The organism is Brevibacterium ihuae (assembly GCF_900184225.1).
Classification (GTDB): domain Bacteria; phylum Actinomycetota; class Actinomycetes; order Actinomycetales; family Brevibacteriaceae; genus Brevibacterium; species Brevibacterium ihuae.
Genome location: NZ_FXWZ01000003.1, coordinates 1769713 through 1883722, shown reverse-complemented (window position 1 = coordinate 1883722; position 114010 = coordinate 1769713). Strand labels below are relative to the sequence as shown.

Annotated in this window: 101 protein-coding genes and 2 pseudogenes (1 of these 103 cut by a window edge); 32 read left to right on the top strand and 71 right to left on the bottom strand. The window is 71.8% G+C overall.

Annotation, left to right across the window (positions count from 1 at the left end; translation table 11 throughout):
* The first annotated feature begins 223 nt into the window (after nucleotides 1-223).
* Nucleotides 224-1171, top strand: coding sequence for a PRC and DUF2382 domain-containing protein (locus C1A17_RS13715; RefSeq protein ID WP_101653497.1), 948 nt, complete (start codon nucleotides 224-226; stop codon nucleotides 1169-1171).
* A gap of 187 nt (nucleotides 1172-1358) precedes the next feature.
* Nucleotides 1359-3041, top strand: coding sequence for a hypothetical protein (locus tag C1A17_RS13710; RefSeq protein WP_101653496.1), 1683 nt, complete (start codon nucleotides 1359-1361; stop codon nucleotides 3039-3041).
* A 112-nt stretch (nucleotides 3042-3153) separates the two neighbouring features.
* Here C1A17_RS13710 and prfB read toward each other — a convergent pair whose 3' ends face one another.
* The 8 genes from prfB to C1A17_RS13670 are packed head-to-tail and all read right to left on the bottom strand — an operon-like array spanning nucleotide 3154 to nucleotide 11367.
* Complete coding sequence (prfB, locus tag C1A17_RS13705) at nucleotides 3154-4284, bottom strand: peptide chain release factor 2 (RefSeq protein ID WP_101653495.1); 1131 nt, start codon at nucleotides 4282-4284, stop codon at nucleotides 3154-3156.
* 36 nt (nucleotides 4285-4320) lie between these two features.
* Nucleotides 4321-5376, bottom strand: coding sequence for an ankyrin repeat domain-containing protein (locus C1A17_RS13700; protein ID WP_101653494.1), 1056 nt, complete (start codon nucleotides 5374-5376; stop codon nucleotides 4321-4323).
* 23 nt (nucleotides 5377-5399) lie between these two features.
* A complete protein-coding gene (locus C1A17_RS13695) occupies nucleotides 5400-6059 on the bottom strand; it encodes a helix-turn-helix domain-containing protein (protein WP_101653493.1) in 660 nt (219 codons plus the stop codon).
* A 19-nt stretch (nucleotides 6060-6078) separates the two neighbouring features.
* Nucleotides 6079-7593 (bottom strand): tripartite tricarboxylate transporter permease, encoded by a 1515-nt coding sequence (locus tag C1A17_RS13690; protein ID WP_101653492.1) that lies wholly within the window; start codon nucleotides 7591-7593, stop codon nucleotides 6079-6081.
* A 12-nt stretch (nucleotides 7594-7605) separates the two neighbouring features.
* The gene (locus C1A17_RS13685) at nucleotides 7606-8160 is read right to left on the bottom strand and encodes a tripartite tricarboxylate transporter TctB family protein (protein ID WP_101653491.1); all 555 of its coding nucleotides are present in this window, start codon (nucleotides 8158-8160) and stop codon (nucleotides 7606-7608) included.
* A 2-nt stretch (nucleotides 8161-8162) separates the two neighbouring features.
* Nucleotides 8163-9176 (bottom strand): tripartite tricarboxylate transporter substrate binding protein, encoded by a 1014-nt coding sequence (locus C1A17_RS13680; RefSeq protein ID WP_245873767.1) that lies wholly within the window; start codon nucleotides 9174-9176, stop codon nucleotides 8163-8165.
* Between the two features lie 53 nt (nucleotides 9177-9229).
* Entirely contained in the window at nucleotides 9230-10360 is a 1131-nt protein-coding gene (locus tag C1A17_RS13675; RefSeq protein WP_101653490.1) for a CaiB/BaiF CoA transferase family protein, read from the bottom strand.
* A complete protein-coding gene (locus C1A17_RS13670) occupies nucleotides 10357-11367 on the bottom strand; it encodes a hydroxymethylglutaryl-CoA lyase (RefSeq protein WP_245873766.1) in 1011 nt (336 codons plus the stop codon). Before C1A17_RS13670 ends, C1A17_RS13675 begins: the two co-directional genes overlap by 4 nt.
* A gap of 499 nt (nucleotides 11368-11866) precedes the next feature.
* On the opposite strand from C1A17_RS13670, the gene C1A17_RS13665 reads away from it, so the two are divergent.
* The 8 genes from C1A17_RS13665 (at nucleotide 11867) to C1A17_RS13630 (ending at nucleotide 21309) form a co-directional block, all read left to right on the top strand.
* Complete coding sequence (locus C1A17_RS13665; RefSeq protein WP_101653489.1) at nucleotides 11867-13093, top strand: TadA family conjugal transfer-associated ATPase; 1227 nt, start codon at nucleotides 11867-11869, stop codon at nucleotides 13091-13093.
* Nucleotides 13090-13962, top strand: coding sequence for a type II secretion system F family protein (locus C1A17_RS13660; RefSeq protein WP_101653488.1), 873 nt, complete (start codon nucleotides 13090-13092; stop codon nucleotides 13960-13962). Before C1A17_RS13665 ends, C1A17_RS13660 begins: the two co-directional genes overlap by 4 nt.
* 3 nt (nucleotides 13963-13965) lie before the next feature.
* Nucleotides 13966-14910 carry a type II secretion system F family protein gene (locus C1A17_RS13655; RefSeq protein ID WP_101653487.1) on the top strand — a complete coding sequence of 315 codons (945 nt, stop codon included), beginning with the start codon at nucleotides 13966-13968 and terminating at the stop codon, nucleotides 14908-14910.
* Between the two features lie 146 nt (nucleotides 14911-15056).
* Nucleotides 15057-15290: a hypothetical protein gene (locus C1A17_RS13650; RefSeq protein WP_425427315.1), complete on the top strand. Its 234-nt coding sequence runs from the start codon at nucleotides 15057-15059 to the stop codon at nucleotides 15288-15290.
* A gap of 180 nt (nucleotides 15291-15470) precedes the next feature.
* Entirely contained in the window at nucleotides 15471-15812 is a 342-nt protein-coding gene (locus tag C1A17_RS13645; protein WP_245873765.1) for a pilus assembly protein, read from the top strand.
* Complete coding sequence (locus tag C1A17_RS13640; RefSeq protein ID WP_101653485.1) at nucleotides 15812-16288, top strand: hypothetical protein; 477 nt, start codon at nucleotides 15812-15814, stop codon at nucleotides 16286-16288. Before C1A17_RS13645 ends, C1A17_RS13640 begins: the two co-directional genes overlap by 1 nt.
* A gap of 101 nt (nucleotides 16289-16389) precedes the next feature.
* Entirely contained in the window at nucleotides 16390-16812 is a 423-nt protein-coding gene (locus C1A17_RS13635) for a pilus assembly protein TadG-related protein (RefSeq protein WP_180953341.1), read from the top strand.
* A gap of 807 nt (nucleotides 16813-17619) precedes the next feature.
* A complete protein-coding gene (locus tag C1A17_RS13630; protein ID WP_180953340.1) occupies nucleotides 17620-21309 on the top strand; it encodes an FtsK/SpoIIIE domain-containing protein in 3690 nt (1229 codons plus the stop codon).
* Nucleotides 21310-21571: 262 nt separating this feature from the next.
* Here C1A17_RS13630 and C1A17_RS13625 read toward each other — a convergent pair whose 3' ends face one another.
* Complete coding sequence (locus C1A17_RS13625; protein ID WP_101653482.1) at nucleotides 21572-22732, bottom strand: GNAT family N-acetyltransferase; 1161 nt, start codon at nucleotides 22730-22732, stop codon at nucleotides 21572-21574.
* Nucleotides 22733-22803: 71 nt separating this feature from the next.
* Between C1A17_RS13625 and C1A17_RS13620 the strand changes: the two genes are divergently transcribed.
* Both C1A17_RS13620 and C1A17_RS13615 read left to right on the top strand, forming a co-directional pair.
* Nucleotides 22804-23697, top strand: a complete 894-nt coding sequence (locus C1A17_RS13620) for a purine-nucleoside phosphorylase (RefSeq protein WP_101653481.1) — start codon at nucleotides 22804-22806, stop codon at nucleotides 23695-23697.
* 1 nt (nucleotide 23698) lies between these two features.
* Nucleotides 23699-25552 carry a phospho-sugar mutase gene (locus C1A17_RS13615; RefSeq protein ID WP_101653480.1) on the top strand — a complete coding sequence of 618 codons (1854 nt, stop codon included), beginning with the start codon at nucleotides 23699-23701 and terminating at the stop codon, nucleotides 25550-25552.
* 40 nt (nucleotides 25553-25592) lie between these two features.
* Here the strand turns inward: C1A17_RS13615 and deoC are convergent, their stop codons facing one another.
* The 7 genes from deoC to C1A17_RS13580 form a co-directional block, all read right to left on the bottom strand.
* Nucleotides 25593-26243: a deoxyribose-phosphate aldolase gene (deoC, locus tag C1A17_RS13610; RefSeq protein WP_101653479.1), complete on the bottom strand. Its 651-nt coding sequence runs from the start codon at nucleotides 26241-26243 to the stop codon at nucleotides 25593-25595.
* Between the two features lie 41 nt (nucleotides 26244-26284).
* Nucleotides 26285-27631, bottom strand: coding sequence for a thymidine phosphorylase (locus tag C1A17_RS13605; protein ID WP_101653478.1), 1347 nt, complete (start codon nucleotides 27629-27631; stop codon nucleotides 26285-26287).
* A 316-nt stretch (nucleotides 27632-27947) separates the two neighbouring features.
* Nucleotides 27948-28370, bottom strand: a complete 423-nt coding sequence (locus tag C1A17_RS13600; protein WP_101653477.1) for a cytidine deaminase — start codon at nucleotides 28368-28370, stop codon at nucleotides 27948-27950.
* Nucleotides 28371-28439: 69 nt separating this feature from the next.
* Nucleotides 28440-29765 (bottom strand): ABC transporter permease, encoded by a 1326-nt coding sequence (locus tag C1A17_RS13595; protein ID WP_101653476.1) that lies wholly within the window; start codon nucleotides 29763-29765, stop codon nucleotides 28440-28442.
* Complete coding sequence (locus tag C1A17_RS13590; protein WP_101653475.1) at nucleotides 29762-31081, bottom strand: ABC transporter permease; 1320 nt, start codon at nucleotides 31079-31081, stop codon at nucleotides 29762-29764. Before C1A17_RS13590 ends, C1A17_RS13595 begins: the two co-directional genes overlap by 4 nt.
* Entirely contained in the window at nucleotides 31078-32652 is a 1575-nt protein-coding gene (locus C1A17_RS13585) for an ABC transporter ATP-binding protein (RefSeq protein WP_101653474.1), read from the bottom strand. Before C1A17_RS13585 ends, C1A17_RS13590 begins: the two co-directional genes overlap by 4 nt.
* Before the next feature lie 126 nt (nucleotides 32653-32778).
* Nucleotides 32779-33876 (bottom strand): BMP family lipoprotein, encoded by a 1098-nt coding sequence (locus tag C1A17_RS13580; protein WP_245873763.1) that lies wholly within the window; start codon nucleotides 33874-33876, stop codon nucleotides 32779-32781.
* 207 nt (nucleotides 33877-34083) lie between these two features.
* Between C1A17_RS13580 and C1A17_RS13575 the strand changes: the two genes are divergently transcribed.
* Nucleotides 34084-34635, top strand: coding sequence for a MarR family winged helix-turn-helix transcriptional regulator (locus C1A17_RS13575; RefSeq protein WP_101653473.1), 552 nt, complete (start codon nucleotides 34084-34086; stop codon nucleotides 34633-34635).
* Nucleotides 34636-34663: 28 nt separating this feature from the next.
* Entirely contained in the window at nucleotides 34664-35527 is an 864-nt protein-coding gene (locus C1A17_RS13570; RefSeq protein ID WP_281258717.1) for an SDR family NAD(P)-dependent oxidoreductase, read from the top strand.
* Nucleotides 35528-35554: 27 nt separating this feature from the next.
* Here C1A17_RS13570 and C1A17_RS13565 read toward each other — a convergent pair whose 3' ends face one another.
* From C1A17_RS13565 to rsmA, 4 genes are all read right to left on the bottom strand, one after another.
* Nucleotides 35555-37378, bottom strand: a complete 1824-nt coding sequence (locus C1A17_RS13565) for an ABC-F family ATP-binding cassette domain-containing protein (RefSeq protein ID WP_101653471.1) — start codon at nucleotides 37376-37378, stop codon at nucleotides 35555-35557.
* A gap of 43 nt (nucleotides 37379-37421) precedes the next feature.
* On the bottom strand, nucleotides 37422-37976 hold the full coding sequence (locus tag C1A17_RS14310; RefSeq protein WP_180953339.1) for a DUF2087 domain-containing protein: 555 nt from the start codon (nucleotides 37974-37976) through the stop codon (nucleotides 37422-37424).
* 358 nt (nucleotides 37977-38334) lie between these two features.
* Complete coding sequence (locus tag C1A17_RS13555) at nucleotides 38335-39333, bottom strand: 4-(cytidine 5'-diphospho)-2-C-methyl-D-erythritol kinase (RefSeq protein WP_101653469.1); 999 nt, start codon at nucleotides 39331-39333, stop codon at nucleotides 38335-38337.
* Nucleotides 39330-40184, bottom strand: a complete 855-nt coding sequence (gene rsmA, locus C1A17_RS13550; RefSeq protein ID WP_219618306.1) for a 16S rRNA (adenine(1518)-N(6)/adenine(1519)-N(6))-dimethyltransferase RsmA — start codon at nucleotides 40182-40184, stop codon at nucleotides 39330-39332. Before rsmA ends, C1A17_RS13555 begins: the two co-directional genes overlap by 4 nt.
* 158 nt (nucleotides 40185-40342) lie before the next feature.
* Between rsmA and C1A17_RS13545 the strand changes: the two genes are divergently transcribed.
* Nucleotides 40343-41602 carry a THUMP-like domain-containing protein gene (locus C1A17_RS13545; RefSeq protein ID WP_101653468.1) on the top strand — a complete coding sequence of 420 codons (1260 nt, stop codon included), beginning with the start codon at nucleotides 40343-40345 and terminating at the stop codon, nucleotides 41600-41602.
* Between the two features lie 115 nt (nucleotides 41603-41717).
* A complete protein-coding gene (locus tag C1A17_RS13540; RefSeq protein ID WP_245873761.1) occupies nucleotides 41718-42608 on the top strand; it encodes a sulfurtransferase in 891 nt (296 codons plus the stop codon).
* 77 nt (nucleotides 42609-42685) lie between these two features.
* Here C1A17_RS13540 and C1A17_RS13535 read toward each other — a convergent pair whose 3' ends face one another.
* The gene (locus C1A17_RS13535; protein WP_101653467.1) at nucleotides 42686-44278 is read right to left on the bottom strand and encodes a glycoside hydrolase family 3 N-terminal domain-containing protein; all 1593 of its coding nucleotides are present in this window, start codon (nucleotides 44276-44278) and stop codon (nucleotides 42686-42688) included.
* Nucleotides 44279-44473: 195 nt separating this feature from the next.
* Between C1A17_RS13535 and C1A17_RS13530 the strand changes: the two genes are divergently transcribed.
* The gene (locus tag C1A17_RS13530) at nucleotides 44474-45601 is read left to right on the top strand and encodes a glutamate--cysteine ligase (RefSeq protein ID WP_101653466.1); all 1128 of its coding nucleotides are present in this window, start codon (nucleotides 44474-44476) and stop codon (nucleotides 45599-45601) included.
* Nucleotides 45602-45650: 49 nt separating this feature from the next.
* Here C1A17_RS13530 and C1A17_RS13525 read toward each other — a convergent pair whose 3' ends face one another.
* The 4 genes and pseudogenes from C1A17_RS13525 to C1A17_RS13510 all read right to left on the bottom strand — a co-directional run bounded on the left by C1A17_RS13525 (nucleotide 45651) and on the right by C1A17_RS13510 (nucleotide 48559).
* Nucleotides 45651-46976 (bottom strand): ISL3-like element ISPfr2 family transposase, encoded by a 1326-nt coding sequence (locus tag C1A17_RS13525; RefSeq protein WP_101653465.1) that lies wholly within the window; start codon nucleotides 46974-46976, stop codon nucleotides 45651-45653.
* A 570-nt stretch (nucleotides 46977-47546) separates the two neighbouring features.
* A pseudogene (locus C1A17_RS13520) lies at nucleotides 47547-47624 on the bottom strand (antibiotic biosynthesis monooxygenase); the annotation flags it as partial.
* Between the two features lie 82 nt (nucleotides 47625-47706).
* Nucleotides 47707-48093, bottom strand: a complete 387-nt coding sequence (locus C1A17_RS13515) for a GlcG/HbpS family heme-binding protein (RefSeq protein ID WP_229117445.1) — start codon at nucleotides 48091-48093, stop codon at nucleotides 47707-47709.
* A 154-nt stretch (nucleotides 48094-48247) separates the two neighbouring features.
* Entirely contained in the window at nucleotides 48248-48559 is a 312-nt protein-coding gene (locus C1A17_RS13510) for a putative quinol monooxygenase (protein WP_101653464.1), read from the bottom strand.
* A 107-nt stretch (nucleotides 48560-48666) separates the two neighbouring features.
* Here C1A17_RS13510 and C1A17_RS13505 point away from each other — a divergent pair, with 107 nt between their 5' ends.
* Nucleotides 48667-49608, top strand: coding sequence for a GlxA family transcriptional regulator (locus C1A17_RS13505; RefSeq protein WP_101653463.1), 942 nt, complete (start codon nucleotides 48667-48669; stop codon nucleotides 49606-49608).
* A gap of 556 nt (nucleotides 49609-50164) precedes the next feature.
* Here the strand turns inward: C1A17_RS13505 and C1A17_RS13495 are convergent.
* From C1A17_RS13495 to C1A17_RS13450, 10 genes are read right to left on the bottom strand one after another with little or no spacing between them, the layout of a single operon-like run.
* On the bottom strand, nucleotides 50165-50695 hold the full coding sequence (locus C1A17_RS13495) for an NUDIX domain-containing protein (protein ID WP_101653462.1): 531 nt from the start codon (nucleotides 50693-50695) through the stop codon (nucleotides 50165-50167).
* Nucleotides 50679-51776: a tRNA (adenosine(37)-N6)-threonylcarbamoyltransferase complex transferase subunit TsaD gene (gene tsaD / locus C1A17_RS13490; RefSeq protein ID WP_101653461.1), complete on the bottom strand. Its 1098-nt coding sequence runs from the start codon at nucleotides 51774-51776 to the stop codon at nucleotides 50679-50681. The genes C1A17_RS13495 and tsaD overlap by 17 nt, the downstream gene beginning before the upstream one ends.
* On the bottom strand, nucleotides 51766-52416 hold the full coding sequence (locus tag C1A17_RS13485) for a hypothetical protein (protein ID WP_101653460.1): 651 nt from the start codon (nucleotides 52414-52416) through the stop codon (nucleotides 51766-51768). The genes tsaD and C1A17_RS13485 overlap by 11 nt, the downstream gene beginning before the upstream one ends.
* 16 nt (nucleotides 52417-52432) lie before the next feature.
* Nucleotides 52433-53374 carry an aldo/keto reductase gene (locus C1A17_RS13480; RefSeq protein ID WP_101653459.1) on the bottom strand — a complete coding sequence of 314 codons (942 nt, stop codon included), beginning with the start codon at nucleotides 53372-53374 and terminating at the stop codon, nucleotides 52433-52435.
* Between the two features lie 37 nt (nucleotides 53375-53411).
* Nucleotides 53412-54014 carry a GNAT family N-acetyltransferase gene (locus C1A17_RS13475; RefSeq protein ID WP_101653458.1) on the bottom strand — a complete coding sequence of 201 codons (603 nt, stop codon included), beginning with the start codon at nucleotides 54012-54014 and terminating at the stop codon, nucleotides 53412-53414.
* Entirely contained in the window at nucleotides 54014-54748 is a 735-nt protein-coding gene (gene tsaB / locus C1A17_RS13470) for a tRNA (adenosine(37)-N6)-threonylcarbamoyltransferase complex dimerization subunit type 1 TsaB (RefSeq protein ID WP_101653457.1), read from the bottom strand. The genes C1A17_RS13475 and tsaB overlap by 1 nt, the downstream gene beginning before the upstream one ends.
* Complete coding sequence (tsaE, locus tag C1A17_RS13465; RefSeq protein ID WP_101653456.1) at nucleotides 54745-55380, bottom strand: tRNA (adenosine(37)-N6)-threonylcarbamoyltransferase complex ATPase subunit type 1 TsaE; 636 nt, start codon at nucleotides 55378-55380, stop codon at nucleotides 54745-54747. The genes tsaB and tsaE overlap by 4 nt, the downstream gene beginning before the upstream one ends.
* The gene (gene alr, locus C1A17_RS13460; RefSeq protein ID WP_219618284.1) at nucleotides 55370-56596 is read right to left on the bottom strand and encodes an alanine racemase; all 1227 of its coding nucleotides are present in this window, start codon (nucleotides 56594-56596) and stop codon (nucleotides 55370-55372) included. Before alr ends, tsaE begins: the two co-directional genes overlap by 11 nt.
* A complete protein-coding gene (locus tag C1A17_RS13455) occupies nucleotides 56593-58146 on the bottom strand; it encodes an NAD(P)H-hydrate epimerase (RefSeq protein WP_101653455.1) in 1554 nt (517 codons plus the stop codon). Before C1A17_RS13455 ends, alr begins: the two co-directional genes overlap by 4 nt.
* Nucleotides 58143-59450: a M20 metallopeptidase family protein gene (locus C1A17_RS13450; RefSeq protein WP_101653454.1), complete on the bottom strand. Its 1308-nt coding sequence runs from the start codon at nucleotides 59448-59450 to the stop codon at nucleotides 58143-58145. Before C1A17_RS13450 ends, C1A17_RS13455 begins: the two co-directional genes overlap by 4 nt.
* Before the next feature lie 85 nt (nucleotides 59451-59535).
* Between C1A17_RS13450 and C1A17_RS13445 the strand changes: the two genes are divergently transcribed.
* The gene (locus C1A17_RS13445; protein WP_101653453.1) at nucleotides 59536-59973 is read left to right on the top strand and encodes a hypothetical protein; all 438 of its coding nucleotides are present in this window, start codon (nucleotides 59536-59538) and stop codon (nucleotides 59971-59973) included.
* Entirely contained in the window at nucleotides 59970-60356 is a 387-nt protein-coding gene (locus C1A17_RS13440; protein ID WP_101653452.1) for a helix-turn-helix transcriptional regulator, read from the top strand. Before C1A17_RS13445 ends, C1A17_RS13440 begins: the two co-directional genes overlap by 4 nt.
* Before the next feature lie 67 nt (nucleotides 60357-60423).
* On the opposite strand, the gene C1A17_RS13435 is transcribed toward C1A17_RS13440, so the two are convergent.
* The 9 genes and pseudogenes from C1A17_RS13435 to C1A17_RS13395 all read right to left on the bottom strand — a co-directional run bounded on the left by C1A17_RS13435 (nucleotide 60424) and on the right by C1A17_RS13395 (nucleotide 70010).
* Complete coding sequence (locus tag C1A17_RS13435; protein ID WP_101653451.1) at nucleotides 60424-60951, bottom strand: holo-ACP synthase; 528 nt, start codon at nucleotides 60949-60951, stop codon at nucleotides 60424-60426.
* A 40-nt stretch (nucleotides 60952-60991) separates the two neighbouring features.
* The gene (gene glmS, locus C1A17_RS13430; RefSeq protein ID WP_101653450.1) at nucleotides 60992-62863 is read right to left on the bottom strand and encodes a glutamine--fructose-6-phosphate transaminase (isomerizing); all 1872 of its coding nucleotides are present in this window, start codon (nucleotides 62861-62863) and stop codon (nucleotides 60992-60994) included.
* An 86-nt stretch (nucleotides 62864-62949) separates the two neighbouring features.
* Nucleotides 62950-63831, bottom strand: coding sequence for an inositol monophosphatase family protein (locus tag C1A17_RS13425; protein ID WP_101653449.1), 882 nt, complete (start codon nucleotides 63829-63831; stop codon nucleotides 62950-62952).
* Nucleotides 63828-65171: an alpha-D-ribose 1-methylphosphonate 5-triphosphate diphosphatase gene (locus C1A17_RS13420; protein ID WP_101653448.1), complete on the bottom strand. Its 1344-nt coding sequence runs from the start codon at nucleotides 65169-65171 to the stop codon at nucleotides 63828-63830. The genes C1A17_RS13425 and C1A17_RS13420 overlap by 4 nt, the downstream gene beginning before the upstream one ends.
* Nucleotides 65168-65965, bottom strand: coding sequence for an ATP-binding cassette domain-containing protein (locus tag C1A17_RS13415; protein ID WP_101653447.1), 798 nt, complete (start codon nucleotides 65963-65965; stop codon nucleotides 65168-65170). The genes C1A17_RS13420 and C1A17_RS13415 overlap by 4 nt, the downstream gene beginning before the upstream one ends.
* Nucleotides 65966-65977: 12 nt before the next feature.
* The gene (locus C1A17_RS13410; protein WP_101653446.1) at nucleotides 65978-67819 is read right to left on the bottom strand and encodes an alpha-D-ribose 1-methylphosphonate 5-phosphate C-P-lyase PhnJ; all 1842 of its coding nucleotides are present in this window, start codon (nucleotides 67817-67819) and stop codon (nucleotides 65978-65980) included.
* Nucleotides 67816-68976 carry a carbon-phosphorus lyase complex subunit PhnI gene (locus C1A17_RS13405; RefSeq protein WP_101653445.1) on the bottom strand — a complete coding sequence of 387 codons (1161 nt, stop codon included), beginning with the start codon at nucleotides 68974-68976 and terminating at the stop codon, nucleotides 67816-67818. The genes C1A17_RS13410 and C1A17_RS13405 overlap by 4 nt, the downstream gene beginning before the upstream one ends.
* Nucleotides 68976-69659: pseudogene (phnH, locus tag C1A17_RS13400) on the bottom strand (phosphonate C-P lyase system protein PhnH); the annotation flags it as partial. The gene C1A17_RS13405 and the pseudogene phnH, both read right to left, overlap by 1 nt.
* Nucleotides 69660-69707: 48 nt before the next feature.
* Nucleotides 69708-70010 carry a hypothetical protein gene (locus C1A17_RS13395; RefSeq protein WP_101653443.1) on the bottom strand — a complete coding sequence of 101 codons (303 nt, stop codon included), beginning with the start codon at nucleotides 70008-70010 and terminating at the stop codon, nucleotides 69708-69710.
* A 175-nt stretch (nucleotides 70011-70185) separates the two neighbouring features.
* On the opposite strand from C1A17_RS13395, the gene C1A17_RS13390 reads away from it, so the two are divergent.
* The 3 genes from C1A17_RS13390 to C1A17_RS13380 all read left to right on the top strand — a co-directional run bounded on the left by C1A17_RS13390 (nucleotide 70186) and on the right by C1A17_RS13380 (nucleotide 74887).
* Nucleotides 70186-71532 (top strand): IS256 family transposase, encoded by a 1347-nt coding sequence (locus C1A17_RS13390; protein ID WP_219618305.1) that lies wholly within the window; start codon nucleotides 70186-70188, stop codon nucleotides 71530-71532.
* A 51-nt stretch (nucleotides 71533-71583) separates the two neighbouring features.
* Nucleotides 71584-72849, top strand: coding sequence for a type I pantothenate kinase (coaA, locus tag C1A17_RS13385; RefSeq protein WP_101653441.1), 1266 nt, complete (start codon nucleotides 71584-71586; stop codon nucleotides 72847-72849).
* A gap of 163 nt (nucleotides 72850-73012) precedes the next feature.
* Nucleotides 73013-74887 carry an ABC transporter ATP-binding protein gene (locus C1A17_RS13380; protein ID WP_101653440.1) on the top strand — a complete coding sequence of 625 codons (1875 nt, stop codon included), beginning with the start codon at nucleotides 73013-73015 and terminating at the stop codon, nucleotides 74885-74887.
* Between the two features lie 693 nt (nucleotides 74888-75580).
* On the opposite strand, the gene C1A17_RS13375 is transcribed toward C1A17_RS13380, so the two are convergent.
* From C1A17_RS13375 to C1A17_RS14305, 5 genes are all read right to left on the bottom strand, one after another.
* Nucleotides 75581-76048 (bottom strand): hypothetical protein, encoded by a 468-nt coding sequence (locus C1A17_RS13375; protein ID WP_101653439.1) that lies wholly within the window; start codon nucleotides 76046-76048, stop codon nucleotides 75581-75583.
* 180 nt (nucleotides 76049-76228) lie between these two features.
* Nucleotides 76229-77584, bottom strand: coding sequence for a phosphoglucosamine mutase (gene glmM / locus C1A17_RS13370; RefSeq protein WP_101653438.1), 1356 nt, complete (start codon nucleotides 77582-77584; stop codon nucleotides 76229-76231).
* A gap of 196 nt (nucleotides 77585-77780) precedes the next feature.
* Entirely contained in the window at nucleotides 77781-78248 is a 468-nt protein-coding gene (gene rpsI / locus C1A17_RS13365) for a 30S ribosomal protein S9 (protein ID WP_425427322.1), read from the bottom strand.
* Nucleotides 78249-78316: 68 nt separating this feature from the next.
* Entirely contained in the window at nucleotides 78317-78760 is a 444-nt protein-coding gene (gene rplM / locus C1A17_RS13360; protein ID WP_101653436.1) for a 50S ribosomal protein L13, read from the bottom strand.
* A 787-nt stretch (nucleotides 78761-79547) separates the two neighbouring features.
* Nucleotides 79548-79685 carry a hypothetical protein gene (locus tag C1A17_RS14305; RefSeq protein ID WP_180953337.1) on the bottom strand — a complete coding sequence of 46 codons (138 nt, stop codon included), beginning with the start codon at nucleotides 79683-79685 and terminating at the stop codon, nucleotides 79548-79550.
* 7 nt (nucleotides 79686-79692) lie between these two features.
* Here C1A17_RS14305 and C1A17_RS13355 point away from each other — a divergent pair, with 7 nt between their 5' ends.
* Together C1A17_RS13355 and C1A17_RS13350 are read left to right on the top strand one after the other, a co-directional pair.
* Nucleotides 79693-81780 (top strand): hypothetical protein, encoded by a 2088-nt coding sequence (locus tag C1A17_RS13355; protein ID WP_101653435.1) that lies wholly within the window; start codon nucleotides 79693-79695, stop codon nucleotides 81778-81780.
* The gene (locus tag C1A17_RS13350; RefSeq protein ID WP_101653434.1) at nucleotides 81777-83978 is read left to right on the top strand and encodes a hypothetical protein; all 2202 of its coding nucleotides are present in this window, start codon (nucleotides 81777-81779) and stop codon (nucleotides 83976-83978) included. Before C1A17_RS13355 ends, C1A17_RS13350 begins: the two co-directional genes overlap by 4 nt.
* Nucleotides 83979-84117: 139 nt before the next feature.
* On the opposite strand, the gene C1A17_RS13345 is transcribed toward C1A17_RS13350, so the two are convergent.
* The 3 genes from C1A17_RS13345 to C1A17_RS13335 all read right to left on the bottom strand — a co-directional run bounded on the left by C1A17_RS13345 (nucleotide 84118) and on the right by C1A17_RS13335 (nucleotide 88088).
* Entirely contained in the window at nucleotides 84118-86442 is a 2325-nt protein-coding gene (locus tag C1A17_RS13345) for a bifunctional metallophosphatase/5'-nucleotidase (protein ID WP_101653433.1), read from the bottom strand.
* Between the two features lie 156 nt (nucleotides 86443-86598).
* Nucleotides 86599-87447 carry a tRNA pseudouridine(38-40) synthase TruA gene (gene truA / locus C1A17_RS13340; RefSeq protein ID WP_101653432.1) on the bottom strand — a complete coding sequence of 283 codons (849 nt, stop codon included), beginning with the start codon at nucleotides 87445-87447 and terminating at the stop codon, nucleotides 86599-86601.
* The gene (locus C1A17_RS13335; protein ID WP_101653431.1) at nucleotides 87444-88088 is read right to left on the bottom strand and encodes a hypothetical protein; all 645 of its coding nucleotides are present in this window, start codon (nucleotides 88086-88088) and stop codon (nucleotides 87444-87446) included. The genes truA and C1A17_RS13335 overlap by 4 nt, the downstream gene beginning before the upstream one ends.
* Before the next feature lie 295 nt (nucleotides 88089-88383).
* Here C1A17_RS13335 and C1A17_RS13330 point away from each other — a divergent pair, with 295 nt between their 5' ends.
* Entirely contained in the window at nucleotides 88384-89559 is a 1176-nt protein-coding gene (locus C1A17_RS13330; protein ID WP_219618283.1) for a glycosyltransferase family 4 protein, read from the top strand.
* Between the two features lie 36 nt (nucleotides 89560-89595).
* Here C1A17_RS13330 and C1A17_RS13325 read toward each other — a convergent pair whose 3' ends face one another.
* The 13 genes from C1A17_RS13325 to thiM all read right to left on the bottom strand — a co-directional run bounded on the left by C1A17_RS13325 (nucleotide 89596) and on the right by thiM (nucleotide 100386).
* The gene (locus C1A17_RS13325; protein WP_101653429.1) at nucleotides 89596-90228 is read right to left on the bottom strand and encodes an energy-coupling factor transporter transmembrane component T family protein; all 633 of its coding nucleotides are present in this window, start codon (nucleotides 90226-90228) and stop codon (nucleotides 89596-89598) included.
* The gene (locus tag C1A17_RS13320; RefSeq protein ID WP_425427313.1) at nucleotides 90225-90962 is read right to left on the bottom strand and encodes an energy-coupling factor ABC transporter ATP-binding protein; all 738 of its coding nucleotides are present in this window, start codon (nucleotides 90960-90962) and stop codon (nucleotides 90225-90227) included. Before C1A17_RS13320 ends, C1A17_RS13325 begins: the two co-directional genes overlap by 4 nt.
* A complete protein-coding gene (locus tag C1A17_RS13315; RefSeq protein ID WP_101653428.1) occupies nucleotides 90959-91609 on the bottom strand; it encodes a biotin transporter BioY in 651 nt (216 codons plus the stop codon). The genes C1A17_RS13320 and C1A17_RS13315 overlap by 4 nt, the downstream gene beginning before the upstream one ends.
* Before the next feature lie 148 nt (nucleotides 91610-91757).
* Entirely contained in the window at nucleotides 91758-93344 is a 1587-nt protein-coding gene (gene guaA / locus C1A17_RS13310) for a glutamine-hydrolyzing GMP synthase (RefSeq protein ID WP_101653427.1), read from the bottom strand.
* A gap of 21 nt (nucleotides 93345-93365) precedes the next feature.
* On the bottom strand, nucleotides 93366-93800 hold the full coding sequence (locus C1A17_RS13305) for a DUF3817 domain-containing protein (RefSeq protein WP_180953361.1): 435 nt from the start codon (nucleotides 93798-93800) through the stop codon (nucleotides 93366-93368).
* Nucleotides 93793-94728 (bottom strand): SURF1 family protein, encoded by a 936-nt coding sequence (locus C1A17_RS13300; protein ID WP_180953336.1) that lies wholly within the window; start codon nucleotides 94726-94728, stop codon nucleotides 93793-93795. The genes C1A17_RS13305 and C1A17_RS13300 overlap by 8 nt, the downstream gene beginning before the upstream one ends.
* Nucleotides 94729-94731: 3 nt before the next feature.
* On the bottom strand, nucleotides 94732-95865 hold the full coding sequence (locus C1A17_RS13295) for a GuaB3 family IMP dehydrogenase-related protein (RefSeq protein ID WP_101653426.1): 1134 nt from the start codon (nucleotides 95863-95865) through the stop codon (nucleotides 94732-94734).
* Between the two features lie 127 nt (nucleotides 95866-95992).
* A complete protein-coding gene (locus C1A17_RS13290) occupies nucleotides 95993-96424 on the bottom strand; it encodes a mycothiol transferase (protein WP_101653425.1) in 432 nt (143 codons plus the stop codon).
* A 9-nt stretch (nucleotides 96425-96433) separates the two neighbouring features.
* Nucleotides 96434-96901, bottom strand: a complete 468-nt coding sequence (locus C1A17_RS13285) for a hypothetical protein (protein ID WP_101653424.1) — start codon at nucleotides 96899-96901, stop codon at nucleotides 96434-96436.
* A gap of 149 nt (nucleotides 96902-97050) precedes the next feature.
* The gene (locus C1A17_RS13280; RefSeq protein ID WP_101653423.1) at nucleotides 97051-97770 is read right to left on the bottom strand and encodes a TenA family protein; all 720 of its coding nucleotides are present in this window, start codon (nucleotides 97768-97770) and stop codon (nucleotides 97051-97053) included.
* Nucleotides 97767-98753, bottom strand: a complete 987-nt coding sequence (gene thiD / locus C1A17_RS13275; protein WP_101653422.1) for a bifunctional hydroxymethylpyrimidine kinase/phosphomethylpyrimidine kinase — start codon at nucleotides 98751-98753, stop codon at nucleotides 97767-97769. Before thiD ends, C1A17_RS13280 begins: the two co-directional genes overlap by 4 nt.
* Entirely contained in the window at nucleotides 98753-99469 is a 717-nt protein-coding gene (gene thiE, locus C1A17_RS13270) for a thiamine phosphate synthase (protein WP_101653421.1), read from the bottom strand. Before thiE ends, thiD begins: the two co-directional genes overlap by 1 nt.
* A complete protein-coding gene (thiM, locus tag C1A17_RS13265) occupies nucleotides 99466-100386 on the bottom strand; it encodes a hydroxyethylthiazole kinase (RefSeq protein WP_101653420.1) in 921 nt (306 codons plus the stop codon). The genes thiE and thiM overlap by 4 nt, the downstream gene beginning before the upstream one ends.
* 284 nt (nucleotides 100387-100670) lie before the next feature.
* Here thiM and C1A17_RS13260 point away from each other — a divergent pair, with 284 nt between their 5' ends.
* Complete coding sequence (locus C1A17_RS13260) at nucleotides 100671-101477, top strand: acyl-CoA thioesterase (RefSeq protein ID WP_101653419.1); 807 nt, start codon at nucleotides 100671-100673, stop codon at nucleotides 101475-101477.
* A 180-nt stretch (nucleotides 101478-101657) separates the two neighbouring features.
* On the opposite strand, the gene guaB is transcribed toward C1A17_RS13260, so the two are convergent.
* Nucleotides 101658-103184 carry an IMP dehydrogenase gene (guaB, locus tag C1A17_RS13255; protein WP_101653418.1) on the bottom strand — a complete coding sequence of 509 codons (1527 nt, stop codon included), beginning with the start codon at nucleotides 103182-103184 and terminating at the stop codon, nucleotides 101658-101660.
* Between the two features lie 259 nt (nucleotides 103185-103443).
* On the opposite strand from guaB, the gene C1A17_RS13250 reads away from it, so the two are divergent.
* The gene (locus tag C1A17_RS13250; RefSeq protein ID WP_101653417.1) at nucleotides 103444-103842 is read left to right on the top strand and encodes an HsmA family protein; all 399 of its coding nucleotides are present in this window, start codon (nucleotides 103444-103446) and stop codon (nucleotides 103840-103842) included.
* A 114-nt stretch (nucleotides 103843-103956) separates the two neighbouring features.
* Nucleotides 103957-104553: a GNAT family N-acetyltransferase gene (locus C1A17_RS13245; protein ID WP_101653416.1), complete on the top strand. Its 597-nt coding sequence runs from the start codon at nucleotides 103957-103959 to the stop codon at nucleotides 104551-104553.
* Nucleotides 104554-104565: 12 nt separating this feature from the next.
* Here the strand turns inward: C1A17_RS13245 and C1A17_RS13240 are convergent, their stop codons facing one another.
* The 5 genes from C1A17_RS13240 to C1A17_RS13220 all read right to left on the bottom strand — a co-directional run bounded on the left by C1A17_RS13240 (nucleotide 104566) and on the right by C1A17_RS13220 (nucleotide 110565).
* Nucleotides 104566-105315, bottom strand: coding sequence for a hypothetical protein (locus C1A17_RS13240; RefSeq protein ID WP_101653415.1), 750 nt, complete (start codon nucleotides 105313-105315; stop codon nucleotides 104566-104568).
* Nucleotides 105316-105688: 373 nt separating this feature from the next.
* Nucleotides 105689-106504, bottom strand: coding sequence for a hypothetical protein (locus tag C1A17_RS13235; protein WP_101653414.1), 816 nt, complete (start codon nucleotides 106502-106504; stop codon nucleotides 105689-105691).
* A gap of 56 nt (nucleotides 106505-106560) precedes the next feature.
* Nucleotides 106561-107199, bottom strand: a complete 639-nt coding sequence (locus C1A17_RS13230) for a hypothetical protein (RefSeq protein WP_101653413.1) — start codon at nucleotides 107197-107199, stop codon at nucleotides 106561-106563.
* A gap of 929 nt (nucleotides 107200-108128) precedes the next feature.
* Nucleotides 108129-109253, bottom strand: a complete 1125-nt coding sequence (locus C1A17_RS13225; protein ID WP_245873759.1) for a pseudouridine synthase — start codon at nucleotides 109251-109253, stop codon at nucleotides 108129-108131.
* Nucleotides 109254-109263: 10 nt separating this feature from the next.
* Nucleotides 109264-110565 (bottom strand): type III PLP-dependent enzyme domain-containing protein, encoded by a 1302-nt coding sequence (locus C1A17_RS13220; protein WP_101653412.1) that lies wholly within the window; start codon nucleotides 110563-110565, stop codon nucleotides 109264-109266.
* Between the two features lie 266 nt (nucleotides 110566-110831).
* On the opposite strand from C1A17_RS13220, the gene C1A17_RS13215 reads away from it, so the two are divergent.
* From C1A17_RS13215 to C1A17_RS13205, 3 genes are all read left to right on the top strand, one after another.
* Nucleotides 110832-112484: an ABC transporter substrate-binding protein gene (locus C1A17_RS13215; protein WP_101653411.1), complete on the top strand. Its 1653-nt coding sequence runs from the start codon at nucleotides 110832-110834 to the stop codon at nucleotides 112482-112484.
* Between the two features lie 90 nt (nucleotides 112485-112574).
* Nucleotides 112575-113543 carry an ABC transporter permease gene (locus tag C1A17_RS13210; protein ID WP_245873757.1) on the top strand — a complete coding sequence of 323 codons (969 nt, stop codon included), beginning with the start codon at nucleotides 112575-112577 and terminating at the stop codon, nucleotides 113541-113543.
* Nucleotides 113540-114010, top strand: partial view of an ABC transporter permease gene (locus tag C1A17_RS13205; protein ID WP_101653410.1) — the start only. Its footprint extends 474 nt past the window's final position; the window shows 471 of its 945 coding nt (coding positions 1-471); the start codon lies at nucleotides 113540-113542; the stop codon falls past the right edge of the window. Before C1A17_RS13210 ends, C1A17_RS13205 begins: the two co-directional genes overlap by 4 nt.

Below are 114010 nucleotides of genomic sequence, written 5' to 3'. Positions count from 1 at the left end.
CCCACCCCGGGGCGCGCGATAGAGAAGATTACACCCAATCAGATGGAGCGCAAGCGAATAACGAATCAAGGTTCCTTGTACTCCTACTGCCAAGTTGCCTTGAGATCGCGCAGATGGTCCCTCTGCGCTGGCGCGGCGGCCGCGGAAGCGAGAAGGTGAAGAGGTCAGGGCCTGCACGGCGGGCCGGAAGAAGTACGCACCACGACAGAGAGGAATGAGATCCATGAACGATCGTTTCGATCTCGACAGCCTGAACAACGCCACGGTCTACGACCAGGACAACTCCAAGGTCGGCTCCATCGGCCAGGTCTACCTCGACGACCAGACCGACGAGCCGAAGTTCGCCACCGTGAAGACCGGTCTGTTCGGCACCAACGAGACGTTCGTGCCGCTCAACGCCGCCACGCGGACCGAGGACGGCTTCACCGTCCCGTTCACCAAGGACTTCATCAAGGACGCGCCGAACATCGACGCCGACGGACACCTCGATCCCGCCGAGGAGCGTCGCATCTTCGAGTACTACAGCCTGTCCTACGACGATGACGGCCGCGTCGACACCGACCGCGACAGCCGCATCCACGGCGACCGCGACGGACGGGTCGACTCCGACCGCACCGCTGCCGCCGGCACCGCAGGTGCGGCCGGCACCGTCGACCGCGACGCCGATCGCCGTGACGTCGACGGCCGCGTTGCCGCCGACCGCGACGTCAACGCCGGTGGCCGCGACGTGCGTGACGGCGACCGCCGCGGAGTCGAGGGCGAGCAGGTCGTCGCCCACGAGGAGCGCCTCAAGGTCGGCACCGAGCAGCGCGAGGCCGGCAAGGCCCGCCTGCGCAAGCGCGTCGTGACCGAGAACCAGCAGGTCGAGGTCCCCGTCCAGCGCGAGGAGCTCGTGGTCGAGCGCGAGAAGATCGACCCGAACTCCGCCGAGGCGCGGACCGGGAAGATCGATCCGAAGGGCGGAGCCGACGAGACCGTCACCCTCCGCGAGGAGCGCCCGGTCGTCGACAAGGAGACCGTCGCGACCGAGAAGGTCAACGTCGGCAAGCGCACCGTGACCGACTCCGAGACCGTGTCCGGTGAGGTCCACAAGGAGCAGATCGACGTCGAAACCGACACCCGTGGTGTGGACGGACGCGGTGACGTGGACGGACGCGACGCCCGCCACTGATCGCCCAGGTCCTCGCGACCTGATCCGCTGATCGCTCGAGGGGTCGGTCCCGCAGCTGCGGGACCGGCCCTTCGTCGTGCTCGGGCACCGCCCGCAGGGCGGGGTCGGCGTTCCCAAGTCGGGCCCGCCGCCGTAGAGTGGGACACACCACATGACAGGGAACGATGCCGACGCGAGGAGCGCCCGAATGAGCAAGGACACCGGCACCACACAGGATGACGCCGCCCACGACGAGAACGGCTCCGGCGCGTCGGAAGCGCACACCTTCGTCCGCGACCCGCTGACCGATGCGGTGGTCTTCGACGTGTCGAGCCGGAAGGCCGGCAGGGTGTCCCACATCCATCACGACATCACGGGCACCGCGCACATCGTTGCGGTGAACACCGGGCTGTTCGGCTCGAACTCCCTCATGCCGCTCGCCACCGCCACGGTGAGCGAGTCGGGCGTGTGGGTGCCCTTCCGGAAGAGCACGATCTCCTCGGCCCCGGCGATCGACGCCGATCCGCTCAGCGACGAGCAGGCCATCCGCGTCTACGCGCACTACAACCTCGACTACACCCCGCCCACACCCCCGGAGCCCGAGCCCGAGCCGGAGCCCGAGGTGGAGGAGCCGGAGGAGACCGCAGCCGCCGAGGAAGCCGCCGACGCCGAGGCGAGCGCGGCGGATGACGCCGCTGCTCCCGAAGAGACGACGACCGCCGAGGCGGCTGCCGCGGACGACGCCCCTGTCGACGAGGAGAAGACAGCTGCCGAGAGCGATGCGGCAGACGAGGACACGAGCCCCGAGGACAGAGTGGTGAAGGAGGACTCCGTCGAGGACGAGTCTGCCGAGAGCGCGGCTGTGGCCGACACCCCGGAGGCCTCGGCACCGGAGGAGACGGCCGCCGACACCGACACGGAGGCCACGGAGCCCGCCGGGGAATCCACAGCAGCAGTCGACGCCTCCACCGAGGCCTCAGCGGCCGAGGGTTCCTCGGCAACGCCGGAGACGGCCGATGAGAACGCCGCCGAAGCAGCGACCGCGGATTCCGCAGACGCACCTGCCGAAGGCACTGCCGCCGAGGGTGCGACGACGGAGGACGCGACCGGAGACGACCGGCCGGACACCACGGACGACTCCCCCACCGACGAGACCGTTGGAGAGGGTGCTGCCGACGATGAGACTGCCGACGAGTCGGCGGCCGCAGCACCGGATTCCACCGATACGACCGCCGATCCCGGCGCGGACGCCTCGGCTCCGGCAGCAGCGGCAGCTGCAGCCGACACCGACGAAGCGCCGGCGGATGCCGACGCCGACTCCCCCGGCGCGCAGGCGGCGGCGACGGAGCCCGGCGGCCCGGACGCACCGCAGGACCACGAGCGCCTCGACGTGAGCAGCTCGGGGGTCAAGGGCGCCTCGGACACCGTCGGTGACGACGCGGACGCGGCCCACGCACCCGCCCACGCCGACGAGCAGCAGATCACCGACTCGACGACGCCCCACGCGGAGCGCGAAGAGGATCGCTCGGAGCTCGACGAGGGGACGATCGACGGGGACGACACCGCCCCGGTCGAGCGACACACCCCGGGAACACCGGAGGACAAAACTGAGCGGGATGCGTCTGCCGATGCCGCGCCCGCGGAGTCGAGCGGAGAGCCGGTCGATGAGGTCGATACGCGCACCGAGACCGGTGCCCCGGCCGACCGCATCACCGCCGACGGCGCCCCGGTGGCCGAGGACACGCGCACCGCCGACACCGTGGACGCGACCGAGGCTACCGTGACCACCACCGAGGACAGTGTGCCCGCGGCGAACACCACCGAGGGCGACGACACCCCCACGGACGGCACCGGCGACGATCGGCCCACGAGTTCCGGGTCCAGCGTCTGACGGAGCCCTACCGCTGCGGCGGGCGAACACGACGGTGCCCCGGATCGAATCCCATCGATCCGGGGCACCGTCGTCTGCCGCCTGCACCGTTGCCGGTGCGGGACGACACCGATCAGGGAGAGGCGGCCTCCGCCTCGGCGGCCTTCTGCTCCTCCTTGCGCCACCGGATGCCGGCTTCGAGGAAGCCGTCGAGGTCGCCGTCGAACACCGCCTGCGGGTTGTTGACCTCGTAGCCGGTCCGGAGGTCCTTGACCATCTGGTACGGGTGGGTGACGTACGAGCGCATCTGGTCGCCCCAGCTCGCCTTGATGTCGCCGGCGAGGTCCTTGCGCTCGGCCGCCTCCTGCTCCTTCTTGAGCTGGAGCAGACGGGACTGGAGGACGCGCATCGCGGCGGCCCGGTTCTGGATCTGGGACTTCTCGTTCTGCATGCTCACCACGGTCCCCGTTGGGACGTGGGTGATGCGGACCGCGGAGTCGGTGGTGTTGACCGACTGCCCGCCGGGGCCGGAGGACCGGTAGACGTCGATGCGGAGGTCGTTCTCGTCGATGTCGACGTGATCGCTCGACTCGATGAGCGGGACCACCTCGACCGCGGCGAACGAGGTCTGGCGGCGGCCCTGGTTGTCGAAGGGGCTGATCCGCACGAGGCGATGGGTGCCGGCCTCGACGGACAGCGTGCCGTAGGCGTACGGCGCGTTGACCTGGATCGTCGCGGACTTCACTCCCGCGCCCTCGGCGTAGGAGGTGTCGAGTTCCTGGACGCCGTACTCCTTCGACTCGGCCCAGCGGACGTACATCCGGGCGAGCGTCTGGGCGAAGTCCGTGGCGTCGTCGCCGCCGGCTCCGGAGCGCACGGTGATGACCGCGGCGCGCTCGTCGTACTCCCCGGACAGGAGCGTGGAGATCTCGAGGGCGCCGAGCTCGCGGCGCAGCTTCGCGATCTCCGCCTCGGCCTCCGCGAGGGTCTCCGCGTCGTCCTCGTCCTCGGCCATGGACACGAGGAGCTCGACGTCCTCGATGCGGGAGTCGAAGCGCTCGAGCTTCTCCAGGGTCGCCTGCTTGTGCGAGAGCTTCGAGGTGACCTGCTGGGCGGCCTCCGGGTCGTCCCACAGATCGGGAGCGGCGGCGGCTTCGGTCAGCTCATTCACCTCGGACCGCAGCTGGTCGACGTCGGACACCTCGCGGATCGAGGCGAAGGTCTGCTGCAGGGCAGCGATCTCGGAAGGAAAGTCAGTGGCCATAGTCCCTCCAGCCTAGTGCATGCGCACCGTGCCGCCTCAGCGTGCGCAGAAGGCGCGACCGGTGGGAATCGGCTCCGGGTTCGCCTCGATCCAGTGGACGGCCGCGCTCTCGAGCAGGCCGATGACGCCGCCGTCGGCGCGTCCCGCTCGGAGAGGACCGGCGGCCGCGAGGACCCGGTCCACCTCGGCCGCAGGCGGCGGCGCACCGGTGGCGAGGATCCGCGGGACCGCGTCGACCATCGCGGTGAAATCGGCGTCCCAGTTGGCCGCGCCGTTGCCGAGGATCTCGTGTCCGAGGCGCCCGACGATCCGCACGAGCTCTCCCTGCAGCGTGGCGGCGGCCCCGGATCCGGGCACCAGGCGGTCCCACAGGTACCGGAACCGCTCCCCCATCGTGACGTCAATCGGAATGACGATCGGCGCGGTGCCGTCGTGCAGGACGCGGCGCACCGGTGGTTCCACGCCGAACATCGCGCACAGACGGTGGAGTGCCGGTTCGACCGAACGGAAGAACTCGGAATCCGTGCGATGGAACTCGAAGGCCTGCCCGAGCTTCGTCACCGCCGCGGGCATCTCCGGAGTGCGCGCGGCCCCGGCCGCGAGGAGAAGTTCGGCGACCACGACGGTCCCCGGCAGGTCGGTGTTCCGGGCCAAGCGGAGGGCGACCTCGAGCGGAGTCCGGCCGCGCGAGTCCCGGGGGTCCACCTGCGCCCCGTGCGCCAGCAGGAGCCGGACGGCTTCCGGCTGGGAGCGCTGAGCGGCCGCGTGCAGCGGGGTGGCGCCCGCGGCGTCGACGGCATGGACGTCGGCTCCGAGCTCGAGGAGCACGGCCGCGGAGTCGTCCCAGCCGCCGGCCCGGGAATGCAGCGGCGTGGCCTGGTGCCGGTTGCGCGCATTCACGGTCGCACCCAGTGCGACGAGCCTCCGGGCGAGCTCCGCGGAACAGCCCCGGGTCCCGAGGAGCGTGTCCTTGGAATACCCGATGGCGGCGTCCGCGCTGTATCCGGCGAGGAGCGCGAGCTGCTCCTCGGGATCGGCGGTCGCGAGCACGGCGGTGACCACGTCCCGCGGGAGTGTCTGCTTCTTCGCCATGCCGGGAGTCTAGCCGCAGGCCGCTACTGCACGGTCGCGGCCTGGGCGACCGCCCGCAGCACCTCGAGCGATTCGCTGCCGGTGAGGCTGTGGGCGAGCACGGTGGCGGCCTGCCGCAGGTGCATCCCGATGTCGCTCTCGATGTCGGCGGGCATGCGCGCCAGTGGGAAGGACACGCAGACCGCGAGCGCGTCGTCCCCGGCGGCGAACGCGACGCTCGCGGATCCGGTGCCGGCCCGTCGCGCCTGCCGGGTGAGGTAGAGCTCGGTGCCGTCGAGGGGGCCGAGCAGGGCGAGCGCGGCGGACCCGCCTTCGGCGAGCGGCAGCGCCGACCCGGCGTTCTTGGAGATCCGCAGCTCGTTGCGGGATTCGACGGAGATCACGCACGCCCGGACGTTCCCGTGCCGCATCCACAGCTGCACCGATTCCCCGGTGAGGTTGCGGATCGAGGTGAGCACCTCGAGCACGTCCGCGGTGGGCCGGTTCGCCGGGAACGGGCCGAGCACGTAGTCGCCCGACGACCCTCGCTCGATGAACCGGTGCTCCTCGAGCGCCTGGAGCAGCCGGTAGCCGGTCGAGCGGGACATGCCCAGCCGCGCGCACACCTCGGCGCCGGACAGCGCATTGCCCGCGATGAGCCCGAGGATCGCCGCGCACTTGTCGATCACCCCGACCGCGCTCATCTGCGGCGTCCCCCGCCTCTCACACCGACACCGCGGAGCGGGCGGCGCGGCGGCGCAGCACAGCGCGGAGGATGATCGGACCGACGATGCCGAGCACGATCGCGATGACGAGCGCGAGCGACACCGGGCGGGTGACGAAGGGCATGAGGCTGCCGCCGGAGATCTGGAGCAGGCGGCGGAAGTTGTCCTCGAGCAGCGGCACGAGGACGAGCGCGAGGATCGCCGGGGCGAGAGGGAACCCGAACTTCTCCATGAGGTACCCGATGGCGCCGAACACCCCGAGCATGAGCATGCCGGTGAGGCTGAACTTGATCGCGTAGGTGCCCACGCACACGAGGACGAGGATCGCGCCGAACAGCAGCTCCGGCGGGAGCTTGAGGAGCTTGACGAAGATCCCGACGAGCGGGAGGTTGAGCACGACGAGCGCGATGTTGCCGATGTACATGCTCGCGATGATCGTCCAGATGAGCGTCGACTCCTGCTCGAACAGCAGCGGGCCGGGCTGGAGGCCGTACATGGTGAATACGAAGAGCAGCAGCGCAGTCGTCGCCGAACCAGGGATGCCGAGGCTGAACAGCGGGATCATCGCACCGCCGACGCCGGCGTTGTTCGCCGCCTCGGGGCCGGCGACGCCCTCGATCGCGCCCTTGCCGAACCGCTCGGGGGTCTTCGAGATCCGCTTCTCCATGATGTAGGACATGAACGACGCGAGCGACGGGCCGACGCCGGGCAGCACGCCGATGATGAACCCGAGCACGGAGCCGCGGCCCCAGGGTGCGGCCGACCGGCGCCAGTCGTCCTTCGTCATCCACGGGCCGGACTCGATCTTCTGGATCTCGTCGGTGCCCGGGGCGAAGGCGATCGACAGCTGCCGGATCGCCTCGGGGATCGCGAACAGCGCCATCGCGAAGATCGTGAAGTCGATCCCGTCGCGGAGCACGTCGAGCCCGAAGGTCTGGCGCGGCAGCCCGGTCTGGAAGTCGAGGCCGATGAGCCCGACGCCCAGGCCGATGAGGATCGACACGAGCGACTTGATCCGCGAGCCCGTCGACATCGACGAGGCGAGGAGCAGCGCCATGAGCATGAGGAGGAAGTACTCGCTGGCGCCGAAGATCCGGGCGGCCTGGACGAGGACCGGCGACAGGAACGACAGGCCGATGATCGCCAGGGTGCCGGCGATGAACGAGCCGATGGCGGCGGTCGCGAGTGCGGCACGCGCACGTCCGCGGCGAGCCATCTCGTAGCCGTCGATCGCGGTGACGGCGCTCGCCACTTCGCCGGGGGTCTTGATGAGGGTGGCGGTGATCGAGCCGCCGTACATCGAGCCGTAGTAGATGCCGCACAGCATGATGAGGCCGTGGACCGGCTCCATCCCGAACGACACCGGGATGAGGATCGCGATCGCGCTGATCGGGCCGATCCCGGGGAGCACGCCGACGACGGTGCCGAGCAGCACGCCGAGCAGCGCGAAGAGCAGGCTCATGGGCTGGATGGCCTCGGCGAAGCCGCCGCCGAGGTTCTGGAGCGTTTCCATGTCGGTCCTCCCCTAGCCCAGGATCCCCGGCGGGAGGTACACGCCGAGTCCGTTCTTGAAGGCGAAGTAGATCACTGCGGAGAAGACCACGGAGAACACGAGGTTCCGGATCCACTTGCGTCGGTTGTACAGGGTCGTCATCGCGAACAGGAACACCGCCGTGGAGAGCAGGAACCCGACCGGGATGAAGATGAAGAGGTAGCCGAAGAAGACGGCGAAGTTGAGCAGCACCCGGGTCGACACCGGCGCCGGCGGCGCGGCCGGCGCGTCGCCGTCCGCGGACTCCGGGTCCGCGGTGTCGGCGAGCGTCCGCTCCATGAGCTCCTCGGGCGTGGCCCGGTGCTTCCGGAAGGCGGACACCGCGAGGAGCACGCCGAGGATCAGCAGACCGATGCCGACGATCGCCGGCAGGGTCTCCGGTCCGACGACGTCGCCGGTGCGCTTGATCCGCAGGGTCTCGAGGAAGAACGCGATCCCGACGAGCGCGACGACGATCCCCGCGCCGAGGTCGGAGCGGTCGACCTTCCTCGCGGTCGGGCGCGGGGACGACCCGGGTGCTGCTGTCATGCTCAGCTTCCGATCTCGGTCTTCTCGACGCCCTCGGCGACGGTCTCATCCGCCTCGGAGATGTAGGTCTCCATCTCCTCACCGGTGAGGAACTCCGGCGACCACTGGTTCTTCTCGACGGTCTCCTGCCAGGACGGCGACTCGACCATCTCCTGGAGCGTCTCCTCCCAGTAGGTCACGGCTTCCTCGGGCATGTCGGCCGGGCCGTACACGCCGCGCCAGTTGGCGAGCGTGACGTCGTATCCGGAGTCGACGGCGGTCGGCACGGAGTCGAACGGGGCGGCGAGCGGCTCGGGTGCGAAGGAGACGACACCGGCGAGGTCGCCGGACTCGAGGGTGGCGCGGAACTCGCTCAGGCCGGCGATCGCGACCTTGGCGTCCCCGTTGAGCAGCGCGGTGGTCTGCTCGCCGCCGCCCTCGTAGTCGACGAAGTTGAGGTCGGCCGGGGCGATCCCGGCGGCGTCGGCGAGGAGTGCGAAGGGCAGGCGGTCGTCACCGGCGGCGGCGATCGGCACGGCCTGCGGATCGGATTCGAGGGCGCTGATGAGGCCGTCGATGTCGGTGATCTCGCCGTCCTGCGGGGCGACGACGATGAAGTTCTCGACGTAGAGGGTGGCGATCATCGTGGCATCGTCCGGCCCGTACTCGCACAGGCCGCGGTTGTTCATCGTCTGGTTGGCCAGGGAGGAGATCGCGATCTGGTCGTCCGCGCCGGCGTGGTTGTTGATCATCTCGGTGAGCCACGAGCAGCCGGTGCCGCCGGGCTTGTTCTGCACCGGCAGCGGCACGTCGACGATCCCGTCCTCCTCGAGCGTCTGCACCATGGCGCGCGCGGTGGTGTCCCAGCCGGAGCCGGGCTCGGCGGGAGCGTTGACGTTGATCGGCTTCGAGGGGTAGTTGCCGCCCCCTCCGCCGGAGCCGCCCGAATCGCCGGACTGGCAGCCGGCGAGCGCGAGGGCGAGGCTGGACAGCGCCGCGGCGCCGATGGTGAGGCGAGACATCTTCGTCGACTTCATGATGGTTCCTTCGTCCGTGTACGGGTGGTGCGTGATGGGTGGAGCCGGCGCCCTCACCTGCCGAGCGAGGCGAGGATCTCCGCGGTGTGCTCGCCGGGGGCGGGCACGTCCGTGCGCTTGGGCAGGAGCTCGCCGTCGATCGCCAGGGGCAGTCGGGGCACGAGCACCTCCCTGCCGCCGGGGATCCGGGTCGGCACCAGGGCTCCGGTCTGGAGCAGGTGCGGGTCCTCCGCGAGGTCACTGGGTGCGTTGACCTTGGCGTAGGGCAGTCCGGCGGCGTCGCACATCTGTTCGATGCGGGACAGCGGCAGAGCGGACAGGGCGTTCTGGAGAACTGTGTGGATGCGGTCGCGCTGGGCGACGCGCTCGGCGTTGACCGCGAGGGCGGGGTCGGCGGACAGCTCGGTGAGGCCGAACACCTCGCACAGGACCGCCCACTGGGTGTCGCTCACTGCGGCGACGAAGATCATCTGGTCCTCGGCGGAGCGGAAGATGTCGTACACCGCCCAGGCGGCCTCGCGGTTGGGCATCGGCTGCACCTCCTGGCCGGTGATCTCGCTCTGCACCATGTGGCTGCCGACGAGGAAGGCGTTGTTCTCGAACAGCGAGCTCGTCACCTCGGCGCCTTCGCCGGTACGCGCGCGGACCATGAGGGCGTTGAGGATCCCGATGACGCCGAACATGCCGCCCATGATGTCGTTGACCGAGGCGCCGGCCCGCAGCGGGCGTCCGGGAGGACCGGTCATGTAGCCCAGGCCGCCGAGCATCTGGACGACCTCGTCGAGGGCGGGACGGTCCCCGTAGGGGCCGGGCTGGAATCCCTTGAGCGAGCAGGACACGAGCCCGGGGTTGGTCTGCTTGAGCGTGGCGTGGTCGAGCCCGTACGCGGCCATCTTGCCGGTCCGGAAGTTCTCCACGAGGACGTCCGCGGTGCTCAGCAGCTCGCGCACGACCTCGAGGTCGGCCGGATCGTCGAGGTCGGCCTGGAAGCTCTTCTTGTTCCGGTTGAACGTGGGGAACAGCCCCGACCCGGAACCGGGCAGGTAGCGGGTCTTGTCGCCGGCGCCGCGGGGCTCGACCTTGATGACCTCGGCCCCGAGGTCGCCGAGGATCATGCCGCAGCTCGGCCCCATGACCATGTGGGTGATCTCGACGACGCGGATCCCCTCGAGGGAGAGATTCATGCCGCACCGCCTGCGGTCCGGGCGGGCAGGGGTGCGAGCAGCTCCGAGGGGGTGGCCGGGATCGAGGACAGGCTCGAGGTGAGCGGGTGCCCGACGGCCTCGGTGAGCGGGGCGCGCACGGCGGCCAGGCGGTCGACGTCGACCCCGGTGGACACGCCCTCCCGGTGGAGGAGGTGGACGAGGTCGTCGGTGCCGATGTTGCCGGCCGCGCCCGGGGCGAACGGGCAGCCGCCCAGTCCGCCCATCGCGGCGTCGAAGTGGCTGACGCCGAGCTGGAGCGCGGCGAACACGTTGGCCATCCCGAAGTTGTACGTGTCGTGGAGGTGGAGATTCACCGGATGGCCGGGGAACTCGGCGAGCACCGCGGCCGTCGTGCGGCTCACGAGGCCGGGGTTCGAGTTGCCCACGGTGTCGGCCAGTCCGATGCCGTGGGCGCCGGCGTCGACGAAGGTCCGGAGGATCGGCAGGAGCCGGTCGACGTCGGTGATCCTGTCGAAGGGACAGAAGAAGCTCACCGCGGTGGCGATGTCGTAGCGGATGCCGTGGGACTTGAGCGCGTCGATCGCGTCGAGCAGGCGGTCGGCGGCCTGGGCGATCGAGGAGTCGGAGTTCGCCTGCGAGTGCCCCTCGGAGGCGGAGATGACGAGCTTGACGTTCTTCGCTCCGGCGTCGGCCGCGCGCTCGGCGCCCTTCCGGTTGAAGACGAGCGTGAAGAGGTCGACCCCGGTGTCCTCGAGCGGCTGGAGGCCGGCGAGCACCTCAGCGGTGTCGCTCATCTGCGGCACCTTCTTCGGGTTGACGAAGGCACCGATCTCGAGCTGGGTGAGGCCCGCGGCGGCGAGCTGCTGCCCGAGGGCGATCTTGACCTCGGTGGGGACGATCGTCTTCTCGATCTGCAGGCCATCGCGCAGCGTGGTGTCGAGGATGTCGACCCGGGAGGGAGGCACGGCAGGGGCGGCCGTGCGCGTCACGGACTGCTGAGCCGGGGTCGCGGGCGACTCTGCCACAGACGATCACCATGCCTCTCTGCATCGTCGACCTTCGCCGCCCGCTCTCACACTGTAGGAGCATCGAAGATCGGAGTAGTGGAATGAACGCTAGGTCGACTGTGCGAACTTTCTCAACAGCACGCGCCTCTGTTCCGCCTTGCGAGACGAAAACTGAGAGAACACTGGATGCGAGTCCCATTATTCGGGACTCTCTACTCCTGAGTTGTTGACTTGCGGCCGCAGCCGGGCAGCGTGACGAGCCGGCAAACCAGATCCCGGTCGATCCACCCTGAGGCGCGCGCGGAACGGCGCCGATCCGGTTCCGCGCACCCGTCCTGATCTCGCGAAATACTTACTCGCGAGTTATCCACAAAATGACGCGCGGATCTGTTCAGACAGATTCGATTCGTCTACTTTGGGTGCTGTACCCCTCCGCACCACCCGCCCGGGCCACCCATCCGGGACCGCATCCCCCACCCGACGACCGCTTCAGCGCCCGATCCCCACAGGACCCACCATGGACGCAGCCGAGCTCATCGCCGCCGAGGTCCGAGAACTCATCCGGACCCGCGGGATCGATCCGCGCACGGAACCCGCCCAGGCCCGGGAGCTCGTCCTCCAGGTGATCCACGACTACGACGAGCGCACCCTCGCCGGCTCACTCCCCCTGCTGGCGGACCCGGAGGCGACCGGCCGGCGGATCCTCGACGAGGTGTCGGGCTTCGGCGCACTGCAGAAGTACCTCGACGACCCCGAGGTCGAGGAGATCTGGATCAATGCACCCCAGGGCGTCTTCATCAGTCGCCGCGGCATCAGCGAGCTCACCCCCACCCTGCTCACCGCCGACGAGGTCTCCGACCTCATCGAGCGGATGCTCCGCACCTCGGGCAGGCGCGTGGACCTGTCGAGCCCGTTCGTCGACGCGACCCTGCCCGACGGCTCGCGCCTCCACGTCGTTCTCCCGGACATCACCCGCGCCCATCCGGCGGTCAACATCCGCAAGTTCATCACCCGCACCCGGAGCCTGCGCGACCTCGTTGCCAACGGCACCCTGCCGGAGAAGGCCGCAATCTTCCTCGATGCAGCCGTCATCGCCGGTGCGAACATCGTGGTCTCCGGAGCGACCCAGGCCGGCAAGACGACCATGCTCAACGCCCTCACCGGGTCGATCCCTGCACGCGAGCGCGTCATCACCTGCGAAGAGGTGTTCGAGCTCACCGTACCTGCGCGTGACTGGGTGGCGATGCAGTGCCGCCAGCCCTCGCTCGAAGGCACCGGTGAGATCACACTCCGGCAGCTCGTCAAGGAGGCGCTGCGCATGCGGCCGAGCCGACTCATCGTCGGCGAGGTCCGCGAGGCCGAGTGCTTCGACCTCCTCGTCGCGATGAACAGCGGCCTGCCGGGCCTCGGGTCGATCCATGCGAACTCAGCGCGCTCGGCCGTCACCAAGCTGTGCACCCTCCCGCTCCTCGCCGGGCCGAACATCGGGTCGACCTTCGTCACTCCGACCGTCGCCGGCAGCATCGACCTCATCGTGCACCTCCGGCTCGATCGCGACGGACAGCGACGGGTCGAGGAGATCGCCGCGATCCCCGGTGGTCTCGAAGGCGGCATCGTCGAGCTCGAGACCGTGTTCCAGACCGGCCCGGACGGCACTCTCACCCGCGGCGCGGGATTCACCCACCTCGGCGAGCGCTTCGCCGCGATCGGCAAGGACATCCACGCGATCCTGGAGGCCGCATGAGCACATCGCTGGCGGGCGCTCTGTGCGGCCTCGGGCTCGGGTGCGGCGCTTTCCTCATCTGGTGGTCGATGTGGGAGACCCCGCGTCGCACACGACCCCGCCCGCGGTTCATCGTCGAACTCGACGAAGCCCTCACCATGGCCGGGTTCCCCCGGACGTCGCCTGCTCATCTCGCCGTCATCAGCGCTGCAGCGGCGGGAGCCGCGTTCCTCATCGCGATGCTCTTCACCGGTGCGACGAGCATCAGCGGCTGCTTCGCACTGTTCGCAGCACTCGCCCCGATCGCGTTCGTGCGGCACCGCGCGAGATCCCGGCAGGTCGAACGGCGCACCCTGTGGCCGGAGTCGATCGACCATCTCCACTCCGGCATCCGTGCCGGGCTCTCGCTGCCGGAGGCGATCAGCGGGCTCAGTGCGCGCGGACCGGAGCAGCTCCGCCCTCTCTTCACCGTGTTCGCCCAGGAGTACCGGGCCACCGGCTCCTTCTCCCTCTCGCTCGAGCGGTTCAAGATCGCAGCGGCCGACCCCGTCGCAGACAAGATCGTCGCCGCACTGGCGGTCACCCGCGAGGTCGGCGGCACGGACCTCGGGATGATGCTCAAGACGCTGAGCCAGTTCATCCGCGACGATTCGCGGACCCGCGCCGAACTCCAGGCCCGGCAGAGCTGGACGGTCACCGGTGCACGCCTCGCCGTCACCGCACCGTGGGTGGTGCTCGCTCTCCTCGCCACGCGTCCGCAGACCGCCGAGGCCTACAACACGGCCGCCGGGACGGTCCTCCTGCTCGTCGGCCTGGTCGTGTCGACGGCCGCCTACGGTCTGATGAAGCGGATCGGTCGGCTGCCCGTCGAGCCGCGGGTTCTGAGGTGAGCCATGGAGCACCTCACCCCATTCAACCCGGCGGCGATCATCGGCAGCGGCCTCGTCCTCGGGCTGTCGATCGCCTTCTTCGTGCTCAGCCTTCCGGTGTTCCGCAGGCCCACTCTCGACGACCGCGTCGGGCCGTACCTGCGCGACCGGCCCCGGGTCGCCGAGCTCTACGGTCCACCCGTGCCGAGCGATTCGGGGATCCGCGGTCTCATCCGGTCGACCGTCCGCCGGGGAGGCCGGTGGCTGGCCTCGCGGCTGACGACCGATGCGAGTGTGACCTCGCGGCTCGCGCGTCTGGGGCGCGGAGAGACGATCGAGAAGTTCCGCGCCCAGCAGCTCCTCATCATCGCCGGAGGCATCGTCATCGGATCATGCCTGGCCGCACTCGTCAGTGTGGGCCGCGGATTCAACCCGGTCGCCTTCGTCCTCATCATCGCCATCGGCGGGGTCGCCGGGCATCTTCTCAACGACTGGCTCCTCACCCGCCGGGTCCGTCAGCGCGAAGTCCGGATCCTCGCCGAGTTCCCGACGATCGCCGAACTCCTCGCCCTCTCGATCACCGCCGGCGAAGGCACCGTCGACGCTCTCGAACGATCGTGCCGGAGCACGACGGGCGAGCTCAGCGAAGAGCTCCGCCTCACCCTCGCCGAGGCCCGTTCCGGAACGCCGCTCGTCGACGCCCTCGACAACCTCGGCCGCCGAACGGCGATCCCGAGCATCGTCCAGTTCGTCGACGGCATCGCCGTCGCGATATCCCGCGGCACTCCGCTCGCGGAGGTGCTGCGCGCCCAGGCGGCCGATGTCCGGGAGGACGGTCGGCGGCATCTCATGGAGCTCAGCGGTCAGAAGGAGGTCGGAATGCTCGTCCCCGTCGTCCTCTTCGTGCTCCCGATCACCGTGATCTTCGCGGTGTTCCCCTCGCTCGCCGTCCTCGATCTCACAGGCTGAGGTGAACCGCCCATGACCTCCATCGATACCGCGGACCACCGGTCGGACGCTCGCCCGGGAACCGTCCGGTCGACCCCGATCAACTGCCCTCCTCCCGCCCCGCGAATCCACTCCCCTGTCAGCAGCTCCCGCAGAAAGGCATCATCATGAATTCCCGCTTCCTCCTCCGGCTGTACCTCGTCATGACCGCGCTTATCGCCCCCGATCCTCGCGTGCAGACCTCGCACCGTGTCACCCGGAACGATCGCGGCGACGTGCCGGGGTGGGTCCTCATCACGATGATGACCGCCGCCCTCGTCGTCGCCCTGTGGGCACTCGCCGGCGAGGCCTTCACCTCGATGTTCGAGGATGCGATGAACAAGGTCCGCAGCGCGGGCTGATCCATGTCCTCCGTCACTACATCCCCGACACCGCATCAGGAGATCCCGCTGCGTCGGAGCGCTCTCGGCGCAACGGGCCGGGGCTCTCGCACACATCCGCCTGCGCCGGCCGCCCTCCCGATCGACCTGCCCGGAGCGCACACTCGCGCCGATGTCGGCTCCGCGATCGCGGAGTTCGTCATGGTCAGCGCTCTCCTCAGTCTGATCTTCGCATCGGTGCTCCAACTCGGACTCGCTCTGCACGTGCGCAACACCGTGACTGATTCCGCGGTCGCAGGGGCACGGCAGGCGGGGTTGGCGGATCAGCAGCCTTCGGACGGAGCCGAGCTCACCCGGGCTCTCGTGTCCGCGGGAATCGGCGAGGCGTACGCGCAGGACATCGAGGTCGTCGAATCCGAGGCCGGGGGAACCCGCATCGTCGTGGTCACCGTCACCACTCCGATCCCGGTGCTCGGACTGCTGGGACCGCAGGGGTCGTGGGAGCTGTCCGGCCGCGCTCTCGTCGAGGATGTGGACGGGTGATGGGGTGCTTCTCGAGGACCTCTGCACGGCCGGGCTGTTCCGAGCAGCTCGCCGCCGATCGCGGTTCGGCCCCCATCGAGTTCATCTTCGCCTCGGTCGTCCTCCTCATCCCGCTCGTCTACCTCGTGCTCTCCCTCAGCGAGGTGCAGGCGGGCTCCTACGCCACGCACGCATCGGCGATCAATGCCTCCCGCACCGCCGCGCGATACCCCGCCTCCGCCGAATCCCGGGCGCAGGAGATGGCACGTCTGCATTTCGAGGACTTCGGGGTGGACGACGCGCGCTGGACGATCCGGTTCGAGTGCCGGGGGCCGTGCGACGAGGCCGGGTCGACAGTGATCGCGCACGTCGAGGCACGGATCCCGGTGATCGGTATGCCGGCTCTGTTCGGGCGCGAATCGGCTCCGCACATCACCGTGCGCGCCTCACATTCCGACATCGTGTCCCCCTACTCGACGGACGGTGCCGAGCGATGATTCGGATGCGCCCCGAGTTGCAGCGCGTGGAAGGCGGAGGCTGCGGGAAACGGCGTCGGAGCTCTCCGTCGAACCAGCGACCGGTTCCATCGGTCCGCCGCATGATGCTCGACGACCGCGGTTCCATGATGCCGCTGGCCATCGGCTTCGCGACGATCGCGCTCCTCCTCGTCCTCCTCACCGCGGCGATCACCGACATCTACCTCGCGCACCGCAAGCTCTATGCCCTCGCCGACTCCGCAGCGCTCGCCGCCGCCGACTCCTTCGAACCCGATTACGGCTCCGATCCGGCGATCATCTTCACCGACGCCGCTGTGCAGCGTGAAGCCCGAACGTATCTGCGGCGGACGCACATCTCCGAGAGATTCCGTGACGTCGACCTCGAGGGCGGCACTCCGGACGGTCGCAGCGTCGAGATCATCCTGACCACTCGGTACCGTCCTGTGATCCTCTCCCCCTTCGTCCCCCGCGGAATCGATCTGTCCGCGACCGCTCGAGCGCGCGGCGCACTGCGCGAAGGGTGAATGGCGGTCACCTCCGACAACCGTCCGGGACCCGAGGCACGAGCGGTCTCGGAAGGCGCTCCCGGCGATGCCCTGAGATCAGATCCCCTGATCCACGGACAGGCAGTGCGCTGCGGATAACACGGCCGCGTCTGGTAGGTGTCTCCTGTGGATGGCCGATCGCGGTCCACAGCCCCTCCGACTGCTTTCCGGGCCGGGGCACAGGGTGCGTACCGTCGCACCATGCCTGCACTCCTCGCCTTCGTCTTCGGAGAGTTCGGAGTGCGGGCGTTCCGGATCGAAGCACCGGGAGACGCACCCGCCAGCACTGTGCTCGGCGCTTTCCTCGATGCGGACCCGTGCCCCAGCACGCCCGGCTCGACCGCGGCCGACACCCCACCTTCGAGCCTGTCGCACCTCCCGTCTCCACGGCCCTCTCGGCATCTCACCGTTGCCGACTGCCGTCCCTACGGAACAGCCGGGACCTCGCCGCAGCCGGACGACACCTGGCAGTCATGGTGCTCTTCATGCACCGCGGTTCTCGTCGGCGAGCAGCCCACTTCCCTCGGGCTGCATCTCGCAGGCACGTCGCAGTCGCGGCACTCGACAGTACTCGAGGTCTCCGCCGGTCCGGACTCCGGATTCGCCTCGCTCCTACCGCCCGGCAGCTGGACGCTCGGCAGAACGCTCGAAGCGGAACTGCCGATCGCCGACCCGTTCCTCAGCCGCTCACCGGTGGAGGTGACCCACGGTCCTCGAGGCCTCGACCTCTCATCCACCGACGACAGGGTGCCGTACGTCGCACTTTCGAGGTACTCGGGACATGCGATGACCATCGGGTGCACCCGTCTCACCGTTCTGCCGCCCGGACCGACGGTGACGTGCGAACCGCTCGACCTCGATTGGCCGGCACCGCCGCGCGTCCGCCCACCGGAGAAGCCCTCGTGGATCTTCAGCCTTCTGCCGTTCGTCCTCGGCATCATCCTCGTCGCCGTCACCGGGATGTGGTGGTTCATCATCCTCGCGCTCTCCGGCCCGGTGACCGCGGTGCTGCGGTGGTGGATCGAGCGACGCCGCCATCACCGGGAGTCGCGAACCGCGGTCACCGACTATCGGCGATCGCTCGTCGGATTCCTCGGCGAGATGTCGGCTTGCATCGACGAATCGCGGTCGGCGCACTCGATTGCACCCCCTGCGCGGGGATGCATCGTCCTCGGCTACGGGCCGGCGCTGAGCCCTGTCGCGATCCGCGGACACCCGACGTTCGATGGGCTCCGGGGAGCTTTCGCGATCGACGGATCGGTTCCGCTGACGGGGACTGACGGCCCACGCGCGAGCGCAGAGCTCGCGCGCGAAGTTCCGCTCGATGCGCGTCCTCCGGACGGATCCACGGACGTCCCACCGGGAATCGGACGTCTGCTCCGACGTTCCGGCATCGCCGGCCACGTGTTCGAGGGAGTCCTGTACCCCGCTGTCGATGACTCCGTCGTGATCTTCGGGCCCTCGTCGGCAGATCTCGATATCGTCGGTACTTCTCCGGTCGTGCTCGATGTCGTGCGCGTCATCATCGCCGATGCTCTCGCAGTCGACCATCCGGTCCAGGTGCACGGTGCAGAGGTGGGTCGGATCATGCCCGAACTCGCAGCGGTCGGACCGGTGATCCGCACCGAGGCGACCGCGGTTCCCGATCTCGACTCCACGTGTGCTGCGACAAGTCCCGCCACGGACATCCGAGGCGATGGAAGGAACGGCGTCCCCTCGGCTCCGGTGGGGCGGAAAGCAGCAGCTCCGATCGTCATCTCGCTCTCCGGCGGGACGCACGCCGTGACCGCAGAGATCCGGTGCCCGGCGGGTTCACCGACCAGCACCGCTGCACGGCCGAGCGGAGACGAGGAATCGAATCGGCCGAGGTGGCGGCTCGTCTGCCGCGATGCCGATTCCTCCGGCGAACTCTTCATCGACCGGATCCAGCGCCCCGGCCGGCACCCGGTTCCCACGAGTGGAGCGATCGTACTCCGCAGACTCCGATCCGAGCGCTTCCTCCAGGTCGTGACACCTCGACGGCCTCCGGAAGGAGCCGCCCCGCTCCCCCGCTCACTCTCCGATCTCGTCGATATCCCTGTCGGTGCTCGAACCTCCGAGGGCGGTCTCGGCCCGGATCTGTGGCCGGGCCGCCGCACCCAGCGACCCGGCACCGTGCGCGTCCCTCTCGGTTCGACCGGCGTCGGGACGCTGCACGTCGATCTCGTCGAGCACGGCCCCCATGCTCTCGTCGCCGGCACCACCGGCAGCGGCAAGTCCGTCCTCCTCCACACCTGGGTCACCTCGCTCGCCCTTGCGCTGTCTCCCGATGAAGTCCGTTTCGTCCTCATCGACTTCAAGGGCGGCGCCACCTTCGCGCCGTTCGCCGGTCTCGCCCACGTCGATTCACTCGTGCACAATCTCGATCCGAGCATGGCGATGCGCGCTCTGCGCAGTCTGCGAGCCGAAGTCCTCCACCGAGAGGGGATTCTCGCCGCCCGCGGTGCGGCGGACATCGATGAGCTCTCTTCCGAGGCATCCGGCGGCACGCCCGCGCTCCCCCGGATCATCGTCGTCATCGATGAGTTCCAGGCCCTCATCGAGGACAACCCGGAGGGAACCGCGATGATCGAGTCGTTCACCGCTCTCGGTCGCTCGCTCGGCATCCATTTCATCCTCGCCACCCAACGACCTGCCGGAGTGGTGACGGCACGGATGAGGGCGAACATCAACCTCCGGATCGCACTCCGGGTGAGGGATGTCCCCGACTCGATCGAGGTGATCGGCACGGAGGCGGCCGCACATCTCCCTCCCGGTGATCCCGGGGCCGCATACCTCAGCCGTGGCGGAGCGCCGGAGCTCTTCCGGGCGGCTCTGGTGGACAGCGATGCACCCCGCGCTCCTGCGAAGTCTCCGGTCCTCACCTGGTCGTCGATCGCCGATGAGCGGTCGGGCACCGTGCATCTTCCGCGGTCGTCGGCCAGAGCGGGAGCCCGTGTGACCGTCCCGGGGCTCATCGCAGCCGCGCAGCAGTTCCTCCGTGCCTCTCCGTACCCGGCGCCCCCTCAGGTGGTCAGCCCACCGCTGCCGGATCACGTCCCGTCGCTCAGTCCGATTCACCTCGGCACCATCGATCGCCCGGATGAGAAGCGCACCGTCGAATGGGAGTGGAACCCGGTGTGCGACGGCTGCGTCATCGTCACGGGTGGCCGCGGATCCGGCATGAGCTCTGCGGTGCACACACTCGGCTCGGCCGCTGCGGCCGCAGGCGCAGACGTCGTCCATCTCGGCCCGATGCCTCACCGTGCGGACCCTCCCGCCCGGGCACCCGGATTCTCACCTGCTTCGCTCGGTGATGCGAGAAGTGACGCGTCGCCTGCAGCGGCATCCCCCAGGGAACCGTGTGCGGACCATGAGAGCCGCGCGCATTCCGACTCCGACCGTGCGCGGGGATCGTTCGTGTCCATCGCCCACCAGGACACCTGGGCGCTCGAGCATCTGCTCGGAGCCCTCGAGAACCGTGTCGGCTCCAACCCTCTTGTCGTCTGCATCGACGACTATGACGCGCTGCGATCCTCGATCGAGGGGACGCGGCGACTCAGTCGACTCGAAGCCGTGCTCGCCCATGCCACCGGCTCACCCGAATCTCCGCTGACATTCGTCATCGCGGCAGGCCGCCGCATTCTGCATTCGCCCCTCGCGGCACGCGCCCGCACCCGCCTGATCTTCCCGCCTGCGGAAGCCTCCGAAGCGAGCCATCTGGGTCTCAGCGCACGCCGATTCGCCGGACGGTGGCCTCCCGGCCGCGCGGTCCTGCTGGGTCCTGCTGTCACCTCGGCCGGCACACAGGGCGCGGACATTCAGCTCGTCAACGGGGAGGATCCGGCCTCCGCAGCGGAGCGCCCTATCCCTCTGACGATCGACGAACAGACGTTCGGCAGCCCGCAACTCACGCCGCCTACCTGGATCCTCCCGGCCGCCGACGCACCAGGCCCCGGCCCCACCGGCGTCGAGATCGGCACGGGGCCCGGTGGTGAACCCGTCGTCTGGAGCCCCGATCTCCACGGGCCGGTCCTCACTGTGCGCGGCACCCCCGACGGAACCCCGGTGCTCGTCGAGGCGATCGCAGATGCCTGGGATCGCAGCACCCGTCGGGACGAGCCGCTCATGGCCATCGCGGCAGCGCATCACGCGGACCCGGAACTCGTCGCGCGGGCTCTCACCTCCGAGGCGTGCGCCGTAGGGTTTCCGCTCCATCATTCCCCGGGATACAGCTCGCCCCTGGCGCGAGCACCCGGGCTGGGACCGACCCTCGTCATCGGAGCGCGCACTGCCGGTGAGCTCGCCGAGAACGGGCTGCGAGAGCTCCCTCTCGTCCCCGGGCCTCGGACGCGGGGGTGGTTCGTCACTGCTGAGAGGGCGATTCCGGTGGACGTCGCTCCGCTGCTCGCTCGGACCGATGCCGGGGACGACCATGGCGCTCCTCCACCGTCCTGACCCCTGGATGAGTGCAGTCACCGATCCGGCCACCGTCGCCCGCGAACAGGGAATCGTCCACGACGTCGGGTGAACCGGGCGCCCCCACGCACGTGGTGTATGCACCGTTTCCGCGGCGGGGTCGAACATCGTGCACACCCGGGGGGTTGCTGGACGGTGCTCCGCTGGAGAACACCGGTTTCGTGCCGGACTATGTCTCGTCGGGGACCGGCGAGCGCGCGTTCCGCGCGACGGCCGAACGACAACGACCGTGTCCACGCTCTCAGCCGGCGCCGAGCGTGAGGTACGTCTGCATCACCCGCGCCTGCCCGGCTTCGAGGAGGCCGTCGACGAGGGCGGTGAGCACCGGCATCTCACTCGTCACCTCGAGCGCAACCGGGGTCTCCACGCTCAGGCGCGCGAGCAGAACCCCGGCATCACCGAGGGCGGTCTGGAACTCCGGGTCGTCGGCATCGGGTCGAGGAGTGTCCTCCGCGGTTGCCCGCGTATCTCCCGAGTCCGTCCCGGCAGCGGCGCCGAGCCCTGACGCGGCTCGCGCGTCGAAGATCGAGCCGAGCGTGAGCTCAGTGGCCGGCAGATCATCAGCGAAGCCCCCGGCGGGAGGTGATCCCGCCTCGGCGCCGGTGCTGTCCCCGCCGGCAGTCCCCTGGGCACCGGCCCCCGATGCGGCCGTCCCGCTGCCACCCGGGGCACCGGCAGCACCGGCCTCCGGCTGGGCGTAGGACACCGCGAACGTCGTCACCTCGCCGTTCTTCCCCGAACCGGGTGCACGGAGCAGCGCCGCCCCGTGCGCGCCCGCGGCCTCGGAGAGGAACCGGGTGTTGACCTGGCCGATCGTCATCTCCGCCGCCGGGTCCGCACGGTTGACCCCCGCATACCACTCGGCGAATGCCCGCGTCAGCGCGACCGAACCCGTCGATGTCACCTCGAAGTCCTCGAGCCGGTCCGCGCCCAGTCCCCCGAGCGCACCGGGTGACACCTCGATCACGCGCGTGGTGAACAGCGGCGAGAATCCTGCGGCGCGGGCGGCCGCCTCGGCGTCGGAACCGGCGGCGACGCGCGCCCGCAGCGGCAGGCCGGCGAGCGTCGTCCCCGCCGCGGCCTCGCGGACGGCGGCGAGCAGATCTCTGCCCACCCCGCGGCGGCGCTCGGATTCGGCCACCTCGACGTGGACCCAGGCGCGGTGCGGGTGCGCTGGCGATTCGGCGATCGCGGCCGCACCGACGAGGATGTCCGTGGCCCCGGCACCGCTCCCCGAACCCGCGTCGGAATCGTCGAGCACGGCGACCACGCAGCGCGACACCGGGGATTCGGAATCGGCGCGGAAGAGGTTGCGGGCGGCATGCTGCGCGGGGGTCGACGCGTCGTGGAGGACCTCGTTGAGTGCGAGATCGTCCCCGGGCGCGAACGGGCGGATCGTCATCGAGTCACCTTCCTCGTGGTGGCGTGCAGGAGAACAGCGGCGGGCCGCCGACCATTCGGTAGTGTCGTCCCATGACCGACTCCCAGCTTACCGATTCCGCGCTCACCGAGCCCGCTGCCGTCGCGGCCAGCGCCGCCGCCGTCATCAACTCCGCGGCCCGCGTCGAATCCCACGACATCGCGCTCGTCCTCGGCTCCGGCTGGGGCCAGGCGGCCGACCTCATCGGCGAGACGATCTCCGAGCTCCCCGCCGCCGAGGTCCCCGGCTTCCACTCCCCCGTCGTCGCCGGCCACGGCGGCACCCTCCGCAGCATCCGGATCGGCGACACCGGGCAGGTCGCCCTCGTGCTCGGCGCCCGCACCCACTTCTACGAGGACCGCGGCGTCCGCGCCGTGGCCCACGGAGTGCGCACCGCCGCCGCGGCCGGCTGCTCGACACTCGTCCTCACCAACGGCTGCGGCGGCCTCGACCCCGCGTGGGCGCCCGGCACCCCGGTGCTCATCTCCGACCACCTCAATCTCACCGCCGCGAGCCCGCTCGAAGGGGCGACATTCGTCGACCTCACCGACCTGTACTCCTCCCGCCTGCGCGGTATCGCCCGCGAGATCGACCCGAGCCTCGACGAGGCCGTCTACGCCCAGTTCCGCGGGCCGCACTACGAGACCCCCGCCGAGGTCCGCATGGCCGGCATCCTCGGCGCCGGGCTCGTGGGCATGTCGACCGCGCTCGAGGCGATCGCCGCCCGCGAGGCCGGGCTCGAGATCCTCGGCATCTCCCTCGTGACGAACCTCGCGGCGGGCGTGTCCCAGGAGGCCCTGTCCCACGCCGAGGTCATCGAGGCCGGCCAGGCCGCCGGTCCCCGGATCTCCGACCTGCTCGCGCGGATCGTCACCCGGATCGCCGCAGGTCAGGACGGCAGGGATCCCGCCGCCGGTCGGTCCGCTGCGGACGGCGGGGTCGCCTGAGATGGGGCGTGTCGCCGACCGCTTCACCGGCGGCTTCGATGCCCGGATCGTCCGCGAATGGATCGCCGACGATCCCGACCCGACCACCCGGGCCGAGCTCGCGGACCTGCTCGCCGCCACCGAAGGCGCCGAGCCCAGCGGCGCGGAGCCCACTGCCGCCCTCCAGGCGCGCGCCGAGCTCGAGGACCGCTTCCTCGCACCCCTGAGCTTCGGCACTGCGGGCCTGCGCGGGGCGATCGCGGCCGGGCCGAACCGGATGAACCGCGCGGTCGTCATCCGCGCCGCCGCCGGCCTCGCCCGCTTCCTCGACGACGCGGTGGGCGCCGGGTGCACTGCGGTCGGTTCCGACCCGGGCGCCCCTCTTGCCTCCGACGACGCGGGTGCCTTCTCCGTGGTCATCGGCTGCGATGCCCGCCACGGCTCGGCCGACTTCGCACGTGACACCGCCGCGGTCGTCACCGCGGCCGGCGGCCGGGCCGTCCTCCTGCCCCCGCACCTGCCGACCCCGGTCCTCGCGTTCGCGGTGACGCACCTGGGCGCCGACGCGGGCGTCATGGTCACCGCGAGCCACAATCCGCCCGCGGACAACGGGTACAAGGTCTACCTCGGCGAGCGCCCGCTCGCCGCCATTCTCAGCCGGACCGGCGAGGATCCCGGGCTCGCGCGCGACGGTGCCGGGGCACAGATCGTGCCGCCCTTCGACGCGCTCATCGCCGAGGCGATCGCCGCGGTTCCCTCCGTCGCCGCCACTCCGCGCGCCAAGTCCGGGTGGGAGACCGCCGGCGCCGACATCGTCGAGGCGTACCTCGCCCACATCGACACGCTGGGCGAGCGCGCCTCGGCGCCGGTCCGCATCGTGCTCACGTCCCTCCACGGGGTGGGCGGGGACACTGCACTGCGGGCGCTCGAGCGCTGCGGTTTCGCCGACGTCCACGTGGTCGTGTCTCAGGCGTCCCCCGACCCCGACTTCCCCACGGTGACGTTCCCCAACCCGGAGGAGGCCGGCGCGCTCGACGCCGCGCTCGACCTCGCCGGCCGGGTCGATGCCGACCTCATCATCGCCCACGACCCCGATGCGGACCGCTTCAGCGCCGCGATCCCGGTGCGCGGGCAGGGTGAGCAGGAGTTCCGGCAGCTCACCGGTGACGAGGTGGGCCTCCTGCTCGGCGAGAGGATCGCCGCGCGCACCGCCGCGCACCGCTCGCCCGGGTCACACGACCTCTCCGCAGACTCCCCGGCACCGGACGCACCGGCCCCGGTCCTCGCGAACTCGATCGTCTCGTCCCAGGCGCTCAGCGCGGTCGCACGCGCCCACGGGCTCGCGCACACGAACACGCTCACCGGGTTCAAGTGGATCTCGCGCGTGCCCGGCCTGGTGTTCGGCTATGAGGAGGCGCTCGGGTATTGCGTCGCTCCGCAGGCGGTCCGCGACAAGGACGGGATCTCTGCGTCGATCGTGTTCGCCGGGATGGTCTCCGAACTCGCCGCGGAGGGTCGCACCGTCGAGGACGAGCTCGACCGCATCCGCGCGCGCGACGGCGTCCACCTCACCGCACCGGTGACCTTCCGCATGGAGGACACGACGCTCATCGCCGCTGCTATGGACCGGGTCCGCAGTGCGCCGCCGAGCGCTCTCGCCGGGGCCGCGGTGACCCGCGTCGTCGACATGGCGGCCAGGTTCAACGGCCTGCCGCCCACCGACGGCGTGGCGCTCTTCACCGCGGACGGCGGCCGCGTGATCATCCGACCCTCCGGGACGGAGCCCAAGCTCAAGTGCTATCTCGAGGTCATCGGCGGCACCCGCCGTGCGCTCGATGCGCTCGCGGGCGCGGTGCAGGAGTACCTGGGGCTGTAGCGGCGGAGGTCGGCACCTGGGCCGACTCACCGCTCCCGGATCAGGAGAAGCCGTCGAGCACCGCGCGCGAACCGGACAGGCCCAGGCGCGAGGCGCCGGCGGCGATCATCGCGCGGGCGGCCTCGGCGTCCCGGATCCCGCCGGAAGCCTTGACGCCCAGGCGGTCCCCCACGGTCTTCCGCATGAGCTCGACGGCGTGGGTGCTCGCGCCGCCCGCCGGGTGGAAGCCGGTCGAGGTCTTGACGAAGCCCGCGCCGGCGGCCTCCGCGCGGCGGCACGCCTCGACGATCTCGTCGTCGGTGAGCGCGGCGGATTCGATGATGACCTTGACCAGCGCCTGGCCCGCGGCCTCGACCACGGCGCGGATGTCGGCCTCGACCCCGTCGAAGTCCCCGGCCTTCGCGAGCCCGAGGTCGATGACCATGTCGACCTCGGCGGCTCCGTCGGCCACCGCCTGCCGCGCCTCGGCGGCCTTGACCGCGGAGGCGTGGGCGCCGGAGGGGAATCCGCACACCGTCGCGACGACGAGATCGCCGGTGTCCTGGAGCGGCAGCGCGTTCGGCGAGACGCACACGGCGAGGACGCCGAGCTCGCGCGCCTCGGCGACGAGGGCGGCGACGTCGGCGGCGGTGCTCTCCGGCTTGAGCAGGGTGTGGTCGATGAGCGCGGCGGCGTCAGAGCGTGAGGTCATGGGGGTCTCCTATCGGTGCGGGACGGCGGTGGGGCGCCGGATCATGAGATCCGGTCGAGGACGATCGGTTCTGCCGCGGCGTCGGCGCCCTCTGCGGCGGGCTCGACGACGATCGCCGAGGCGAGCGACTCCCGGGCCCTCCCGAAGCGTGCGGAATCGTCGGAGTGGAGGGGGAGGATCGGCTGGCCGGCGCGCACGGCCTCACCGGGCTTGACGTGGATCTCGAGGCCGGCACCCGCCTGCACCGCATCCTCCTTGCGAGCGCGGCCGGCGCCGAGGCGCCATGAGGCGGTGCCGACCGCGAGCGCGTCGAGCTCCATGAGTACGCCGTCGGACTCCGCGGTCACGGTCTCGGTCTCCGTGGCCTGCGGCAGGTCCGCGTCCGGGTCGCCGCCCTGCCGTTCGATCATCGTGCGCCACACGTCCATCGCACGGCCGTCCTGCAGCGCATCGCGCACCGCGTCCTCACCGGTGTCGCGCCCGGCGAGGCGGAGCATCTCCGCGGCGAGCGCGACGGTGAGGTCGACGACGTCGGCGGGCCCGCCGCCGGCGAGCACCTCGAGGGATTCGCGCACCTCGAGCGCGTTGCCGACCGTCCGTCCGAGCGGCGTCGACATGTCGGTGAGCAACGCGCTCGTCTCCACCCCGGCCTCGCGGCCGAGGGCGACCATGGTCTGTGCGAGCGACCGGGCCGAGGCGAGGTCCTTCATGAAGGCCCCGGAGCCGACCTTGACGTCGAGGACGAGGGCGCCGGTGCCCTCGGCGATCTTCTTCGACATGATCGAGGAGGCGATGAGCGGGATCGCCTCGACGGTGCCGGTGATGTCGCGCAGCGCGTAGAGCTTCTTGTCCGCCGGCGCCAGTCCGGCACCGGCGGCGCAGATCACCGCACCCGGGTCGCGGAGCATTGCGAGCATCTCCTCGGCGTCGAGGTCCGCGCGCCAGCCCGGGATCGATTCGAGCTTGTCGAGAGTGCCCCCGGTGTGTCCGAGTCCGCGGCCGGAGAGCTGCGGGACGGCGACGCCGAACGCGGCGACGAGCGGGGCGAGCGGCAGGGTGATCTTGTCACCGACTCCGCCGGTCGAGTGCTTGTCGGCCGTCGGCTGGTCAAGACCCGAGAAGTCCATCCGCTCGCCCGAGGCGATCATCGCGCGGGTCCAGGCGGCGGTCTCATCAGCGGTCATGCCGTTGAGGTAGATCGCCATCGCGAGCGCGGACATCTGCTCGTCCCCGACCGCCCCGCGAGTGTAGGCATCGATGACCCAGTCGATCTGCTCGGTGCTCAGCTCGGAGTCGTCGCGCTTCGTGCGGATGACGTCGACGGCATCGAAGGCCTCGAGGGTCGCGGCCTGCTGGCCGGGGGCCTGCTGTCCAGTGGTGTTCGGCATGGTTCCTTTCACCGTGCGTGGGTGGCGGTGGGACGTAGGATCTCATCTTCTCAGACGATCGCCGTGATGCGCGCCGTCCTCGGCAGACCTCGCGCCCGGCGCACCGTGGCGCAGGGCAGCCGTACTGCGGCGCGGTACGGGGTGTTCACGACCTTGGCTCGGTCGTTCACCTGCGGGAGATGTCCCGCATTCGCGCAGATTCCGGGACATCTGTCGCAGGTGAAGCGCGAGTGGGCGCCTGGCACGCCGCCGAGGCGGTCCGGGGCGCCCCGGGACGGCCGGTGCAGGCGCGCCGCGGAGGTGCTCGGCAGGGTCGTCAGCGGGGTTCGTCGGGTGTGTAGGCGGTGAGGTGGTCGGGACCGAAGGCCTCGGGCAGGACGGCCGACATCGGCGCGGGTCCGCTCGGCATCGCGAGGACGAGCTCGGGTCCGCCGAACTCGAAGAGCAGCTGCCGGCACCGGCCGCACGGCACGAGCGCGGCGCCGTTGCCGTCGACGCACGCGAACGCGACGAGGCGCCCGCCGCCGGTCCGTGCCAGGTCGGAGACGAGTCCGCACTCAGCGCACAGTCCCACCCCGTAGGAGGCGTTCTCGACGTTGCATCCGGTGACGACGCGCCCGTCGTCGACGAGCGCGGCCGCCCCCACCGGGTACCCGGAATAGGGGGCGTAGGCCCGGGTCACCGCCTCGCGGGCGGCGTCCGCCAGCCGGTCCCACACCTCGGCGGGGAATTCACGCATTCGATCTCACCTCGATCATCGAGCACTCGGGCGGGCACCCGGGCCTCGCGCGGCCCCGGGTCGGGAGCCTCACTGGCTGATGTACGGCTTGCCCTCGGCGGCGGGCGCCCGGACCCGGCCGACGAATCCGGCGACGGCGAGGACGGTGACGACGTAGGGCAGCATGAGCAGCACCTGTGACGGGACCGGGGTGCCGATCGCGGACAGGACGTTCGCGACGTTCTTCGAGAAGCCGAACAGAAGCGCGGCGAACAGCGCACCCATCGGGTTCCACTTGCCGAGGATCATCGCGGCGAGCGCGATGTAGCCCTGTCCGGCCGACATCTCCTTGCCGAACGCCAGCCCGGAGCCGATCGTGAAGAACGCGCCGCCGAGCCCGGCGATCGCACCGGCGAGCAGGGTGTTGAGCACCCGGTTGCGGTTGACGTTGATGCCGACGGTGTCGGCCGCCTTGGGGTGTTCGCCGATCGCGCGCATCCGCAGGCCCCACTTCGAGCGGAAGATGAAGATCTGGAGCGCGGCGACCACGGCGTACATGAGGTACACGAGGATGTTCTGGTTGAACAGCACCGGGCCGAGCACCGGGATGTCCGACAGCAGCGGGATCGGCAGGTTGGGCAGCTGCTGGCGGGCGTTCCACGTCTCTGGGTCCTGGGTGAGGACGGTCGAGAACAGGAAGCTCGTCAGACCGATGACGAGCACGTTGAGCACGACGCCAATGATGATCTGGTCGACCCAGTACCGCACCGCGAAGAACGTCAGCACGACGGCGACGAGCGCCCCGGCGAGCGGTGCGGCGACGAGGCCGGCGTACGGGTTCTGCAGGGCGGAGGCGACGACCGCGGCGAGGAACGCGCCGGCGAGCAGCTGGCCCTCGATCGCGATGTTGATGATGCCCGAGCGCTCCCCGACGAGGCCGCACATGGCACCGAAGATCAGCGGCACGGAGAGCGCGAGCGCACCGGCGAGCAGCGCCGTCAGCGGCATCCGCCCGGCACCGGCGGCCGACCAGGTGAGGAATGCGAACACGAAGAGGAGGCCGAACACGAGGGGGAACCACACGCCGAGGCGGCGCCTCCCGAGCGCGGCCCACACCGAGGTCCCGGCCATGACGAGGAGCACGATGCCCACGGCGATGCCGGTGGCCTTCGAGGGCACCGGGAGCGGCGGGATGGTGAAGAGGTCCGAGCGGCTGGCGAAGGCGAACGTGGTCACTCGGCCGCCGGTCGCGAGCAGCCCGAAGACCACGAGCGAGGCGAGCGCGAGGACGGAGTAGACGACGGGGTACTTCCAGGCGACGGGCGTGAGCGGCGCGGCGGTTCGGCCTGCGGCACCGGGACGGGCGTCGCCGGGATCACCGGGCTGCGGGTTCCGGTCGGGTGCGACGGTGCTCATGCTGCCTCCTTCTTCACCGGGGCGGGGAGTCGGAAGATCGTGCGGACCAGGGGTGGCGCCGCGATGAGGAGAACGATGATCGACTGCACGACGAGGACGATGTCGATGGGCGTCCCGGTCTGCGACTGCATGAGGTAGCCGCCGGCCTTGAACGCGCCGAACAGCAGGCCGGCGAGGAACGTGCCGAGCGGTCGCGAGCGGCCGAGCAGGGCGACGGTGATCGCGTCGAAGCCGATGGTGCCGGCGACGCCGCCGGTGAGCTTGCCCTCGGTGCCGAGCACCTGGGCCGCGCCGCCGAGGCCGGCGAGCGCACCGGCGATGATCATCACGAGCACGGTCACCCGGCCCACCGAGATGCCTGCGGTCCGGGCCGCGTCGGGGTTCTCGCCGACCGCCCGGAACTCGAAGCCGAGCGTCGAGCGCTCGAGCAGCCACCACACGAACAGGGTCGCGAGGATCGCGACGACGAAGCCGAGGTGGAGGCGGAACGGAGCGGGCAGCAGGGCCGGGAGCTCCGCAGTCGCGAAGATCGCGCGCGACGCGGGGTTCGCCGAGCTCGTGCCCTTGAACCAGGTCTGCGTGAGCAGGTACGACAGGAGGTAGCCCGCGATCGAGTTGAGCATGATCGTGACGATGACCTCGTTCGCGCCCGTGCGCGCCTTGAGCACACCGGCGATGCCGGCCCAGATCGCACCGCCGACCGCCGCCATGACGAGGGCGAAGAGGAAGTGGATGACCGGCGGCAGCCCGAGGGCGTAGCCGAAGTAGCCGGCGAACATCGCGCCGAGCACCACCTGGCCCTGGCCGCCGATGTTGAACAGACCGGAGCGGAAGCCGAGCGCGATGCCGAGGCCGGCGAGGATGAGCGGGGTCGCCGCGACGAGCGACTCGGTGAGCGGCCGCACCGCGCGGGTGACGTTCGTCGCCTGCCAGTCGAAGATCGAGCCGCGCAGCAGCGCGGTGTACGCCTCGGACACCGTCTGCCACGCCACGATGAAGAAGTCCGACGGCCGGGCGAAGAAGTAGCCGAGGGTCGCCTGCACCTCCGGGTCGGCGGCCGCGATGAGCACACCGCCGAGCGCGAGGGCGACGACGACGGACAGCAGGGAGACGAGCCAGGATCCGGACAGGATGTCGCGCAGGAGCGAGTTCCCGGCCGGGGTCCGCTGACCGTCGGCCGGCTGCGGCCGCCCGGTCGCCGAGGTCCCGGTCGCCGGGGCGCCCACCGTGCCGGCGGGTCGCTGCTCGCCCGCGTGCGTGCCGCCCGGGGGCGCGCCGTCCGCGGGCGGAACGTCGGGCTGCGTCTCGCGCGTCATGGAAGATCTCCCTCGGCTGCCTGGGATACGGAGGTCTGGGCGGTGCCGTCGGCCATCCGGGCGAGCGCCTCGTCCTCGGGCACGCCGGCCATCATCAGCCCGAGCGCGTCGCGCGGGGTATCGGCGGGCACGATCCCGACGATCCGGCCGCGGTACATCACCGCGATCCGGTCGGCGAGGTTGAGCACCTCGTCGAGCTCGGTCGAGACGATGATGCACGGGGTGCCGGAGTCGCGCTCGGCGATGATGCGCCGGTGGACGAACTCGATCGAGCCGACGTCGAGACCGCGCGTGGGCTGGCTCGCGACGAGCAGGCTGAGCTCGCGCCCGAGCTCCCGGCTGAGGACGACCTTCTGCTGGTTGCCGCCGGACAGGGTCGAGATCGGGTCGTCGATGCTCGTCAGCCGGATGTCGAACTCCTCGACCTTCGCCTCGGCCTGCTCGCGGATCACCGCGGGCCTGAGCGCCAGCCCCTTGCCGTAGGGCGGCCGGTCGTACTGGTCGAGGATCATGTTCTCCCGGATCGAGAACCCGGCGATGATCCCGTCGCGGGACCGGTCCTCGGGGACGAAGCCGATGCCGGAGGCGAGCCGCTTCTTCACCGAGGTGCCGCCGAGGCGCCTGCCCTCGAGCGTGATCGTCCCGGCGAGGGGTTCGCGCAGCCCGATGATCGCCTCGGCGAGCTCGGACTGGCCGTTGCCCTGGACGCCGGCGACGGCGAGGATCTCCCCCTGCCGGACGCCGAAGCTCAGATCGTCGACGACGACGTGGCCGGCCTTGTCGAGCACGGTGAGGCCCTCGACGCGGAAGGTCTCGTCGCCGGGCGTCGCCGGGGTCTTGTCGGTGGTGAGGTGGACGTCGCGGCCGACCATGAGGCCGGCGAGCTCGGCCTCGCTCGACTCCGGGGTCGCCTCGCCCACGACCTCGCCGCGGCGGATGACGGTGATCCTGTCGGCGACCGCGCGGACCTCGCGGAGCTTGTGGGTGATGAAGACGATCGAGGTCCCCTGCGCGCGGAGCTGGCGCATGATCTCGATGAGCTCGTCGGTCTCCTGCGGGGTGAGCACGGCGGTCGGCTCGTCGAGGATGAGGATCTCCGCGTCCCGGGAGAGCGCCTTGATGATCTCGACGCGCTGCTGGGCGCCCACCGGGAGGTCCTCGATGACCGCGTCGGGGTCGATGTCGAAGCCGAATCGCGCGGAGATCGTGCGCACCGTCTCCCGCGCCGAGGCGAGGTCGAGCAGGCCGAGGCCCTTCGTGGGCTCGTAGCCGAGCGCGAGGGATTCGGCGACGGTGAAGACGGGGACGAGCATGAAGTGCTGGTGGACCATGCCGATGCCGGCGGCCACCGCGTCGCCCGGGCCGGAGAAGGTCACCGGTGCGTCGTCGATGCGGATCTCGCCGCCGTCGGGTTTGTAGAGCCCGTAGAGGACGTTCATGAGCGTCGACTTGCCGGCGCCGTTCTCGCCGAGCAGGGCGTGGATCTCGCCGGGCTCGACGACGAGGTCGATGTCTCGATTGGCCACGAGCGGACCGAACCGCTTGGTGATGCCGGAAAGCTCGAGTTTCACGTCAGCGTCTCCTCATGACGGTCTCTCGTGGACGGAGAGTGGACGGCGCCCGCGGACGAACGCGGCGGGCACCGCGGTGATCGACACCACGGTACCCGCCCGCGTCACGGGCCGGGCGCCCGCCGGTCAGGCCTGCGGGGCGTTCGGCGACTCGACGGTGATCTCGCCGTCGATGATCTGCTGCTTGAGATCCTCGACCTGCTGCTTGACCTCGTCGGGGATCTCGCTCTCGAAGTCGTGGTACGGGGCGAGCCCGACACCCTCGTTGGAGAGGTCGCCGACGTACGGCGCGGCGTCGAACTCGTCGTTCATCGCCTGCTCGACGGTGTCGTGGACCGCCTGCGAGATCTGCTTCATCACCGAGGTGAGGATGATGTCGCCGTACTCGGTGGACTCGTAGCCGTCGGAGTCGACCCAGATGATCTTCGTACCCTCGGCCTCCGAGGCGGCGGCCGCCGCGCCGAGGCCCACCGGACCGGCCACCGGCATGATGATGTCGGCGTCCTGGGAGATGAACTGCTCGGTCAGGGTCTGACCCTGGCCCTGGTTCTCGAAGTCGCCGGAGAACGAGCCCTCCTGGGCCTCCTTGTCCCAGCCGAGGAGCGTGACCTGCTCGTCCTCGCCGGCCTCCTCGTTGTACTTGTCGATGCCGTCGGAGAAGCCGTCCATGAACACCGTCACCGACGGGATCTGCACGCCGCCGAAGGTCGCGACGGTCTTCGACTCGGAGGTCGCCGCCGCGAGGTAGCCGGCGAGGTAGGCGGCCTCGGCGGTGTTGAAGACGAGCGGCTTGGCGTTCTCGAGCTCGACGGGGTTGCCGTCGGCGTCGGAGAAGGTCGAGTCGATGAGACCGAAGTGGAGGTCGGGGTTGTTCTCCGCGGCCTCCTGGATCGCGTCCTCGAGGAGGAAGCCGACGCCGAAGGTCAGGCTGCAGTTCTGCTGGACCATGTTGTCGACGTTCGGGCCGAAGTCGGAGTCCGACTGCGATTCCGCGAGCGCCTCCTCGATGCCGAACTCCTCGACCGCGCTGTCCAGGCCCTCGCGGCCGGACTGGTTGAAGGACTTGTCGTCCCAGCCGCCGGCGTCGGACACGAGGCACGCCTTGAAGTCGGTTCCGCCGCCCTCCCCTCCGGCGGACTCCTCCGGTGCCTGGCCGCAGGCGGACAGCACGAGGGCGGCGGTGGCGGCCATCGCGGTGGCCGGGGCGAGGTACTTGCGCTTCACGAGAATCTCCCAACGGTGGTGCGGAGCCGAGTGCGGATGGGCGCCCGTGATCGGGGCCGCCCCGGTGCATCCGGGTCAGCGGATGAGGTCGGCGGATATGCCGCGGCTCACACTACCCGCCGCTAACACCTGGACCCCTCCGGTTCACAGCGGATTCGCATACCGATATGAAACCGCAATCTGCCCAGCGGGGCTACCATATTCCCCATGCTCCCCGATCCCCTCCTTGAACTCTTCGAAGCAGACACCGCAGAGCTCCCCCCGGCTCAGCGGGCCCGGCACGCGCGCATCGCGTCGCTCGTGCACGCCGACCAGGTGCAGGCGATGACGGTGCGGACAGCGGCGGCGAAGTTCGCCCACGCCCACCGGCTCAACCTCATCGACTTCCAGGTGCTCCAGACGGTGGTGGCCTCCCGCGACGCGGATCGCACCGCGACGCCCGGCTCCATCGCCGAGCAGCTGTCGCTGTCGGCGTCGACGCTCACCTCGATCCTCGAGCGGCTCGTCGCCCGCGGACTCCTCGTGCGCGAGCGCGATTCCGCGGACCGGCGCCGGATCTCGGTGTACTACACCGAGGGATCCGCCCGCCTCGTCATGGACTTCTACCGGCAGCTCACCGAGTCCTACGACCGGATCTACGGCTCGCTCGACGATGACGAGATCCGCTCGCGCGTCGAGTTCCTCACCGCCCTCACCGACTGCCATCAGCGGGTGTGCGAGGAGCTCGGACACGACGCCTCGCGGGCGCGGAGTGCCTGACCCGGCTCGTCCCGGACCCGCGGCCGAGGTGGTCGCCGGGTCCTGCGTGCTCATCACCGGAGCCGCCCGCGGGATGGGTGAGATCTACGCCCGCACCGCCGTCTCCCAGGGTGCGCGCGCCGTCGCGCTGTGGGACATCGACGCTCCCCGCGCCGAAGCCCTCGCACGCGAGCTCTCGGCCGCAGGCGATGCGGTCGTGACCGCCTTCGTCGTCGATCTCGCCGACCCGGCCGCGATCCGCTCCGGGGTCCGTGCGGTCGAGGACTCCCTCGGCGCTCCGGACATCCTCGTCAACAACGCCGGGATCGTGCGCGGTGCGCCGTTCTGGGAGCACGACCCCGAACGCGACATCGAGACCACGATGCGGGTCAACGCGCTCGCCCCGATGTGGCTCACCCGGGAGGTCCTCCCGGCGATGATGGCCGATCGCGGCAGGTCCAAGCGGATCCTCACCATCGCCTCGGCGGCGGGCACCCTGCCGAACCCGAACATGAGCGTCTACGCGGCCTCGAAGTGGGCGGCGATCGGCTGGAGCGAGTCGCTACGGCTCGAGCTCGAGCGCTCCGGTCACCGGCACATCGCCATGACGACCTTCTGTCCGAGCTACGTGTCGACCGGGATGTTCGCCGGTGCCCGCGGTCCGCTCCTCACCCCGATCATGACCCCGGAGACCGCAGCCGGTGCCGCGTGGTCGGGCATGCTCGCGGGGACCCCGGTGGTCAACCGCCCCTGGACCGTCAAGCTCGGCATGGCCACCCGCGGGGTGCTGCCCACCCGTGCCTGGGACTTCGTCGCCGGGAAGATCTTCAAGGTGTACTCGTCGATGGACCGGTTCACCGGTCGCCGCGAAGGCACCCCGGCCCCTCGGACCACACGCAGCACCCGGAGCTGACCGCCGCACCGGGGCGGCGCACGCTCCTCAGCCCTCGAGCTCCTCGGACAGCTCGAGCCATTCGAGCTCGAGCTCGTCCTTCTCCTCCGCCGCGGCACCGCGCTTCGCGGTGAGCTCGGCGAGCCCGGTGAAGTCGCTCTGGTCGTGCGCGGCGAGCGCCGCGTCGAGCTGCGCGATCGTCGCCTCGAGCCGGTCGATCCGGCGGCCGAGCGCCTGGACCTCCTTGCCGATCCGCCGCCGGTCGGCAGCACTCAGACCCGGCTCCGCGGCTGCCGCGCCGCCGGCCCCGCCCGCGCCGGCTCCGTCCGGGGCCGTCCCGGTCCCGGCAGGCGCGCCGGACCGGGCGTCGAGCTGCAGGTATTCGTCGATGCCGCCCGGCAGATGCCGCACCGTGCGGTCGCGCACCGCGAACTGGTGGTCGGTGACGCGCTCCATGAAGTACCGGTCGTGGGAGATCACGAGGAGGGTGCCGGGCCAGGTGTCGAGGAGGTCCTCGACGGCGGCGAGCATGTCGGTGTCCATGTCGTTCGTCGGCTCGTCGAGGATGAGGACGTTCGGCTCGTCGAGGAGGATGAGGAGGAGCTGGAGGCGACGCTGTTGGCCGCCGGACAGGTCCTTGACCCGCGATTGGAGCACCTGGCCCAGCCCGAGCTTCTCGAGGAGCTGGCTGGGGGTGAGCTCTCCCCCGACGGCCTGATAGGTCGAGCGCCGGCGGGCGAGGATCTCCCGCACCCGGTCGTCCGCGAGCGCGTCGAGCTCCCGGAGCTGCTGGTCGAGGACTGCGATCCTCACCGTCTTCCCGCGCTTGACCCGGCCCGCGGTCGGCTCGATGTCCCCGGTGAGGATCCTGACGAGGGTCGACTTGCCCGCACCGTTGGGGCCGAGCAGTCCGTACCGGTCGCCGGGCCCGATGATCCAGTCGAGGTCCGCGAGGACGGGTTCCCCGGCTCCCCCGTGCGCATCCGGGTAGCCGACGGACATCCCGCTGAGCTCGAACACGTCCTTGCCGAGCCGCGACGTCGCCATCGACACGAGCTCGACGGTGTCACGCACCGGGGGTTCGGCGGCGATGAGCGCGTTCGCGGCGTCGATGCGGAACTTCGGCTTCGACGTGCGCGCCGGCGCTCCGCGGCGCAGCCAGGCGAGCTCCTTGCGCATGAGGTTCTGGCGCTTGGCCTCGACCGCGGCCGCCTGCCGGTCGCGCTCGACGCGCTGGAGGACGTAGGCGGCGTAGCCGCCCTCGAAGGCGTCGACGGTCGCGTCGTGGACCTCCCACGTCGTCGTCGACACCTCGTCGAGGAACCAGCGATCGTGGGTGACGACGAGGAGCGCGCCCTGACCGGCCGGCCAGCGGCGGCGGATATGCTCGGCGAGCCATTGCACTCCGGAGATGTCGAGGTGGTTCGTCGGCTCGTCGAGCATGATGATGTCCCACTCGCCGGCGAGCAGCCGGGCGAGCGCCACGCGGCGCCGCTGCCCGCCGGACAGCTCGCCCACCGCGGCATCGAGGTCGATGTCGCGCAGGAGCCCGGTCATGACGTCGCGGATCGTCGGCTGCGACGCCCACTCGTGCTCCTCCGCATCGCCGACGACGGACGTGCGCACATCGAGCGTCGGGTCGAGGACGTCGGACTGCTCGAGGTAGCCCACCCGCGTGCCGCCCCGCGCGGTGACCCGGCCGGAATCGGGGTCGAGGACGCCGGCGAGGATCCGCATGAGCGTCGACTTCCCGTCGCCGTTGCGGCCGACGACGCCGATCCGATCACCGGCGCTGATCCCCAGCGTCACGCCATCGAGGATCGTGCGATCGGGGTACGACAGGCTCACGGACTCGCAGCCGAGCAAGTGCATGGAACTCCTTCGGTGGGGGCGGGTCAAGTGTAGTGGGTCCGGGTCACCGGTCCGTCGCGGCGAGTGCTGCGAACCACGCGTCCTCGAGGTGAGAGGTCTCCTGCGCCTCGCTGCCGTACCGGACCGGGGCGACCCGGTTGACCCGGTAGATCCCGTCGCGGCGCTCGAGGTACCCGTAGTCGACGAGCTCGCGGCGCAGGGTGGCGTGGTCGGCGGCGACCGGGTCGAGGACGGCGGCGCGGAGGATGCAGTTGACCTCCGGCTCGCGGTAGCTCTCCGCGGGGTCGAACGCCTGCATGATCTCGAGGAGGACGACGACGCGCTGGCGGCGCCGCATGGGGATCGCCGTCACGCGCCCCTCGCGCGTGAAGGCGCGCAGCGTCCGGTCCCGGAACCGCGCGGCGGCGCGCACCTCGGAGGACGCCTCCGAGTGCGGTTCGGGGGAAGGGCGGTGATACGCCTCGGCCGCGGGGTGCGTCTCCGCCTGCTGCGCGGCAGGCGTCTGGGCGAGGAGTCTGCTCCGGGCGCGGGTGTAGTTCTCCCCGGTCTCGGCCATCCGGGCACGGATACGGGACTTGAAATCGCTGTCGCGGGTCATGGTGGGATCGCTCCGGGTCCGTCTCTCACCCCAGCTGCGGATCCGTGGTCCTTCGGCATGACTGCACATCGATGGTCTCCGCCCGCCGCGCCGTTCCGGAGTGGCTTCCCGGGGTCGTCGCGCCGACCGCATCCGAGGATCTGCTCCCCTTCGCCCCGTGCTCGCCGGCCGGGGGCGATCGAGCTGAGCTGGGCGGTGGACGTCGCCGGAGCCCACGATACCCTCGCCCGCTCCCGATGCCCAGGGCACCCCGGGCTGGGTGCCGGTGCTCGCTGAAAGTCCGTGCTCACTGAAAGTTGGTGCTCGTCGGGTGCCGGTGCTCGCCGAAAGCCTGTGCTCTCCGGATGCCGGGGTGCGCTCAGGCGGCGGCGGGCGGCGGGACGAGGTGCGCCCCGCCTGCCGGACCGGTGGTGCGCACGACCTGCCGCACCCCGCGGCTCGCCTCGAGGAGGACGGCGATCTCGAGCGCATGGGTGTGGTCGCGGGCGAGGAAGCCCACCGTGGGTCCGGATCCGGACACGAGGGCGCGCAGCGCGCCCGCCCGCATCCCGGTGTCCATGACGTGGGCGATGTCGGGGAGGAGATCGATCGCCGCGTCGGTCATGTCGTTGTGGAGAGCGCCTGCGAGCGCCTCGGGATCCGCGGTGCCGAGTGCCCGGAGCACCGCGGCGGGATCGGCCGGGCCGGCCTCGGCGGCACCGGCACCGGGGCCGGCGTCGGCGCCGGTAGTCGATGAGCCCGCTGCGCGGAGCTCGTCGAGGCGGCGGTAGACCTCGGGCGTGGACAGGCGTCCGGTCGAGGTCGCGAGCACCCAGTGGAACTCGCCCCGCCCGAGCACCGGGCTGAGCTCGTCGCCGCGGCCCGTGCCGAGGGCGGTCCCGCCCCGCAGCGCGAAGGGGACGTCGGCGCCGAGCCCGCGCGCCACCTCGGCGATGAGGTCCCGGTCGGTGCAGCCGATGAGGTGCGCATAGGCGACGAGCGCGGCCGCGGCGTCGGCCGAGCCGCCACCCATCCCGCCGGCCACGGGCACGTTCTTCTCGATCGCGACCTCGACCGGGATCGTCGTGCCGGTCGCCTCCGCGAGGGCGAGGACCGCGGCGAGGCCGAGGTTCGACGAGTCGAGGGGCACGGTGGTGTCGGCGTAGCGGCCGCTCAGGGTGACGGAGAAGTCCTCGGCGGGGACGAGGGTGACGGTCTCGGCGAGGTCGAGGGACTGGAACACGGTGACGAGATCGTGGTAGCCGTCGTCCTGGAGCGGGCCGACGGCGAGGAAGGCGTTGATCTTGCCGTAGGCGCGGGCGGTCACCGGGTCGAGGGTCTCGGGGTGCGAGGCCGGTCCGAACGGGGAGCCGGTCATGCGGCCTCCTTCGCCGCGGCGATGGCCACGTAGTCGTCGATGTCGAGGACCTCGCCGCGGGCGCGCGGGTCGATCCCGGCGGCGCGGAGGATCTCCTCGGCGCGCACCGCGCCGCCCGCCCAGCCGGCGAGCGCGGCCCGCAGGGTCTTGCGCCGCTGCGCGAACGCGGCGTCGATCGCGGAGAAGACCGCCTCGCGGGACACGCCGCCGCGCGTCCGAGCGTCCCCGGTCGACTCGTCCGGTGCGGGCTCCGGATGCCGTTCGATCCGCACGAGGCCGGAGTCGACGTTCGGAGCCGGCCAGAACACCTGGGTGCCGATCGAGCCCGCGCGGCTCACCGTGCCGTACCAGCGCGCCTTGACGCTCGGCACCCCGTAGGTCCGGGAGCCCGGTTCCGCGGCGAGCCGGTCGGCGACCTCGGCCTGCACCATGACGAGCACGGTGCGGATCACCGGGAAGGTCTCGAGGAAGTGGAGGAGCACCGGCACCGCGACGTTGTAGGGGAGGTTCGCGACGAGGGCCGAGGCCGGGCCGAGCTCCGGCGACACGGGCAGCTCGGTCACCTGCAGGGCGTCGGCGACGACGAGGTCGAAGCGGGCATCCGCACCGCAGCGCTCCTCGACCGTCCGGGGCAATCGGGAGGCGAGCAGCTCGTCGATCTCGACGGCGACGACGTGGTGGCCGGCATCGAGCAGGCCGAGGGTGAGCGAGCCGAGGCCCGGGCCCACCTCGGCGACCGTGGACGGTTCGCGGAGCCCCGCCGCGGACACGATCATGCGCACGGTGTTGGGGTCGATGACGAAGTTCTGGCCGCGCTGCTTCGTGGGACGCAGCTGCAGCTCATCGGCCATCGACCGGATGTCGCGCGCGCTGAGCAAAGAGGTCACGCCACCCACCCTAGACGAACCGCCGGAGCCCGGGCGGGCGACGCCGGAGGGCGGCGCGGTGTACGACCGGGGCGGCGCCGTGCGCGCCCGGGAGGCCGGTCGCGGTCCTCTAGGCTGAGGGGATGGATGCCCGCACTCTCGCCCGTCTGCTCGAACCCGAGGTGTTCGCCCGCCTCGCCGACATCGACTACCGGCCGGCCGAGGAGCTCGCCCTCGCATCCCGGCTCCGCGCCGAGGGCCTCGAGCCGGAGGCGGCGGCCGCGCTCCTCGCCCAGGCGGCGCTGCGGATCGAGGCCGAGCCGAAGTTCGGCCCCTTCGCCGTCGACATGCTCTTCACCCGCGACGGGCTCGCGCAGGCGACCCGGCTGCCCGTCGCCGCCCAACACGCCCGCCGGATGCTCGCCGCCCGGCCGCGCACGCTCGCCGACCTCGGGTGCGGCCTGGGGGCGGACACCATGGCGTTCGCCGGGATGGACAGCTCCCTCGAGGCGATCGCCGCGGTCGAGGCCGACGAGGTCACCGCCGCGCTCGCGACGTTCAACCTCCGCCACTTCGACACGGTCACCGTCACGCACGGGCGCGCCGAGGACCACGACCTCGCCGGCACCGACGCGCTGTGGCTCGACCCCGCCCGGCGCGCGCTCCCCGGGGCCGGATCCGGCACCTCCCGGGCCCGCGGCACCGCGGACGCCCACGGCAGCACCCGGAGGATCACCGACCCCGAGGCCTTCTCCCCCTCGCTCATCTGGGCGTTCGAAGCCGCGTCCGGTGTCCGTGCGGCCGGCATCAAGCTCGGCCCGGCCCTCGATCACGCCCTGGTCCCCGCGGGCTGGGAGGCCCAGTGGGTGTCCCACGGCGGAGACGTCGTCGAGGTGGCGCTCTACGCCGGCGACGCGATCGGGCGCGCCGGGCGCAATGCCCTCGTGCTCGACCCGCGAGGTCCCGTCGAGGTCCACGAGTCGGAGGTCCCCGCCGAGGACGAGGACGGGATCGGGGAGATCGGCGAGTACCTCTTCGAGCCCGACGGCGCGCTCGTCCGCGCGGGTCTCGTCACGGCGCTCTGCGAGCCGCTCGCCGTCCGCCGGATCTCGAAGCCAATCGCGTATCTCACCGGGGACGCGCTGCCGACCGGTGCCGGGGCGCGGCTCGTCCGGGGCTACCGGATCCGCGAGGTGCTGCCCGCCGGCCTCAAGCCGCTGCGGCGGGCTCTCGTGTCCCGCGGGATCGGACAGGTCGTCATCAAGAAGCGCGGAGCCGACATCGTGCCCGATCAGGTGCGCCGCCGGCTCAAGCTGCCCGCAGGGGACAAGGCCACGCTCGTGTTCACCCGGCTCGGCGAGAACCACGTCGTCCTCCTCACCGAGCCGGTCGACCTCGGCTGAGGCCGGTTTCCGGCGGTCGCCGGAGGAGACCCGTTGCGCACCTCTGCGGTCTGCGGGATGCTGGCAGGGACCAGCCGACGTCACCCGCCGGACACCCTGAACCGAGGAGACCGCCGTGGCCCGCGAAGACCACCTCATCACCGCCGACCGACTCGCCGAGGAGCTCATGAGCGCGGCACCGCCGGTGCTCCTCGACGTCCGCTGGACGCTGGGGCAGCCCGACGGTCGCGAGGACTACGCGGCCGGCCACCTGCCGGGAGCGCACTACGTCTCCCTCGACGAGGAGCTCGCCGACCACGGCGCCGCGGACCCGACCGCCGGGCGCCACCCGCTGCCGAGTCCCGCGCAGTTCGAGCAGACGGTGCGCCGCTGGGGAATCGACGCCGGCACCCCCGTCGTGGTCTACGACGACAACGCCGGCCTCGGCGCGGCCCGCGCGTGGTGGCTGCTCCGCTGGGCGGGCGTGGGCAATGTGCGCCTGCTCGACGGCGGGCTCGGTGCGTGGACCGCCGCGGGCGAGTCGCTGAGCACCGAGGAGCCCCCCGCGCCCACGGAGAGCGCCTTCGACATCGCTCCCGGCTCGCTCCCGGTGCTCGACGCGGACGCGGTGGCCGAACGGGCGCGCACCGGCCTCGTCCTCGATGCCCGCGCCCCCGAGCGCTACCGCGGCGAGACCGAGCCTCTCGACCCGCGGGCCGGCCACATCCCCGGTGCGCTCAACGCCCCGGCCACCGACAACACCGACGACTCCGGGCGCTTCCTCTCCGACGACGAGCTCCGCGCGCGGTACGGCGCACTCGGCGTGCCGACGGGCGAGGGCGGGCGCGGCGACGCCGAGGACGGCGAGGGCACCGAGGTCGGCGTGTACTGCGGATCCGGTGTGACCGCGTGCCACGACGCCTTCGTGCTCTCGATGATCGGCGCCGAGGCCGCGCTGTACCCGGCGAGCTGGTCGGGCTGGTCGAACGACCCCGACCGCCCCGTGGCCACCGGCACCGAGGGCTGACACCCGGCGCGGGCGGAATCCGCCGCATCCGCGGGCACCGGCAGCGGTCCGGAGAGCGATCCCCGGTCCGCCCGGTCTCAGCCGCAGTCCGGAGCGTCCACCCCGTCGAGCTCGACGGGCAGTGAGCCCCCGGCGGCGATCTCCCCGGTGAGGTAGCGGGCGAGCGCACCGAGTCCGGCCGCGTAGTCGTCGTAGCCGGCGAGCACCGTCGCCGCGGCGCTGCCGGTGAGGCGCCACGGACCCTGCGTGCCGTAGACGACATCGGCGGCCGCGCTCTCGCTCAGCGCCACGGTGGTGTCGGCACCGGCATCGATGGCGAGGCCGTTCTCCTCGGCGATCGCGGTGAAGTCCGAGATCGCCGCCCGGTCGCCGCCGACCACCGCGACCGCATCCACCGGTTCGGCGATCCGGCACTCCCCGGCGACCACGGTGAGGGCGGCGTCGGCGAGCGCATCGACCCTCTCGGCGGGGTCGTCGACGGTGACCGCGAGCTCGGAGGCGTGCTCCTGCCACAGCTGCATCGCCACCACCCGCTCCGCCGCCTCGACGAGCCGCTCCCGGTCGAGCTCCCCGGAGTCGAGCGCGGAGCGCAGGGCGTCCGCCGAGGTCTCGGCGTCGGGCGGGAGGAGGACGAGGTCGGCGCCGGCGGCGATCGCCGCGACGGACTCGCCGCCCGCCCCGTCGGAGGGCACGGCACCCATGTTCATCGCATCGGTGACGACGACGCCGTCGTGGCCGAGGACCTCGCGCAGCTCGGAGTACGCGTGGGGGTTGAGCGTGGCCGGGGTGTCCTCCGCGCCGGGCAGCCCGATGTGGCCCATCATCACCATCGGGACCCCGGCGTCGACCGCGGCGCGGAACGGTGCGATGTCCCGGTCGGCCATCTCGTCGACGGAGCGGTCGGAGACCGGCAGGGTGTCGTGGGAGTCGTCGGTGAGGGATCCGTGGCCGGGGAAGTGCTTGGCCGAGGAGAGGATGCCCGCATCGGTGTACCCGGAGATCGCCGCCGTCACGGTGCGGGAGACGAGGTCCGGATCGTCGCCGGCGGACCGCACGTTGATCGCGGCATCGCGGGCGCCGATCGTGACGTCGGCGGAGGGTGCGAAGTCGGCGGTGAACCCGAGGTCGCGGAGGTCGACGCCCTGGGCCTGGATCGCCCCGGTGGTGATCTCCGGGTCGTCGGCGGCGCCGTGGACCATGAGCGGGGGCATGTCGAGAGCGGCGGTGCCGAGCCGGGAGACCGGCCCGCCCTCCTGATCGACGCCGAGGAACACCGGCCACGAGCGGTCCGCGCTCGCGTCGGCGAGTGCTCCGGTGACGGTGCGGACGTCCTCGGGGGTGGGGTTCTCCGGCAGGTTGTAGGCCATGACGATCGCCCCGGCGAGCGCGCTGTCCTCGACCATCCGGACGCCTGCGGCGACGTCGGTGCCCTCGTAGGACCCGATGACCACGGCGCCGGCGAGCGCCTGGTCGTCCATCCCGGCGACCACCTCGGCGGCCTCCGGGCGGAAGTCGGACACCGGGGCGATCCGTTCGGGTGCGTCCTCCCCCGGGGTCGGAGCGGTGGCCGAGCTCGATCCGGCGGGTCCGTCCGAGGTGCCGACGGGTCCGCTCATCGTGCAGCCGGAGAGGGCGAGCACCGCGGCGGCGGCGAGGACGGGCATGCGCATTCGGCCATGGTAGCGACCCCGCATGTCCGGCGCCGGTGAACATCCGTTCGCCGACGCTGATCGGCGTCCGTCGCCGCCCGCGGGAAGGCCGGTCGACGACTCCGCAGCCGTGCGCTCGGACGCGGACATCGGCCCGTGCGACCCCCGGTGACAGCGGCGCGCCGGGCGGGGCGGGGGCTGTCATAGGATGACGCCATGGTTGATTTCGCTCGCTCCGACCGCTCCACCCTGGGGGTGGAATGGGAGCTCGCCCTCGTCGATTCCGAGACCCTCGATCTGGTCCCCCGAGCGAGCGAGGTCCTCGACGCGGTGGCGGCGGATCCCGGGCTCGAGAACCGCGTCGTCGGCGAGATGCTGACGAACACCGTCGAGGTCGTGTCCGGCGTGCACCGGACGGTCGGCGGGATCCGCGGCGACCTCGGCAGCGCGGTGGACGATCTCCGCGCGATCACCGACGACCTCGGCATCTCCCTCCTCAGCGCCGGCACCCACCCGTTCTCCCGCTGGGCCGACCAGCAGGTCACCGACAAGGAGCGCTACGCCGAGCTCATCAACCGCACCCAGTGGTGGGGCCGGCACATGCTGATCTTCGGCGTCCACACGCATGTCGGCATCGACGACCGCGACAAGGTGCTGCCGATCATGGGCGCGCTCCTCGGCTACGTCCCCCACCTCCAGGCGGTGAGCGCCTCGTCCCCGTTCTGGGCCGGTGAGAACACCGCCTACGCCTCGAACCGGGCGATGCTGTTCCAGCAGCTGCCGACCGCCGGGCTGCCGTACCAGTTCGACTCCTGGACGGACTACGAGCGCTACGTCGCCGACATGCTCACCACCGGCGTCATCGACCACCTCAACGAGATCCGCTGGGACATCCGCCCCTCCCCCGGCTGGGGCACGATCGAGGTCCGGGTGTGCGACGGCATGCCCACCCTCGACGAGGTGTGCGCGGTGACCGCCTTCGTCCAGTGCCTCGTCGACGACTTCTCCGACCGCCTCGATCGCGGGGAGACCCTGCCGACCATGCCCGACTGGTTCCACGTCGAGAACAAGTGGCGGGCCGCGCGGTACGGCATGGAGGCGATCATCATCGAGAACGCCGAGGCACGGGAGCGCGTCGTCACCACCGTCATCGCGGAAGAGGTCGAGCGGCTCGCACCGGTCGCCGAGCGACTCGAGTGCGCCTCCGAGCTCCAGGACATGCTCCGCTTCGCCGAGGTCGGCGCAAGCTACCAGCGCCAGGTCGCCGAGCACGAGCGCACCGGGGACCTCCGGGCCGTGGCCCGGCAGCTCTGCGAGGAGTTCACCGGCGGCCTGCCGCGCTGACGTTTCGCTGCGGCACTGACGTCTCGCTGCCGCGCTGAGGTTTCGCGGCTCATCCCAATCGGGGGTGTAGGAGTTGGGGTCTGAAGCCGCCGGTCTCGAGCAGGCTTCGGGCGATGTAGTTGGTCAGGTTGCGGAACCCGAGTGCGGAGCCACGCAGGTGTTCGAGCCGTCCGTTGAGCGCCTCGGTCGGCCCGTTGCTGGTGCCGGGTCGTTCGAAGTAGGCGAGCACGTCAGCGGCTCGCTTCTCCAGGGTCCGGCCCAGGGTGGTGAGCTCGGTGAGCACCTTGGGGACGCCGGCGCTGAGGTCGGTGATCAGCTTCTCCATGAGCTCGCGGCCACGTTGCCGGTCCTCGTGGCGATAGGCGGCGATCATGCGCTGGTAAACACCCCAGGTCGCCTCGACCTCGACGTGAGCGTCATCAACGAACAGCGCGCGTAGCCTGTCGCTCTGCGTGTCGGTGAGCAGGTCCGCGCCGGTGTGCAGCGTGCGCCGCGACTTGTAGAGCGGGTCGTCCCTGAACCCACGGTGCCCGTGGATCGCGAGTTGGACCCGGCGCCGGCACCTGTCGAGGGCGTCACCGGCCAGGCGCACGACGTGGAAGGGATCCATCACCGTGACCGCGTCCGGGATCTCCTCTGCAGCGGCGGTCTTGAACCCGGTGAAGCCGTCCATCGCGACCACCTCGACCGCGTCACGGAAGGCGTCGTCGCGGTCGGCGAGCCAGGTCTTGAACGCCGCCTTCGACCGGCCCTCGACCATGTCCAGCAGCCTTGCTGGGCCGGCGCCATCGCGGACCGGGGTGAGGTCGATGATCACGGTGACGTACTTGTCGCCACGCCTGGTGTGGCGCCAGACGTGCTCATCGACGCCAATGACCTTCACGCCCTCAAACCGCATAGGGTCGTTGATCAGCAGCCGCTTGCCTTCAGCCAGGACCGCGTTGTTGGCGGTGTCCCACGCGACCCCGAGTCCCTCGGCGACACGGGCGACGGTGAGGTGTGCGACCACGATCCCTTCCAGCGCCCACCGCAGCCCGGTGCGCGAGAGCTTCGCACGTGGCTCCGCCGCGGTGCTGGTGTCTTGGCGCCACACGTGTCCGCAGTCGGCACAGCGGTAGCGGCGCACTACAACTTCCAGCACGGTCGGTCGCCAGCCCAGCGGCTCGTGGGCCAACCGCCGGATCACGGTGTCACGAGCAGCGCCTTCGCTGCCGCACCGTCGGCACCACTGATCTGGTTCCACCACGCGGCACGCGAGGACCGCACGATCCGGTTCAAGTCGTTGTCCGGTCACGCTCAGACCGAGGCCGTCGAGTCGAGCGAAGGCGGTCAGGTCAGGGCGGCCGAAGCCGGCCGGCGGGGTAGCGTCGGACACGTCGAGGTCTTTCGGATGGATGGCGTAGGAACCTCCGTCGTCGGGAGACCTCGACGTCTATCTGCGGACCGACGCGCCCGGCCGACCTACACCGTCATCTGAGAAGACCCCTGAAACGTCTTCGACGATGACGGGACCGGCGAGGAGGAGGGCGCGGTGAGCTAAAGGAATGGAGCTTGCTCGGCTTCGACGCCGCCGCAAGCTCCGGTGAAACGGTCGGTACTGGTCGGTCGTCGTCGGTCACCACCGGATGGCGGCGTCCCCCACGCTCGGCGTTTGCGCAGGTCAGCGGCTCGTTCGACCAGTGGGCGCATCAAGCGATAGACGCAAAGCCGACGTGATGAGGTCGTCGGTTCGATTCCGACAGGCGGTTCGGTTCTGGTGGTCGCGCGTGCGCTGGCCTCACGGCTCTGCCCGACACCGACGTCGCTCTCCTCTGCGACGGACCCCTCGCGGCCGGCATCCTGTCCGTGTGTCGATAGGCCTCGCCCCGCTCGGCAACGCAGCGTGGCGTTGCGTCGCGACCTGGCGACGGCTCGGCGGGGCGCGATCGTCTCGTGCGTTGGCGGACTACGGGAGCTTGGACGCGAGGACGTCGGCCGCCAGGATCTCGGGTGCTGCGCCGAGGAGGTGCTGGTTGGCCGTCAGGTCCGAGCCGTGACCGTCTACGTCGACGACGCACGCATCCAGCCCCGTGCCGGCCGGGGGCCGGGTTCGGTGCGGGTCGGTCTCAGAAGGCGCTGGCGGCGGCTTCGGCGACGGCCTGGTCTTGGACGCCGGTTCCTCCGCTGACGCCGACGGCGCCGACGACCTGGCCGTCGCGCTCGAGCGGGATGCCACCGGCGAAGATCATCACCCGACCGTCGTTGGAGGCGTTGATGCCGTAGAACTGCTCACCGGGTTGGGCGAGGTCGCCGAGGTCTTTGGTGGCTGTGTCGAACGCTCGGGCCGTGAAAGCTTTGTTGATCGAGATGTCGATGCTGCCCAGCCACGCTCCGTCCATCCGTACGTGAGCGACGAGATTGCCGCCGGCATCGACGACGGCGATGTTACTGGGCTGGCCCTGCGTGCTGGATTCAGCTTCTGCTGCCGCGATGACACGTTTGGCGTCGTCCAACGACAATGTAGGAATAGATGGCATCAATTGCTCCTTCGAATGTGGCGTGCGCTTTGTGGCTCGAGCCGCTCCAGAGCCGCCCGTTGGTTTGCCTGTTGAGTTTGTGACCGACAGCGCTCGTGTTGTGTTCGCGTTGCGGACGTGCGTTGGCGGACTACGGGAGCTTGGACGCGAGGACGTCGGCCGCCATGATCTCGGGTGCTGCGCCGAGGAGGTGCTGATTGTCCGTCAGGGCTGCGACGATGGCGCCGTTGGCGTGGGCGTCGCGAGCGGCCTCGTCGGGGAATGCATCGAAGATCCAGAAGGTGTCGGCGTGGGTCCTGACCGCGAACCAGACAATCGTTCCTACTTCTTCGTTGGCGAGTGCGACAGCGCCGGCGAGCAGATCGGCGACCGCGTCGTGCTGTCCATCGGCCGCGACGATCTTGGCGACGAAGGCATACGGAAGTGATGCGGGTGTGGACATGAGGGGCTCTCCTCGGTGTCGGGGTTCTTCGTGGGACAGGTTCAGCGTATGACGAGCGAGGGCCGGTGGGGAGTGGCGTATACGCCAGTATTGCTATTGTTTACGTCATGCGTATCGGACTGATCGCGATCGACGGCTGCTTCGGTTCGGCTATCGCGTCGATCATCGACATCGTGCGGGTGGCAGACGGAGCCCGCGGCGATGTCGACCCGCGGATCGACCCGATCGAACTCGCCATCCTCGGACCGAAACGGCGAGTGACCACGACGGCATCGATGACCCTGTCGGTGGACCACCCGCTGTCGGAGTCCAGAGAGTTCGACGTGGTCGTCGTCCCTGCGCTTGGAACCCTCACGGCCGCCGCTACCAACGACGCCCTCCAGAGCCGAGATGCTCGTTCGGTCATCGCCTCGCTCGGGCGCCTCGACGAGGCGACCACCCGGATCGCCGCGGCGTGCACCGGCGTGTTCGCCGTCGCCGAGACCGGACGGATGCATCATCGGAGGGCGACGACCAGCTGGTTCCTGGGGCCGGAGTTCCTGAAGCGCTATCCGACCGTCGCCCTCGATCTCGACACCATGGTCGTGGCCGACGGGAACCTCGTCACCGCCGGCGCCGCGTTCGCCCACATCGACCTCGCGCTCTCACTCGTGCGATCGATCAGCCCCGACCTGGCCCAACATGTCGCCAAGCTCCTCATCATCGACGAGCGCCCGTCGCAGGCGGCCTTCGTCGCCTACGAACATCTCCGGCACGAGGACCCGATCGTCGTCGAGTTCGAACGCTTCGTGCGCGCCCGCCTGGACGAACCGTTCAACGTCGCCTTCGTCGCGCAGTCGCTCGGCACCAGCCGGCGTACCCTCGAACGACGAGTCCGTGCGGCGCTCAACCTTACTCCGCTCGGCTTCGTCCAACGGCTTCGCATCGAACGAGCTCGGCACCTCTCAGCAACCACGGACCTCACCTCCGCCGAGATCGCGCTACGGGTCGGCTACGCGAACGCCGAGACTCTGCGCTCCCTCCTGCGCAGGGAGCGACGCCGTTCCTGACCTATCGCAATGCCTGTAGCCGGTGTGCTAGTGCTCGACTGGAACCACCTCTCAGCACGTCGCGTCGACGCTCCTGCGTCGCCCCTGGACGACCCACTCGACGCGCCCGCAGCACAGGCCATGTGACGTGTCCCGGCTTCGCGGACGGTCGGGGTTGGGTGGCTGTGATGTCGCTGCGTTCTCGTCGAGAGGATCAGCAGACCCGATCAGGGTCGATTGGGATGAGACGCGAAGGCGGTCGGGTCAGGGCGGCCGAAGCCGGCCGGCGGGGTAGCGTCGGACACGTCGAGGTCTTTCGGATGGATGGTGTAGGAACCTCCATCGTCGGGAGATCTCGACGTCTATCTGCGGACCGACGCGCCCGGCCGACCTACACCCTCATCTGGCAAGAGCCGGTTTCGCTGCTGTGCTGACGTTTCGTTCCAGTGCGGATTCCGCGGCGGAAGCGTACTCGATCGACACCTCAGGGGCGGATCGGAACCTCGGCGGCTGATCGGAACCTCAGCGCGGATCGGACCCTCGACCCAGGGCCCGGCCGGCACCTGCCTCAGCGGAGCTATGCGGTGCGTTCGAGCACTGACCGCAGGTGGGGCCAGGCGTTCTCGAACCCGGGGTGGAGGAGGTAGTCCTCGACCTCGGCGAGCGGGACCCAGGCGAGCTCGACGCTCTCGACGTCGTTGACGAACTCCTCGAGCCGGGTGGTCGCCCGCGCGATCACCGTCGTGTAGCTCCAGCCCTGCTTCTCGAGCACGTGGGTGTCGAGCACCTCGACCCCGGTGCCGTCGAGCGCGGGCACGCCGGCCTCCTCGTGGCATTCGCGGATCGCGCCCGCGAGCGCGGTCTCCCCGGCGTCGATCGCTCCCCCGGGGATGCCCCAGGTGCCGCCCTCGGCCGACCATGCGACGCGGTGCTGGAGCAGGACGCCGCGCTCGGGATCGTGGATGAGCAGCCCGGCGGCGCCGAACTTCCCCCAGAACCGGCCGTCGGGCGTCTCCACCCAACCGTCGCCCGAGCGACGGTGACGGCGCGGCGGCACCGGCCGGTCGGCGGGGACGCCGAGGTCCGGGGTGTCAGGCGATGAGGACATCATGGGCCTCCAGGGACGAGGTGACGCCGAAGTCGAACGGCGAGGGGGCGATGCCGCGGGAGACGATCTCCGCACCGAGCGCGGCGACCATTGCGCCGTTGTCGGTGCAGAGCGCGAGCGGCGGGACGCGCAGGGTGACGCCCTGCGCGGCGCAGCGCTCGGCCAGGCGATCACGCAGGCGGGCGTTCGCCGCCACCCCGCCGCCGAGCAGGACGTGGTCGATCCCGGTGTCCGCGCAGGCGAGGAGGGTCTTGGCGACGAGCACGTCGACGACGGCCTCCTCGAAGCTCGCCGCGACGTCGGCGAGCCGGATGCTCTGGTCACCCGTCTCCGCTTCGTACGCGGTGACGAAGCGCAGCGCCGCAGTCTTGAGCCCCGAGAAGGAGAACGCGTACCGGCGCTCGGGATCGCGGAGGTCGGGCGCGGTGCTCAGCCCGCGCGGGAAGCGCACGGCGGCGGGATCACCGGGCACCCCGCTGCCGTCGAGCGCTCCGGCGGCGGCGCGGGAGATGTTCGGCCCGCCCGGATAGCTCAGCCCGAGGAGCCGAGCGGTCTTGTCGAAGGCCTCGCCAGCGGCGTCGTCGATGGTGGCGCCGAGGAGCTCGATGTCGTCGACGATGTCGCCGATCCGGAGGATCTCGGTGTGGCCGCCGGACACGAGGAGCGCGATGGTCGGGGTGCGGAGCCCGGGCGAGTCCTCGGCGACGAGGTCGACGGCGACATGGGCGGCGAGGTGGTTGATGCCGTAGAGCGGGAGCCCGGTGGCCGCGGCGAGTCCCTTCGCCGCGGAGACGCCGACGAGGAGCGCGCCGGAGAGCCCGGGGCCGGCGGTCACGGCGATCGCATCGAGGTCGGCGATGCCGACCCCGGCCTCGGCGAGCGCACGGGACACGGCCGGGCCGATCGCCTGCACGTGGGCACGGCTCGCGACCTCGGGGACGACGCCGCCGAATCGCACGTGCTCGTCCATCGACGAGGCCACGGTGTTCGTCAGCAGGGTCCGTCCGCGCACGATCCCGACCCCGGTCTCGTCGCACGAGGACTCGATGCCGAGGACGAGCGGGCCGGCGTCACCGGCCATCGGCGGAATCCTCGGTCGCCTCGTCCCCGCCCGATTCGGCTTCGCGCCGGGCCTGGTCGGCGAGGCGCTCGTACCGGCCGGTGAGCTCGCCCTCGGGCACGTCGGAGGGCGGTTCACCGACCGCTTCGCGGAGCAGACGCAGATGGGTGTCCCACACCGGTCCGACCTCGGGCAGGATCTCCGCGGCCTCGGCGGCGGTGTCGAAGGTGCAGGTCAGGGTGACGCGGGTCCCGGCGTCGCCCGGTCGCAGCGAGATGCCGAGGCGGCCGAGGGCGGCGAACTCGAGGAGCACGTGAGAGTCCTCCGCCCAGTCGAGGATCTCCGCCTCGAGGTCACCGCGATCCGCGCCGTCGGCCGCATCATCGGCACCGAGGGCATCGTTGTCCCCGCTGTCCAGGCCGTCGTCCCCGCTCTCCGGGTCGTCGTCGCCACTTTCCGGGTCGTCGTCCCCGAGGCTGAAGCGCACGCGGTCCTCGCCGATGAGGGTGAAGGGTGCGAACCACTCCTCGCACGCCTCGGGATGGGCGATGACCCGCCAGACCTCGCTCGGTCCGGCGCTCACCACGGTGTCGAGGACGAGGTCGGTGCCCGATTCCCAGCTGATGAGCGAGGCGTCGATGACGCTGTCGTGTCCGTTCATGCTGTCCGTCCCCTTCTCACGACCACACGGCGCTCAGCCGGTCGATCTCCTCGGCCGAGAGCTCGAGCGCGGTCCCGGCGAACAGGTCGTCGAGCTGGTCGGGCGTGCGGGCCGAGGCGATGGTCGAGGGGATGGTGTCGTGGCTGAGCTGCCACGCGAGCGCAACCGCCGTTGTCTTCGCGACGTGGTCGCAGGCGATCTCCTGGACCACGCCGAGCGCCTCCGTGGCGCGCGGGTCCTCGAGGTACTTCGCGACGGCGCCGCCGCGCACCGAGTCGACCTTCGATCCCGGGATGTGCTTGCCGGTGAGGAACCCGGAGGCGAGCGAGGCGAACGGCAGCATGGCCATGCCCTGCTCGCGGAGGTAGTCCTGGTACTCCGCCGGGTAGGCCTCGCGGGACACGAGGTTGTAGCGGTTCTGCACGACCCGGTAGGAGGCGAGTCCGTTCTCCCGGGCGATGTCCTGGGCGCTCCGCAACCGGTCGAGAGAGAAGTTCGAGGCGCCGAGGTACCGCACGCTCCCATCGCGGACGAGGGCGTCGAAGGTCTCCGCGACGGCGGTCTGGTCGGCGTCGGGGTCGTCCTGGTGGGCGTAGTAGAGGTCGATCCGGTCGGTCTGCAAGCGGCGCAGGGAGTCCTCGACGCAGGAGCGGATGTTCGCGGGGTCGAGGGTGGCCCGCCCGTCGAGCATCCCGACCTTGGTCGCGATGACCATGTCGTCGCGGTTGCCGCGCTCGGCCATCCACGCGCCGATGATCTCCTCGCTCTCACCGCCGGAGTTGCCCTCGACCCAGCACGAGTACATGTCCGCGGTGTCGATGAAGTTGCCGCCGGCCGCGGCGTAGGCGTCGAGGACCGCGAAGCTCATCTCCCGGTCCGCACCCCAGCCGAAGGGGTTTCCGCCGAGGTTGAGGGGATGGATGCGGAGGTCGGTGTCCGCGAGAGGGGTGAGAGTCATGCTCCCAGGCTATCAAGCGGCCCTGTGGGCGCGCGGTTCACAGGAACGCGCGCATGACGACGGCGTCGGCTCCCGTGTAGTAGCCGGTGCGGCGCCCGATCTCGGTGAAGCCGTGCGCGGTGTAGAGGCCGAGTGCGACGTGGTTGTCGCTCCGGACGTCGAGGTGGATGGCCTCGCACCCGGCGGCGCGTGCGGAGCCGAGGAGGTGGCCGAGGAGCGCCTGGCCGATCCCCCTCCCGCGCGCCCGTGGATGGGAGGCGAGGGTGAGCACGTCGGCCTGGGGGCCGGAGACGCCGAGCCCGGCGAAGCCGAGGACAGTGTCGGCGGGGTCGGGGGCGGCGGGGTCGCCGGGCCGCGCAGGGCCGGAGCCGCGTCCGGTGTCGGAGCCTGCAGGGTCGATGCCTGCGCGCGCGCCCGGGTCGTCCGCGCCGTCATCCGGTCCGGGGTCGGCGTCGATGACGACGAAGGACTGCCCGGGTGCGGCGAGCGCGGCCCAGTAGAACTCCGCGGTCCACGCGTCGGCGCCGAACACCGCGGAGTCGAGCGCGGCCACGGCAGGGACGTCCCACCAGCGCAGGCGCCGGATGCCGAGCCCGCTCGCATCCGCGCGGGTCGCCGGCGCCGCGTCGTCGTCTGACATCAGCGCAGACTCGTGGTCCGCTCGGCGGGCGGCCGGGCGTCGGGTTCGCGGAGGTAGAGCGGCGCGGTGGGCAGGAGGGGCCGGCCGGCGGCGAGGAGGCGCGCGGCGACGATCCCCAGGTCGCCCGCGGTCGGTTCGAGGTCGGCGGGCTCGGTGCCGGTGAGCGCGCCGAGGGCATCGGGGTAGAGCGCGAACCCGCGGCCGTACCGGAGCTCCGTGCCGCCGGAACCCGCGTGAGCCCCCTCGGCACCCGGCCCGGCCACGGGGACCTCGCTCGGCCGGTCGACCGCCGGGCCGGAGACGACGACGGGAACGCCGCGGTCGTCGAGCCCGGAGTAGCGCGTCCAGTAGACCTCCTTGCGCCGCGCATCCGTGGCGACGAGAAGCCCCGGGCCGGCAGCGCTCGCCGCGCCGGCGTCCGCCGCGCCGCGGAGTGCGCGCAGGGCGAGGGCGTCATGGCTCGGCAGGCCATCGACCGGGACTCCGGCCCCGAGCGCGAAGCCGATCCCGGTCGCGATGCCGGCGCGCAGCCCGGTGAACGGCCCCGGTCCGACGCCGACGATCACGCGGTGCGGGGCGGGCCCTCCGGCGAGGAGCTCGCGGATCGCGGGTCCGAGGAGCTCGGCGTGCTTCCGGGCGGAGAACACCGTCCGTTCGGCGAGCACCTCCTCGGTGTCCGCATCGACGAGCGCGGCGCTCGCCGCGGCCGAGGTGTCGAGTGCGAGGATGATCATCCGTCCTCCTCCGGGTGCGCGGCCCGCGGTGCGGGGCCGGGATGGTCGAGCGGACCGGAGCGGTCGCCGCGTGCGGGACGCTCTCCGTGTTCGGGGTGGCCGTGGGTGCCGAAGGGATCGCCGGGACGGTCCGCGTCCGTGACGGTCTCGAGGCGGGCGTCCCATCCCTCGCCGGTGGTCTCGAGGACGAGCAGGCGGCTCTCGTCGTCCTCGGCGACGCCCGGGTCCGCCCCGCCCTCCTCGAAGGCCCGCAGCAGGGTGATCTCGAGCCGGTCGGGGGACAGCTCCTCGGCGATGCCGTGACCCCATTCGACGACGGTGACGGACTCGGCGCCGTCCGCGGCGAGGTCGAGGTCGTCGAACTCCGCGGCGTCATCGAGCCGGTAGGCGTCGACGTGGATGAGCCCGGGGCCGTCCCCGCGCGGGGCGTGCTCGCGGGCGATGACGAAGGTCGGCGAGGACACGCGACCGCGCACGCCGAGGCCGCGGGCGAGGAACTGCGTGAAGGTCGTCTTCCCCGCCCCCAGATCACCGGTGAGGATGATGACGTCGCCGGGCCGCAGCACTGCGGCGAGCCGGCCGGCGAACGCCGCGAGCTCCGCACGCCCGGCGGGGCGCAGCTCAGCTCTCATCGCACACCACCCGGGCGACGCGGGCGCCGATCCGCGTGACGATCTCGTAGTTGACGGTGTCCGACCAGGCCGCCCATTCCTCGGCGCTCGGGCCGGTGACGCCGTCGCCGATGATGACGACCTCGTCGCCTGCCGCCACGGGCGCGGCGCCGTCGCCGCCGGGGCCGAGGTCGAGGATCATCTGGTCCATAGCGATCTTCCCGACCACGGGGTACCGGACGCCGCCGATCGCCACCTCCGCACGGTTCGAGGCCGCGCGCGGGATGCCGTCGGCGTACCCGCCGGCGACGAGGGCGAACCGGGTGGGGGCGGCACACCGGTAGGTGAGCCCGTAGCTCGCACCGTGACCGGCGGGCACCTCCTTGACCGCGAGCACGCGGGACACGAGGCGCATCGCCGGCCGGAGCCCGAGCTCGGCCGCAGTCGTCCCGGCGAAGGGGCTGAGCCCGTAGGTGCTCAGGCCGACGCGGGCGAGGTCGCCCGGGACGGGGTCGAGGGACAGCGCCGCCGGGGAGTTCGCGGCGTGGACGAGCAGGGCCGCGGGATCACCGAGCGCTCCCCCGGTCGCCTCGAGCGTCCGGACGAGCGCGCTGCGGGCGGTGTCGAGGACCGCGAGCTGCTCGTCCGTGGCGGGATCGCCGACGGCGTCGGCATTCGCGAAGTGGGTCATGAGGCCGACGACCTCGACCGCGCCCGGTGCGCGCTCGGCTGTCCGGGCGAGCTCCGGCAGGAAGGCGGTGAGGTCCGGCGGGGTGAAGCCGTTGCGGCCGAGCCCGGTGTCGACCTTGAGATGGATCCGCACCGCGCGGCCGGCCGTCTGCGCCGCGCGCACGACCTGGTCGAGCGCGCCCGCGGTGGACACTCCGAGCTCGACCCCGGCGCGCGCGCAGCCGCTGAGGTCGGCGGCGGCATCGTAGAGCCAGCAGAGGATGCGTTCGGCCCGGAGGTCCGGATCGTCTCCGAGCAGCGCGACGAGCTGGAGCGCCTCGGGCACCGTGGCGACCCCGAAGTCGACGACCCCGGCGGCGCGGCAGGCGTGCACCGCGGTGGCGAGGCCGTGGCCGTAGGCGTCGGCCTTGACGACGCTGAGCAGCGTAGCCGGAGCGATGCGCGCCGCGATCGCGCGCGCATTATCGGTGATCGCCGCGGAGTCGATGCGCGCCTGGACGATGGTGCCGGGGAACGCGGTGACCGGCGGGAGCGCGGACGGGTTCACCGGCGGCCGCCCGGAGCCGGATCGACCGCCGTCACCGGGGAGCCCGCTGACCGCTGCGGCAGTCCGAGCACGATGTCCTCGACCGCGGACGGCAGCCCGCCGGCGTGGGTGCTGCGGCGTCCGGCGAGTCCGTGGACGGTGACGGCGAGTCCGGCGAGCAGCGCGATGTCGGCGCCCGGGCGGCGCTCGTCCGGTCCGCCCGTCGAGGTGGCGAGGAGGGCGCCGAGCACGCCGGTGAGGACGTCCCCGGAACCGGCTGTGGCGAGCGACGCCGGGCCGGGCGGGGGTGCGACGACGGTGCCGTCGGGCCGGGCGATGATCGTCCGGGAGCCCTTGAGGACGACGACGCCTTCGAGCGCCCCGGCGGCGCGCACCGCATGGGTCACCGGGTCCGCCTCGACCTCCGCGCGGGTGGGCACCCCGGTGGTGAAGCGGCCGAGCAGGTCGACGAGCTCCCCGGCGTGCGGGGTGACCACGCAGGTGGTCTCGAGCGGACGGTCGAGGAGGCCGAGGCCGGCGGCGTCGATGACCACCGGCAGCGAACGGTTCTCCGCCTCGATGAGGGCGCGCCGCATGAGCAGCGTGTCCGGCGCGCCGGAGCCCAGCGCCCAGGCCTGCACGCGGCCCGGATCGGCGACGACCTCGGGGAACCGCTCGAGGACCGGTCCGGTGACCGCATCCGGCGCGAGCAGGCGGACCATGCCGAGCCCCGTCGACACCGCGGCGGCGGTGGTGAGGAGGCCGGCGCCCGGATAGCGGCGGGACCCGGCGACGAGCCCGAGCACGCCGCGCGTGTACTTGTGCATGTCCCGCTCCGGGTGCGGCCAGGCGTCCGGGAGGTCGGCCGGTTCGGGCGCCTCGACGGCGGGGACGAACCCGGAGAGGTCGAGGCCGATGTCGACGAGCACGACCTCTCCCGCGGCATCCGCGCCGCCCGGCAGGAGGAGTCCAGCCTTGTGCCCGCCGAAGGTCACGGTGCGGTCCGCGCGCACATGGACGGGTCCGCACGCGCCGGTCGTGGCGTCCACCCCGGTGGGGACGTCGACGGCGACGACCCGCTGGACCGGCCCGCCGTGGGCCCGCGCCGAGCCTGCGGCCCGGACGGCGGACTGCCAGTCGGCGATGAGGGAGGAGATCGGCTCGCGGAGTGCTCCGCTCGCACCGGTGCCGAGGATCCCGTCGACGACGAGGTCGGCCCGGGCGGCGAGCTGAGCGGAACCGGCGTCGAGCTCCTCGATCGCACCGCCGGCGGACTCGAGTGCCGCACGGCCCTCCGCATGGAGGCGGCCGAGCACGTCGACGACGGTGACGTGGGCTCCGCGCCGGCGGAGATCCGCGCCGGCGAAGAGCGCGTCCCCGCCGTTGTTGCCGGCGCCGGCGAGGACGACGACGCGGGCGCCGCTCACCCCTCCGCGGGCCTCGCGGAGGATGCTGCGGCACTCCGCGGCGAGGCCGGCGGCTGCGGTGCGCATGAGTGCGAGGCCGCGTCCCGCGTCGAGGAGCGGGGCCTCGGCGGCGCGGATCGCTGCGGCGGAGTACCCGCGCTTCATTCCGCGGCCTCCCCGCCGTCCGTCCGACCGGTTGCCGGGGACCCGCCCCCGCGCTCATCCCGGGAGCCCGCGCGAGCCGCCTTTTCGAGGCGGGCGGCGGCGAGGCGGGCGAGGAAGAGCGCGTGGTCGGCCAGGGCGTCCTCGCTGTGGCGGGCGCGCGGGGAATGGTTGGAGTCCTGCTCCTCGGCCACCGTGCCGGGCATCGCGGCGCCCAGGTGCCCGTACGAGCCGGGGACGGCCATGAGGATGCGGGAGAAGTCCTCGGACCCGGCGCGCGGGTTGTCGAGCAGCTCCACCCGGTCCTCGCCGAAGAGTTCGGCGAAGGTCTCCCGGTAGAACGCGTTCTCCGCGTCGTCGTTGATCGTCGGGGGCAGCACGGTCTCGTACTCGACGTCGGCGCCGAGCCCGTGGGCGGCGGCGAGGTCGCGGACGAGCGCCGGGAGCTCCGCGGCGGCCCGGGTGGTCGTCGTCTCCGAGAAGGTCCGCACGCCGACGGCGAGCGCCGCGGTGTCGGGGACGACGTTCGCGGCGGTCCCGCCGGTGAACTGTCCGACGGTGACGACGATCGGATCGAACACGTCGAAGCGGCGCGACACGTACTCCTGGAGCTGTCCGACGATCGCGGCCCCGGTCTGGATCGGGTCGGAGGTGGTGTGCGGGCGCGAGGCGTGGCCGCCCTTGCCGCGGATGACGACGTCCATCCGGCTGAACGCCGCCATGTAGGAGCCCGGCTTCGAGTACAGCCGTCCGAGGTCCTGATCCGCGGAGACGTGGACCCCGTAGGCGGCGACGACGGGGACGCCGGCGGCTTCGAGCACGCCTTCGTCGATCATCCTCCCGGCGCCGTCCCAGCCCTCCTCGCCCGGCTGGAACATGAAGACGACGTCCCCGGCGAGGGAGTCACGGATGTCGTGGAGGAGCCGGACCGCGCCGACGAGCCCGGTGGTGTGGAGGTCGTGGCCGCACGCGTGCATCGCGCCGTTCGTCGAGGCGAAACCGAAGCCGGTCGCCTCCTCGACGGGGAGGGCATCCATGTCGCCGCGCAGCAGCACCGCCGCCGGAGCGCCGGATTCGTCCCGGCGCCCGCCGCGCAGGACCACGGTGAGCGAGCTCAGGCCCGTGCCGCGGGTGACTTCGACGTCGAGGTCCGCGAGCGCCTCCTCGACCCGGCGCTGGGTCTGCGGCAGGTCGAGTCCGATCTCCGGGAAGCGGTGGAGGTCGCGGCGCAGATCCTGCAGAGCGGGGAGCAGCGCCTGCGCGGATTCGTGCGTGGGCAGGGATGCGGCGGGTGCGGTGTCGGTCATGGCTCCAGCGTAATCGGTGGGACGGACGCGATCGCATCCCGCACACCCCTTGCCACCGGTACTGTACCGCTGGTGCAGTACCTTCATGACCACCACAGCAGAGCGCTCCTCGCTCAACTCCTCGTCCGTGCTCCTCCCCTACTACCTCGGCATCATCGCCGGACTCGTCGTCATCCATGCGGTGATCGCGTTCTCCGGCTCCGCCATCACCGTCCTCTCCGCCCTCCTGCTCGCGGCCCTCGCCCTCGCAGCGGGCATCTACCTCTGGATGCGGAGGCACGACATCGCACGCATCCGCTTCGGATCGCTCGTCGCCCATGTCGCTCTCTTCGTCCCTGTCGTCGCCTCCTACTCCCTCCACGCCGCGGTGTTCGGCATGCGCGATCCCGCCGGCGCGGCCGACATCCTCCTCGGCAGCCCGTGGTTCGGCGCGGTGTTCCTCACCACCGGCCTGTGGGGACTCGGCCTCATGCTCCACCTCGTGGCCTCCATCGCCCAGCGCGGCTGGGAGGACCGGCGGTGAGGCGATCGGCGCCGCGCGAACCGCAGGGCCGGCCGAGCGAGCAGGAGGAATGGGAGGCGGAGCTCCTGCGCGGCTGGGTCGACACCCACAAGCGGGCCATGCTCACCCCGGTGATCCTCGCCCTCGTCCGGACCCGGGCGCCGGTCGCGGCGGACGCGCTCCGGCCGGCGGTGGAGGAGGCGACGGGATGGACGCTCACCGAGCGCGGCCTCTACCGCACGCTCAAGCGCCTCGCCGACCAGGGCCTCCTCACCCGGACCGAGGCCGAGGCCGAGCGGACCGGGGCGAAGACGAATCTCTTCGCACTCACCGGGGCGGGAGGCCGACTCCTCGCCGCAGTCATCGACGACCACACGCGGCTCGGGAGGGCCTTCGGGCTCTGACCAGCGAGCACCGCGCCCGGTGACCGGACACAGATCCGGTCACCGGGCGCGGTGCTCCGCGTGTGCTTCAGGCGTGCTTGCGGCGGGCGGCCTCGCGCTGGGCGCGGCGGGCGTCGCGGCTCGCCCGCGCCTTCTCCCGCGCGGCGGCGAGGGCGGCGAGCGCCTCGGGCGATCCCGGGAGCAGCGGCGGCGGCTGATCCGGCGGCGGCGCGAGGGCGGGGCCCGATCCCTCGACGACGACGAAGGTCATCGTGCGCTCCCCGTCATGGGTGATGGAGAGGTGGACGCGCTCGCCGCCGAGGGCGCGGAAGTGCTCGAGCACCCAGCCGGAGAGCCGGAAGCTCGGTGCGCCGGAGAACGCGGAGACGACCTCGGCCTCGTGCCAGGGGATGATCTGCGGCAGCTGGAGCGCCTTGACGAGCGCCTCCTTCGCGGAGAACCGCGCGGCGAGGGACTCCGGGGTCCGCCGCTTCCCGTTCTTCTTGAGCTGCTCGGCGGGCGTGAGGAGCCGGTCGAGGAGTTCGGGCACGCGCTCGATATGCTCGGCGAACCGCGGCACGTCGGCGAGGTCGAGTCCGATCCCGATGATGCCCATGCTCACTCCCTCCGGCCGGCCCCGCCGGGCCCGGTGCGGATCACTCGACGGTGACGGACTTCGCGAGGTTGCGCGGCTGGTCGACGTCGAGGCCCTTGGCGGTCGCGAGCTCCATCGCGAAGATCTGGAGCGGCACCGTGGTGAGCAGCGGGGCGAGCAGCGTGGGCGTCGGCGGGACGAAGATCACCTCGGAGGCGTACTCGGCGGCGACCTCGTCGCCCTCCTCGGCGATGACGACGGTGTTCGCTCCGCGCGCCCGCACCTCCTGGATGTTCGAGATGACCTTGGCGTGGAGCGAGTCGCGGCCCCGCTGGCTCGGCAGCACGACGAACACGAGCTGTCCGGCGTCGATGAGCGCGATCGGGCCGTGCTTGAGCTCGCCGGCGGCGAATCCCTCGGCGTGGATGTAGGCGAGCTCCTTGAGCTTGAGCGCTCCCTCCATCGCGACCGGGTAGCCCACGTGGCGGCCGAGGAACAGGACCGACTTCGTATCCTGCTGGCCGCGGGCGAGGTCGAGGACCTGCTGCTTGCGCTCGAGGACGGTGCTGATCTTGTCCGGGATCGCCTGGAGCTCGGAGAGGATCGCGGCGACCTCGTCGGCGAACTTGTTGCCGCGCAGCTGCGCGAGGTAGAGGCCGAGGAGGTAGCACGCGACGACCTGCGACAGGAACGCCTTCGTGGAGGCGACGGCGATCTCCGGGCCGGCGTGGGTGTAGAGGGCGGCGTCGGACTCGCGCGGGATCGTCGAGCCGAAGGTGTTGCAGATCGCGATGACCTTGGCCCCCTGCTCGCGGGCGTGGCGCACGGCCATGATCGTGTCCATGGTCTCGCCGGACTGGGAGACCGCGACGACGAGGGTCTTCTCGTTGACGACCGGATCGCGGTAGCGGAACTCGTGGGCGAGCTCGACCTCGGTGGGGATCCGGCACCAGTGCTCGATCGCGTACTTCGCGACCTGGCCGGCGTAGGCGGCGGTGCCGCACGCGATGACGACGATCTTGTCGATCGATTTGAGGATCGACTCGTCGACGTGCATCTCGTCGAGGACGAGCTTCCCGGAGGCGTCCATCCGGCCGAGCAGGGTGTCGTGGACGGCCTGCGGCTGGTCGTGGATCTCCTTGTCCATGAAGGAGTCGAAGCCGCCCTTCTCCGCGGCGGCGGTGTCCCAGTCGACCTCGAAGGGCTCGCCGGCGACCTCGGTGCCGTCGAGGTCGGTGATGAGGACGGAGTCCGGGGTGATCGTGACGACCTCGTCCTGGCCGATCTCGACGGCCTTCCGGGTGTAGTCGATGAAGGCGGCGACGTCGGAGCCGAGGAAGTTCTCCCCCTCGCCGAGTCCGATGACGAGCGGGGAGTTCCGGCGGGCGGCGACCACGGTGCCGGGGAGGTCGGCGTGGACGGCGAGCAGGGTGAAGGCGCCCTCGAGCTGCCGCGCGGTGTCGCGCATCGCCTGGGCGAGGTCGCCGGCGGCGCGGTAGTTCTTCGCGAGCTGGTGCGCGGCGACCTCGGTGTCGGTCTCCGATTCGAACTCGACGCCCTCCTCGCGGAGCGCGGCCTTGAGGGACGCGAAGTTCTCGATGATGCCGTTGTGGATGAGCGCGAGCTTCCCGCCGTCGGCGAGGTGCGGGTGCGCATTGCGGTCGGTGGGCCCGCCGTGGGTGGCCCAGCGGGTGTGGCCGATGCCGGTCATCGCCGCGGGCAGCGGGTGCGCCTCGAGCTCGTCGCGCAGGGCGCTGAGCTTGCCGGCCTTCTTGGCGCTGACGAGCTCGCCCTCCCCGGTGACGAGGGCGACACCGGCGGAGTCGTACCCGCGGTACTCGAGCCGGGTGAGACCGGCCATGACGACATCGAGGGCGCTGTGGCCCGCGGACTCAGGGGTGGACGAGGAGACGAAGCCGACGATTCCGCACATGGGGGATACTCTACCGAGTCGTCGCTGAATGGAGCATGAGCGCGCTCACAGCGCGTCGGTGACGTGCACCGCACCGCGGAGCGGACTCAATCCGCCCCGCCGACCACTGTCTCACCGAGCGCCTTCTCACCGAGTGCGACCTCGGCGAGGGCCTCGGCGAGCTGCGGGGTCGCGGCGACGATCCCCGACCAGCGGCGGCTGAGATCGGTGTCGAACTCGAGCGGCCGGCCGTGGAGGTCGATGACCGCCCCGCCCGCCGCCGGGACGAAGAGCATCGCGGCGGCGAGGTCGACGATCCGGTGGGTGTCGGATCCGGGGTCGAGGAAGCCGTCGATCGAACCCTCGGCGACGAGCATCGCCTCGAGGCACGACGTGGAGAGCACGCGCACGCGGCTCACCGCCCGGCTCACCCGCACCCACGCCGCGGTCGAATCCCCGCCGGCGTGGACCTTGGGCCGGAGCATGTCGACCGCGGCGGACCCGAGGTCGGTGCGCCCGCTCGTCCGGTACAGCACCGGTTCGCCGGACCGCACCCATACCGCGTGTCCGGTCTCGAGCCACACGCTCAGCGCCTCCTCGGCCACCCCGTCGACGACGAGGGCGGCGGAGAAGCACGAGAGCGGGACCCCGGCGGCGGCGTTCGCCGAGCCGTCGAGGGGGTCGATGACGACGGTCGCCGCATGCCCGCCGTCGACGAATCCGAGCTCCTCGCTCAGGAGGTTGACCGCATGCGGGCGCGCGGCCTCGACGATCGCCTCCTCGACGATCGCGTCGATCCGGTAGGTGGGCGTGCCGTCGGCGCCGACGGCGACCTCGGCGACGAGCCCGGCGCGGTCGTGCCCCGACCACGCCCGGTTGGCCCCGGCGACCGCGGCGAGCGCGAGGTCGCGCAGCACCGCCGAGGTGCCCGCCGGGGTCCGCGGCTCCGGGGCCCGGAACGGCACGCGCGTCTCCACGGCCGTCGTCATGCCGGATCCCCGCCGTCGGCCCCGTCGGCCCCGGCGGCCTGGGTGGGCTGCGGCTCCCCGGCCTTGAAGGTCGCGACGACGTGCGGCCACCCGCCGCGGGCATCGCTGACGAACGCGAAGTCGGCGAGCAGCCCCTCGGCGATCGCGCCGCGGTCGTCGAGCCCGGCGACCCGCGCGGGACCGGCGGTGATGAAGCCGATCGCCTGCGGCAGGTCCGTCACCCCCTCGTCGACGAGGGTGCGCACCCCGCCGAGCAGCGCGGCGGGCAGGTAGTCCGAGGCGAGCGCGTCGACGAGGCCGAGCCCGGCGAGCTCCCCGGCCGACACGTTGCCGGAGTGCGACCGCCCGCGCAGGGCGTTGGGAGCGCCCGCGACGATCGGCATCCCGTGTTCGCGGGCGCGCCGGGCGGCCTCGACGGTGGTCGGGAACTCCGCGACGGATCCGCCGCGCTCGGCGAGCTCGTCGATCGCCTGTGCGGTGTCCGGGTCGTGGCCGAGCAGCCGGATCCGCCCGGCGGCGGCGAGCTCGGCGAGCCACTCGAAGTTCCGTCGGCGCAGGGCCTCGCCCGCGCGTCCCTCCTCGACGAGGCGGTCGAGCTGGGCGTCGGCCTCCTCCTCGCTCAGCCCGTCGGCGAAGATCATGTAGTCCTTGAGCTTCGACGGGTCCGCGTACTGGCCCTGACCCGGGGTGTGGTCCTCGTGGGACACGAGCGGCACCGGGCCGCCGGCCGGCAGCGCGGCGAGCCGTTCGGCGAGCGCCCGGGCCCCGTCCGCGGAGAGGATGTCGAGACGGTGGAGGATCCGGTGCTCGACCCGGCTCGAGCGCTCGGCGTCGACGGCGGCGCAGAGCTCGAGCGCCCGGTCCACCGAGCGGGCGACGCCGCGCGCCATCTGGTGCTGGAAGCCGGCCCCGTGGAACATCGTCGTGATGCCCGCGCCCATGACGCGCCCGGTGAAGGAGCTCATCGCGAACTCGAGGGGCACCTCGGCGTTGGAGCGCGGCGTGCGCTCCTTCTCGAGCGCATCCGAGTGGACGTCGATGAAGCCGGGGGTGAGCAGCATGTTCCGCGCGTCGACGTCGAGGGCGACGCCGCGGGTCCCCTCGGAGATCTCGGCGATGCGGTGGTCGCGGACGACGATCCGCGCGTCGTCGACGATCCGGTCCGGCAGGACGGCGCGGGCGTGCCCGATGACGTAGTCCCCCGGCGTGTGCCCGGGCGTCCAGACGGCGCGCTGCGCCGCCGCGGCATCCCGGCCGATCGCGGCACCGGCGCCGGCCCGGTCGCGCGCGCTGTCGCGGGAGACGGCGGTCGTGACGCCGGGGGCGAGATCGGTGCTCATGCGGGGACCTCCTCGAGGGAGGCGTGGTGGTGTCCGAGGACCTCGTCCGGGGTGCCGTCGTCGGTGATCCGGCCGTCCTCCATGACGAGGACGCGGCCGGCGAGCCGGCGGATGATCGCCATGTCGTGGTAGACCGCGAGGACCGCGACCCGCTGGCGGGCGAGGTCGTCGATGAGGGTGAGCGCCCGTTCCCGGTTCGCCGGGTCGAGGGCGGACACCGGCTCGTCGAGGAGCAGCAGCCGCGGCGGGGACACGACCCCGGCGGCGAGGTTGACGCGCTGCCGCTCGCCGCCGGAGAGCACGCTGCAGTCGATCTCCCACAGCAGCCGGTGGATGCCGAGCGATTCGAGCGCGCGCTCGGCGAGCGTGCGGCTGTCCTCCCGGCTGTGCCCGCGGCGCAGCGCCGCGGCGGTGACGAGCTCGAGCGGCCCGGTGCGCGGGGGCGCATCGAGGAACTGCGAGACGTAGCCGAAGTCGCGGCCGCGCAGGCGGGCCATCGCCCGGTCGGGCAGGCCCGTGAGCTCGATGTCGCGCTCGGGCGTGTGGAGCACGACCGAGCCGGAGTCGGGGAGGTAGTTGCGGTACACGCAGCGGAGCAGGCTCGACTTGCCCGCGCCCGAGGCGCCGGCGATCGCGACGTGCTCGCCGGCGCGCATGTCGAAGGACACGCCGCGCAGCGAGTCGACGACCCGACCGCCGATCGCGTGCATGGTGAAGGTCTTCGTCAGGTCGCGCACGGTGAGCGCCAGGGGCTCGTCAGCGGCGGGCCGCGGCGTGGGGGTGGTGTCGGTCATGATGGTCCTCTCTCAGTGCCGGGCCGCGGCGACGAGGCGCTGGGTGTAGGCCTCGTGCGGGTCGGCGAACAGCTGATCGGTGAGTCCGGTCTCGATGATCCGGCCGCGGTGCATGACGACCGCCCGGTCGGTGAGCGCGTCGATGACGGAGAAGTCGTGGCTCACCACGACGACGGCGACGTTGCGCTCGGCGATGAGTTCGCGGAGCAGATCGAGCACCCCGGCCGCGACCGAGGCGTCGAGCCCGGTCGTCGGCTCGTCGAGCAGGAGCACATCGGGGTCGGTGGCGAGCGCCTTGGCGATCTGCACGCGCTGGCGCATGCCCCCGGAGAACTGCCCGACGACGTCATCGATGCGACCCAGCGGCACCTCGACGCGGTCGAGGAGCTCGGCGGCCCGCCTCCGGATCGCGCGGTAGGAGCGCTCGCCGGCGGCGGTGAGCCGGTCGGCGATGTTCCCCCCGGCGCTGATGTGGAGGTCGAGCCCGGCGGCCGGGTCCTGGTAGACGACGCTGAGCGTCGACACCCGCAGCTGCCGGCGGGCATCGGGATCGAGGTCGAGGATGTTCGTCCGCGCCTGGTCGTAGGCCGCGAGCCGGACCTCGCCGGTCGCGCCGAGCTCGTCGCCGATGAGGCACTTCATCACCGTCGACTTGCCGGAGCCCGACTCGCCGATGACGCCGAGCGCCTCCCCCGGAGCGACGTCGAAGGACACGTCCTCGGCGGCGACGACGGCCGAGGAGCCGCGCCGTGCGGGGTAGACCTTGCCGAGGCCGGTGACCTGGAGGCTCCAGTCCTCGCCCGGCGCGGTGACGGGTGCGACCTCGGACGCGTCCCGCCGGGCCGCGCGGAGCACGCTCGGGTCGGTGAGGAACGACTCGTCGAAGGCGCCCACCCGGAGGTCGGGATTGGGCAGCAGGTCGAGCGGGGCGATCCGCCGGTGCTCCTCGGAATCGACGTCGCCGGCGCGCACCCGGGCGCACCATTCGACGTCGGAGCAGAGGAACCGGCCGTCGGCAGACTGGACCATGAAGGTGTCGCTCGACCCGCACAGTCCGCAGGCCGCGCCGGCGGTGAACTCGACCTCGTAGGGCACGTCGTCGAAGGTCACCGGCTCGACGTGGGTGTGCGGCGGCACGCAGTAGATCTTCTTGTCGCGGCCGTGGGAGAGCACGGTGAGGTTCTCCGCGTCGCCGAGCCGCGGGATGTCCCAGCGCGGGATCGGGCTCGGCGCCATGAGGTAGCGGTGGTTGACCATGACCGGGTAGCCGGCGCTCTTGTTGACGACGCCGCTCGTCACGAGGTCCTCGTAGATGCTCACCCACATCCGCGAGTAGTCGGCCTCAGCGTGCATCCGGTCGCATTCGCGCACGGACTTCTCGACCCCGCGCAGCGGCTCGGACACCGGGACCTGGAGGACGACGATCTGGTGGGCGTCGAGCCGGTCCTCGGGGATCCGGTGGCGGGACTGGATGATCGTCGCCTCGCGGGTGTCCGCGCTCGTCGCGCAGTCGAGGGAGCCCTGGATGAGGCGGCGCAGGTTGACGGCGTTGACGCCCTCCTCGTCGCCCTGGTCGATGACCTTGACGGTGTCGTCGGACCCGCCGAGCGACAGGGTCGCCTGGAGGCCGCCGGAGCCCCAGCCCCGGGCCACCGGCATCTCCCGGGAGCCGAACGGCACCTGGTAGCCGGGGACGGCGACGCCGGCGAGCATCGCCCGGCGCACCTCGCGCTTGGCCTGCTCGTCGAGGATGACGGTGCCGGAGTCCGCCTGCTGGGCGGCGTCGGCGGATTCGACGGCCGCCGCGATCGTCGTGGGTGCCGGCGCGGTGGGCGGCGTGAGGGTGGTCGTCATGTGGGGGCCGGTGCCTCGGGTGCGGGTGCCTCGGCCGCGGATCCGGATGCCCCGGTGGGGACCTGCTCGGTCTCGGCCGCCTGGATGCGGGCGGCGTCGGCGCGCTCGATCTGCGAGCGGAAGGTGACGTAGTGCGGCAGCTTGAGGTGCTCGAGGAAGCCGTTGGCGGCGAGCCCGTCGGTGGTGTGCATGAGCACCTGCTCGACGGCGAGACCGGCGGCCGTGCTCCGGTAGCGGTGGGCGGCGAGGTCCATGTTCGCCATCGCGATCGCCTTGCGCTCGTTGTGCCCGAACGCGAACCCGTAGCCGGCGTCGAACCGGCTGGCGTCCTCGCCGCGCTCGTCGAGGTGGGCCATCGACTCGCACTCGCTCGCCCGGATCCGCCCCACCCGGACCGGTCGGCCGGTGTGGGGGTGGAGGACCTCGACCTCGAGGCGGCCGTAGCGCACCTCGCCGAGGGTGACCGACTCGTCGGTGTGGCCGTCGGGGCCGATGACCCCGCGGTACCACTGGTTGACGAGCGAGCCGGTCTCCGCGAGCGACATCGCCGACAGCACCGCCGAGCGCGGTGCCGGCAGGGTGATCGGGTTGAGCGCGAGGTCGTAGGGGTCCGGGTCGGCGGCGTCGAAGCGATCGATGAGCAGGTCGTTCTCCGCGAGCCACCGGGTGTAGCGCTGCACCGGCCGGTCGGGGTAGCGCTCCGGGTCGGCCGGCTGCGAATCGCCGAGCACGGCGGCCGGGTCGACGCCGAGCGGATCCTCGAAGCCCTCCCGGATGAGCCGCGGCGAGTAGTCGACGGTCTCGCCGAGCATCTGCGGGCCGTCGGGCGAGCGGTGCGCGGGGACGACGCGGCGGCACAGCGCCATGGTGTCGGGGTCGATCGGCTCGGTGAAGGCCAGGCGCGGCAGCGTCGAGCGGTGCGCGCGGAGCAGGTGGACGGCCTCGGCGGTGTCGCCGGCGGCCTGGAGCACCGCACGGGCGGCGAGCTCCTCGTCCCACAGCCCGGCCTCGCCCATGACGCGGTCGACGAGTGCCGGGAACAGGGTGGTCACCGTCTCGACGTCGACGGCGGGCGCCTCGGCGGAGCGTGCGCGGAGCAGCTCCTCGGCGGCGAGGATGGCGGACGTGCCGCCCTTGTTCGTTCCTGCGTAACCCATCAGCTGATCTCCTCTGCGCGGACGGCGGTGGTCCGGGGCAGCCCGGCGACGCGACCGTCGTCGGTGACGAACAGGACGTCCACCCCGGCCGGGAAGTCCGCGACGAGGCGGTCGCGGACGGTGAAGAACTCGCGGTCGAGGCCGGAGATGCGCAGCTGCGCGGTGTCCTTGATGCCCGGACCGGTGAGGCGCAGCGCGAGGGCCCCGACCGGATCCTCGGTGCGGTCAGTCCGGTCGGCGTAGTCGGTGCGCTCGGCGTGGTCCGTGCGGTCGGCGGAGCGCCCGGTGACCGAGGTGCCGGCCGTGCCGAGGTCGGTGACCCGCTGGACGAGCAGCGCGGCCCGGTGCGGGGCGGCGGCAGTGCTGCGGTTGAGCTCGGCGAGCGCCGCGGGGTCGGGCCGGCCGAGGGCGAGCGCGAGGCGCGCGCCGGCCGGGTCGACGAGCGGCGCACCGGAGAGCCGGGCGATCTCCTGCACCCACGCGCGGGTCTGCGAACCGGCCTGCGGGCCGGCGCCGGCGGCCTCCGGGACGGCGGCCACGGGGGCCATGAGGTCGGCCAGTGCGAGGAGCGGGGCGAGGGCGACGGGCGCCTCGGCGCGGGTGACGGCGGCGGTCCACTCCGGTGCCCAGGTGCCCACGGTGCCCGGGCGGGCGAGCACGTCGAGGCAGGTGCGGAAGATCCGCTGGGAGTGGGCGGGGGTGAGTGCGGTGAGGCGGGGGGTGAGCGTGGGTCATGCGATCTCCTCGAATTCGACGATCATCGGGGTCAGGCGCTCCCATTCGGCGGCCCGCTCGGTGCGCAGGTGCTCGTCGGTGGCGAGCGCGAGCTCGATGATGTCCGCGGTCCGGTCCCCGCCGCGGAGCACCTCGGCGTCGAGGTCGCCGGCGATGAACCGCTGGGAGGCGATGGGTTCGCGGACCTGCCCGACGAGGACACCGGTGGAGGGGGTGATCTGGAAGGCGGGGGCCGGGGCGGCGTGCCCCTGGGCCGGGTTCTGGGCCGAGGTGGCGGCGAGGTCCTGCTCGGCCGGCACGATCTCGGCGAGGATCGCGCCGGCGAGTACGCGCAGACGCTCAGGGTCGGCGAGCGTGAGCAGGCCGGCTTCCCTGCACCGCGGAGTTCGACAGGTGGGCCTGTCGGCGAGGACCGGAGTGGCCCGTGGGGGGTGTCAAATGAATTGTGTACCGGTTCACTCATGAGAGGACATGATGGTGACTGTGACCGATGCACAATCGAACCCGAATCAGGCATCCGAGCTGATTGAGCAGCTCAAGGCGTCCGGGGCTCTGGATGAGCTGTTTTCCAAGATCGATTCCGGTGAGGTCGAGCTGACCGGCGACGGTGGTCTGGTGCCGGCGCTGATCAAGGAGACACTCGAGCGAGGCCTGCAGGCGGAGATGACCTCGCACCTGGGCTACGCCAAGGGCGACCGCGACGACAAGGTGACGGCCAATTCCCGCAACGGCTCCTATGCCAAGACCGTCGCGTCGGAGGCCGGCGATATCGAGATCGCCGTGCCCCGGGACCGGGACGGGTCGTTCACCCCCAGGCTGGTGCCGAAGGGCTCCCGGCGGTTGGGTGGACTCGATGACATGATCATCAGCCTCTACGCCGGCGGGATGACGATCCGGGATATCCAGCACCACCTGCTGTCGACGATCGGCACCGAGTTGTCGCACGAGACGATCGCCAATATCACCGATGCGGTGCTGGAGGCGGTGATGGAGTGGCAGAATCGACCCTTGGAGGAGTTCTACCCGGTCATCTACCTCGACGCGATCCGGGTCAAGGTCCGCGACAACGGCCACGTCAGATCCAAGGCCGCTCACATCGCCGTCGGTGTCGACATGGACGGCATCAAGCACGTGCTCGGCATCTGGGTGCAGAACACCGAAGGCGCCTCGTTCTGGGCCCACGTGTGCGCGGAGCTGGCCAACCGCGGCGTCCGCGACGTGCTCATCGTGTGCTGCGACGGACTGACCGGCCTGGCTGAGGCGATCGAGGCGACCTGGCCGGATTCCATGGTCCAGACCTGTGTCGTCCACCTGATCCGGGCAGCGAATCGGTTCGTCGCTTACGGCGACCGCAAGGCCGTGTCGAAGGAGCTCAAGACGATCTACGCCGCTGCGAACGAGGAGACGGCCCTGCAAGCGCTCACGGAGTTCGCCGAATCACCATTGGGCCAGAAGTACCCCTCAGCCGTGGCGGTATGGGAGAACGCCTGGGACCGATTCACCCCTTTCCTGCAGTTCCCACCCGACCTGCGCCGGGTGATCTACACGACCAACGCGATCGAGTCGCTGAACTACCAGCTGCGCAAGGTCACGAAGAACCGCTCCCGGTTCCCCACCGACGACTCCGTGGTCAAGCTGCTGTGGCTGGCGATCTGCAACATCGAGGACAAGCGCGCCCGTGAACGCGAGAAGGAGCGCGGCAAGGCCGGCACACGAAGAGCTTCCGGCCGGCTCGTCGAGGGCCAAGTCACGACGAACTGGAAACAAGCCCTGGCCCAGCTGGCCGTGGCCTACCCCGACCGAATCAACCGATACCTGTAAAACCCCGCACACAATTCACTTGACAAGCCCGGCCCGTGACACAATGGCACAATGTCCCAGGAGACCGAATCCGCGCCTGACAGCCACTCCGCCGGGTCCGCGCGCGCCGCCGACACAGGCGAGCGCTCCGCGGACACCGACCGGCCGGACAGCGGCGACCGACTCGACGGCGTCGGTCACCCGGACCGCACCTCGCAGTCGGGCATTGCAGTGCAGCTCGGCAGTGCCGCGCAGCCGGACCGCACCGCGCAGTCGAGCGACCGCTCCGCCGGGTCCCGCAGCGGCGACAGCCCCGACCTCGATCCGGCGCGTCGGCTAGCGGGCCTCCACACCGCTCGCCCGCGCGCGGACCTCGAATCCTTCGCCTCGCCGTTCCGCGAGTTCGACCGGGACTCGTGGTCGAAGCTCGCCGAGACGATGCCCCTGCCGCTCACCGCGCAGGACATCGAGCGCCTCCGCGGGCTCGGCGAGACGATCGACCTCAACGAGGTCGCCACGATCTATCTGCCGGTCTCCCGGCTGCTCAACCTCTACGTGTCCGCCCGCGGGCAGAAGCACGAGGCGACCCGCGAGTTCTTCGCCCCGCTCCGCGCCGACGGCCGCGATCCCGCACCGCGCCGCACCCCGTTCGTCATCGGCGTCGCCGGTTCCGTGGCGGTCGGCAAGTCGACGACCGCCCGCGTGCTGCGCGAGATGCTCGCACGCTGGCCGGACACCCCGCGCGTCGAGCTCCTCACCACCGACGGGTTCCTCTTCCCCAATGCGGAGCTCGAGCGCCGCGGGCTCAGCGGCCGCAAGGGCTTCCCCGAGTCCTACGACCGCCGCGCGCTCCTGCGCTTCCTGTCCGCGGTGAAGTCCGGCGCCCCCGAGGTCCGCGCCCCGGTGTACTCGCACCACACCTACGACATCGTGCCCGGCGCCCAGATCACCGTGCGCTCCCCCGACGTCCTCATCGTCGAGGGCCTCAACGTCCTCCAGCCGGCCCGGCCGCGGCCCGACGGCCGCGTGGGCATGTCGGTGAGCGACTACTTCGACTTCTCGATCTATGTCGACGCCCGGACCTCCGACATCCGCGACTGGTACATCGCGCGGTTCATGAAGCTCAAGCACGGCGCGTTCCAGGACCCCGACTCGTACTTCCACCGCTACAGCCGACTGAGCGAGGAGGAGGGCCGGACGCTCGCCGGGGAGATCTGGGGCTCGATCAACGCGCCCAACCTCCGGGAGAACGTGCTGCCGAGCCGCGGTCGCGCGGATCTCATCATGCACAAGGCCGCCGACCACGAGATCCGCCGCATCCGCCTGCGCAAGCTCTGAGGCCGGGACCTCGGACCCGCGGGAACAAATCCGGTCCGGCGGGGGTTGAGATGAGCGGAGCCGCGGACAGTCCGCTGAGCCGTCCCGCACCGCGATCCACCGCGAGCGGCGCGCATCGCACTCCCGGCACCACTCCCCTCCCCGTGACCTCCAGGAGGCTCCTATGAGCATGCCCTCGACGCACATGATCATGCGCCGCACGGTCGGCTCCCACTCGACCTCGGCCAAGGGCTCCGGCAAGATCTCCCGGTCCACCGTGCGCCGCATCTACGGCTTCGCCCGGCGCCACCGCGCCAAGCTCACCGGCTTCATCGCCGTGTCCGTCCTCGTCTCCGTCATCGGCGTCATCACCCCGATCCTCGCCGGCGACGTCGTCAACGCCATCACCGGCGGCGGCCCGGTGTCCGTCATCGTCTGGATCGCGCTCGCGATGGCGGGCCTCGCGATCCTCGACGCCGGCCTCGGCCTCGTCAACCGCTATCTGTCCTCCCGGGTGGGCGAGGGCCTGATCTTCGACCTCCGCACCGCGGTGTTCGACCACGTGCAGACGCTGCCGATCGCGTTCTTCAACCGCACCCGCACGGGTGCGCTCGTGTCCCGCCTCAACACCGACGTCATCGGCGCCCAGCGTGCCTTCTCCAACACGCTCTCCGGGGTCGTGTCGAACGTCGTCTCCCTCGTCCTCACCGTCGGCGTCATGGTGACGATCTCGTGGCAGGTCACCGCGCTGTCGGTCCTCCTGCTGCCGATCTTCCTCGTTCCCGCCCGGATGCTCGGCGGGCGCCTCGCGCTCCTCCAGCACGAGGCCGCGAACCACAATGCCGCGATGTCCACCCGCATGACCGAGCGGTTCTCCGCCGGCGGCGCCACCCTCGTCAAGCTGTTCGGCCGGCCGGCCACGGAATCCCGCGAGTTCGCCGACCGCGCGGGCCGCGTGCGCGACATCGGGGTGCGGACGGCGATGCTCCAGACGACCTTCGTCACCGCGCTCACCCTCGTGTCCGCCCTCGCGCTCGCCCTCGTCTACGGCCTCGGCGGTGTGCAGGCGGTGCTCGGCAACCTCAACGCCGGGCAGGTCGTCACGCTCGCGATGCTCCTCACCCGCCTGTACACCCCGCTCACTATGCTCGCCAACGCCCGGATGGACATCATGAGCGCGATCGTGAGCTTCGAGCGGGTGTTCGAGGTGCTCGACCTCGAGCCGCTGCTCACCGAGGCGGAGAACCCGAAGTCGCTCGCCCCCGGCCCGGTCGCCGTCGCCTACCGCGACGTGCGCTTCGCGTACCCGTCCGCCGCCGAGGTGTCGCTCGCGAGCCTCGAGGACGTCACCGCGCTCGACCGCCGCGCCGGCGTCGAGGTGCTCCACGGCATCGACCTCGAGGTCGCACCGGGATCCACCGTGGCTCTCGTCGGCAGCTCGGGCGCGGGCAAGTCGACGATCGCCTCGCTGCTCCCCCGCCTCTACGACGTCACCGGCGGCGCGGTGACGATCGGCGGGACGGACGTGCGCGAGCTGAGCTTCGAGACGCTCCAGCGGACCGTGGGCATGGTGACACAGGACGGGCACCTGTTCCACGAGTCGATCCGCGACAACCTCGTCCTCGCGAAGCCGGACGCGACTGAGTCCGAGCTCCGCGACGCGATCCACCGCGCCCGGCTCGACGACGTCATCGCGGACCTGCCCGACGGCCTCGACACCGTGATCGGCGAGCGCGGTTACCGGCTCTCCGGCGGCGAGCGCCAGCGCCTCACCATCGCCCGGCTGCTGCTCGCCGCTCCCCCGGTGGTCGTCCTCGACGAGGCGACCTCGGCGCTCGATTCGACGAACGAGGCCGCGATCCAGCAGGCGCTCGCCGAGGCGATGACCGGCCGCACCGCCCTCGTCATCGCCCACCGCCTGTCGACCGTCCGCAGCGCCGACGAGATCCTCGTCATCGAGGGCGGCCGGGTCGCCGAGCGCGGCACCCACGAGGAGCTCCTCGCCGCCGACGGCCGCTACGCCGAGCTCTACGAGACCCAGTTCGCCGCCCAGGAGTGACCCCCGGGGCCGCGCGGGGCCTCAGCGCTCAGCACACGAGCGCGCGGAGCACGGAGACTGGATGCTCGCACCACCTCGCCGCCCAGGAGCGCCCCCCGGCCGGCATCCACGGAGCCCGGGCGCTCAACTCACCGGTGCAGGTCTCACGATCGGTCCGATCCTCTGCTCCCCCGGCTTCGCCTGCCTCCATTCTTCACCTGCGACAGATGTCCCACATGGTGCTCACCTGCGGAAGATGTCCCGGAATCGCCTCGATTGCGGGACATCTGCCGCAGGTGAGCTGCATCCACACGACTTCTCCCACAGGTGAAAGGGCACTCCGGGACTTCTTCCGTCGGTGAGCGGACGGTGCAGGGCTTGCATTGCAGGTGAACGTCCGGCACATCCCGCACGGTGTGACCACGCAGTGTTCCCCTACGGCAGCAGTCTCGCGCGATGACAGAAGTCTCGTGCGGTGCTCACCTGCGGCAGATGTCCCGGAAACAGGCCGATCACGGGACATCTTCCGCAGGTGAAGCGCTGAGCCGGCGCGTCCCGGCAGGTGGGGTGAGGTACTCAACGCTGCTGGGGCCTGACGGCCGAATTCGCGTCCAGCTGCCAGCGGGCCGGAGTGAGGCTGCGGGCCGGAGTGAGGTTGCGGGCCGGAGCGCTTCGGTTATGGCCAGACCCTGGCTACCCCCCAACGGCCCCGGTTCAGCGCAGGAGGCGGGTGACGGCGGCGAGGAGGCCGGCCGCGGGCACGCACACGAGCAGGAGTCCGATGAAGAGGACGAGGGACACCGGCTGGGTGATGACGACGGCGACGCCGTAGACGATGATCGGCATCGTCAGCGCGATGAAGGCGATGAGCGGCCACGTGCGCACCGGCCGGTTCTCGCGTGCGGCCGCCGCGGTCTCCGAGCGCCAGGCGAGGGCGCCGACGAGGAGGTTCCCGATCGTCGCGATCCCGCCCATGACGAGGACGAGGAGCGTGGCGTCGGCGAACCAGCCGAGCACGAACGGCGGGTCGTCCGCGAGCCCGGTGAGCAGGGTGAGACCGGCCATGAGCAGCGCCGACACCGCGGTGAGCGAGCCGGCGACGCGCCCGACCCGCGCCGGCCGGGCGACCGGCCGACCGTCACGGGGCGCACCTGCGCCGCTGCCTGCGGGGGTCGAGGTCATCGTCCGGTCCGCGCGGTGTGCGTCCGCACAGCGGACACCCGAACAGCAGACTTCCGCGCAGCAGGCACCCGACCAGCGAGGGCCCGACCAGCAGTCGTCAGCTTCATCGGCGCCCGCACAGCAGATTTCCGCTCCACAGGCTCCTCAGTCATCGGGTTCCGCACCATCGGGACGCGCGCCTCAGAGGGCGAGTTCGGTGCGGACGATGTCGGCGAGGCGCTCGGCCTGCGCCTGGGCGATCTCCTCGGTCTCGGCCTCGACCATGACACGGATGAGCGGTTCGGTGCCCGACGCCCGGAGCAGCACCCGACCGGTCCTGCCGAGCTCGCCCTCGACCGCCTCGACCTCGGCGGCGACCGCCGGATGGTCGGTGTTCGAGCGGTCGACCTCGGGGACGTTGATGAGGACCTGCGGCAGCCGGGGGATCTCGGCGGCGAGGTCGGCGAGCGAGCGCCGCGTGCGCGCCATCCGGTCCATGAGGTGGAGCGCGGTCTGCACGCCGTCGCCGGTGGTGCCGTGGTCGAGCATGAGGAGGTGCCCGGACTGCTCCCCGCCGAGGGTGAAGCCGTCGGCGAGCATCTTCTCGAGCACGTAGCGATCGCCGACCTTCGTCTGCACGGTGCTGATCCCGGCCTTCTCCATCGCCAGGCGCAGGCCGAGGTTCGACATCACCGTGGTGACGAGCGTCCCGTGGGCCAGCTGCCCGTCCTCGTGGAGGCCGAGTGCGAGGATACCCATGATCTGGTCCCCGTCGACCACGCGGCCGCGCGCGTCGACGGCGAGGCAGCGGTCGGCGTCGCCGTCGAAGGCCACGCCGAGGTCCGCGTTGTGCTCGCTCACCGCGGCGGCGAGCGCTGCGATATGGGTCGAGCCGACGCCGTCGTTGATGTTGTAGCCGTCGGGTTCCGCAGCGGTGACGATGACGTCGGCTCCGGCCTGACGCAGAGCGGCGGGTCCCACCACGCTCGCCGCGCCGTGGGCGCAGTCGACGACGACCGTGAGGCCGGACAGCGGAGCCTCGCGCTCACCGCTGAGCCGATCGACGAGGTACTCGACGTACTCGTCGACCGCGGCCGGGAAGCGGGTGATCCGGCCGACCGCCGCGCCCGTCGGGCGATCCCAGTCCTCGCCGAGAATCCCGGCGATCCGGTCCTCGAGCGCGTCGTCGAGCTTGGTGCCGCCGCGGGCGAAGAACTTGATGCCGTTGTCGGGCATCGGGTTGTGCGAGGCCGAGAGCACGACGCCGAAGTCCGCGCCCGAGTTCTTCACCACGTGCGCCACCCCGGGGGTGGGCAGCTCGCCGACGAGGAGCACGTCGACGCCGGCCGCGGCGATCCCCGCGGCGACGGCCGAGGACAGGAACTCGCCGGAGGCCCGGGTGTCGCGCCCGACGATCGCAAAGGGACGCGGATGGCCGTCGCGGGCGGGGCCCGCGAGCACTCGCGCACCGGCCTCGGCGAGGTCGAGCGCGAGGGCTGCGGTGATATCGGTGTTGGCACGGCCGCGGACGCCGTCGGTGCCGAAGAGTCGGGACACGGTCTTCCTCGCTGTCGGTGGGGTGCGGTGGGGTCGGTGGGTCCGGCGCAGGCAGCGCGCGGGATCGGATACCGCCCGGTACGGAATCCATCCAGTCTGCCACGCCGGGCCCCGGATACGACTCAAGCCCTCGGACGCGGGTCGTCCGAGGGCTTGAGGTCTCAGGCCGGAACGGGCACGGACCTGGAGTGCGCGATCAGCGCTTCGAGAACTGCGGCGCCTTGCGGGCCTTCTTGAGTCCGGCCTTCTTGCGCTCCGGGACGCGGGCGTCACGGGTGAGGAAGCCGGCCTTCTTGAGCTCGGCGCGGTTGTTCTCGCGGTCGATCTCGTTGAGCGAGCGGGCGATGCCGAGGCGCACGGCGCCGGCCTGACCCGAGGGTCCGCCACCCTTGATCCGCACGTGGACGTCGAAGCGGCCTTCGAGGTCGAGCAGACGGAACGGCTCGTTGACGAGCTGCTGGTGCAGCTTGTTCGGGAAGTAGGTCTCCAGATCGCGGCCGTTGATCAGCCACTCTCCGGTGCCGGGAACCAGGCGCACGCGGGCGATGGCCTGCTTGCGACGGCCCACGGCGGCGCCGGGCGCGGTGAGCGACTGGCCGCGGCCACCGGCCACGGACTCGCCCAGGCCGGCCGATGCCGGGGTCTCGGTGGAGTATTCGGTCATTGCGACGTCATCGACGTTGGTGGTATCAGCCACGGTTCTCCTCGGTAAGTTCGTTGCTGCCGGGGCGCTTACTGCGCCACCTGGCTGATCTCGTACGGCTGCGGATTCTGCGAGGCGTGCGGGTGCTCGGCACCGGCGTACACCTTGAGCTTCCGCATCTGGGCGCGACCGAGGCGGTTCTTGGGAACCATGCCGGCGACGGCCTTCTCGACAGCGCGCTCGGGATCCTTGGCCAGGAGCTCGGAGTAGCTGATGCTCTTGATGCCGCCCGGGTAGCCGGAGTGGCGCCAGGCGCGCTTCTTCTCGAGCTTGGCACCGGTCAGGGCGACCTTGTCGGCGTTGATGATGATCACGAAATCACCCGAGTCGACATTCGGTGCAAAAGTCACCTTGTGCTTGCCGCGCAGCAGGCGTGCCGTCTGCGAGGCGAGCCGACCGAGGACGACGTCAGTGGCGTCGATGACGTGCCACTGGCGCTGAACATCGCCGGGCTTGGGGGTGTACGTACGCAAAGTAGCCTTCTTTTCGTCTATGGAATAGCAGCTCGTGCCCGCATCCCCCAAGGTCGTGATCACGAGGAATGCACACAGCTCGTTCGGTGCTCGGTACGTCGAACCACGGCTGACCCACACGCTTGCCTGCAACGCGAATAGAGGCTTCAGAGAGGAGCGTGAACTGACGTACGCAACGACAGACAAATCTACCTCGGCCAGCCGCGTCCACGCAAATGCTCAGGTGGGCGCCGGTGACCTGCGCGGACTCCAGGAGTCGTCCAGGTGGGCCTCGGTAGACTGCGGGGTGATGCGGACGCTGCCGACGAGACCCCCGAGCGCCCGTCGGAGCGCCGCCGAGCGGCCCCGGCGGGTGCTCGTGCCGCTCCTCCTCGTCCTCGCGCTCGCCTGCGCCGGTCTGCTCGTCCTGCGCGGGCGCCGCCGCTCCGGCCGCGCCCGCGCAGGACGCCGCCGCGCAGGATGCGGCCCCGGCCGAATCGCTCGTCGTCATCGGCGCCTCGGGCCTCGACTTCGAAGACATCGACCCCGAGGCGACCCCTCACCTCTTCGCCTTCGCCGAGGACGCCGCGCTCGCGAACCTCAGCGTCCGCAGCCTGACCTCGGCGACGTGCCCGGCCTCCGGCTGGCTCACCCTCGGCGCCGGCGACCGGGCGGGCGCGGTCGACCTGCCCGATGCCGCGGCAGAGGCCGCCGAGCCGCCTCCCCTGCCGCCCGGGCCGGCCGGCTACCCCGCCGTCGAGGACACGGAGCCCACGCTCGCTCCCGAGGCGAGCACCCAGCCGACCAACTACGTCCGCGTCCCGCCGCGTCCCGCCGCGGCCTGCCCGGAGATCCGCACCCCGGTCCCGGAGGAGGTCGTCGCCGAGGCCGAGGCCGGCGCGGAGACCGCGCCGGAGGACTTCGCCGTCCCCGAAGCCCCGCTCACCGGCGGAGTGATCCCCGAGTTCGACCGGATCGAGTCGGTCAATGCGGCATCCGGGTACACCGCCGACCTCCGCGCGATGGCCGCTGCGGTCCGCGATGCCGGGGGCTGCACCCAGGCGATCGGCCCGGGAGCGGGCTATGCCGCGGCCTCCCCCGAGGGCGTCGTCGCCGACTGGGGCCCGGGCGGCACCCCGCGCTCCGACTGCGTGCTCACGCTCATCGATGTCGGCTCGGTCGGCGATCCCGGCTGGGTCCCGCAGGAGACCGCGCTCGACGGCGCGCACCAGCTCTCCCGGGTCGACCAGCGGGTCGAGCAGTACCTCGAGGACATCGACCTCGACACCACCGATGTCGTGGTCGCCGGGGTCGGCGACGCCGCCAGCCCCTCCCGGCTGCGGGCGCTCATGGCGGCCGGGCCGTCCTACGAGCCGGGCATCCTCACGAGCTCCTCGACCCGGCAGGAGGGCACCGCGCAGCTCACCGACGTCGCCGCGGCCGCGCTCACCCGGGTCGCCGGGCTCACGGCGCCGGAGGAGTCCGCCGATGCCGCCTGGACCGTCGACACCGCGGCCGGAGACTTCGCGGACCGCCTCACGACCGTGCGCGCCTCCGCGGCGGAGGCGGCGACGGTCCACACCCACGCGCAGACCTTCTCGGTGCTCCTCGACGTCGTCCACTACATGCTCTTCCTCGCTCTCGCCGGCCTCCTCCTCGTCACCCTCCACGCGCGCCTCGGCGCCGCGAGGAGCATCCGGCTCCACCGCGCCCTCGGCTGGACGGGACTCGTCATCGCGGTGATCCCCATGGGGTCGTTCCTCGCCGGCCTACTGCCGTGGGCGCGCTTCCCCGTTCCGGCGCTCGGCCTCGGCCTCGCGGTCCTCGCCGGATCGCTCGCGCTCCTCGCGATCGCGGTCGCCGGGCCGTGGCGGCGCACCTTCGCCGGGCGGGTCGCGGCGGTGTCGCTCACCACCGCGGTCGTGCTCGCCGTCGACATCGCACTCGGATCGGGACTGCAGTTCAACTCGCTCATGGGCTACAACCCGATCGTCGCCGGCCGCTTCTACGGCCTCGGGAACCAGGGCGCGGCACTCTTCATCGTCGCGGTGTTCCTCGGCCTGGCGATCGTGTGCCGGCGGCTCGTCATCGGCCACCGCGGCCGGGCGGCGGCTCTCGTCGCGGTTGTCGGCCTCGCCTCCGTCGTCACCCTGGGGAATCCCGCCTGGGGCGCGAAGTTCGGCGGCACGATCGCCACCCTCGCCGGATTCCTCGTGCTCCTCGCGCTGCTCCTCGGGATCCGCCTGAACATCTGGCGGCTCGTGCTCATCGGCGCGATCTCGCTCGCCGCGATCCTCGGCATCGCCGGGCTCGACTACCTCCGTCCGCCGTCCGCCCGATCGCACTTCGGGACGTTCTTCGGACAGATCCTTGACGGCGAGCTGTTCACCGTGATCGGCCGCAAGCTCGCAGCGAATCTCAACATCATGGTGATCAACCCGGCGCTCGCGCTCATCGTCCCGCTCGCGATCATCGCAGTCCTGTTCTTCCTCGCCTACCTCGCCCGCTTCTCCCCGACCGCCCGCTTCACCCGGCCGTGGGCGGGACGGCTGCCCGCGCTGTTCGAGGACCGCGCCCTCCACGCCGGATTCCTCGCCGTCGCCGTCGGCCTCGCAGTCGGCGGAGCGATCACCGATTCGGGCATCGCCGTGCCGGCCACCGGCGCGATGATGGCGGTCCCGCTCCTCCTCGCACTCTCGGCCGACACGGTGCCCCAGCGCATCCCGGAAGCCGACGCCGGTCCCCGGGGCCGGACCGGGACGACGGTCGGCCCCGCGACCGATCCCGCGGCCGAGCAGGAAGGACTGGCCGGTGTCGGAGGGGCACACGCACCCGGGACCGCGGCCGAGGCCTCGGCGACTGCTCCCGAGGCGTCCCTGGACCGCGCGGAACAGAGGTCCGGTTCGCGCGTGCGGTCCGCGGCCGAGGCCGCCGCCGGGTCGAGCCATGCGTCCGACGCGGGTGCGCTCCCGGAATCCGACGCAGGTGCGCACCCGGAATCCGGAGCTCCCGGCCCCCGCACCCCCGGCGGCCGCCGATGATCCGCAGCGCCCTCCTCGCACTTCTCGCCGCGTGCCTGCTCGTCGCCGGCCTGCCGCCGGTGCCGTCCGGTCAGGGGCCGGCAGCGCCGCCCGCCCGGGCGATCACCCCGGTGATCGCGGGCCCGACGGTGTTCGTCGGGGTGAGCGGGCTGACGTTCGAGGACCTCGACCCGTACCTCACCCCGCACCTGTGGTCGCTCGTCGAGGACGGCGCCATCGGCACGATGACCCCGCGCAGCGTGCGGGCGACGAGCTGCCCGGTCGACGGCTGGCTGGCAGTGGGCTCCGGGCGGCGGGCGGCGGACGAACCGCGCCGCGTGTGCCGCACGCCGGCCGAACCGATCGAGTCCTGGGTTCCCGACTGGGCGGTGTACCGTCTCCAGGCCGAGGGCGACAACTACGACGCTCCGCTCGGCCTGCTCGGCGGGCTGCCCGCCGACGCCGTGCACGCGATCGGACCGGGAGCGGCGATCGCGGCCGCCACCCCCGAGGGCCGCGTGCGCTCCTACGCCCCCGTCGAGGACGACCTCGGCGCCCAGATCGCGGAATCCGCCGCCGACCACGACCTGTCCCTCGTCGACCTCGGCAACACCCGCGAGCCCGGGTACTCGCTCACCGAGCTCGACGACCGGATCGGGGCCGGGCCGACGAGGTGGGCGAACGCGGGGATGATGAAGAGGATGCCGACGGCCGGCACGACGATGCCGGAGTCGAGCGCGATGCAGTTCTCCGCCGCGGTGGGCCCGTTCCACTCCGCGGGAGTCCTCACCTCCTCCTCGACCCAGCAGCCCGGTCTCGTGCAGACCACCGATGTCCTCCCCACTCTGCTCAGGTCGATGCCCACCGGCGTCGAGGAGAACTTCGCCGGCGCCCCGATGGTCGAGACCGAGGCGGCGGCGGACACCGAGGTCCGATACCGGCAGATGCTCGATCGCCAGGTGGCGGTCGCCACCCAGGCCGCGCTGTCGGCGTGGTTCTTCCCGGTCACGGCCTCGGTCATCGCCGTCCTCCTCGGGATCGCCGTGGTGATGGGGCGGCGCGACATGAGCCGGGTGCGCGGCCCGCTGCGGGGGCTCGGCCTCTTCTTCGCCGCGCTCCCGGTGTCGACGTTCCTCGTCAACCTCGTCCCGTGGGAGCGGTCGACGAGCCCGGACGTCGCGATGCTCGCCGCGCTCTGCGGCTGGGCCCTCGCCCTCACGCTCCTCGGGCTGCTCGGCCCCTGGCGCCGGGACCCGCTCGGACCGCTCACCGTCGTCGCGACGGCGACCGTGCTCGTCCTCGCCGGCGACGTCATCGCCGGCTCGCCGCTCCAGATGTCGACGCTGCTCGGCGAGCCGCTCCTCATCGCGTCCCGGTTCTATGGCATCGGCAACTCCGCCCTCGCGCTGTTCTGCACCGCTCTCGTGCTCGTCCTCGTCGCCGTGTGCCGGGCGATCCCCAACCGCTGGGCGCGGCTCGCGGCCGTCGTGACCATCGTGCTCGCCGCCTGCGTCCTCCTCGCCACGCCGGGCCTGGGCACGAAGTTCGGCTCGGTGCCGACGCTCATCATCGGGCTCGCCGTGTTCACGCTCGCCGCCGCCGGGATCCGCCTCTCGATCAAGCGGCTCGTCCTCGTCGTCGGCGCGGCCGGCCTCGTCATGCTCCTCGTGCTCGTGCTCGACTGGCTGCGGCCGGCCGATCAGCGCACGCACTTCGGGCGCTTCTTCGACTCGATCCTCAGCGGCGAGGCCGGAGCGGTGATCATGCGCAAGATCGGGATGAACATCGACATCCTCACGCAGAGCTGGATGACCCTCCTGCTCCCGGTGATCATCACCGGGGTGTTCTGGCTGATCCTCAGCCCGCGCCGCTTCTCCGTCCCGCATCTGCCCGGGCTGTACCGGCGGTATCCGATGATGCGCGCCGCGATGGCCTCGCTCGCGGTGCTCCTGGCGGTGGGTACGGTGATCAACGACTCCGGCATCGTCGTGCCGGCCGTCGGCATCCTCTTCATCATCCCCGCGTTCGCCCACCTCGTCGGCCAGGCCGAATCCGAGGCGGTCCGCCGGGAGCGGGCCGGACGAGGCGAGGGCGCGCGCGATGGGGTGCGTGCCGGTGAGGCGGGCGCCGGGGAGCACGACAGCCTCCACGACGCCGAGGCGCGCGCCGGTGAGGGCCGTGCGGGCACAGCGGACGCCCGGAGCGCGGCCGAGCACTGACCGCGGCGTCTCCCCCGCCGAACGACTCCGGCCCCCACCCGACCGAGGGGGTCGGGAGGGGGCCGGATCGAACCGGGCCGGATCGGACCGGGCCGGGCCGACTCCTGCGGGTCAACCTATGCGGGTCAACCCCTGCACATCACTGCGCGGTCCTCCTCCGCACGGCCACGACCGCGGCGGCGCCGGCGATGAGGAGCACGAGCGCTGCGGCGAGCGCGCCGGCGATCTCGGAGCCGGTGCGCGGGAGCGGTCCGCCCGCGCGGTCGTCGCGACCGTCGTCGTCCTGACCGCCGCGGCTGTCGTCGCCGCCGTTGCCGCCGTCACCGCGGTCGTCGTCGCCGCCGGGGCCGGGAGCCGGGTCGCTCGGCTGCGGGCTCTCGCTCCCGTCGTCGTTCCCGCCGTCATCGTTCCCGTCGTCGCCGCCGTTGTCGTCGTCACCGGGGGCGTCGTCCTCGGTCACCCGGTAGGCGGCCTCGGCGGAGTGGACGAGCGGCATCGGGTTGTCGTCCCACCACTCCGACCCCGGGTCGGCGGTGATCCGTGCGGTGAAGGTGTGCTCGCCCGGCTCTCCCCCGCTCAGCGAGAACGGGATCTCCGCGCCCGCCGGGAGCTCGGTGACGAGCGCGGTGTTCGGCTGCTCGCCGGCGCGCTCGCCGAAGTCGGCGGTCACGCCCTCGGGCAGGGACAGGGTGATGAGGAACGGCCCTTCGACAGCCTCGGTGTTCGTCGACTCGATGACGTACTCACCGGAGTCGTCATCGGAGTAGCTGATGCCGACCTCCGCGGTGCCGTTGTGCACGATGTCGAGCGCGGCGTCGGCCTGACGCTCGTCGGTGTCCGGGCCGATCGGTGAGTTCTCGTTGAAGTAGCGCTCCCACAGCTCGAAGTCGGTGAGTCCCGACTGCTCGAAGGTGCCGTTGGCGAACGAGGTGAAGTTGTCGCCGCCGGCGGCGAGGAAGCTCAGCGTCGCGACGCGGTACTCCGCGTTCGGATCGATCTCCTCGCCGTCGACCAGCACCGAGAGCACGCGCTCGCCGCGGGCCGCCTCGGAGTCGTAGACCACGTCGAGCTCATCGGAGATGCCGAGGTGGAGGAACGGACGCGAGGCGCCCTCGGGCTGCCACTGCTCCTCGAACAGGCCGATGACGTCCGAGCCCGTGAGCGTCACGACGCCGTGGTCGTTGGCGAAGGGCAGCACTTGGTTGAGCTCGCCGACGGTGACCTCGCAGCGCTCCTCGCTGCCGAACTGGTCGTCGCATTTGAGGTCGGTCCGCAGGCCGCCGGGGTTGGTGATGCCGAAGTCGGCCGGGGCGAGCTGCGAGTACCCGGTGCCCTGGGCGAGTGCGTCGGCGACGAGGTTGCCGAGCGTCGACTCCGCACCGCGGTCCTCACGGCCCTCGTCGGTGAAGGCGCGGGTGATGTCCTCGGTGATGGTGCCGGCGACTTCGGAGCCGATCTCCTCCGACTTCGCGACGGCCTCGTCGATGATCCGCTGGGCCTCATCGACGACCGGGGAGTCGTGGGTGACGTCCTCGGTGGGCAGGATCTCCTGCGTGTCGACGGTCCAGGTGCCGTCCCCGGTCGAGGTGAGGACGAGCTGTCCGACCGCCTCGCCGTAGTAGCCGGACTGGAGCAGCGGGCGGGTGCGCTCGGTGCCGGGCACGGGCGCCTCGAACGCGAAATCGGTGTGGGAGTGGCCGAAGAACATCGCGTCGACCGACTCGTGGCCCTCGGTGGCGAGCGTGCCGAACTCGGAGTTCGAGGCGACGGCCGCATCGAGGGACGAGGTGTCGCTCGGGCCGAGGTGCGCCTGCACGACGGTGAGGTCGGGGCGCTCGGCCTCCGGCAGCTCCTCGAGCTCGCCGGCCACGCGGTCGACGGCGGCGGTCGGGTCGCCGAAGTCGAGTCCGGCGATCCCGTCGGGGCTGACGAGGGACTCGGTGTCCTCGGTGACGACGCCGATGACCGCCACGCGCACGCCCTCGACGTCGAGCATCGTGTGGGACTCGAGGCCCGGGGCCACGTCCTGCGTGCCCTCGGTGTAGACGTTCGCAGCGAGGTGCGGGAAGTCCGCGGTGTCGCTCACGCGGCCGGTGAGGTCGTCGATCCCGCGGTCGTACTCGTGGTTGCCGGTCGCGGTCGCGTCGAGGCCGATCGCGTTGAGGAACTCGAGCGTCGGGGTGTCCTGCTGGGAGGACGACTCGTAGGTCGAGGCGCCGATGTTGTCGCCGGTCGACAGCAGCGCGGTCCCGATGTCCGCGTGGGCGGCCCGCTCGCGCTCGACGACCGAGGCGACGTTCGCGCCGGTGCTGTCGAGGCGGCCGTGGAAATCGGTGATGCCGAGGAGCTGGATCTGCGTGCCGGCGGGTGCCTCTGCGAGCACGGGGACTGCTCCGAGCGGCAGGACGAGGCCGGCGGCCGCGGCGGTGCCGACCGCGAGCCGAGCGGTGATGCGTCTGGTCATGTGGTGTCTGCTTCCGGTATCCGGCCCGCGCGGTGGCACACGGGCGAACGAACGTCAGGTCTGCATCCACTCTGCCCGAAAACGGACGAAGAATCCGGGAGATGAACATGAATTGCACATGAAACACGCAGTGTCGAGATGTCGGCGGGCGGCGTCTCAGGTGCGACGCGCGCGGGTGCGTTCGGTCCGGGCGGCCCATTCCTCGGCCGGCGGGTAGCCGACCTCCTCGAGGACGAGGCCGTGCGGGGGCATGACGAACATCGGGCCGAGGTCGGTCTGCCCGGCATCGGCACGCGCGAGGAGCTCCGCCGGCCGGGTCTCCGGCCAGGACCCGGAGCCGACCTTGACGAGCCCTCCGACGAGCGCGCGCACCATGTGGTGGCAGAACGCGTCGGCGCGCAGGCCGATGACGATCACCCCGTCCGAGTCGCGCGCCAGGTCGAGGGCGAGGAGCGTGCGCACCGTCGTCGCGTCCGGGCGCGGCCGGCAGAACGGGAGGAAGTCGTGGAGGCCGAGCAGCTCCGCGGCCGCCCGGGCCATCGCGGCCTCGTCGAGGGTGCCGCGATGGGCGACGGTGGTGTCGAGTGCGAGCGGGTCGTGGAAGGAGCGGTCGTCGGCCAGCCGGTAGGTGTAGGCGCGCCAGGTCGCGGCGAACCGGGCATCGAAGTCGGCGGGCACCTCGGCCGCGGTGTGGACGACGATGTCGGGGCAGTCGAGGTGTCGCAGCGCGCCGCGCAGCCGGCTGGCGAGCGCGACCCCGGTGGGCCGGTCGGAGCGGCCCCGGAGGCGCACGAGCGCGGGGTCCGTGAGGTCGAGGTGGACGGTCTGGCGGCGGGCGTGGACCCCGGCATCGGTGCGCCCGGCGACGACGGTGCGGACGGGCTCCCCGCAGACGGTGGCGAGCGCAGCCTCGAGGCTGCCCTGCACCGTGCGCAGGCCCGGCTGGGTCGCCCAGCCGTGGAATCCGGTGCCGCGGTACCCGAGCTCGACCCGGAACCGGGTCACAGCTCCTCGCTGAGCCGACCGGGCCGGTAGTCCTCGTCGATCACCCGCAGCGCGTCCTCGGAGGAGTCGAGCGGGTCGAGGGTGAGGTCGGAGTAGCGGATGGGCTCGCAGGGGCTGAAGAAGCCGCGGAGCGGGGCGGACAGCGGGAGGGCGCGGCGTTCGTGAAAGCGGTCCACGTTGCGATTGTAGTAGCGGGCGGCGGCGGCGATCCTGCCCTCGATCGCGATGATCTGGCTGTAGAGGTAGCGCAGGGTCTCCGTCACGGACTCCTCCTGCGAACCCGGGGGCGGGACCGCGGCGCCGCGGAGCTCGCCGTGCACGGCTGCGGCCAGCCCGGCGGTGGCCTCGGTGAGGGCTTCCTCGGCGGCACCGATCCGGTCGCACTCGCCGGCGTCGAGGCTGCGGCGGGCGGTCGCGAACGCGGCGGCGAGCTCGTCGAGTGCGGGGACGTCACCGAAGCGCGAGCGGGTCGCCTCGACGAAGGGCGGGATGAGGAGGTGCCGGTCGGCGATGTCGGCGGTGAGCTGACGGCGCCCCTCGGCGCACAGGTCGGCCGCGAGGCTGAGCTGGTTGTACCGCAGCAGCAGCCGCACCAGCACCGAGCCCGCCGCCGCGAGGCCCGCGACGGCGACCGTGATCATCACCCAATCCACTGCAGTGCTTCCTCATGGTCGTGCTCGACGGGTGCCGCACGGTCGTCACCCTGCGGACCCGGGCGGACCGGTCGTTCTGCTCCGCCGAGCGCCAGTTTACCCCCGGTTCACTCCCTGTCCTCCCGGACGTCGTTCGGGCAGCACGGGGAGGACATCCGGCCATCTGCGCAGCACGCGCCGGCCACCTGGAGGTCGGTTCGGCCCCAGGATGTCGTCTCGGATTGGTCGACGCGTCACCCGCGGGGACGCTGCCGGTCACCGGCGCCTGCGAGAGTCGGGGAGCGTGAGAGTCGCAATCGCAGCCGAATCGTTCCTGCCGCAGATGAACGGCGTCACCCACAGCCTCCTGCGGGTCCTCGACCACCTCGCCGAGCGCGGGGACGAGGTCCTCGTCATCTCCCCCGGGTCCCGCCACGACCGCCCGCACGAGGTCGCCGGAGCCCGGGTGGTACGCGTGCCGTCCTTCGCGATGCCGAAGTACCGCAAGGTCCGGGTGGCCCCGGGCGGGGTCGCGCGGATCCGCAGGCTCCTCGAGGACTTCGATCCCGACGTCGTCCACCTCGCCTCGCCCTTCGTCCTCGGCTGGCGCGCCGCGCTCGCCTGCCAGGACCTCGGGCTGCCGTCGGTCGCGGTGTACCAGACCGAGGTGCCGGCGTACGCCGCGCGCTACGGCATGCGCGGGATCGAGGCGATGCTGTGGAGCCACGTCCGCAACATCCACCAACACTCGTCCCTCACCCTGGCACCGTCGACCTACACCGTAGCGCAGCTCGAGGCCCAGGGAGTCGCCGACGTCCGCCTGTGGGCGCGCGGCGTGGACTCCACCCGTTTCGATCCGACCCGCCGCTCGGAGGAGTGGCGCAGGCGGATCGCACCGCACGGCGAGAGGATCGTCGGCTTCGTCGGCCGGCTCGCGGCGGAGAAGCAGGTCGAGGACCTCCGGGCGCTCGCCGGTCTGCCCGGCATCCGTCTCGTGATCGTCGGCGAGGGTCCGCAGCGCCGCCGCCTCGAGCAGCTCCTGCCCGCGGCGCACTTCACCGGCTTCCTCGGCGGGGACGCGCTCGCCCAGGCCGTCGCCGGCTTCGACGTCATGGTCTCCCCCGGTGAGCTCGAGACCTTCTGCCAGACGATCCAGGAGGCAATGGCCTCGGCCGTGCCCGTCATCGCGCCGGCCCGCGGCGGTCCGCTCGACCTCGTCGACTCCTCGCGCACCGGCTGGCTCTACCGTCCCGGCGACCTCGCCGCGATGCGCGACCACGTGCGCGACCTCACCGGCGACGAGTCGAAGCGGCTCGCGTTCGGCGCCACGGCACGGGCGACCGTCCTCGGCCGGACGTGGAAGAGCGTGTGCTCCCAGCTCGTCGGTCACTACGCGCACGCGATCGAGAACCCGGCACCGCAGGTCATCGGCCGCTCGTACTCCGGCGCGCCCCGCTGGGCCCAGGAGCGCGTGGGCTGAGTGAGGCCCCGCGCCTGCGCGATCTGCCGCTTCCGGTCAGGGCCGCAGCGCGTCCGGGTCGCCGAGGCCGCGGGCGTCGAGGGCGCGGCCGGTGTCGGTGGCGTACTTCACCGCGCCGAGGATGACCGGCACCGTCCGGGCGCGGAGGTTCCGCTCGAGCCCGCGGGCGCGGGCTGAGTCCCCGGTCACCGCGGTGAGGTCCGCGAGGTAGGGCAGGCTGCGGACCATGAGCGCGGCGGTGAGCGCGACCCGGTCGGGATCGATGCCGACCAGCCGGAGCCGCCGGGCGAGCGCGGAGAACACCGCGAGCAGTCCTGTCACCGGGGTGGTGAGCATGAGGAGGCCCGCGGCGAGGATGCAGGCGAGGATCGTCGACACCACCCTGAGCGCCGACCACGGGTCGGAGAACACGAGATGGAACACGACGATGAACGCGATGATGAGCCAGACCCGTCGCACCGGCGACACGAGCTCGCGCAGCTGGATCCGTGCACTCGCTCCGAGCAGCACCACGAGTCCGAGCGCGGTGAGGCTCACCCCCGGGCTGCGCACGAGGAGCACGACGAGGCTGAGCACGGCGAGACCGGCGAACTTCGCTCCGGCCGGGGTGCGGTGCAGCCACCCGTCACCGGGCAGATAGCGGCCGAGGAACTGCTGCCGGCGCCTCACGGCCGCACCTCGCGGTCGTCGGCGGCCCGCCGGCGGTACTCGGCGATGACCTCGGCCGGCGGACCGTCGGCGGCGATCCGGCCGTCGGCGATGAGCACGGTGCGCGCGGCGTCGGCGGCGACCTCGAGGTCGTGCGTGGACACGACGAGCCGCATGCCGCGCCGGGCGACGAGTCCGCGCAGGGTGCCGCGGAGGAGCTCGCGGTTGCGCAGGTCGAGGAGGGTGGTCGGCTCGTCGAGCACGAGGATCTGCGGATCGACCGCGAGCACGGAGGCGAGCGCGACGAGCTGGCGCTGACCGCCGGAGAGCTCATAGACGCTGCGGTCCGCGAGGTCGGCGACCCCGAGCTCGTCGAGCACGGACAGCGCCCGCTCCCGCCGCGGACCCGGCCGGCGCACAGAGCGGCGCAGGGAGAGCTCGACGTCCTCGATGACCGTGGACATGACGAGCTGCGCGGCGGGATCGGTGAACACGAATCCCACTCGGCGCCGCACCTCGCCCCCGCGAGTGACCGGGTCGAGACCGTCGACCCGCACCTGCCCGGAATCCGGCAGGACGAGTCCGTTGAGGAGCTGGAGCAGGGTCGACTTGCCGGAGCCGTTCGCGCCGATGATGCTCACCACCGGCTCCGCGAGGCGCAGTGTGACGTCGTGGAGGATCTGCCGGTGCACCGGCGTGCGGGAGTCGGCGCCCGTGTCGCGGACGCCGACCCCCACCGCCTCGAGTGCGATCACCGCTGTCCGGAGCTCCGCGGCGCACGGCGCCCGGTCTCGAGGAGCTGCGGGAAGGCGCGGTGCACGGTGGCCGCGAGCGCACCCGCGACGAGGTTCTTCACCACGTCCCCGGGCCAGAACGGCATGTCGAAGACGACCGCCTCGGCGAGCCCCACCTCGAGGTTGACGGCCATCCCGAGGATCCCGAGGGGATGGACGACGAGGAAGCTCACGACGAGAGCCCCGAGGCTGAGCACGAGCCATAGCTTGGGACCGCGGAGGCGGGCGAGCGCGAACCGCGCCACGAGGCCGCAGCCGAGGGCGAAGAACGGGAAGGCGATGATGTAGCCGGCCGACGGGCCTGCGAGCACGCCGAGGCCGCCGGAGAAGCCGGAGAAGATCGGCAGGCCGACGAGGCCGAGGACGACGTAGAGCGCGGCCGCCGCGAAGCCGCGCAGCGGGCCGAGGCACAGCCCGCACAGGGCGAGCGCGAGGGTCTGCAGGGTGATCGGCACGCCCGCGCCGCCGACCGGGATCGGGGGCAGCGCGGCGAACACCGCGACGAGGGCGGCGAACACCGCGACGAGGGCGAGGTCGACCGCGCGCCAGCCGCGGCGGGCGGTGCCGCGGGTGGCGGCCGGGTCGGGGGTGGTGACGGTGTCGGGCATGCGGGATCTCCTGTTCGGACGCTGGTCTGGGATCAGCGTACCTGAACAGTGTTCAGGAGAGTACTCCGGGTGTCCCCGCGATCACGGGGACGCCCCGCATCCGACGCCGCTGGCCCGGCAGGATGCCGGCCGGGTCACCGGGCCCCGATCACTCCCACTCGATGGTTCCCGGGGGCTTCGAGGTGACGTCGAGGACGACGCGGTTGATCTCGTCGACCTCGTTGGTGATCCGGTTCGAGATCCGGGCGAGGGTCTCGTAGGGCACCCGGGTCCAGTCGGCGGTCATCGCGTCCTCGCTCGACACCGGGCGGAGCACCACGGGATGGCCGTAGGTGCGGCCGTCGCCCTGGACCCCGACGGAGCGGACGTCCGCCAGCAGCACGACCGGGCACTGCCAGATCTCGTCGTCGAGGCCCGCCGCGGTGAGCTCCTCGCGGGCGATCGCGTCGGCCCGGCGGAGGATGTCGAGGCGCTCCTCGGTGACCGCGCCGATGATCCGGATCGCCAGGCCGGGGCCGGGGAACGGCTGGCGGCCGACGATGACCTCGGGCAGGCCGAGCTCGCGGCCGATCGCGCGCACCTCGTCCTTGAACAGGGCGCGGAGCGGTTCGACGAGGGCGAAGGTCAGGTCCTCGGGCAGGCCGCCGACGTTGTGGTGGCTCTTGATGTTCGCCGTGCCCGAGCCCCCGCCGGATTCGACGACATCGGGGTACAGGGTGCCCTGGACGAGGAACTCGATCGGCTCGCCGGAACCTTCGACGGCCTCCGCGACGAGGTCCGCGGCCGCACCCTCGAACGACCGGATGAACTCCCGGCCGATGATCTTGCGCTTCTCCTCCGGATCGCTCACCCCGGCGAGCGCGCCGAGGAAGGTGTCCACGGCGTCGACAGTGACGAGCCGCACTCCGGTGGACTGCACGTAATCCTGCTCGACCTGCTTGCGCTCGTCCTGGCGGAGGAGCCCATGATCGACGAACACGCAGGTGAGCTGGTCGCCCACGGCTTCGTGGACGAGGGCCGCGGCGACCGCGGAGTCGACACCGCCGGAGAGTCCGCAGATGACCTGCTTGTCCCCGACCTGCTCGCGGATGCGGGCGACCTGTTCGGCGATGACGCTCTCCGAGCTCCAATCGGGACTGAGCCCGGCGATGTCGTGGAGGAAGGTCTCGAGGACCCGCTGGCCGTGCTCGCTGTGGAGGACCTCGGGATGCCACTGCACCCCGGCGCAGCGCCGGGCGCGGTCCTCGAAGGCGGCGACCTCGGTGCCGGGGGTGGTGGCGAGCACGGTGAAGCCTTCGGGCGCGCGCGACACCGAATCGCCGTGCGACATCCACACGGTCTGCTGCTCGGGCTGGCCGGCGAGCAGCGCGCCGGGCTCGACGACGGTGAGCGGGGTCGAACCGTACTCGCGGCGATCGGTGCGCGCCACCGCGCCGCCGAGCGAGGTCGCCATGATCTGGAACCCGTAGCAGATCCCGAAGATCGGCACCCCGAGGTCGAACACCCCGAGGTCGAGGGCGGGAGCGCCGGGCTCGTTGACCGAGGACGGCCCGCCGGAGAGGACGATCGCGAGCGGCGAGCGCTCGGCGAACTCGGCGGCGCTCGCGCTGTGCGGGATGATCTCGGAGTACAGGCCGGCCTCACGGACGCGGCGGGCGATGAGCTGGGCGTACTGGGCGCCGAAGTCCACGACGAGGACAGGGGGCACCGCGGTGCTCACGGGGGTGGGATTCATGGGATCCATCCTATCCGGGGTTCAGAACTCGCCGCGCGGGGCGACGACCACGGCATCCTCGAGCTCCTGCTCGGCCTGCCGGTGGACGCGGCGCTCGACGATGAAGGACATCACCGGCACGACGCCGGCGAGGGCGAGCACGAGCAGGCGGCCCAGCCCCCACCGCATCTGCTGGTTGAGCCAGAAGCACGAGATGAGGTAGACGACGTAGCACCAGCCGTGGCTGATCGCGATCGCCGCCGCGAGGTTGAACCCGCCGAACATCAGCGCGGTCTCCGGGTCGGCGGCGATGAGGTACTTGTAGATCATCTCGACGGTGAGGACGAGGAGCAGCGCGCCGGTGATGAAGGCCATCACGCGGTAGAACCGCAGGGCGTTGCGGGCCGAGGTGTACCGTCTGACGGTCCACACGGCGTCCTCGTCGAAGTCGGGGCGGGCGTCTTGCGGGTCATTCACCACGGTGCGGGTCCTCGTGCGTCGGGGGCGGTGCGGTCGGGTCGTGCGGTCGGTCGGCGGTCCGGGCGGGGACGGGATCGGCGGGGCCGCGGAGCCGGGATTCGCCGGCGCCCTTGACGACGACGTACTCCACCGGCCCGGCGTCCTCGGCGGCCGCCTGCTGCGCGATGTGCGCATCGCGGAGCAGGCGCCACCAGATGTAGAGGGCGAAGGCGGCGAAGATCAGCCATTCGATCGCATAGGCCGCGGACTGGAGGTCGAGACCGCCGTCCTCCTGCTTCTCGAGCGCGACGTGCTCGAGACCGCCGGTCGCCTCCGAGGCGCCGGGGCCGGTGTCCTGTTCGGGGAACACGATGCCGGAGTACGAGTACACCCCGAAGTCGTTGATGAGCTGCGAGGTCGAGATCGTGCGGGTCTGCCCGTCCGGCAGGTCACGGGTGTTCTCCGGGGCGTCGACCGGACCGATCCGGCCGACGATCGAGGCCTCGCCGTCGTTCGCCCGGGAGTGCATCGCGAGGTCCTCGTCGGCGGTCCAGCCGCGGACCACCGGGACGGCGATGGGCTTGCTCGGCTCGCCCTCGAGCACCGCGTCCTCCCCGAGCTGCGCGCCGTCGGGTGCGAACATCGTCACGACCCAGAAGCCCTCCGCGCCGTCCTGGTACCGCCCGGGGACGACGACCTGGGCATCCGGCAGGTAGCTGCCGGTGAGCTCGACGCGCTGATCGAGCCGGTAGGACGGCAGCGGCACCTGGGCCTGCATGACCGCGTTGAAGTCCTGGACCTCGTCGACGTCCTGCGCGGCGATGACGTCGTTCTTGTGCTGCGCCCGGTTGACCTGCCAGGCCGAGAGCCCGACGAACGCCGTGACGAGTACGAGCACGAGGGCGAGGAACCCCAGCCAGCGCGGGGTCAGGGCGAGGCGCAGCACCGGTCACATCTCCGTCTGTGACTGGTACGGGGAGACGACGACGTCGACCCGCTGGAACTCCTTGAGATCGAGGTAGCCGGTGGTCGCCATCGCCCGGCGCAGCGCACCGGCGAGGTTGACGGTGCCGTCGGCGGACCGGCTCGGACCGAACAGGAGCTCCTCGAGCGGGGCCGCGGTGCCGATCTCCACCCGGTGTCCGCGCGGCAGCTGGGAATGGTGCGACTCCGGCCCCCAGTGGAACCCGCCGCCGGGGGCCTCCGCGGCCCGGGCGAGCGCGGTGCCGAGCATGACCGCGTCGGCGCCCATCGCGAAGGCCTTGACGATGTCCCCGGAGGTGCCGAGGCCGCCGTCGGCGATGACGTGGACGTAGCGGCCCCCGGATTCGTCCATGTAGTCCCGGCGGGCGGAGTGGATGTCCGCGATCGCCGAGGCCATGGGCGCATGGATGCCCAGGGTGCGCCGGGTGGTGGCCGCCGCTCCCCCGCCGAAGCCCACGAGCACACCGGCCGCACCGGTGCGCATGAGGTGGAGGGAGGCGGTGTAGGTCGCCGCGCCGCCGACGATGACGGGCACGTCGAGCTCGTAGATGAACTGCTTGAGGTTGAGCGGCTCGGTGCTGCTCGACACGTGCTCGGCGGACACGGTGGTGCCGCGGATGACGAAGAGGTCGACCCCGGCGTCGACCACGGTGCGCCAGAACTCCTGGGTACGCTGCGGGGTGAGCGCGCCGGCCACGGTGACGCCGGATTCGCGGATCTCCCCCACGCGCGCCGTGATGAGCTCGGCCTTGATGGGTTCGGCGTAGATCTCCTGCATGCGCGCGGTGGCCCGTTCGGCCGGGAGCGCGGCGATCTCGTCGAGGAGCGGCTGCGGATCCTCGTACCGCGTCCACAGGCCCTCGAGGTCGAGGACGCCGAGGCCGCCGAGCCGCCCGAGCGCGATCGCGGTGGCGGGCGAGACGACGGAGTCCATGGGGGCGCTGATGAAGGGGAGGTCGAATCGGTAGGCGTCGATCTGCCACTCGAGGGAGACGTCCTGCGGATCGCGCGTACGCCGGTCCGGGACGATCGCGATGTCGTCGAGTGAGAAGGCCCTGCGGCCTCGTTTGCCTCTGCCGATCTCGATTTCGCTGCTCACCCTTCCAGGGTATCCCAGGGCTCGGACACGACTTCCAGCGCCCGCTCAGGTCGCGGGGCCGGCCCGCAGTCCGAGCTCCGCAGTGCGCGGTCCGCGGCGCTATCCCCCCGTCGCGCGCCGTGCCGGTTCAGTCCCCGGTCGCGCCGTCGATGCTCTCCCGCAGGAGATCGGCGTGCCCGAGGTGCCGGTTGTACTCCTCGACCATGTGGACGAGGACCCAGCGGAGGTCCCAGGTGGTGCCGTCGGATGCGGGCCGCGCGGCGGTCGTCGACAGGCCCCCGATCGACTCGACGATCATCCACGAGCGCTCCGTCGCCCGGATGAACAGCGACCGGGCCTCGTCCGGGCCGATCGAGGCGGCGAGCGCCCAGTCCCAGTCCGGGTCGTCGTCCCACGGCGCGGTGTCCCACGGGGCCGGCGGGTCCTCGGCGGGGATCCCCTCCGTCTTGCGGAGCAGCACGCTGCGCGCGTGTTCGAGGAAGCCGAGGAGCACCTCGCGCTCGGTGCCGGTGTTCGGCGGATCGTGGACCTCGGGGATGTCGGGGGTGGGTGCGTTCATGCGGCCACCCTACCGCCGGGACCGGGACCCGGGATGGCGGAAGAGCCGGGTGATCGCCCCGATCGCGAGCACGATCGCGGCGAGTCCGACGATCCCCAGCCCCCAGCTCGGCTCGGGGACCTCCATGCCGCCGATCGGCAGCCCGCGCTCCTCGTCGAAGCCGTCCCACATGATCACCATCGAACCGGCCGCCCACACCGTCGAGATCGCCCCGCCGAGGAGCAGGAGGCTCGCGGTGCCGGCCAGCCACCCCCAGACCCGCGAGCGCCAGGCGAACCATGCGAGGACTGCGCAGGCGACGGCGAGGAGGAACCCGGGGATGAGGAGCAGCCCGCCCGGTGAGGCGACGGCCGCCTCGGCGAGGCCGAGGTCCTCGGCGGCGAAATCCCGGTTCCGGAAACGGAGCACGGGCACGGGCACGGCCGCGATGAGGAGGAGCAGGGCGGCTGTCGCGGTGAGGCGGGCGGTGAGGATCATGGCTCCAGCCTCTCCGAGCCCACGGTTCCAGTCGTCACGGCGATGTCACCGTCCGGGAACACCGACCGCGCGGCGCACCGCGGAACCGGCCGGCCGCACCTCCCGGCACGGCCCCGTCCGCGCAGCGAGCCGCGCGCCGCACCGCCGAATCAGGTCTGTGACGCGTCCCAGCCCTCGATGACGTGGGCGGAGTCCCAGAAGCTGCACTCGTACACGGTGGCCTGCCGGAAGGCCTCGACCATCGCCTTCCGCACCGCGGGGCCTGCATCCTCGGCGAGACCCTCGTAGATCGCCACCGCGCCGTCGACGGCGGCGTCGAACTCCGGGGAGTCGTAGGTCTCGATCCACTCCCTGTACGGGTGGTCCGCCATGCGGTCGCCCACCGCCGCGGTGAGCACCTTGCCCATGTGGGCGTACACCCAGAAGCACGGGAGCACGGCAGCGACCCCGACCTCGTAGGGCGCGGTGGCGGCCTGTGCGACGAGGTAGGAGGTGTAGCCCAGCGTGGTCGGCGAGGCGGTGGGCACCCCCGTGCCTCCGGTGAGGTCGTCGACGTGGGGTCCGAGGCGGTCGGCGCCGAGGAGCTGTGCGTGCATCTGCTGCTCCTCGTACACCGCGAGCCCTGCGGCCTCGGCCCAGAACCGGGTCTGCTCCGTGGCAGGAGCCCGGGAGGCGAGGATCGTCATCGCCTTCGCGTAGCCGACGAGGTAGATCTCGTCCTGGAGGATGTAGTTGGTGAAGGCGCGGGCATCGAGCGTGCCGGCGGCGAGCTCGGCGAGGAACGGCAGCTCCTCGATCGCGCGCAGGGTGTCTGCGACCGCGCTCCACACCTCACGGGAATGCGGGCCGGAGTGGTACGTGTGCGTCATGCGGATGCCTCCTGGTCCGCGGCCGGTTCCGCGGCGCGCGGTGCTGCTGTCGATGGGGTGGATGCGGCGCCTTCCGGCGGGCGATTGCCGGTGCCTGTGCTCGCGGTCCCGCGGCCGCCGGCGATCCCGATGTCGACGAGGTGGTCGACGGGACCGTGCGAGCCCTCGGGGTCGAGGGAGAGCTCCCAGTCCGCCCCCGAGGCGATCGCCCGGCCGAGGTAGTCGAGAGCGGTCTCGACCACGCCGGGCAGGTGCTCGCCGAGGGGCTCCGCGGGGCCCGCGCGACGGGCCGCGGCGAGGCCGGCGGTGACCGCGGCGGCGAGCGTGCAGCCCGTGCCGTGGGTGTGCGGGGTGTCCCTCCGGGGGTGGGTGAACTCGAGGAACTCCGGGCCGGAGTCCGTGCCCTGGGCGAGGATGTCGACGAGCTCCCCGGAGTCCAGATGACCGCCCTTGAGCAGCACCGCGCGTGCGCCCCGGGCGAGGAGCTCGCGCGCTTGGGCGCGCATCTGCTCCGGCGTCCGGGCGGCGGGCACGTCGTCGCCGAGCAGCAGCGCAGCCTCGGACAGGTTGGGGGTGATGACGTCGGCGAGCGGCATGAGCTCGGTGCGCACCGCATCGACGGCGTCGGCGTCGAGGAGCTGGTGGCCCGAGGTCGCGACCATGACCGGATCGACGACGAGGCGTCCGGGGCGGCGGCTGCGGAGCTCGGCGGAGATGAGCTCGACGAGGCCGCGGGTGCCGAGCATGCCGGTCTTCGCGGCGTCGACCGGCAGGTCGTCGAACACCGCGGCGAGCTGGTCCGCGACGAAGTCCTCGTCGATCCCGTACACGCGGCTCACCCCGTGGGTGTTCTGCGCGATGAGCGCGGTGATCACCGTGGTGCCGTAGACGCCGAGCGCGGTGAAGGTCTTGAGGTCGGCATGGATGCCGGCGCCGCCGGACGGGTCGGTGCCGGCGATGGACAGGGCGACGGGTGGACGCATCAGGACTCCTGCTCCTCGGGTGCGGGCCGGAACGCGGCGCGGATCCTCCGCGCCGCGGTGCGCGGATCCTCCGCCGCGCAGATCGCGGACACCACGCAGATCCCGATGACCCCGGTGTCCGCGAGCTCGGGGGCGCGCTCGGCGGTGATGCCCCCGATCGCCACGCAGGGCAGGCCGGCCTCGGCGACAAGCGCGCGCACCCGGTCGGGTCCGAGTCCGGACGGGGCATCGGCCTTCGTGCTCGTGTCGTAGGCCGGTCCCACGCCGAGCAGATCGACCGCTCCGCCGCTGCGGGCGGCGGCGAACTCCGCCGGTGTCGACGCCGACAGCCCGATGAGCGCATCCGCTCCGAGCCGCTCCCGGACGGCCTCCGGCGACTCGTCGCTCTGGCCGACGTGGACGTGGACGTCGTGGCCGGCGGAGCGGAGGATGCCGGCCACCGCCACCCGGTCGTTGACGAAGAGCGGGACCGGACGGTCGATGCCCTCGTCCCGGCGCACCGCGTCGATCGCGTCGATGACTTCAAGGGTGAGCTCGTGGAACTCCTCGTCGCTCGCGTGCTTGTCCCGCACCTGGACGATGCCGACGCCCCCGGCGACCGCCTCGGCCGCGGTGTCCGCGACCGTGCGGCCGGCCGCTGCGCACTGGGCGGTGTCGGTGACGAGGTAGAGGGCGGGGTCGGTGCCGTCGGGCAGCCGGAGGGCGGGCGCGCTCATGCCGGCACGCTCACGGAATCGGTGGTGATCCGCACCGCCGCGAGCTCCTCGTCGGTGACGGCGTGGAGCGCGTCGAGGAAGGCGACGGCGAAGCTCCCGGGACCGCTCGCGACCCGGCCCGCGGCGATCCCGGCGGCGGCGAAGTGGGCGTGGGCGGCGACGACCGCCTCGAGACCGGCGGCCCCGGTGATCGGCAGACCCGCGGAACGGGCCGCGGCGAGGTAGGCGGTGGTGACGGCGCCGAGCGAGCATCCGGTGCCGATGACGAGCGGCATGAGCGCGTGCCCGCCGTGGACGCGGACGACGGCGGCCGAGGTGCCCGACGGACCCCGATCGCCTGCGGCGGCCGCCCGAGCGGCTTCGTCGTCCCCGGGGTCGGCGAGCACGATCGCATCGATCTCCCCGGATACGGCGACGATTCCTCCGGTGGTGGCCGAGAGCGCGGCGGCGGCGGTGAGGACGTCGTCGACGGAGTCCGTCGAGTCGACCCCCCGTCCGCCGAGGCCCATCCCGGCGAGGGCGGCGATCTCCGAGGCGTTGCCGCGCACTGCGGTCGGGTGCTGGGCGGCGGCGGCGCGGATGCGGCTCGTGCGGTAATCGACGGCTCCCACGCTCACGGGATCGAGCACCCACGGGGCGCCGGCGGCGCGCGCGACCTCGATCGCGGCGTCGGCGGCGAGGAACTGGTGGGACGAGGCGGTGCCGAAGTTGATGTTCACACCCGAGGCGATCGACGCGAACTGCCCGGCGTCGGCCTCGTGGTCGAGCATCGCGGGCGAGGCGCCGACCGCCAGCAGGGCGTTGGCGGTGAACTGCTGCACGACGGTGTTGGTGATGCATTGGACGAGCGGCGCGGCGGTGCGGACCCGGGCCCGCGCGGCGACGATGTCGAGGGCATCCGAATGAGGCGTCTGCATGACGATCCCTTCGCTAGAGTTATCCAGATCAGGTTCGATGGGTGTGATCTCAGCCGCGCATCCGCGGTCCGGTCGGGCCGGTCCGCAGGTGCTCAGCACCCCATGTCACTGCCGGACAGCTTAGCAACTTCCCGCCCGGAATGCCGAGGACCGGGTGCGGCCCCGTTCGCCCACCGGGTCGCTGCGACGGAGGGGACCACTCCGCCTCCTGTCCGCATCGCGGAGAGGATAGGATCGCATCCAGGCATGGCACATGCCCGCGTACGGAAAGAGTGAGGACCCCGATGAGCGACGTTCTGTTCAGCAATGCCGAGCCACTCGAGGGCTCCTTCACCGAGATGATGGAGCTCGAGGAGATCGACACGAACATCTACCGTGCCGGGTACGTGTTCGAGGAGCCCTTCGCGCTCTACGGCGGCCAGGTCGCCGCGCAGTCCCTGCTCGCCGCCGCCCTCACCGTCGAGGACGGCCGTCCGCCGCACTCGCTCCACGGCTACTTCCTCCGCCCGGGCAATGCCGCCCGGCCCACGGTGCTCCAGGTGTTCCGCGACCGCGACGGCCGCTCGTACTCCGCCCGCCGCGTCGTCGCGCTCCAGGGCGGCAAGGTGATCTTCAACATGTCGGCCTCGTTCACGAGCGGCAACGACAGCCCGGACCACCAGGGTGCGACGGCCGCCCGGGACGGCGAGGTCCGGATGGGAGATCCCACCCCGATCCCCCGGATGTTCTCCTTCGAGGGGCGCAGCACCGACCAGGTGTTCGATGCCACCGACTATCCGCTGCGATTCTGGGGTCGCTGCACCGAGGACCTCGGCGACTCCCTGCTCATGCACTACTGCGCGCTGACCTACCTCTCCGACATCGGGAGCGGTCTGGGCGCCTTCAACACCGACGAGTACAAGTCGGGCTCCAGCCTCGACCACGCCCTGTGGTTCCACCGGCCGGTGAACATGAACGACTGGATCCTCAGCGACTTCGCCCCGCGCTCGGTGGCCCGCGGCCGCGGCCTCTACACCGGCGACATGACGACCGCCGACGGCACCCTCGCCGCCTCGGTCGCGCAGGAGGCCCTGTTCCGCAGGGTCCGGTGAGCACAGCCCGGTGAGCGATCTCCGATGAGCACGACCCGGTGAGCGATCTCCGGTGAGCACCGTGCCGCCCACGACCCGCCCGGCACCGCGGCACCCCCGAGCGCACGAAAGCGGCCCCTGCACTCGAGTGCAGGGGCCGCTTCCATTCATGTTCCGGTGGACCTCGGCCCACGGCGCGCGTCAGCGCACGGTGTAGTTCGGCGCTTCAACCGTCATCTGGATGTCGTGCGGGTGGCTCTCCTTGAGCCCCGCGGACGTCAGGCGGACGAACCGCCCGTTGGCGCGCAGCTCGTTGATCGTCCGGGCGCCGACGTAGAACATCGTCTGCCGCAGGCCGCCGGTGAGCTGGTAGGCGACGTTCTTGAGTTCGCCGCGGTAGGCCACCCGGCCCTCGACGCCCTCGGGGATGAGGTCGGTGTCGGTGGCGACGTCGGCCTGGAAGTACCGGTCCTTCGAGTACGAGCGGCCCTTGCGCGGCGCCATCGCTCCGAGCGATCCCATGCCGCGGTAGGTCTTGTACTGCTTGCCGTTGACGAGGACGAGGTCGCCGGGGCTCTCGTTGCAGCCGGCGAGCAGGGAGCCGAGCATGACGGATTCGGCGCCGGCGACGAGCGCCTTGCCGATGTCGCCGGAGTACTGGAGTCCGCCGTCGCCGATCACCGGGACGTTCGCCTCGGCCGCGGCCTGATAGGCGAGGTGGATCGCGGTGACCTGCGGCACGCCCACTCCCGCGACGACCCGGGTGGTGCAGATCGAGCCGGGCCCGACGCCGACCTTGATCGCGTCCGCACCGGCGTCGATGAGCGCCTGGGCGCCCTCGCGGGTGGCGACGTTGCCGCCGATGACCTGGACGGCGGCGAAGGCCGGGTCCTTCTTGAGGCGGGAGATCATGTCGGTGACACCGCGGGCGTGGCCGTTCGCGGTGTCGACGACGAGCACGTCGACGCCGGCCTCGGCGAGCAGGCCCGCCCGGTCGTAGGCGTCGCCGTAGAAGCCGACGGCCGCGCCCACGCGCAGGCGACCCTCGTCGTCCTTCGTCGCGAGCGGGTACTCCTCGCTCTTGACGAAGTCCTTGACGGTGATGAGGCCGCGGATGACGTTGTCCTCGTCGACGAGCGGGAGCTTCTCGACCTTGTGCTCGGCGAGGATCTCGAGCGCGCGCTCGGGCTGCACGCCCACGGGTGCGGTGATGAGCGGCATCTTCGTCATGGTCTCGCCGACGGTCGTCGTGGCGTAGTCGCGGCGGGGCACGAACCGGAGGTCGCGGTTGGTGACGATGCCGAGGAGCACGTCGTTCTCGTCGACGACGGGCAGGCCGGAGATCCGGTACTGGCCGCAGATCTCGTCGAGCTCGGCGAGCGTGCGGTCGGCGGTGATGGTGAGCGGGTCGGTGATCATCCCCGACTCGCTGCGCTTGACGTAGTCGACCTGGTCCGCCTGGTCCTCTTTGCTGAGGTTGCGGTGGATGATGCCGATGCCGCCGATGCGCGCCATCGCGATCGCCATGCGGGATTCGGTCACGGTGTCCATCGCCGCGGACACGAGCGGGATGTTGATGTCGATCTCGCGGGTGAGACGGGTGCGGGTCGAGGCCTCGGAGGGGATGACGTCGGTGTCTCCGGGCAGCAGCAGGACGTCGTCGTAGGTGAGTCCGGTCAGAGAGAACGGGTCTCCGACCGCCTTGAAGTGCTCTTCCACATCACCCATGAATGACCTCTTCCACGCGCTCGACTTCGGTATCGCTCATCCTATGCCGTCCCCGGGTTTCCGGGAACCGCGCGCAGTGCCCGCCCGCTGTGATGCTGGGCACCCGCACGCGTCACGGCGGGAACGCGCCCCCGCCGCGCGGACCGCTCCCGAGGCGCACGCCGGGACCCAGCGGCAGCCCTCTTCGCGCCGTCGCAGCGTCCGGGAATCAACCTTCCGGTTGATGTGCCGGACCCCGCCTGCGGACGAGCATGGAGGCATGCTCACACCCGCCATCGTCTTCATCACCGCAGCCCTCCTCTTCTACACCGCCGGCGTCTGGGCCGAGCACCTCAAGAAGGAGCTCCGCTGGTCCCACGTCGTCCTGTTCGGCCTCGGCCTCGTCTGCGACGTCACCGGCACCGAGCTCATGCGGCGCATCGCGGCCTCCGGCGGCGCCGACTTCTCCGGCTCGACCGCAGGCATCCTCACCTCGGTCATGGCGATCACCGGGGCCCTCGCGCTCGTCCTCATGGCGGTCCACCTCATCTGGGCGATCGTCGTCATGGTCCGCGGCACCGAGCAGGCCCGGGCGACCTTCCATCGGTTCTCGCTCATCGTGTGGGCGATCTGGCTCGTCCCCTACTTCACCGGGATGGCCGGCGCGATGATCGGCTGAGGAGCCCTCCGCCTCGGCACCGGCCCCAGCGGACCGGCCCTGCCCCTGGCGGACCGGCTCGGGCCGGGGTCGCGCACCCTCCCCTCGGCGGCGGTCCGCACGTACACTGCCGGTATGACCTCGCCCGATGCCCGCGCCTTCGCCTCCGCCCCGGATCTCACCGGCGAGCGCGTCACCCTCACGCAGCTCACCCCCGCCCACGCCGAGGCGCTGAGCCGGGCGGCCGGCGACCTCCCCTCGACCTGGGTCACCTCCGTCCCCACGGCCGAGGCGATGCCGGCGGAGATCGACCGGCGCCTGGGCCTGCAGGAGCAGGGCACGATGGCGCCGTTCACCGTGCTCGACGGCGGCACCCCGGTGGGCATGTCGACGTACATGAACATCGATGCGGCGAACCGGCGCCTCGAGATCGGCTCGACCTGGCTGTCGCCGACGGTGCAGGGCTCGCGGGTGAATCCGGAGGCCAAGCTGCTCATGCTCTCCCGCGCGTTCGAGGACCTCGACTGCATCGCGGTGGAGTTCCGCACGCACTTCCACAACTTCCAGTCGCGCGCGGCGATCGCGAAGCTCGGCGCCAAGCAGGACGGAGTGCTGCGCTCGCACCAGCTGTTCAACGGGGTGCTGCGCGACACCGTGGTGTTCTCGATCACCGCCGCCGAATGGCCGACGGTGAAGCTCGGGCTCGAGCACCGGCTCGCCCGCCTGAGCTGACACCCGGCGGGCTCAGGCCCGGTACGGCATCGCGGCAGCGCTCCGCCTCAGCAGGCCCTGGGCGAGGCCGAGGCCGATCACGCAGACGACCGCGGCCACCGGCACGCACGCCGCGAGCACGAGCAGGCGGCCGCCGGTGGGCGGACCCAGCCCGATCACGAACGCGATGACGGCGCACATCCCGCTCACGCCCAACCAGCCGAGCAGGCCCAGCCAGGCCCCGGGGTGCGGGAACGGGACGATGCTGAGGAGCACGAAGAACGGGTAGGCGAGGAGCGCTGCCGTGAGGTGCACCGCGAAGGTGAAGAGCAGTCCGGCGCCGGTGGCTCCGGCGGTCTGGATGAAACTGTCCGAGCCCGCGTCGAAGGTGCCGATCCACGGCCACACGAGGCTCGAGGCGGCGAGCACTGCAGCGGAGATCGGAGCGGAGATCAGGACGAGCGGGATGAGCCCGGTCAACCGGAACCCGCGGTCGGCGCGACCCTTCTCCCCCGTGAGGTACGGCAGTGCGGCGCCGCACACCAGGGTGAGGATCACGGCGAACACGCCGAAGTCATCGATGGCCTCGCCGCGCCGGCTCCGCAGGACACCGGCCTCCGCACCCCACAGCACCAGCGCGACGAGCACGGCGACGCCGATCGCCCACCCGATCATCCGCAGGAGGTCCGCGATCCAGCTCGGAGCGGGTTCGCCGTGCTGGGCGCCGCCGTGGAAGTGCCCCGGGTGCGGTCGGTGCGGCCGGACGGGGTGCCGGGGCGGCATCGGGCGGTGGCGCGGATGCGGGTTCCGGCGCGGCGGCGGCGACATCGCGGGTCTGCCCGGCGGAGGCATGGGCTGCGGCATGGGCGGTCGGCCCGGAGGCGGGGGTCCCCACGGTGGGGTCGGCGGCGGAGGCCGATGCCCGTGGGAGGAGAACTGCCGGCCGCTCATGATCTCCGTCCTGTCATGCCCTCGAGTATTCCGCGGCCCGGTCGCACAGATGTGCCGACGGTGATGCGGATCTGCACCATCCCCGGACGCCCCGCAGCCGTCGCCCCGTCGACCTGGCGGTCAAGACCATCGACCTGCCGATTGTGCTCGATCTCGGGGTCGGAATGCGTGCAGAAATGGCAGGTCGATGGGAGTGGAATCCAGCTCACCGGCGGACGTCGGGCCGGCGGCGCGGGACGGATCGACCGTGCGCCCCACCTCGGCCGTGGGGGCCAGGCCGGTTCCGCTGCACGGCGCCGAGGACGACGATGCAGACCACCACGGCGGCGAAGCAGCTGAGGAGGAACACCATCCCTCCCCAGGAGGCCGGGCGCATCACCACGATGATCGCCGGCCAGATGTAGGCGACCGCACTGCCGATCCAACCCAGGGTGCCCCAGATCCGCGCCGGGTGCGGCGGGTCGTGCACGGTGAGGACGGCGAAGAACGTCATCCCGAGGATCCCGCTCGTGCTCATGAGCAGGAACGTCGTGAGCACCCCGGCCGGATCGCCGCCGGCACGGTCGGCGAGCTCCCCGGTCGCGGCCGGGAAGTCGCCGACGAACGGCCACAGCAGGCTCATGATGCACATGACGAGCGCGGCGAGCGCGGCGATCACGGCGATCACGATGACGAGCGGCACCAGACCGGTGCGGCGGAGGCCGCGGTCGGCGCGCTTCGGGTTCCCGCGGAAGATCGGCAGGATCGTGCCGAGCACGGCGGTCCACCCCGCGGCGTAGAGCCCGATGTCGTCGATGGGGTTGCCCGCCCTGTTGGTCAGCACACCGGAGTCAGCGAGCCAGACGCCGGGCACGCTGATGACGGCGAGGGCGAGGACGAAGAGCAGCGGTCGGACGAGGTCGAGCCCCCACGGCGGGGCGGGCCGCGTGCCGCGCGAAGTCGAGTACCTGCCGCGAGGCCGGGTGGGGTGACCGTGCCCAGGGCCGGGAGGCGCGTGATCGGGGTGCAGCGGACCCGGCATCGGCCGAGCCGGCCGCGGAGGTCGAGGAGGTCGCGGCGGTCGGGGTGGCGGACCGTTCACCGGCTGACCACGATCTCCGGGAGGCGCACACGCTGGGTGAGCCCGATGCCGGCGGCGCAGAGGAGCACGCTCACCGGCACGCACACCGCGAGGAACAGGAGGCCCCCGGCGCTCGGATCGCGCAGGCCGAGCCAGATCGCCACGCCGATGTACCCGCCGCTGAGCCCGAGGTAGCCGAGCAGCGTGAGGACCGTCCCCAGCCAGGGCGCGGATTGGGGGACCATGACGGCGAACGGCGCCGTCGACATGAGCACGAAGAACGCGCAGGAGATCATCGCGGCGGTGAAATACATCGCCGCGGTGTAGAACAGGCCCACCGGGTGGTGCCCGACGAGCTCGGTGAGCTGTCCGGTCTCCGGGTGGAGCGTCCCGATCCACGGCCACAGGACGCTCGAAAGGGTGAGGATTGCGGTGCCGAGCAGGGCTGAGACGAGCATGAGCGGGAACAGTCCCTCGCGCCGGAACCCGGAGTCGTTGCGTTTGAACTCGGCCATGAGGAACGGGAACATCCACCCGAACACTGCGGTCATGATCGCCGCGAACAGGCCGACCTCCGTGATCTCCTCCCACTGCCGGTCCTTCATGAGACCGGTCGAAGTGGCGAAGACGATGAAGGCGGAGAGCACGGTCACCATGACGGAGAGGATGACGTTCCGGCCGAGGTCGCGGCCCCAGGTCGGGGTCCGGGTCTCGTCGTGGGCGCTGGTCCGTGCGGCTCCGCCCGTGGCGGCCCTGTTCGGCGCGCGGGAGGGCGCGGGCAGTGGAACGCGGTCCTGCCGGCCCGAGGGAGTCGGCCGCCGGCGGTGGGAGGGCCGGGGTGGACTCGGGGGTCGGGCAGGTCGGTCGGGTGGACTCGGGGGTCGGGCAGGTCGGTCCGCAGGGTTCGGCGAGGAGTGGGGTGCGCCTGCCGGCATCGGGGACGCATTCGGCGTGCCGGTCGGCATCGGGGACGCGTTCGGTGTGCCGGTCGGCATCGGCGGAGTGCCCGGGGGCGGCCCAGGCGGGCGCGGCGGCATCGCATGGGCAGGCCGGGGCGCGGGTGCACCGGACGGTCGGTTGCGCGGGTCCCCGGGACGCGGCGGCGGTGGGGCGTCGGGGCGCGGTTGCGGTGCGCCCGGCCGGCCACCTCGCGCGGGGTCGGGTCGCCCCTGCTGCGGGTGCCCGGAGGGGTCCGGGTGCGCGTGCGGTCCGTACCGATTGCTCATGCCCTCAGTATTCCGTGCCGAGCCCGCCGCGGTGTGACGAGGGTGTTCCCGATCTGCACCGAGACCCGCACTGGGCATCCCGACTCCTCCTCACCTGCGATGCTCCCCTGCGCTATGGCTCACCACTGTATTTCTCATCGACCTGCCAGTTGTGCACGAGAAATGTCGCTGAAGTCGAGCACAAGCGGCAGGTCGACGTGTGGATCGAGCAGAAGTGGCAGATCGACGGGGCTCGGACCGTCTCGACGCCGACGGTCGGGCGGAGGACCCGCGCAGCGTCAGCCCGACGAACCGCTCAGTGTCAGCCCACGGCACCGCACGGTGTCAGCCAGACGAACCGCTCAGCACCGCCTTCCGGTTCAGTCAGAGGAACCGCGCAGCGTCAGCCCGCAGCACCGCCTTCCGGTGCAGCCCAAGGCACCGCTCAGCGTCAGTCGGCTCGTGAACTCGCGGGGCTCGCCGGTGAGCGGGTCGGTGAATGCGAGCTTCTCGGCGACCAGCTGCAGGGGCGAGGAGAAGTCGTAGGGGTCCGGCGCGAGGTCCACCGGGTACACGGGGTCGCCGAGGATCGGCAGGCCCAGGCCATTCATGTGGACCCGCAGCTGGTGCGTCCTCCCCGTGTGCGGGGTGAGCCGGAAATCGCCGAGGCGCCCTGCCGCACCGAGGTACTCGATGGTGCTGTGCGCGTTCGGCTCGCCGGGCACCTCGAGCATCTGCCGCGTCCCCGGCTCCTTCTCCAACCGGCTCCAGCGCTCGATCCGGCGCACGCACTCCTCGCCGGGCCGCGGGGCCTCCCAGCCGTCGAACCCCGCGGGCACCTCGGCGAGCGCCCGGTAGGTCTTGCGCACCCGCCGGTCCTGGAACAGCCGCTGGTAGGCGCCGCGCGTCTCCGGCCGGCGGGACAGCACGAGCAGCCCGGCGGTCACGCGGTCGAGGCGGTGGATCGCCACGAGGTCGGGCTCCTCGCGCTCGACCCGCAGCCGGGTGACGACGCATTCGCGGACGAACCGGCCGTTCGGGGTGCTCGCGAGGAAGTGGGGCTTGTCGACGACGAGGAGGTCCGCATCCGCGTGGACGATGCCGACCTCGAACGGGATCCGCTCCTCCGGCGGCACCGGGCGGTGGAACCAGTAGAACCCGCCGGGGACCACCGGATCCGCGGCCGTCACCGGGCGCCCGGCCGCGTCGCACATCTGTCCGGCACGCACCTCCGTTTCGTCGGCCTGCGCGTCACTCCGGCTGTCGCGCGGCCTGTCCGAAAGCCCGTTCGACCGAGTGTTCGGTGGACCGACCACCGGTTCGTCCGACTGCCGCAGCAGGCCGGCGATGTCGGCATCCGAGGCGTTCGGGAACTCCGTGCGCAGCCACTCCCCGACCGTCGCCGGCACCGGGTCGCCCGACCGCGCGTGGGTCTGCCGACCGCCGGGGGCGCGCAGCCGGTTCGCGGAGATCCCCGCACGCGGCGGCAGCGGGCTCACCGGCACGGGTGGCACCTCACAGGCGGACGTCCTCCCCCGCCTCGGCGAGGAGCTCGGCGACGGTCTGCTGACGGCGGATGCAGGTGAACTTCGCCGTCGACCCGTCCGAGGTGTAGGCGTAGACCGGGATGCGCGGCAGCGCGTTGTAGGCGAAGGGGGTGGAGAAGTAGTAGGCACCGGTGTCGTGGATGAGCGCGATGTCCCCGGGGTCGAGGCCGGGGATCACGAATTCGCGGCCGATCATGTCGCCGCTGAAGCAGCACGGCCCGGCGAGGTCCTGGATCCGGTTCGGGTTCCGGCTGGGTGTGCCGTCGGCGTGGAAGGCGCTCACCCGCAGCGGCCAGGCCTGCGGCATGAAGACCGTGCGGGTCGCGGTCTGCGCACCCGCGTGACCGATCGCGAACGCCCGCTGGCCCACCTGCTTGGTGTACTCGATGCGGGTGGCGATCGACCCGGCCTTGGCGAGCAGCGAGCGGCCGAACTCGGTGAGCACGGTGTACCTGCCGCTGAACAGCTCCGGCACCGCGCGCTCGAGCACCTCGGCGTAGGTGTGGAACGTCGGGGTGATCTCGTCGGAGCCGAAGTTCACGCTCAGCCCGCCGCCGATGTCGATCCGGGTGATCTGCTGGAACCCGGCGGCCTCGGTGACGGATTCGGCGAGCGACACGATCCGGCTGATGCCCTCCGCGGCGAGGTCGAGCCCGACGCCCTGCGAGCCGGAGTGGACGTGGAGCTGGGTGATCCAGGGGCGGGCGACGATCGTGTCGACGAGCGCCTGCCGGGATTCCTCGTCGATGAGGGGGATGCCGAACTTCGTCGTGGTCGTCGCGGTGCTCATCTCGTCGATCGACCCGGAGCCGACGACCGGGTTGACCCGAACTCCGATCACCGAGCGCGTGTCGATCTCCGCCCGCAGCTCCTCGATCCGGGCGAGCTCCTGATAGGAGTCGATGTTCACTGCCGCGCCCACGGTCAGGCAGTGACGGATCTCCGGCACCGTCTTCGCCGGCGAGTCGAGGACGATCCGCTCCGGCGGGAAGCCGGCGGCCTCGGCCATCGCGAACTCGCCGGGGCTCGCAACCTCGACGCCCATCCCGCGGTCGGCGAGGAACCGCAGCAACGGGACGAGGGTGACGGCCTTGCACGCCACGAGGTGGAGGGTGTCCGGGATCGAGCTGAATGCCCAGGTCAGCGCTTCGATCTGGGTTTCGACCGCCTCGGTGTCGATGATCCCGACGACCGGCTGCTCTGCGGTGATGAGGGATTCGGCGGCGAGGGAGCGGACGGCGGCATAGCGGCGGTCGACGAAATCAGACATGCGGGCAGTCTATCGACGCAGTCCGCGGCGCCCCGGCCCCCTGCCACAGCTGCGCCGCTGCGGGCGGCCGGTGCGATGCACGCCGTCATCCCCCGTCATCGTGCGACGGCGGATGACGCCCGTGTGACGGACCGCGTCGCCGCGCGTCCGCGACCGCATCACCGGCCGGCGGCGCCTCCGTACGGTGGCGTCACCGCTCGGATCGGGCCGCCGCACAGCACGGCGCGCAGCCCGCCCGACACCGTCGACCAGGAGGAGAGGCCGCCATGCGCACACCGAGACCGTCCGCACGCATCGGAGCCGGACTGGCGATGATGGCGGTGCTCGCGGGCTGCTCGGCCCCGGGCACCGAGCTCGTCGCCTCCTCCGGCGCCGGCCCGGATCCGGCACCGGTCGCCGAGGGCACCCTCGTCTACGGCCACCAGCAGGAGCCGCCCTGCGTGTACGGCGGCTGGATCGAGCAGGGCTATCTCTCGCACCAGGTCCTCGACGGGCTCGTCTCCCTCGACGAGGACGGCCACGTGGTCCCCTGGCTCGCCACCGACTGGCACGAGTCCGCCGACCACCTGACCTGGACCTTCACCCTCCAGGAGGGGCCCACCTTCTCCGACGGCACACCGGTCGACGCGCAGGCGATCGTCGACAACATCGACTACTGGCTCGCCGGCGGCAACGGCACCGCGCAGGTGTGGATCGGCCCCTACGTCGACTCCGCCCGCGCGCTCGACGCCACCACCGTGGAGGTCGCGCTCTCCCAGCCCTACCCCCGGTTCGCGGAGAACCTCACCCAGCCCTACTTCGGTCTCCAGTCGCCGGCCGCGCTGGCGGAGCGGACCGCGGAGGAGAACTGCCGGCAGCCGATCGGCTCCGGCCCCTTCACCGTCACCGAATGGAACCGCGGCCAGAACATCGTCCTCGACCGCCGCGACGACTACGACTGGGCGCCGGCGAACGCCGCCGTGCAGGGGCCGGCCCGGGTGGCGCGCGTCGACTGGCGCTTCATCACCGACCCCACCGCCCGCACCGCGGCGCTGCGCTCCGGCGAGGTCCACGCGATCTACGACATCCAGGCCTTCGAGTGGTCCGCGCTCGAGTCCGAGGGCTACGAGCTCCACCGCTACATCACCCCGGGCCGCCCCCAGCAGCTGAGCTTCAACACCGGCCGCGGGCCGTTCGCCGACGAGCGCGTGCGACAGGCCTTCGCCTACAGCCTCGACCGCGAATCCGTCGTCGAGGCGGTGGGCCGCGGGGTCATCCCCTACGAGGGCAACGGCCCGGTGAGCCGCTCCACCCCGGCCTACAGCGAGGAGGCCGCGGCCCGCTACTCCTACGACCCCGAGCGCGCCCGGGAGCTCCTCGACGCCGCCGGCTGGTCGGAGGTCGGCGAGGACGGGGTGCGCGTCAAGGACGGCGAGCGCCTCCACATCGACTTCCCCTACGCGATCAACAGCACGATCAACCAGGACGGCGCGGCGATCATCCAGGGGCTCCAGCAGTACGCCGAGGAGGTCGGCTTCGAGGTCGAGCTCATCCCCTACCCGCCGAGCGCGGCCGCCGCCGGCGCCTACTCCGGGCCCGAGGACTACGACGTGAGCATCGGCTACTGGACCTCCGTCAACGCCGGCATCCTGCTCGTCAACTGGCGGCAGAACCTCCCGGAGTCCCCCAACCCGTCCAACGCCGCCTTCTACAACGACCCCGCGCTCGAGGCCACGATCCGCGAGGCGAACTCCGCCGTCGACCCGGACGAGCAGGATGCCCTCTACCGGCAGGCGCAGGAGCACATCGCCGATCACGCGCTGTCGATCGGCGTGTACGACCGGCTGAGCACGCTCGCCGTCGGTCCGCACGTCGACGGCATCCGCCAGGAGAACTCACAGGGAGGACCGGTCTTCCATGACGCCCACCTCGTCGACTGACACGCACCCGGCAGGCACCTCGGCCCCCGACCGCCGCCGAGGTGCCTGCCGGGTGCGTGTTCCCGGCCCCGCACCGGGCTCGCCCGCTTCGTGACCTGGACGCGGCACCTCGCCTCGTGGGCGCGGCACCTCGGCCGCTGGCCGGGACGACTCGCCGCGGCGCTCCTCGTCATGTGGGGCGCGGTCACCGTGGCGTTCCTCGCCCAGCTCGCGCAGCCCGGCGACCGGGCGGCGGTGATCCTCAACCTCCGCACCGGCCAGACGCAGGAGCGCACCCCGGCCGAGCTCGCCCCGGTCAACGCCGAATACGGCTTCGACGCCCCACCGTTCGAGCAGTACCTGTCCTACCTCGGCGGGCTGCTCCGCGGCGACCTCGGCGTCTCCTACCAGCAGCACCGGCCGGTGTGGGACATGATCGCCGAGCAGCTCGGCGCCACCGTGGCGCTCTCGCTCACCGCGCTCGTCCTCGCCTGGGTGCTCATGGTGGCCTGGGTGACGCTCACCGCCGGCCGCTCCCCGCGCGTCCGCAGCCTCGCCTCCACGGTCGAGGTGTTCGCCGCGAGCGTGCCCCAGTACTGGCTCGGCGTGCTCCTGCTCCTCGTGTTCGCCCTCGAGCTCGGCTGGGTGCCGGTCGTCGGCGGGAACGGGCCGGCCGCCCTCCTGCTGCCGGCGCTCACGCTGGCGATCCCGCTCGCCGGGTTCCTCGGGCAGGCCACGCGGGCGGAGTTCGAGCTCGCTCTCGCCCGGCCGTTCGTGCTGTCGGCCCGGGTGCGCGGCATGGGCGACCTCGGGGTGCGGCTGCGGCACGTGCTGCGCCATGCCGCCGTCCCGCCGCTCACCCTGTCCGGCTGGGCGCTCGGCGCCACCGTGTCCGGCGCCGTCATCGTCGAATCGGTGTTCAACCGCCCCGGCATCGGCCGGGTGCTCGTGTCCGCCATCGAGGCCCAGGACCTCCCGGTCGTCACCGGCATCATCGTCCTCATCGCCGCCCTCTACGTCCTCGTCAACCTGGCGGTCGATGCGCTCGCCGCCCTCATCGATCCGAGGTTGAAAGCATGACCACCCCGCCGCTGATCCCCACCCGCACCGCACCCCCGACCGGCGCCCCGGGTTCGCTCGTCCCGCCGTCCTCCACCCCGGTGCCCGGCGCCGAGGCGACCCTCGCACCCCAGGCCGGCGCCCCGCGGCGTCCGCGCCGCCGCCCGCCCCTCGGCCCGCTCGCGGCCACCGCGACGCTCGCGGTGTTCGCGCTCGCCGCGGTGGCGCCGGGCCTGCTCGCCCCGGGCAGCCCGGAGGCGCTCGACCTCGGCGCCACCCTGCAGGCGCCCTCGGCCGCGCACTGGTTCGGCACCGACGAGCTCGGCCGCGACCTCTACACCCGCGTGGTCCACGGCACCGGGCTGTCGCTCCTCATCGGGCTCGGGGCGGCGGCGGTGAGCCTCACGCTCGCGGTGCTGCTCGCCGCGGCCTCTGCGCTCACCGGCCGGATCCTGTCCGGCGTGGCCGACCGCACGATCGAGATCCTC

Bases quoted from the DNA above. Each gene is read 5' to 3' on its own strand.
- prfB (WP_101653495.1), bottom strand. From the start codon at position 4,284: ATGGCCACTGACTTTCCTTCCGAGATCGCTGCCCTGCAGCAGACCTTC.
- C1A17_RS13715 (WP_101653497.1), top strand. From the start codon at position 224: ATGAACGATCGTTTCGATCTCGACAGCCTGAACAACGCCACGGTCTAC.
- C1A17_RS13220 (WP_101653412.1), bottom strand. From the start codon at position 110,565: ATGTCTGATTTCGTCGACCGCCGCTATGCCGCCGTCCGCTCCCTCGCC.
- thiM (WP_101653420.1), bottom strand. From the start codon at position 100,386: ATGCAGACGCCTCATTCGGATGCCCTCGACATCGTCGCCGCGCGGGCC.
- C1A17_RS13495 (WP_101653462.1), bottom strand. From the start codon at position 50,695: ATGTCCTCATCGCCTGACACCCCGGACCTCGGCGTCCCCGCCGACCGG.
- C1A17_RS13230 (WP_101653413.1), bottom strand. From the start codon at position 107,199: ATGGTGACCGTGCTCTCCGCCTTCATCGTCTTCGCCACTTCGACCGGT.
- C1A17_RS13535 (WP_101653467.1), bottom strand. From the start codon at position 44,278: ATGCGCATGCCCGTCCTCGCCGCCGCCGCGGTGCTCGCCCTCTCCGGC.
- C1A17_RS13235 (WP_101653414.1), bottom strand. From the start codon at position 106,504: ATGCCGGGTCCGCTGCACCCCGATCACGCGCCTCCCGGCCCTGGGCAC.
- glmS (WP_101653450.1), bottom strand. From the start codon at position 62,863: ATGTGCGGAATCGTCGGCTTCGTCTCCTCGTCCACCCCTGAGTCCGCG.
- C1A17_RS13595 (WP_101653476.1), bottom strand. From the start codon at position 29,765: ATGAGCACCGTCGCACCCGACCGGAACCCGCAGCCCGGTGATCCCGGC.
- guaB (WP_101653418.1), bottom strand. From the start codon at position 103,184: ATGGGTGATGTGGAAGAGCACTTCAAGGCGGTCGGAGACCCGTTCTCT.
- C1A17_RS13695 (WP_101653493.1), bottom strand. From the start codon at position 6,059: ATGAGCGCGGTCGGGGTGATCGACAAGTGCGCGGCGATCCTCGGGCTC.
- C1A17_RS13315 (WP_101653428.1), bottom strand. From the start codon at position 91,609: ATGCCCGACACCGTCACCACCCCCGACCCGGCCGCCACCCGCGGCACC.
- C1A17_RS13245 (WP_101653416.1), top strand. From the start codon at position 103,957: ATGACCTCGCCCGATGCCCGCGCCTTCGCCTCCGCCCCGGATCTCACC.
- C1A17_RS13475 (WP_101653458.1), bottom strand. From the start codon at position 54,014: ATGTCAGACGACGACGCGGCGCCGGCGACCCGCGCGGATGCGAGCGGG.
- C1A17_RS13665 (WP_101653489.1), top strand. From the start codon at position 11,867: ATGGACGCAGCCGAGCTCATCGCCGCCGAGGTCCGAGAACTCATCCGG.
- rpsI (WP_425427322.1), bottom strand. From the start codon at position 78,248: ATGACCGAATACTCCACCGAGACCCCGGCATCGGCCGGCCTGGGCGAG.
- C1A17_RS13555 (WP_101653469.1), bottom strand. From the start codon at position 39,333: ATGACCGGCTCCCCGTTCGGACCGGCCTCGCACCCCGAGACCCTCGAC.
- C1A17_RS13565 (WP_101653471.1), bottom strand. From the start codon at position 37,378: ATGCACTTGCTCGGCTGCGAGTCCGTGAGCCTGTCGTACCCCGATCGC.
- C1A17_RS13285 (WP_101653424.1), bottom strand. From the start codon at position 96,901: ATGATCCTCACCGCCCGCCTCACCGCGACAGCCGCCCTGCTCCTCCTC.
- C1A17_RS13625 (WP_101653482.1), bottom strand. From the start codon at position 22,732: ATGACGATCCGCCCGTTCGCGCCCGGGGACGATCTCGCACTCAACGAG.
- C1A17_RS13280 (WP_101653423.1), bottom strand. From the start codon at position 97,770: ATGACGCACACGTACCACTCCGGCCCGCATTCCCGTGAGGTGTGGAGC.
- C1A17_RS13335 (WP_101653431.1), bottom strand. From the start codon at position 88,088: ATGATCACGGTCGCCGTCGCGGGCCTCGCGGCGGCGGGCTCGGTGCTG.
- C1A17_RS13710 (WP_101653496.1), top strand. From the start codon at position 1,359: ATGAGCAAGGACACCGGCACCACACAGGATGACGCCGCCCACGACGAG.
- C1A17_RS13425 (WP_101653449.1), bottom strand. From the start codon at position 63,831: ATGACGACGGCCGTGGAGACGCGCGTGCCGTTCCGGGCCCCGGAGCCG.
- C1A17_RS13645 (WP_245873765.1), top strand. From the start codon at position 15,471: ATGGTCAGCGCTCTCCTCAGTCTGATCTTCGCATCGGTGCTCCAACTC.
- C1A17_RS13690 (WP_101653492.1), bottom strand. From the start codon at position 7,593: ATGGAAACGCTCCAGAACCTCGGCGGCGGCTTCGCCGAGGCCATCCAG.
- C1A17_RS13545 (WP_101653468.1), top strand. From the start codon at position 40,343: ATGGATGCCCGCACTCTCGCCCGTCTGCTCGAACCCGAGGTGTTCGCC.
- C1A17_RS13680 (WP_245873767.1), bottom strand. From the start codon at position 9,176: ATGAAGTCGACGAAGATGTCTCGCCTCACCATCGGCGCCGCGGCGCTG.
- guaA (WP_101653427.1), bottom strand. From the start codon at position 93,344: ATGAATCCCACCCCCGTGAGCACCGCGGTGCCCCCTGTCCTCGTCGTG.
- C1A17_RS14310 (WP_180953339.1), bottom strand. From the start codon at position 37,976: ATGACCCGCGACAGCGATTTCAAGTCCCGTATCCGTGCCCGGATGGCC.
- C1A17_RS13290 (WP_101653425.1), bottom strand. From the start codon at position 96,424: ATGAACGCACCCACCCCCGACATCCCCGAGGTCCACGATCCGCCGAAC.
- C1A17_RS13480 (WP_101653459.1), bottom strand. From the start codon at position 53,374: ATGACTCTCACCCCTCTCGCGGACACCGACCTCCGCATCCATCCCCTC.
- C1A17_RS13635 (WP_180953341.1), top strand. From the start codon at position 16,390: ATGATGCTCGACGACCGCGGTTCCATGATGCCGCTGGCCATCGGCTTC.
- C1A17_RS13615 (WP_101653480.1), top strand. From the start codon at position 23,699: ATGGGGCGTGTCGCCGACCGCTTCACCGGCGGCTTCGATGCCCGGATC.
- C1A17_RS13420 (WP_101653448.1), bottom strand. From the start codon at position 65,171: ATGAGCACCGATCTCGCCCCCGGCGTCACGACCGCCGTCTCCCGCGAC.
- C1A17_RS13675 (WP_101653490.1), bottom strand. From the start codon at position 10,360: ATGAATCTCTCCCTCGAGGGGATCCGCGTCGTCGAGATCACCCACATG.
- C1A17_RS13375 (WP_101653439.1), bottom strand. From the start codon at position 76,048: ATGACCTCGACCCCCGCAGGCAGCGGCGCAGGTGCGCCCCGTGACGGT.
- C1A17_RS13590 (WP_101653475.1), bottom strand. From the start codon at position 31,081: ATGACGCGCGAGACGCAGCCCGACGTTCCGCCCGCGGACGGCGCGCCC.
- C1A17_RS13630 (WP_180953340.1), top strand. From the start codon at position 17,620: ATGACCATCGGGTGCACCCGTCTCACCGTTCTGCCGCCCGGACCGACG.
- C1A17_RS13685 (WP_101653491.1), bottom strand. From the start codon at position 8,160: ATGACAGCAGCACCCGGGTCGTCCCCGCGCCCGACCGCGAGGAAGGTC.
- C1A17_RS13620 (WP_101653481.1), top strand. From the start codon at position 22,804: ATGACCGACTCCCAGCTTACCGATTCCGCGCTCACCGAGCCCGCTGCC.
- C1A17_RS13410 (WP_101653446.1), bottom strand. From the start codon at position 67,819: ATGACGACCACCCTCACGCCGCCCACCGCGCCGGCACCCACGACGATC.
- rsmA (WP_219618306.1), bottom strand. From the start codon at position 40,184: ATGGCCGATGAGCTGCAGCTGCGTCCCACGAAGCAGCGCGGCCAGAAC.
- C1A17_RS13660 (WP_101653488.1), top strand. From the start codon at position 13,090: ATGAGCACATCGCTGGCGGGCGCTCTGTGCGGCCTCGGGCTCGGGTGC.
- C1A17_RS13575 (WP_101653473.1), top strand. From the start codon at position 34,084: ATGCTCCCCGATCCCCTCCTTGAACTCTTCGAAGCAGACACCGCAGAG.
- C1A17_RS13700 (WP_101653494.1), bottom strand. From the start codon at position 5,376: ATGGCGAAGAAGCAGACACTCCCGCGGGACGTGGTCACCGCCGTGCTC.
- C1A17_RS13390 (WP_219618305.1), top strand. From the start codon at position 70,186: ATGGTGACTGTGACCGATGCACAATCGAACCCGAATCAGGCATCCGAG.
- C1A17_RS13640 (WP_101653485.1), top strand. From the start codon at position 15,812: ATGGGGTGCTTCTCGAGGACCTCTGCACGGCCGGGCTGTTCCGAGCAG.
- thiD (WP_101653422.1), bottom strand. From the start codon at position 98,753: ATGCGTCCACCCGTCGCCCTGTCCATCGCCGGCACCGACCCGTCCGGC.
- C1A17_RS13505 (WP_101653463.1), top strand. From the start codon at position 48,667: ATGCGTATCGGACTGATCGCGATCGACGGCTGCTTCGGTTCGGCTATC.
- C1A17_RS13655 (WP_101653487.1), top strand. From the start codon at position 13,966: ATGGAGCACCTCACCCCATTCAACCCGGCGGCGATCATCGGCAGCGGC.
- C1A17_RS13650 (WP_425427315.1), top strand. From the start codon at position 15,057: ATGAATTCCCGCTTCCTCCTCCGGCTGTACCTCGTCATGACCGCGCTT.
- C1A17_RS13600 (WP_101653477.1), bottom strand. From the start codon at position 28,370: ATGCGTGAATTCCCCGCCGAGGTGTGGGACCGGCTGGCGGACGCCGCC.
- C1A17_RS13415 (WP_101653447.1), bottom strand. From the start codon at position 65,965: ATGACCGACACCACCCCCACGCCGCGGCCCGCCGCTGACGAGCCCCTG.
- C1A17_RS13405 (WP_101653445.1), bottom strand. From the start codon at position 68,976: ATGGGTTACGCAGGAACGAACAAGGGCGGCACGTCCGCCATCCTCGCC.
- tsaD (WP_101653461.1), bottom strand. From the start codon at position 51,776: ATGGCCGGTGACGCCGGCCCGCTCGTCCTCGGCATCGAGTCCTCGTGC.
- C1A17_RS13485 (WP_101653460.1), bottom strand. From the start codon at position 52,416: ATGAACGGACACGACAGCGTCATCGACGCCTCGCTCATCAGCTGGGAA.
- coaA (WP_101653441.1), top strand. From the start codon at position 71,584: ATGTCCCAGGAGACCGAATCCGCGCCTGACAGCCACTCCGCCGGGTCC.
- tsaB (WP_101653457.1), bottom strand. From the start codon at position 54,748: ATGATCATCCTCGCACTCGACACCTCGGCCGCGGCGAGCGCCGCGCTC.
- C1A17_RS13350 (WP_101653434.1), top strand. From the start codon at position 81,777: ATGATCCGCAGCGCCCTCCTCGCACTTCTCGCCGCGTGCCTGCTCGTC.
- C1A17_RS13605 (WP_101653478.1), bottom strand. From the start codon at position 27,631: ATGCCGAACACCACTGGACAGCAGGCCCCCGGCCAGCAGGCCGCGACC.
- C1A17_RS13215 (WP_101653411.1), top strand. From the start codon at position 110,832: ATGCGCACACCGAGACCGTCCGCACGCATCGGAGCCGGACTGGCGATG.
- C1A17_RS13455 (WP_101653455.1), bottom strand. From the start codon at position 58,146: ATGAAGCGCGGGTACTCCGCCGCAGCGATCCGCGCCGCCGAGGCCCCG.
- C1A17_RS13260 (WP_101653419.1), top strand. From the start codon at position 100,671: ATGAGCGACGTTCTGTTCAGCAATGCCGAGCCACTCGAGGGCTCCTTC.
- C1A17_RS13345 (WP_101653433.1), bottom strand. From the start codon at position 86,442: ATGACCAGACGCATCACCGCTCGGCTCGCGGTCGGCACCGCCGCGGCC.
- thiE (WP_101653421.1), bottom strand. From the start codon at position 99,469: ATGAGCGCGCCCGCCCTCCGGCTGCCCGACGGCACCGACCCCGCCCTC.
- deoC (WP_101653479.1), bottom strand. From the start codon at position 26,243: ATGACCTCACGCTCTGACGCCGCCGCGCTCATCGACCACACCCTGCTC.
- C1A17_RS13435 (WP_101653451.1), bottom strand. From the start codon at position 60,951: ATGGGCATCATCGGGATCGGACTCGACCTCGCCGACGTGCCGCGGTTC.
- C1A17_RS13530 (WP_101653466.1), top strand. From the start codon at position 44,474: ATGGTTGATTTCGCTCGCTCCGACCGCTCCACCCTGGGGGTGGAATGG.
- C1A17_RS13380 (WP_101653440.1), top strand. From the start codon at position 73,013: ATGAGCATGCCCTCGACGCACATGATCATGCGCCGCACGGTCGGCTCC.
- tsaE (WP_101653456.1), bottom strand. From the start codon at position 55,380: ATGAGAGCTGAGCTGCGCCCCGCCGGGCGTGCGGAGCTCGCGGCGTTC.
- C1A17_RS13240 (WP_101653415.1), bottom strand. From the start codon at position 105,315: ATGCCGCCCCGGCACCCCGTCCGGCCGCACCGACCGCACCCGGGGCAC.
- C1A17_RS13510 (WP_101653464.1), bottom strand. From the start codon at position 48,559: ATGTCCACACCCGCATCACTTCCGTATGCCTTCGTCGCCAAGATCGTC.
- C1A17_RS13250 (WP_101653417.1), top strand. From the start codon at position 103,444: ATGCTCACACCCGCCATCGTCTTCATCACCGCAGCCCTCCTCTTCTAC.
- C1A17_RS13450 (WP_101653454.1), bottom strand. From the start codon at position 59,450: ATGACCGACACCGCACCCGCCGCATCCCTGCCCACGCACGAATCCGCG.
- C1A17_RS13445 (WP_101653453.1), top strand. From the start codon at position 59,536: ATGACCACCACAGCAGAGCGCTCCTCGCTCAACTCCTCGTCCGTGCTC.